This window comes from Pseudomonas sp. VA159-2, assembly GCF_024126635.1.
GTDB classification, from domain to species: Bacteria; Pseudomonadota; Gammaproteobacteria; order Pseudomonadales; family Pseudomonadaceae; genus Aquipseudomonas; species Aquipseudomonas muyukensis.
In genome coordinates this window covers 224,660-333,119 of record NZ_JAMYBV010000003.1, presented here as the reverse complement: position 1 = coordinate 333,119, position 108,460 = coordinate 224,660, and the positions used below count along the sequence as shown (strand labels likewise).

Below are 108,460 nucleotides of genomic sequence, written 5' to 3'. Positions count from 1 at the left end.
GCGACACAAGGCCGCTCCTACAGGGGATCGTGGATTCTTGTAGGAGCGGCCTTGTGTCGCGAAAGGGCCGCACAGCGGCCCCCGCTTCTCCATACCGCTTACTGTGCCTGATAGATCTGATCAAACACCCCACCGTCGTTGAAGAACTTCGGTTGTGCAGTCTTCCAGCCGCCGAAGTCCTTGTCGATGGTCACCAGGTCCAGTTTCGGGAACTGCTTGCCGAATTCAGCGGCAACCTTCTCGTCACGCGGGCGGTAGAAGTTCTCGGCGGCGATCTTCTGCCCGGCCGGGCTGTACAGGTGCTTGAGGTACTCGGTGGCGATCGCGGTATTACCCTTCTTCTCGGCGTTCTTGTCCACCACCGCCACCGGCGGCTCGGCCAGGATCGACAGCGACGGCACGACGATCTCGAACTTGTCGCCACCGCCGTCCTCCTTGAGCGCCAGGAAGGCTTCGTTTTCCCAGGCCAGCAGCACATCGCCCTGGCCGTTGTTGACGAAGGTGATGGTCGAGCCGCGGGCGCCGGTGTCCAGCACCGGCACGTGCTTGAACAGCGTCTGCACGTACTCCTTGGCCTTCTCTTCGCTGCCGCCGGCTTTCAGGCCATAGGCCCAGGCGGCGAGGAAGTTCCAGCGGGCGCCGCCGGAAGTCTTCGGATTGGGAGTGATCACCGAGACGTCCGGCTTGATCAGGTCGCCCCAGTCCTTGATGCCTTTCGGGTTGCCCTTGCGCACCAGGAACACGATGGTCGAGGTGTACGGGGTGCTGGCCTGCGGCAGGCGCTTCTGCCAATCCTCGGGCAGGGTCTTGCCGAGCTTGGCGACTTCATCGATGTCGCCGGCCAGCGCAAGGGTCACCACGTCGGCGCGCAGGCCGTCGATGACCGCGCGTGCTTGCTTGCCCGACCCCCCGTGGGACTGCTGGATCTTCACCTTGTCGCCCGGGTGGGCGGCCTGCCAGTGCTGGATGAACTCGGCGTTGTACTGCTGGTACAGCTCGCGGGTCGGGTCGTAGGACACGTTCAGCAGTTCGTAGTCCTTGGCGATCGCGGAACCGGCAAAAACAGCGCTGGCCAGGGCGGCCAGGGCATAACGGCGGATGGACATGGTGAAGCTCCCGATTGGCATTTTTCTAGTTTTGAAGTGATGCGGTATCAGCCAGACTTGTTGCCGGGCTGCTGCAGGCGGAACTTCTCCTTGCGTTCGATCTGCACCACCTGGGCGTTGTGCACGGTGATCTCCACCGCGCCGAAGCGCAGGTCGCGCAGGGCACTCTGGATTTCCCGCAGGATGGTGGTTTCGTCCTGACCGTCGATGCTGCGCAGAGATGCACTCATGCTCGTTCTCCTGTGAGTAAGGGTGCCGGGCAGAGGTTCTGAAGGGGATTTGCGCCTGGCGTGAAAGCCATACTAGAGAGGCGCGGATATTCTTAAAAATACTGTTTAAGAATGTTTATATAACCAACGATGAGCAGCATTCCTGTAGGAGCGGCCTTGCGTCGCGAAAGGGCTGCGCAGCAGCCCCGGCAGCCTTGCATGATGCGGAGATCCTGGGGCTGCTGCGCAGCCCTTTCGCGACACGAGGCCGCTCCTACAGGGGTCAGTGTTGGGTTTTGGCGGTGTGCTCCGGCTCGCGGATCTTGTACCAGGCCACATACAGCGCCGGCAGGAACAGCAGCGTCAGCAGCGTTGCACTGATGATGCCGCCGATCATGGCGTAGGCCATCGGCCCCCAGAACACTTCCCGGGCGATGGGGATCATGCCCAGGCTCGCCGCCGCGGCCGTCAGCAAGATCGGCCGGCGCCGGTGGTTGGTAGCCTCGACCACCGCGTCCCAGGGGGCGAAGCCCTGCGCCTCGAACTCGTCGATCTGGGTCACCAGGATCACCGAGTTGCGGATGATGATGCCGATCAGCGCGAGGATCCCGAGGATCGCCACGAACCCCATCGGCGTGCCCGTGGGCACCAGCGCCAGGACCACGCCGATCAGCCCCAGCGGCGCCACGCTGACCACCAGGAACAGCTTCTGCACGCTGTGCAGCTGGACCATCAGGAAGGTCGCCATGAGGAACAGCATCAGCGGCACCACCTGGCGAATCGGCCCCTGGGCCTTGGCGCTCTCCTCCACGGTGCCGCCGGTGGCCACCTCGTAGCCGGCGGGCAGCTGGCTGGCGAATTTATCGATATCCGGCTTGAGCTGGGCCACCAGGTCGGTGGGCTGGATCTCGCCGTTGACCGAGGCCTTGATGGTGATGGTCGGCTTGCGGTCGCGGCGCCACACCAATGGCTGCTCCAGCTCGTAGCGCACGGTGGCGAAGGCCAGCAGCGGAATCGAGGTGCCATTGGGGCTGACGATCTGCAGGTTCTGCAGGGTATCGGGCGAGCCGCGCTCGCTGTCCTCGGCACGGGCGACCACGTTGACCAGGTAGATGTTGTCGTTGACCTGGGTGATCGGCACGCCGCTGACGATGCTGTTCATCACGTTGGCCACGTCCTCGGACGACAGCCCGAGCTGGCGCGCCTTGTCCTGGGCGATCTCGACCCGCAGCACTTTGCCCGGCTCGTTCCAGTCGTAGATCATCTCGCCGATGTGCTCGTTCTGGTCGAGCAGGGTGGCCAGGTCGATGGCGTGCTTGCGCACCTGGTCGATGTCCTTGCCGCTGACCCGGTACTGGATCGGCCGGCCCACCGGCGGGCCCATTTCCAGCGACTGGACGTTGGTGCCGATGCCGACGAAGTCCCGGGCCAGGCGCTCCTGCAGGCGCTGCATCAGCCCGCCGCGCTCCTCCAGGCCCTTGCTGACGATGACGAACTGGGCGTAGTAGGGGTTCTGCAGTTGCTGGTCCAGGGGCAGGTAGAAGCGGATCGCGCCCTGGCCAATGTAGGTGCTCCAGCTGACGATGTCCGGGTCGTCCTTGAAGGTGGCCTCGAAGCGGTCGACCACCTTGCGCGTCTCCTCGATCGAGGCGTTCTGCGGCAGGTTGAGGTCGACGAGGATTTCCGGGCGGTCCGACGACGGGAAGAACTGGTTCTGCACGAAGCGCATGCCCACCACCGACAGCACGAACAGCACGATGGTGCCGATCACCGTCACCCAGCGGTGGCGCAGGCACCACAGCAGGCCATGCTCGAACGCGCGCCCCACCCGTCCCGGTTCGGCCTCGTGGGCCTTGAGCTTCTTGCTGTCGAGAATGTGCACGCCCAGCACCGGGGCGAAGAACACCGCGACGATCCACGACACCAGCAGCGCCACGGCGATCACCGCGAACAGGGTGAAGGTGTACTCGCCCGCGGAGCTGGCGTTCAGGCCGATCGGCACGAAGCCGGCCACGGTCACCAGGGTGCCGGTGAGCATGGGGAAGGCGGTGGAGGTATAGGCGAAGGTCGCCGCCTGCTCCTTGGTCTCGCCCATTTCCAGGCGCGTGACCATCACCTCCACGGTGATCATCGCGTCATCCACCAGCAGGCCCAGGGCAATGATCAGCGCGCCGAGGGAAATCCGCTGCATGGTGATGTCGGTGTATTCCATGAACACGAACACCATGGCCAGCACCAGCGGGATCGAGCAGGCCACCACCAGCCCGGCGCGCACCCCCAGGCTGACGAAGCTCACCACCAGCACGATCACCACGGCCTCGAACAGCGCGCTGGTGAAGCCACCCACCGCCTGCTTGACCACCACCGCCTGGTCGGAGACGGTATGCACCTCCACGCCCACCGGCAGGTCGTTGGTGATCTGGTCCATGCGCTCGCGCAGCAGTTTGCCGAACACCTGCATGTTGCCGCCGGCCTTCATGCCGATGGCCAGGCCGATGGCGGTCTGGCCGTTGTAGCGAAACATCGGCGACGGCGGGTCGACGTAGCCACGCTCGATGTCGGCCAAATCGGCCAGGCGGAAGAAGCGGTCGTTGATGCGCAGGTTGACGGTTTCCAGGTCCTTCTCCGAGGCGAACTGCCCGGTGGTGCGCACCGAGATGCGCTCGGGCCCGGCCTCGATCACCCCCGCCGGGGTCACCGCGTTCTGCGCCTGCAAAGCCTGCATCACCTGGCTCTGGTCGATGCCGAAAGAGGCCAGCTTGCGGGTCGAGAAGTTCAGGTACAGCACTTCGTCCTGGGTGCCGATCAACTCGATCTTGCCGATATTGGGCACATCGCGCACCTCGGCACGCACCTGCTCCACATAGTCACGCAGTTGGCGCAGGGTCAGGCCGTCGGAGGTGAAACCGTAGATCGAGCCGTAGACGTCGCCGAATTCGTCGTTGAAGCCCGGGCCCTGGATGCCCTTGGGGAACTGGCCGCTGATGTCCTGGATCTTCTTGCGCACCTGGTACCAGATTTCCGGGATGTCCTTGGCCTTGGTGGTGTCGCGCAGGTACACATAGACCGTGGACTCGCCCGGCCGGGTGTAGCTTTTCACGTAGTCGAGCGAGTCCAGTTCCTCGAGTTTCTTCTCGATGCGGTCGGTGACCTGCAGCAGGGTCTCGTCCTGGGTCGCCCCCGGCCAGCGGGTCTGGATGACCATGGTCTTGATGGTGAACGAGGGGTCTTCCTCACGGCCCAGGTTGAGGTAGGAGAACACCCCCATCACCAGGCTGACGGCCATCAGGTACCAGACGAACGACTGGTGCCGCAGCGCCCACTCGGACAGGTTGAAGCTTCCTTTCATCGTGCGTCCTCGTCGAAGGTGACCTTCTGGCCGGGCTTGAGGATGTTGACGCCAGCGGTAACCACTCGCTCGCCGGGCTGCACGCCGCCCGCCAGGACGATGCGCTGCGCGTCACGCTCGAGCAGTTGCACGTCGCGGGTGGCGACCGTCTTGTGCTGCGGGTCGACCACCCACACCTGGGTCTTGCCGTCGCGCTCCAGCAGGGCGGTGCGCGGCAGTTCGCTGCGCGGGCTGACCGCCGAGCTCAGGGTCACGCTGACAGCGGTGCCGAGGTGGAAGGTATCCGGGGTGCTGGCCAGGGTCAGGCGCGCGCGCCGGGTGCGCGTGGTGGCGTCGGCCTGGGGCTCCAGCTCGCGCAGGGTGGCGGTGGTGCTGATGCTCGGCTCCAACTGCAGGGCGACGGTGAAGGTCAGGTCCTTGCTCAGCTGCTCGGCCAGGTAGGTGGGCAGGTCGATCACTGCCTCCTTGACATCGGGCCGGGCCAGGGTGACCACCGCCTGGCCGGCACTGACGGTCTGCCCGGCTTCGGCCTGCCAGGCGGTGACCACGGCGGCGTGGTCGGTGCCCAGGGTGCTGTAGTCGAGCTGGTCACGGGCCTGGCTGACCGCCGAACGCGCCTGCTCCAGCGCGGCACCGGTGGTCTTCAGGTTGGTCTGGGCGATGTCCAGCTGGGCCTGGGCCCCCACGCCGCGGTCGTACAGCTGCTGCTGGCGGCGGGCGTCGGCCTGGGCATTGATCCACTGCGCCTGGACCTTGGCCAGGTCGCCCTCGGCGGCGCGCAACTGGTTCTGCTGGTCGGTCGGGTCGAGGGTGGCCAGGGTATCGCCGGGCTTCACCTGGGCGCCGACATCGACCCAGCGCCGGGCGATGCGCCCCGAGACGCGAAAGCCCAGGGTACTCTCGAAGCGTGCCTGGATGGTCCCGGCAAAGCGCCCCAGTTGTGCCTGCACCTGGGGTTCGACCAGGGTGGAAAGCACTGGCCGGATCGGTTCGGCCTGTTCCTTGTCGCTGCCACACGCGGCCAGCAGCAAGGCGGCTGGCAGCACGATCATCAGGCGGTTCATTGCGCACCTCCGGCGTCACGGGCGTCGATCTTCTGCACCTGCATGCCCGGGTGCAGCAGCTGGGCGCCGCCAACCACCACGGTCTCGCCGCCCTTCACGCCCTCGGCGATCACCACCTTGCCGGTCAGGTAGCGCCCCACCTGGACCTTGCGCAGCTCGACCTTGTCGCCCTCGCCCACCACCCACACCGCCGGCTCGTGCAACGCCTTGGTCAGCGCCGCCCACGGCAGCTCGATGCTGGGCCGGCTCTGGGCATTGGTCGCGGCGGTGACCGGCGAGCCGAGCTGCATGCCCGCCGGCACGTCGCGCAGGGCCACCTTGATCTGCACCGTGCCGCTCTGCGCCGACACGGTCGGGGTGATCTCGCGTACATGGCCCTTGGCCTGGATCTTCGGGTCGTCGAGCAGGCTGACCGTCACCCCTTCATCGCTCGGCCCGCCCACCAGCAGGGACTCATAGACGTTGAACACCGCGTCGCGGTCGCCATCCACGGCCAGGCTGAAGATCGGCATGGTCGCCTGCACCACCTGGCCGACCTCGGCCTGGCGCGCGGTGATCACGCCGTCCGCCTCGGATACCAGCCCGGTGTAGCTCAACTGTTCGTTGGCATTGGCCAACTGCGCCTGGGCAGCCTTGAGCGCGCTCTGGCTGCTGCGCAGGGCGGCCTCGGCGGCGTCGTACTCGCTCTGGCTGGTGTAGCCCTTGGGCAGCAGTTTTTGCTGGCGGACGAACGCGGCGCTGGTCTGGGTGACGCGCGCCTGCTCGGCGAACACTTCGGCCTTGGCCGAGTCGACGTTGTTCTGCAGGTCTTTCGGGTCCAGCCGCGCCAGCACCTGGTTGGCCTTGACGTGGTCGCCCACATCGACGCTGCGGGAAATGATCTTGCCGCCCACGCGGAACGACAAGTCGGTCTGTACCCGCGCCTGAACGTCGCCGGTCAAGGTGACCCTGGCGGCGAAGTCGGTGGGCTTGACCTGTTGCACCACGACCCGCGGCAACGCCGGGGCGGCTTCTTCCTGGCTACAGCCCGACAGCATGAACAGCAGCCCCAGGCAAACGACCATCGGCGGACGCGTTACCGTCATGCAGGCTCCTTTGCTTCTTCGAATGGTGGGAGGGACGCGATTGAAAGCGTAGATCAGGGATCGACAAACGGCATTGACCAGGGTTCAACAAAGCGCAACGGGATCGGCGATACTGCCAGCCAACCGCTCAAGGACGCCGCCGATGCTGACTACCCTGGCCATTGCCAACTACCGCTCGATCAACCAGCTGGTGCTGCCGCTGGGGCGGCTGAACCTGATTACCGGTGCCAATGGCAGCGGCAAGTCCAACCTCTACAAGGCCCTGCGCCTGCTGGCCGAAACAGCCCGCGGCGGCGTGGTCAACGCCCTGGCGGCCGAGGGTGGGCTGGAGTCGACGTTCTGGGCGGGCCCCGAGAAGATCAGCCGGCGCATGCTCAGTGGCGAGGTGCCCGTCGAAGGCGGTCCGCGCCAGCAGGCCAGGCGCCTGAAGATGGGCTTCACCGGCGAGGACTTCGGCTACGCCATCAGCCTCGGCCTGCCCGAGCCAAGCCGCTCCATGTTCGCCCTCGACCCGCAGATCAAGCAGGAGACCATCTGGGCCGGCGCGCTATGCCGCCCGGCCAGCCAGCTGGTGCAGCGCAACGCAGCGAGGGTCAAGGCGCGCGATGGCCGCCAGTGGCAGGTGCTGCAGCAGCACATGACCGAGTTCGACAGCCTGTTCGACCAGGTCGGCAGCCTGCAAGGCTCGCCAGAAGTGCTGCATCTGCGCGAACAGATCCGCAGTTGGCGCTTCTACGACCACTTCAGGACCGACGCCGAAGCACCGGCCCGCCAGGCACGGCTGGGTACGCGCACCCCGGTGCTGCACCACGATGGCCGCGACCTTGCCGCCGCCTTGCAGACCATCGACGAGATCGGCGACCTGCAGGCGCTGCAGGAGGCGGTTGGCGATGCCTTCCCCGGCGCCCGGCTGACCATCGACGCCCAGCCCGGCGGCCTGTTCGGCCTGCGCTTTCACCAGGCCGGGTTGCTGCGCCCGCTGAGCGCCGCGGAACTGTCCGACGGCACCTTGCGCTACCTGTTGCTGGTGGCCGCCCTGCTCACCCCGCGCCCACCCAGCATGATGGTGCTCAACGAGCCGGAGACCAGCCTGCATCCGGACCTGCTGCCGGCGCTGGCACGGCTGATCCGCCGCGCGGCGCAGCATTGCCAGGTATGGGTGGTGTCGCACGCGCCGCGGCTGGTGGCGGCACTGGAGGAGGACGACGACTGCAATTCGATCCACCTGGAGAAGACCCTGGGGCAGACCGGGATCGTCGGCCAGGGCATGCTCGACGAACCGGCCTGGTACTGGCCGGATCAGGGCTGATCAGACGCAAGCCGCAGGAGCCAGCTGCTGGCGAACCAGGCACCGCGGTGCCTGGCACCGGCTATGCCGGTGTTCGCCGGCAAGGCTGGCTCCTGCGCTAATCACCTGGTTCAGGCTTGCGCCGCGGCCGGGGCCGGGCGACGGGCCTGGGGCTGCGACACGTTCGCCGCGGCGCCCTCTTCGATCGCCTGCTGGATCGCCCGGCGGCGGCGCTCTTCGGCCTGACGGCTGAAGTACCAGACCAGGAAGGTCACCAGCGACACCGACAGCAGGATCAAGCTGGCGATCGCGTTGATGTCCGGCTTCACGCCCAGGCGCACGGCCGAGAACACTTCCATCGGCAGGGTGGTCGAGCCAGGGCCGGAGACGAAGCTCGCCAGCACCAGGTCATCCAGCGACAGGGCGAACGACATCATGCCGCCCGCCGCCAGCGACGGCGCGATCATCGGGATGGTGATCAGGAAGAACACCTTCCACGGCTTGGCGCCCAGGTCCATGGCCGCCTCTTCGATGGACAGGTCCAGCTCGCGCAGGCGCGCCGACACCACCACCGCCACATAGGCGGCGCAGAACGTGGTGTGGGCGATCCAGATGGTGACGATGCCGCGCTCCTGCGGCCAGCCGATCATTTGCGCCATGGCCACGAACAGCAGCAACAGCGACAGACCGGTGATCACCTCGGGCATCACCAACGGCGCGGTGACCAGGCCGCCGAACAGCGTGCGGCCCTTGAAGCGGGTGACCCGAGTCAGCACGAAGGCCGCCAGGGTACCCAGCGCCACCGCCGCCACCGCGGTGTACAGGGCGATCTCCAGCGAGCGCATCACCGAGCCCATCAGCTGCGAGTTGTCGAGCAGGCCGACGTACCACTTGATCGACCAGCCGCCCCACACCGTCACCAGCTTCGAGGCGTTGAACGAGTAGATCACCAGGATCAGCATCGGCAGGTAGATGAACAGCAAGCCGAGCACCAGCATCAGCTTGGAGAAACTGAAGCGTTTCATGCGCGGCCCTCCATTTCTTTGGCCTGGCTACGGTTGAACAGCAGGATCGGCACGATCAGGATCGCCAGCATCACTACCGCCAGGGCGGAGGCCACCGGCCAGTCGCGGTTGTTGAAGAACTCCTGCCACAGCACTTTACCGATCATCAGGGTTTCCGGGCCGCCGAGCAGCTCAGGGATGACGAACTCGCCCACCACCGGAATGAACACCAGCATGCAGCCGGCGATAATGCCGTTCTTCGACAGCGGCACGGTGATCTTCCAGAAGCTGTTGAAGGTGCTCGAACCCAGGTCCGAGGCGGCCTCGAGCAGGCTTTCGTCGTGTTTCACCAGGTTGGCGTACAACGGCAGGATCATGAACGGCAGGTACGAATAGACCACGCCGATATACACCGCCAGGTTGGTGTTGAGGATCTGCAACGGCTGGTCGATCAGCCCCAGCCACAACAGGAAGCTGTTGAGCAGCCCGTTGTTGCTGAGTATGCCCATCCAGGCATAGACACGGATCAGGATCGCGGTCCAGGTCGGCATCATGATCAGCAGCAGCAGGACCGTCTGCGATTCCTTGCGGGCCTTGGAGATGGCGTAGGCCATCGGGTAGCCGATCAACAGGCACAGCAGGGTGCTGAAGAACGCCACCTTCAACGAGCCGAGGTAGGCCGAGATATACAGCTCGTCCTCGGTGAGCAGGCCGTAGTTGGCCAGGTTCAGCACCAACTGGATCTTGCTTTCGACGTAGGTGTAGATCTCGGTGTACGGCGGGATCGCCACGTCGGCTTCGGCGAAGCTGATCTTCAACACGATGAAGAACGGCAGCATGAAGAACAGGAACAGCCAGATGAACGGCACGCCGATCACCAGGTGCCGCCCCTCCGGCACGATGCGCTGGAACGCTCGCTTGAGCTTGCGCAGCTTCATGACCGCAGTACCACGCCGCTGTCGTCTTCCCACCACACGTAGACTTCGTCGTCCCAGGTCGGGCGGGTGCCCTGGCGCTCGGCGTTGGCGACGAACGACTGGACGATCTTGCCGGTGGGCAGCTCGACGTAGAACACCGAGTGGCCGCCGAGGTAGGCGATGTCGTGGACCTTGCCGCGCGACCAGTTGTGCTCGAACTCAGGCTGGGTGGTGGTGACCAGCAGCTTTTCCGGGCGCAGGGCGTAGGTGATGTGCTTGTCCTCGACCGAGGTGGTGACCCCGTGGCCGACGTAGATCTTGCGCTCCAGCTCCGGGCTGGCAATGATCGCGTGGCCTTCGGCGTCGTCGATCACCTCACCTTCGAACAGGTTGACGTTGCCGATGAACTCGCAGACCAGGCGGCTGGTCGGCGTTTCGTAGATATCCACAGGCGAGCCGATCTGGGCGATCCAGCCCAGGTGCATGATGGCGATGCGCTGGGCCATGGTCATGGCCTCTTCCTGGTCGTGGGTCACCATCACGCAGGTCACGCCCACGCGTTCGATGATCTCGACCAGTTCAAGCTGCATCTGCGAGCGCAGCTTCTTGTCCAGCGCGCCCATCGGCTCGTCGAGCAGCAGCAGCTTGGGACGCTTGGCCAGGGAACGGGCCAGGGCCACGCGCTGGCGCTGGCCGCCGGACAGTTGGTGCGGCTTGCGCTTGGCGTACTGGGTCATGTGCACCAGCTTGAGCATCTCGGCCACGCGGGCGTCGATCTCGGCCTTGGGCATCCTATCCTGCTGCAGGCCGAAGGCGATGTTCTGCGCCACGGTCATGTGCGGGAACAGCGCATAGGACTGGAACATCATGTTGATCGGCCGCTCGTAGGGCGGCATGTCGGTGATGTCGACGCCGTCGAGGAAAATCCGCCCTTCGGTCGGGCGCTCGAAGCCGGCCAGCATGCGCAGCAAGGTGGACTTGCCGGAACCGGAGCCACCCAGCAGGGCGAAGATCTCGCCCTTGCGGATTTCCAGGGACACATCGTCCACGGCTACCGTTTCGTCGAACTTTTTCGTGACCCGGTCGATCTTGACCAGCACCTGCTTGGGTTGCTGGCCACCCTCGAGGGCTTTCTTATAGGCACCGGAGGCAACTGCCATGAGTGAAACTCCCAACAAGATTTGTTTGCCCGCCGCTGCGCTGGCGGGCCTGGATTGTTACTTGCCCGACTTGACCTTGGTCCAGCTGCGGGTCATCAAACGTTGCACCTTGGGTGGCAACTCGGCGTTGACGAACATCTTGTCCAGCACTTCCTGCGGTGGGTAAACCGCGGCGTCAGTCCTCACGGCCTGGTCCATCAGGTCGCCAGCCTTGGGATTCGGGTTGGCGTAACCGACGTAATCACTGACCTGGGCGATCACCTCAGGCTTCAGCAAATAGTTGATGAAGGCGTGCGCCTGCTCGACGTTGCGGGCATCCTTGGGGATCGCCAGCACATCGAACCAGAGGTTGCCGCCTTCCTTGGGAATGGCGTAGGCCAGCTTCACGCCCTTCTTCGCTTCTTCAGCGCGGGCCTTGGCCTGGAACACATCGCCGGAGAAACCGGCGGCCACGCAGATGTCGCCGTTGGCCAGATCGGTGATGTATTTCGAGGAATGGAAGTAGGTCACGTAGGGACGTACCGCCTGCAGTTTCTGCTCGGCCGCCTGGTAGTCCTTGGGGTTGCTGCTGTTGGGGTCCAGCCCCATGTAGTTGAGCACCGCCGGCAGCATTTCGTCGGCCGAGTCGAGGAAGGCCACGCCGCACTTGCTGAGCTTCTTCATGTTCTCGGGCTCGAACAGCACCGCCCAGGAATCGATCTTGTCGATGCCCAGCGCCGCCTTGACCTTGTCGACGTTGTAGCCGATGCCATTGGTGCCCCACAGGTAGGGGACGGCGTACTGGTTGCCCGGATCGTTCCTCTCCAGACGCTTCATCAGCGACGGATCGAGGTTGGCATAGTTGGGCAGCAGCTCACGGTCGAGCTTCTGGAACGCGCCCGCCTTGATCTGCTTGCCAAGGAAATGGTTGGTCGGCACGACCACGTCGTAGCCGCTGCGCCCGGCCAGCAACTTGCCTTCCAGCGTGTCGTTGCTGTCGAACACGTCGTAGCGGGGCTCGATGCCGGTTTCCTTCTGGAAATCGGCGAGGGTGGTAGGGCCGACATAGTCGGACCAGTTGTAGATGTGCACCGTGGGCGCCGCTTGGACGCTGCAAGCCAGCGTCAGGCCCGCTCCGGCCATCAAGGCCTGGCGAAAAACAGAAATGGACAAGTGGGTGGTCCTCACAATCAGTGCCTTTGCGGGCAGTAAACCTCGGCCGCACACGCAAAACCGGCGCGCAACTTACCTTCACGGCGTGGATGCCGCAAACTTATTTGCCTCAAGCGCCCTCCAGGCCGGGAAACCCCGGCCCAGAGGTCCCTGCAACGGGCTTACTTGCCCGATTTGATCTTGGTCCAGCTGCGGGTGATCACACGCTGGGCGGCAGCCTCGGGGGCGGCGATCGCGTACAGCTGTTTCTTCACCTCGGCCGGCGGGTAGATGCTCGGGTCGCTGGTGATGTCCTTGTCGACGAACGCGGTGGCGGTCTTGTTGCCGTTCGGGAAGCGCACGGCGTTGGTGATCTCGGCCATGACTTCAGGCTGCATCAGGAAGTCCATGAACTTGTAGGCGGCGTCCTTGTGCTCGGCATCCTTGGGGATGGCGACCATGTCGTAGAAGGTACCGGCGCCTTCTTTCGGAATGATGTAGTCCAGCTTGACCTTGTCGCCGGCTTCGTGGGCGCGGGCCTTGGACTGCTCCAGGTCGCCCGAGTAGCCGACGGCCAGGCAGATGTTGCCGTTGGCCAGGTCACCGATGTACTTGGAGGAATGGAAGTAGGTGATCGAAGGACGGATGCTCAGGAACAGGTCCTCGGCGGCCTTCAGGTCTTCTTTCTTGGTGCTGTTGCTCGGCTTGCCCAGGTAGTGCAGGGCGGCCGGAAGCATTTCGGTGGGCGCATCGAGGAAGCTCACGCCGCAGCTCTTGAGCTTGGCGATGTTCTCGGGCTTGAACACCACGTCCCACGAGTCGATCTTGTCCACGCCGAGCACGGCCTTGACCTTCTCCGGGTTGTAGCCGATGCCAATGGAGCCCCACATGTACGGGAAGGCGTGCTTGTTGCCAGGGTCGCTGGCATCGCCGACGGCCTTGAGCAGGTCTTCGTCGAGGTTCTTCCAGTTGGGCAGCTTGGAGCGGTCCAGCTCCTCGTAGACGCCGGCCTTGATCTGCTTGGCCAGGAAGTTGTTGGACGGCACCACGATGTCGTAGCCCGACTTGCCGGCCAGCAACTTGGCTTCCAAGGTTTCGTTGCTGTCGAACACGTCGTACTTGACCTTGATGCCGGACTGCTTCTCGAACTTGGCGATGGTGTCCGGCGCGATGTAGTCCGACCAGTTGTAGACGTTCAACACCTTGTCTTCAGCCTGAACAGCGGTGGCCATGGCGCCCATCAGGGCGGCGGCCAGCAGCGTCTTGCCCATTTTCTTCATGCGTTATGCTCCAGAATTTATTATCAAGCCATCTGTTCAGCAGCCGGGTCCCACGGGTCACGCGCTGGGCGACTGAAACAGCCGTTAGTCTGGCAAGTTACAAGGCGCTGTTTCAACAAAAGCAGCACCTGTAACGGACTTAATGTCACCTCGCCAGCCTAGCAAACCGTCATTTGATCGCTTCGTACGTCAAATCCAGGCACTTGCGCGCCTTTTCCACCAGTTCGTCCACCTCTTGGCGGCTGATCACCAGCGGCGGCGCGATGATCATGGTGTCGCCCACCGCGCGCATGATCAGGCCGTTGTCGAAGCAGAAGTTGCGGCAGATCATGCCCACGCCCTTGCCCTCGTAACGGCTGCGGGTGGCTTTGTCCTTGACCAGCTCGATCGCGCCGAGCAGGCCCAGGCCGCGCACTTCGCCCACCAGCGGGTGGTCCTGCAGCTCACGCAGACGTTTTTGCAAGTACGGTGCCACTTCCGTGCGCGCCTTCTCGACGATCTTCTCGTCGCGCAGAATGCGCAGGTTTTCCAGGCCCACCGCCGCCGCCACCGGGTGGCCGGAGTAGGTGAAGCCGTGGTTGAAATCGCCGCCTTCGCTGATCACCTTGGCCACACTGTCACGCACGATCACACCGCCCATGGGGATGTAACCGGAGGTCAGGCCCTTGGCGATGGTCATCAGGTCGGGCGCCAGGTCGTAGTAGTCCGAGCCGAACCATTCGCCGGTACGGCCAAAGCCACAGATCACTTCGTCGGCGACGAACAGGATGTCGTACTTGGCCAGGATCTCCTTGACCTTTGGCCAGTAGGTCTCTGGCGGAATGATCACCCCACCGGCGCCCTGGATCGGCTCGGCGATGAAGGCGGCGACGTTGTCCTCGCCGACTTCGAGAATCTTCTTCTCCAGCTGCTCGGCCGCCCACACGCCGAAGGCGTCCGGGGTCATCTCGCCACCCTCGCCGAACCAGTACGGTTGCGGGATGTGCACGATGCCCGGGATCGGCAGGCCGCCCTGCTCGTGCATGCCGCTCATGCCGCCCAGGCTGGCGCCGGCCACGGTGGAGCCGTGGTAGCCGTTGACCCGGCCGATGATGGTCTGCTTGCTCGGCTTGCCCTTGAGCGCCCAGTAGTGGCGGACCATGCGCAGCACGGTGTCGTTGCCTTCGGAACCGGAGCCGGTGAAGAACACATGGGTCATGCCTTTGGGCGCCACCTCGGTGATCGCCTTGGCCAGCTCCAGCGCCGGCGGGTGGGCGGTCTGGAAGAACAGGTTGTAGTACGGCAGCTCGCGCATCTGCTTTTCCGCCGCCTGCACCAGCTCTTCCCGGCCATAGCCGACCGCCACGCACCACAGGCCGGCCATGCCGTCGAGGATCTTGTGCCCCTCGCTGTCCCACAAATGCACACCCTGGGCCTTGGTGATGATGCGCGGCCCCTTGTCCTTCAGCTGCTTGTAGTCACTGAACGGAGCCAGGTGGTGCTCGCCGCTGAGGGCTTGCCATTCACGGGTTTGCGGGTTGTTGACGCTCATGTGCCTCTCCATTTTCCGGTGGCCGCCCACAGGCAGCCTCAGGGTTGATCACACAGCAAACAGCAGGAACTCTCGCTCCCAGGAGCTGATGACGCGTTTGAAGTTCTCGTGCTCGGCGCGCTTGGTGGCGACGTAGCCGGCGATGAATTTCTTGCCCAGGTACTGCTCCAGCGCCCGGCTGTTCTCCATGCGCTCCAGGGCATCCTCGATGGTCAGCGGCAGGCGCAGGTTGCGCCGCTCGTAGCCACGGCCCTGTACCGGCGCGCTGGCCTCGATGCCTTCGACCATGCCGATGTAGCCGCACAGCAGGCTGGCGGCGATGGCCAGGTACGGGTTGGCGTCGGCGCCGGGCAGACGGTTCTCGACGCGGCGGTTCTGCGGGCCGGCATCCGGTACGCGCAGGCCGACGGTGCGGTTCTCCTCCCCCCACTCGACGTTCACCGGTGCCGAGGTATCGGGCAGGAAGCGGCGGAACGAGTTGACGTTGGGGGCGAACAGCGGCAAGGCCTCGGGGATGAACTTCTGCAGGCCGCCGATGTGGTGCAGGAACAGCTCGCTCATGCTGCCATCGGCATTGGAGAAGATGTTCTTGCCGGTGGCCACGTCGACCACGCTCTGGTGCAGGTGCATGGCGCTGCCCGGCTCGCCGGTCATCGGCTTGGCCATGAAGGTGGCGGCCACGTTGTGCTTGAGCGCGGCCTCGCGCATGGTGCGCTTGAACACCAGGATCTGGTCGGCCAGGTGCAGCGCGTCGCCATGCCGGAAGTTGATCTCCATCTGCGCCGTGCCGTCCTCGTGGATCAGCGTGTCGAGGTCCAACTGCTGCAGTTCGCACCAGTCGTAGACGTCTTCGAACAGCGGGTCGAACTCGTTGGCGGCCTCGATGGAGAACGACTGGCGCCCGGTTTCCGGGCGACCGGAACGGCCCACCGGCGGTTGCAGCGGGAAGTCCGGATCTTCGCTACGCTTGGTCAGGTAGAACTCCATCTCTGGCGCGACGATTGGCTGCCAGCCCTTGTCGGCATAGAGCTTGAGGACTTTCTTCAGGACGTTGCGCGGCGACAGCTCGACTGGGTTGCCTTTCTTGTCGTAGGTGTCGTGAATCACCTGTGCGGTCGGCTCGATGGCCCAGGGCACCAGGTACACCGCGTTCTCGTCGGGCCGGCAGATCATGTCGATGTCGGCCGGGTCGAGCAATTCGTAATAGATGTCGTCGTCGACGTAGTCGCCGGTCACGGTCTGCAGCAGCACGCTCTCAGGCAGGCGCATGCCCTTTTCGGCGATGAACTTGTTGGTGGGCGAGATCTTGCCGCGGGTGATGCCGGTCAGGTCGCTGATCAGGCATTCCACTTCGGTGATCTTGTGCTCTTTCAACCAATCGGTGAGCTGGTCGAGGTTGGTACTCATAAATACCTCAGGAGGTAATGTGGCCCGGTTGCGCAGAACCGGCCGCCACTGACGCCGGGCGTCGGGCAAAGTCGGCGCGTACGGCGCCGAGGGGCCTGGACAGGCCCGCGCCTTGATTCTGGATGCTGTGGCTGGCTAAAGCAAAACCCCCAGCGCAGAGCGGCGGCGAATACGCGCGATGGGCGTGGCCGCAGGTACGGGGCGAAGGGCGAACGGAAAGGAAGTGTTGCGCTAAAGCGTTACGAGGTATGGCCTTTTTATGCGAACCGTCAATTATTGCGGCCAGCGCAGCACCGCTTCGATGCAGGCGTGCAATGACCGGACGGCAACCGGGAGATGTACCTGAACGCACCGTGCAGGCGGCGCTGGCAGGTCTCGACAGGCGGACCATGTGACCCTCGTATTATTGTGTTCTGGGTTGTTGCCGAGCTTAGCCTCGTTCATTTTTTTACACAACTCTTCCGTAAAAAATAAAACACGGCCTGCTCGAGATAACCCTTCAGGACGAAAATAGCGGATAATGGCACGCCCCGATATGCGGCAAAACTGCCGTAGATGTGCCATTTAAGGGCATCATGGGGCTGGCTTGACTTCACCTGGTCTTTCCGATTGACTGGGGTTGCAAGCCCCCCTTGATTGATATTTTTAACAACAAAGGTGTTGCATCATGTCGGTACCCCCGCGTGCCGTTCAGCTTAACGAAGCGAACGCGTTCCTTAAGGAACATCCTGAGGTTCTCTACGTTGACCTTCTGATTGCAGATATGAATGGTGTGGTGCGCGGCAAGCGCATCGAGCGCACCAGCCTCCACAAGGTTTACGAGAAAGGCATCAACCTGCCGGCCTCCCTCTTCGCCCTGGATATCAACGGTTCGACCGTCGAAAGCACCGGCCTCGGGCTGGACATCGGCGACGCCGACCGTATCTGCTATCCGATTCCAGACACACTGTGCAACGAGCCGTGGCAGAAACGCCCGACCGCCCAGCTGCTGATGACCATGCACGAGATCGAAGGCGAGCCGTTCTTCGCCGACCCTCGTGAAGTGCTGCGCCAGGTGGTGAGCAAGTTCGACGACCTCGGCCTGACCATCTGCGCGGCATTCGAGCTGGAGTTCTACCTGATCGACCAGGAGAACGTGAACGGCCGTCCGCAGCCGCCACGCTCGCCGATCTCGGGCAAGCGCCCGCAGTCGACCCAGGTGTACCTGATCGACGACCTCGATGAATACGCAGACTGCCTGCAGGACATCCTCGAGGGCGCCAAGGAACAAGGCATTCCTGCCGACGCCATCGTCAAGGAAAGCGCCCCGGCACAGTTCGAAGTCAACCTGCACCACGTCGCCGACCCGCTCAAGGCCTGTGACTATGCGGTGCTGCTCAAGCGCCTGATCAAGAACATCGCCTACGACCATGAAATGGACACCACGTTCATGGCCAAGCCCTACCCGGGCCAGGCAGGCAACGGCCTGCACGTTCACATCTCCGTGCTGGACAAAGATGGCAACAACATCTTCACCAGCGAGGATCCCGAGCAGAACGCCGCGCTACGTCACGCTGTCGGCGGTGTGCTCGAGACCCTGCCCGCCTCGATGGCGTTCCTCTGCCCCAACGTCAACTCGTACCGCCGCTTCGGCGCCCAGTTCTACGTGCCGAACGCGCCGAGCTGGGGCCTGGACAACCGTACCGTGGCCCTGCGCGTGCCGACCGGCTCGCCGGACGCGGTGCGTATCGAGCACCGCGTGGCCGGCGCCGACGCCAACCCGTACCTGATGATGGCGGCCGTGCTGGCCGGCGTGCACCACGGCCTGGTCAACAAGGTCGAGCCGGGCGAGCCGATCGAAGGCAACTCGTACGAGCAGCTGGAGCAGAGCCTGCCGAACAACCTGCGCGATGCCCTGCGCGAGCTGGACGACAGCGAGATCCTCAACAAGTACATCGATCCGAAGTACATCGACATTTTCGTCGCGTGCAAGGAGAGCGAGCTGGAGGAGTTCGAGCATTCGATCTCCGACCTCGAGTACAACTGGTACCTGCACACCGTGTAAACGAAAACGCCGCCCACCAGGGCGGCGTTTTTGTTTTGGGCCAAGGGCTGACTCGATCCCCTGTAGGAGCGGCCTTGCGTCGCGAAAGGGCTGCATAGCAGCCCCGGCGATATCAGCTTGATGCACAAGTCTCGGGGGCGCTCCGCACCCTTTTCCGACCGGTCCGACACCTCGGCAAGGCCGCTCCTACAGGGGGCCGTAGTGGCTGTCAGAGCGACTTCTCGAAGATCTTCGAATTACGCTGGTAGTTGTACAGCGAAGCCCGCGCCGCCGGCAGTTGCTCCACGCCGCAAGGGGCGAACCCGCGCTCGCGGAACCAGTGCGCGGTACGGGTCGTCAGCACGAACAGGGTCTTGAGCCCCAACTGCCGCGCCCGCGTCTCGATACGCTCGAGCAACTCGTCACCACGCCCACCATGCCGGTACTCCGGATTCACCGCCAGGCACGCCAGCTCGCCCGCCTCGGAATCGGCAATCGGATACAGCGCCGCACAGGCGATGATCATGCCTTCGCGCTCGACCACGCTGAACTGCTCGATCTCGCGTTCCAGCACCTCGCGGGAACGGCGCACCAGAATGCCCTGCTCTTCCAGCGGGCTGATCAAGTCGAGCAGGCCGCCGACATCCTCGATGGTCGCCTCGCGCACCACCTCGAACTGCTCCTGGGACACCAGCGTGCCGCCACCGCCGCGGGTGAACAGCTCGGTGAGCAAGGCACCGTCCTCGGCGTAGCTGACGATGTGGCTGCGCGCCACACCGCCCTTGCAGGCCTCGGCGGCGGCATCGAGCAGCTCGGCCTGGTAGTCGCTGCCCAGGCGCAGCAGGTGCGGGCCGATGTGCTGCGGACGCAGTTCACGTACCAGTTGCCCACGTTCGTCCAACAGGCCCGGTTCGGCACCGAACAGCAACAGCTTGTCGGCGCCCAGTTCGATGGCGGCGCGGGTGGCGACGTCCTCGCAGGCCAGGTTGAAGATCTCGCCGGTCGGCGAATAGCCCAGCGGCGACAGCAGCACGATCGAGCGCTCGTCGAGCAGGCGGCTGATGCCCTTGCGGTCGACCCGGCGCACTTCGCCGGTGTGGTGGTAGTCGACCCCTTCGAGCACGCCGATCGGCCGTGCGGTCACCAGGTTGCCGGAGGCTACCCGCAGGCGCGAACCCTGCATCGGCGAAGCCGCCATGTCCATCGACAGGCGCGCCTCGATGGAAAGGCGCAGGGCGCCGACCGCATCGATCACGCAATCGAGGGTCGCTGCATCGGTGATGCGCATGCCACGGTGGTAATGCGGGGTCAGGCCACGAGCGGCCAGGCGGCTTTCGATCTGTGGGCGCGAGCCGTGGACCAGTACCAGGCGCACACCAAGGCTGTGCAACAGCACCAGGTCGTGGACGATGTTGCCGAAGTTGGGGTGTTCGACGCCATCGCCAGGCAGCATGACCACGAAGGTGCAGTCGCGGTGGGCGTTGATGTAGGGCGAAGCATGGCGCAGCCAGTTGACGTAATCGGGCATGACAGGGCCTGTGGATAAGTGAACGGAGAACGTAAAGGCGCACAACGTTCGAAAGTCATCGTCGGAACAGGCTTGCGGTCACGCGCGGTCTCCTCTAGGCAGGAACGAATCAGGTCAATGGACGTTTAGCTCAGGCAATAGTGCCGGATCATCTCACGCAATAGACGCACGGTAGGCTCGATACGTGACATTTCAAGGTATTCGCCGGGCTGGTGGGCGCACGCGATGTCGCCGGGGCCAAGCACCAGGGTCTGGCAGCCAAGCTGCTGAAGATAAGGCGCTTCGGTGCCGAAGGCCACAGCTTCGGCGCGGTGGCCGGTCAGGCGTTCGGCCAATTGCACCAGTTCGCTGTCGGCGGCCTGCTCGAACGGCGGCACCTCGGGGAACAGCGGCGCGTAGTCGATACGGACTTCATGGCGTTCTGCCAGCGGCGTCAGGCGACCGCGAATGGCAGCGCGCAGTTGCTCGACATCCATGCCCGGCAACGGCCGCAGGTCGAACTCCAGGGCGCACTGGCCACAGATGCGGTTGGGGTTGTCGCCACCGTGGATGCAGCCGAAGTTCAAGGTCGGGGTGGGCACGCTGAACTGCGGGTTGCGGTATTGCTCCTGCCAGCCGCGGCGCAGGTCCATCAGCTCGGCCATCACCGCATGCATGGCTTCCATGGCGCTGCGCCCCAGGTTGGGATCCGACGAATGGCCGCTGCGCCCGAGGATGTCGATGCGCTCCATGAGAATGCCCTTGTGCATGCGAATCGGCTTGAGCCCGGTAGGCTCGCCGATCAGCGCCACCCGGCCGAGCGGCTGGCCGGCCTCGGCCAGGGCACGGGCGCCGGACATCGAGCTCTCTTCGTCGCAGGTGGCGAGGATCAGCAGCGGTTGCTTGAAGTCGTGCTCGAGCAGCGGCAGCACCGCCTCGATGGCCAGGGCAAAGAAGCCCTTCATGTCGCAACTGCCCAGGCCCACCCAGCGACCCTCGGTTTCGGTCAGCTTGAGCGGGTCGCTGCGCCACAGCTGTGGGTCGTAGGGCACGGTGTCGCTGTGCCCGGCCAGTACCAGGCCGCCAGGGCCACTGCCACGGCTGGCCAGCAGGTTGAACTTGCCGGGCGTGACCTGCTGGATCTCGCAGGCAAAGCCCAGGTCGCCGAGCCAGCCGGCCAACAGCTCGATGACCGGGCGATTGGACTGGTCCAGCGCGGCCTGGGTGCAACTGACCGAGGGCGTGGCGATCAGGGCGGCGAACTGGTCTTTCAGCGACGGCAACGGCATGCGCGAACTCCTCGAAAGCATGAGGGGCATCATAGCAATGCGGCCCCTTCACCTGGCAATCCACAGAATCCTCTTGGCACAAGTGCGGTAGACTGCCCAGCAACGATGCCCCTCCTTCCGAGCCCGCGATGCACAAAGAAACCGAACTCAAACTCCGCGCCAGCCGCGAGACCCTTGCCGCCCTGCGCGAGCACCCCCTGCTGAAAAAGCGCAACAAGTCCGGCTGGCAGACCCGCGAACTGCTCAACCAGTACTTCGACACCCCGCAGCGCGACCTGTCCGCCGCCCGTGTCGCCCTGCGCCTGCGCCGCGACGGCGAGGTCATCATCCAGACCCTCAAGTGCCGTGGCCAGAGCGTGGCGGGCCTGTCCGAGCGCAACGAATACGAATGGCAGCTGGACAAGGTCAAGCTGGACCTGAAGAAGCTCGACGACAGCTGCTGGCCTGAACAGCTGGCCGAGCTCGACAAGAAGACCATCAAACCCCTGTTCACCACCGATTTCACCCGCGAGTACGCCGAGATCGCCTGGGGCCGCGGCAAGGCCAAGGTGGTGATCGAGGCCGCCATCGACCAAGGCTTCGTCGTTGCCGGCAAGCGCAAGGAAGCCATCTGCGAGCTGGAGCTAGAACTGCGCGAGGGCGCCCCGGAGGCGCTGCTGGAACTGGCCGCCGAACTGTCGGCGAGCCTGGCGCTGATGCCCTGCGACATCAGCAAGGCCGAGCGCGGCTACCGCCTGCTCGAGCCGGACAGCTACGAGCTGGGCCTGCCGGCCACCGAGCTGGATGCCGAAATGCCGCTGGACGATGCCTACGCCGCCCTCGCCTGGCAACTGCTGGGCAGCAGCCAGCGCCTGGCCGAGCAATACCGCCACAACGGCCACTGGCGCTTGCTGCAGGACTGGGTGAGCTGCCTGGCCGAACTGCGCGCGCTCACCGCAAGCCTCGGCCAGGCCGCGCCGCGTCCGACCACCCGCGCGCTGCGCGGCAGCCTCGACGCGCTGCTGGAAGACTGGCGCCCCCTGGTGCTGGCCGGCAACGATGACGAGGACATCCGCCGCGCCGCCCCCGAGCAGTTCGCCGAAGAGCTCGAAGACGTGCGCTGGGGCCAGTTCTCGCTGGAGACCGCACGCTGGCTCAATGCCCGGGCCTGGACCGTGGAACGCAAGGGCCGTGGCGAACGCCAGGGCAAGGCGCAGCTGGCCAGCTGGCTGCAGCATCAGCTCGGCGAGGAAGCCCGCGCGCTGAAGCTGCCCCTGTACGTGCAGCGTCCCGAGGACCTGGCCGAGCAGTTGCCGCGCATCGAAGGCATCCAGGCCTGGCTGCACCATGCCCGCCAGGTGCTCGAGCTGCCGCAGCTGGACCGCCTGTACGGTGAGCTGAACAAGCTGCACCAGCTGGCTGAACAGCCGCTGGGCGAAGAGGACAAGGGCGAGCTGCTGGAGGCCCGCCTCGAGCAAGCCCGCGCCATCGAGCAGAACCGCGCCTGGAAGCTGCTGCTCAAGGCCTGATAGCGCAGTAGGAGCCAGCCTTGCTGGCGAACCAGGCACCGCGGTGGATGGCACCGGCTACGCCGGTGTTCGCCGGCAAGGCCGGCTCCTACAGTGTTATCCCGCGCAACCCTGCCCCGTAGGCGCCAGCCTTGCTGGCGAACCAGGCGCCGCGGTGGATGGCACCGGCTACGCCGGTATTCGCCGGCAAGGCCGGCTGCTACGGTGTTATCCCGCGCAACCCTGTCTCGTAGGAGCCAGCTTGCTGGCGAACCAGACGCCGCGCTCAGCGCCCCAACGGCAGGCTGGTGGTGCTCTTGATTTCTGACAGCGCCACGATCGAGTTCACCTCCTGAATACCCGGCACGTTCGACAGCTTTTCGAAGAAAAACCGCTCATATGCCTCGATATCCGAGGTCACGATGCGCAGCAGAAAATCCACCGCGCCCATCAGCACATAGCACTCCAGCACCTCAGGAAAGCCGCGGATCGCCTCGGTGAACTCGGCGAAGTTCGAACGCCCGTGGGCATTGAGCTTCACCTCGGCGAAGATCTGCGTGTTCAGCCCGACCTTCTTGCGATCCAGCAAGGTCACCTGCCCACGAATCACCCCCTCCTCCCTCAGGCGTTGGATTCGCCGCCAGCAGGGTGACTGCGACAAGCCAACACGCTCGGCGATCTGCGCGCTGGATAACGAGGCGTCTTCCTGCAGCAGTTGCAGAATGCGCCGATCATAGGCGTCCAATTCGCCAAGCATGATTAATTCTCCAAAACACATTTTTGCGAATTAATTTATTCGCCAAGGTAAGAAATTGGCTAAATCATAGCGAAGAAATGCCGCGCCTGAACTGCAAGAATTTCTCCACTTTCGCGGAGAACCAGCATGAACGCACTCGAACGGCCCCTCACCTCGCCCCGCCTCGACGCCTGGGCCGCCAATACTGTCCACTGCACCGTGCATTACCGCCTGCAGGCCGATGCCGAACCGGACAGCCTGTGCCGTGTGCTCAACCTGTTCGCCCTGCAGTTCCTCACACCGCACAGCGTCAACGTCAGCCAGTGCGACGACCTGCTGGACGTGGCCATCGGCGTAGGCGGCCTGAGCTGGCACCGCGCCGAAGTGATCGCCCAGAAACTGCGCAACCTGGTCTGTGTCAGCGAAGTGTGCCTGGCCAACCTGCCGCAACTGGCGGAGGTTGCCAGCCACTGAAGGTGGCGCGCAACGTCCGGAAACCCTTTGCCCCGGCAACGGTTTCCCTGCCCGGCTAGCCTTGCCCGAGCCTTCGCAACCCGGCAAGGACGCCCCCATGCTCGCCAACGACAGCCATGACCTCGACCTCAACCGCCTGCTGGAAGCCTTGCTGGCACAGCAACGTATCACCCCCGCTACGGCCCTGGCGGCGCTGGAACGCGCCGAGGCCCAGCCTGGCGACCACCCCCTGGAGCTGATCGCCGACCTCGCCCCGCCAGACCCACGACACCCAACCCGGCCATTGGAACTGGACACCCTGTGCCGCTGGCTGGCCGAACAGGTTGGCCAGCCCTTTGTGCTGATCGATCCCTTGCAGGTCGACCTGGTAAAGGTCGCCGGGCTGATGCCTGCCGCCTTCGCCCAGCGCCACGGCATCCTCGCCGTGGCCGTGGACGAACACAGCATCACGGTGGCCAGCGCCCAGCCTTATCAACGCGAATGGGAAGCGGACCTGCGCCGTAGCCTGGGCAAGTCGGTACGCCGGGTCCTGGCCAGCCCGCGGCAGATTCGCCAGCTACGCCCAACCTTCCTCGGCCTGGCCCATTCGGTGCGCGGCGCGGGCCTTGCCCCGTCGCCGCGCCTGGGCGAACTGGAGCACCTGCTCGAACTGGGCAGCAAGCAGCCGCAGGCCAGCGCCGACGACGCCCATATCGTGCACATCGTCGACTGGATGCTGCAGTACGCCATCGAACAGCGCGCCAGCGATATCCACCTGGAACCCCGCCGCGAACAGGGCCATCTGCGCCTGCGTATCGACGGCCTGCTGCACGCGGTGTACGCGTTCCCAGCCGGCGTCACCCTGGCGATGGTCAGCCGCCTGAAGCACCTGGGCCGCATGAATGTCGCCGAGAAGCGCCGACCACAGGATGGCCGCCTGAAAACCCGCCTGCCCAGTGGAGCCGAGGTGGAGCTGCGCCTGTCGACCCTGCCCACGCCGTTCGGCGAGAAGCTGGTGCTGCGCCTGTCCGATCCCCAGCAACTGCACGTCTGCCTCGAAACCCTCGGCCTGGAGGGCCCGCTGCTGGCGCAATGGCTGGCCTTGCTGCAACAACGCCAGGGCATCCTGCTGGTGACTGGCCCGACCGGCTCGGGCAAGACCAGCACCCTCTATGCCAGCCTCCGGCACCTGGCCACCCCCCAGGTCAACCTGTGCAGCATCGAGGATCCGATCGAGCGCCTCGAGCCGCTGATCAACCAGCTGCAGGTGCAGCCCAGCCTGGAGCTGGATTTCGCCAGCGGTGCCCGCGCCCTGCTGCGCCAGGACCCGGACATCATCATGATCGGTGAAATCCGCGATCGGGAAACCGCCCAGGTGGCCGCACAGGCGGCGCTCACCGGGCACCTGGTGCTCTCGACCCTGCACACCCAGGACGCCTGCGGCGCGATTACCCGCTTGCTGGAGCTCGGCGTGGCCGACTACCTGGTCAAGGCCACCCTGCTCGGGGTCATGGCCCAGCGCCTGGTGCGCACCTTCTGCCCCCTTTGCCACAACCCTGGCCAGCACGGCGAGCAGCCTTGCCCTCAATGCCGGGGTAGCGGTTTCCATGGCCGCACAGGGCTGTTCGAGCTGCTTGAAGTCAGCGCCGCGCTACGTGAGCGGATCACCCCCGCCTGCGACCTTGGCGCCCTGCGGCAACAGGCCGAGCTAGACGGCCTGCATGATCTTCGGCGGCAGGGTCGGGAACGGGTCGCCCAGGGCAGGACCTGCCTGGAGGAGGTCTTGCGCGTCTGTGGATAAGTAAGAAATCCCCTTTGTGGGCGGGAACTTGCGGCCAACCCAAAGGATCAAAGCAGCATCTCAACCGCCCTCATCCACCGAGGTGATTCATCATGCGTTTCAAAACAGCCATCGCAGCCACCGTCCTGTTCTCGCTGCCCATTGGCTCCGCCATGGCCGACACGTTCTGGCGCAATATCATCTCTTCCGGCGCCACCACCGCCTCGACCTACCTGACCTTCAAGGACCACAAGCTGATGGTCGCCGCCCAGGACGATGCCGGCAGCTTCGTCGCCAGTGAAGGCGCGATCCGCGGGCCGTTCCTGGAAGCCGCGATCCGCCAGGTACGCACCGATAACCCGGGCGTCCAGGCCAGCGACATGGAACTGGCCAACGCCATCCTGGCCAAGAATGCCGTGGCTGAGTAATCGAGGCCTGGGAGCGGGTTTATCGGGGCGCCGAATCGCAGCGAATGCTTGGTTAATTCACCGACGCCTTCGCGGCGGTTCGGCGCCCCGATAAACCCGCTTCCACAACGATCAGCAGCTCAGCGATACGCCTCTGCGGGCACACCCGAACAGAACAGGTTCAGGTCCCCATACACCACCCCAATGCCTCTTCAAGCCGCCCCTTTTCCAAAGGGTAGCGCCATACAAATCGTCAAATGCCGTAGGACCTTTCTCTAACTCTCCTGAGCAGCAAAAAGACAGTTTCCAGGCTGCTAGCGTCCGGGCTTCCACTCACAAGGAAGCAGCAGCATGAGCCAGCGCATGAACATCCTCGGAAAAGGCCAAGGCCTGGACGGAGACCTCACCAGTACGGGTGCCACCTGTATCGCTGCCCAGGCACGCGGTGCTACCCATGGCCGCCGCTGGCTGCTCGAAGGCGACCGTACCACGCCATGTCCGCAGTGCGGCAAGGAAGGCACGATCACCGCTGGCGAGTCACGCTGGCGTCAGGACGGTATCCCTACCGCTGTAGATGGCACACCCGTGCAATGCGGGTGCCCAGCCGGTAGCAATTACGTCTTGGCTCCGATGAGCCAGCAAGTCGCGGCACTGACGAGTCCGGCACACCTGCCCACCTCCGATAGCTTGCGAAGCAACGCTCCACTCCAGCGCCAGGCCTCGGCTCGCGCCACATCGCCCATGGCTTCGGCCGCCCCCGGCGGACTTGAACCCGGGTTTCACATAGTGCAACGCAGCACCTCATTCCCTCAGTTACTCATGCAACTGTTCGAGGTGCGCGGTTCGCTGCCAGCCGCCCGCTTGCAACGGCTGAATCCCACCTTCGCTCAGGGCTTCAAGGCCGGTGAGATTTTCGTCATCGGCGACCCGGACATTACACATGCCTGTACGCGCGAAGAGGCTGAGTTGATGGCCGCAGCGCAAAGGGCACGGGATGCACTGACGGAAATGAACGCCCAGGAGGCGGATTTCATGATGCGTCACCAGAGCGAAATTGCAGGCCTGCTCGCAGATGCAAGCTTATCGATGGGCGTTGTCCAGACGATGATGGCCAGATCACTTGAGGAATTGCAGGGCACACTGCGCGGTATAGAGCACTTGCATCAGCAACAATTCACGAAGCACGGCCACCTGAAAAGCCCGGAGTTCTTCAGTGCGCGCAAGGAGCTCTTCCAGAAACTGGATACACAGTTAAAAATCACCTTTCTCAACAAGCATATGGACCTCGGTAGCCATGATTCTTTGCGCAGAGACCTTGGTATATCAAGCAGAAGCCTGGTCCATCATTGGAGCAGGGCCGGCGGACCGGGACAAATTCCGGGTTACTCGACGCACTTGGACAATTTGGTAAAAATGTCCAATTACCTGAAGTATGGAGGGAGCGTAGGGATTATCCTTGGTGGTTCTTCATCGCTTTTGAAAATTCAAGAGGCATGCCGAGCCGGCGAAACGACAGCCTGTAAAAAAATTCGTTTCGCTGAGTCTGGAAATTTTGCAGGGGGCCTTGCCGGCGGTACGGCTAGCAGTTTTTTCGCAAGACAAGTATTAGGGGCTGCGTGCCTTAGCTTTGGCCCGGTCAGTGCGACCGTTTGCGTCATAGCCGTAACTGGCGCAACAACTTTAGCAGGGAGTATGGTCGGCATGGCGGCGGGAGAACGCTCCGGCGAGGTCCTTTTTGAATCCCTGTATTCGGAGTGACTACAGCATGAGCCTACTTGTTGAATTGGCGTCATCCTCGAAATCCTGGAGACTTTTCATTGCCCTTACCCCGTGGGTGGTCATGCTAACGGGGCTTTTCATCATTGCTCGCCTGGCATGGACCAAAAACCTGAACATCATGCTCTCAGCCTTGAAAAGCAGTGAGTGGCTAAAGCTTCAAAGCATTATATGGTGTGCATTTGGACTTTGGGGAAAACTAATGATAACAGGGCAGATCGCAACCTTAATGCATTGGCCGATAAAGCAACTGCATATCCGCCGCGGAAAAATAAAAGAAGAAGAAATAGAAAACTTCCCAAAACCCCTGAAGTATCAGCTTATCATCGGCGCATTCCTTGTGGATATCGGCGCACTGCTATGCGCCATCACTTATCATGCCTATTCTTAAATACGACAAATCACCGAGCGACGGCCAGCAGCAAGCCGCTCAGGTGAGTAGATCGCACTCCCGGGGGGCTCGCTGCCGATTTGCAAGGCACAGTTCCTTTTAGCGATACGCCTCCACCGGCACGCACGCGCAGAACAGATTCCTGTCCCCAAACACGTTGTCGACCCGGTTCACCGCCGGCCAGTACTTGTGCTGGCGCGCGTGGGCGCTGGGGGCGATGCCCTGCTCGAGCGCATAGGGCCTGGCCCACGGCGTCAGCACGTCGGCCAGCGTGTGCGGCGCATGCTTGAGCGGGTTGTCCTCGGCCGGCCAGTTGCCCTCCTGCACCTCGGCGATTTCCGCGCGGATCGCCAGCATCGCCTCGACGAAACGGTCCAGTTCGGCCTTCGACTCGCTCTCGGTGGGCTCGACCATCAGCGTGCCCGGCACCGGGAACGACATGGTCGGGGCATGGAAACCGTAGTCCATCAGGCGCTTGGCCACGTCTTCCTCGCTGATGCCGGTGATCGCCTTGAGCGGGCGCAGGTCGAGGATGCATTCATGGGCCACCCGCTGGTTGCGCCCGCGATAGAGCACCGGGAACGCGTCGCGCAGCTGGCTGGCCAGGTAGTTGGCCGAGAGGATCGCCACCTCGCTGGCATCGGCCAGCTGCGGCCCCATCATGGCGATGTACATCCAGCTGATCGGCAGGATGCTCGCGCTGCCCCAGGGCGCGGCGCTGACCGCGCTGATGTTCGGGTCGAGCCCCGGCACCGGCACCACCGGGTGGCTGGCGACGAACGGCTTGAGGTGGGCGCGGATACCGATCGGCCCCATGCCCGGGCCACCGCCGCCATGGGGGATGCAGAAGGTCTTGTGCAGGTTCATGTGCGACACGTCGGCGCCGATATCCGCCGGCCGCGCCAGCCCCACCTGGGCATTGAGGTTGGCGCCATCCATGTACACCTGGCCGCCATGCTGGTGCACCACCTCGCAGATCTCGCGGATGCCCTCCTCGTACACCCCGTGGGTCGAGGGGTAGGTGACCATCAGGCACGATAGCCGCTCGCCAGCCTCGCGCGCCTTGGCCTTGAGGTCTTCGAGATCGACGTTGCCCTGCTCGTCGCACTCGACGATCACCACGTCCATGCCGGCCATCTGCGCGGAGGCCGGGTTGGTGCCGTGGGCCGACGACGGGATCAGGCAGATCGTGCGTCCGGGCTGGTGGCGGCTGCGGTGATAGCGGGTGATCGCCATCAACCCGGCGTACTCGCCCTGGGCGCCGGAGTTGGGCTGCATGCAGATGGCATCGAAGCCGGTGATGGCGCACAACCAGGTTTCCAGCTCGTCGATCATCGCCTTGTAGCCCTGTACCTGCGCCGCCGGGGCGAAGGGGTGGGGCTGGGCGAACTCGGGCCAGGTAATGGGGATCATCTCGCTGCTGGCATTGAGTTTCATGGTGCACGAGCCCAGTGGAATCATCGACTGGTTGAGCGCCAGGTCCTTGTTCTCCAGTTGCTTGAGGTAGCGCAGCATCTCGGTTTCGCTGTGGTGCAGGTTGAACACCGGGTGCTGCAGGATCGCCGAGCGTCGCACCAGCACGCCGGGGATGCCCTCGGGCAGCGCCTGTTGGTCGAGGCTGGCGATGTCCAGGCCGTGGTCGACACCCAGGAAGATATCGAACAGTTTGAGCACCGTGGCTTCGTCGCAGGTTTCATCCAGGCTCACCCCCAGGTGGCCACGACCGAGGATGCGCAGGTTGATGCGCGCGGCCTCGGCGCTTTGCAGGATCGCCGCCTGGGTGCCGCCGACGTCCAGGGTCAGGGTGTCGAAGAAGTGCTGGTTGAGGCGCTTGATGCCCTTGGCCTCGAGCCCGGCGGCCAGGACGAAGGTTAGCCGGTGCACCCGCTGGGCAATGCGCTGCAAGCCCTCAGGCCCGTGGTAGACGGCGTAGAAGCCGGCGATGTTGGCCAGCAGCACCTGCGCCGTGCAGATGTTGGAATTGGCCTTCTCGCGGCGAATATGCTGTTCGCGGGTTTGCAGGGCCATGCGCAGCGCGGTGTTGCCGCGGGCATCGCGGGACACGCCGATGATGCGCCCAGGCATGGCCCGCTTGTACTCGTCCCGGCAAGCGAAGTAAGCCGCATGCGGGCCACCGAAGCCCATGGGCACGCCGAAGCGCTGGCTGGAGCCAAGCACCACGTCGGCACCCAACTCGCCCGGTGGGGTCAGCAGCACCAGGCTGAGTATGTCGGCAGCCACGCACGCCAGGGCCTGCTGGGCGTGCAGTTGCTCGATCAACGGGCGCAGGTCGCGCACCTCGCCGTGGGTGTCCGGGTATTGCAGCAAGGCGCCGAATACCGAGTGTCTGGCAAGGTTATCCACAGTATCGACGATCAACTCGAAGCCGAACCCTTCGGCGCGGGTCTTGAGCACCGACAGCGTCTGCGGGTGGCAATGCGCGTCGGCGAAGAAGGCGTTGCTCTTGTTGCGCGCCACCCGCTTGGCCAGGGCCATGGCCTCGGCGGCGGCGGTGGCTTCGTCGAGCAGCGAGGCATTGGCCAGGGCCAGGCCGGTGAGGTCGATGACCATCTGCTGGAAGTTCAGCAACGCCTCCAGGCGGCCTTGGGCGATCTCGGGCTGGTAGGGGGTGTAGGCGGTGTACCAGCCGGGGTTCTCCAGCACATTGCGCAGGATGACCGTGGGCGTGACGGTGGCGTGGTAGCCCATGCCGATCAGGCTGGTCCACAGCTGGTTCTGCGCGGCGTAGCCGGCCAGCTTGGCCAGCGCGGCTTGTTCGTCCAGGGCCGGGGGCAGGTCGAGCGGGCGGTTGAAGCGGATGCCCGGGGGCACGGTCTGCTCGATCAGTTCGTTGCGGCTGGCGACGCCGAGGGCTTCGAGCATGGCTTGCTGCTCCTGGGCATCGGGCCCCAGGTGACGACGCAGGAAGGCATTGGGTTCATGCAGCTGACGCAGGGATGGCGACTGGGACATGGCGATCTTCTCTTCCTGGACCAGTTCTCATGGAGACTTACAAGTCTAGGAAGGTATCGCCGATAGTGCGGGGAAAAGTTGCGCAGGGCGCTGTTCGCCAGCAAGGCTGGCTCCTACTCGGGTATCGCCGGTAGGAGCCAGCCTTGCTGGCGAATCACGCTCACTCGCCGATGGCGGCTTGGTAACCGGCGGCATCCAGCAGCTTGTCCAGTTCGGACTTGTCGCTTGGCTTGAGCTTGAAGATCCAGGCATCGTAAGGCTCGGCGTTCAGAAGCTCCGGCGCATTGCTGAGCTCTTCGTTGACCGCGATCACCTCACCGCCGACCGGGGCATAGATATCCGAAGCAGCCTTCACCGACTCCACCACACCGGCAGCCTCGCCAGCCGCGAACACCTTGCCGACTTCGGCCAGCTCGACGAACACCACGTCACCCAGCGCTTCCTGGGCATGGTCGCTGATGCCAACGGTCACCGTGCCGTCGGCTTCCAGGCGGGCCCACTCGTGGCTTTCGGCAAAACGCAGGTTGGCGGGGATTTGGCTCATAGTCTTGTATTCCTCGTAATGGGTCAGCGGTCGGCCCGCCGTTAAGTATTCAGATCAGGATCTTGCCATGGCGCACGAAGGTCGGCTTGACCACCCGCACCGGGTACCACTTGCCGCGGATCTCCACCTCGGCGCGGTCGCCGGTGGCCATCGGCACCCGCGCCAGGGCAATGGATTTGCTCAGCGTAGGCGAGAAACTACCACTGGTGATCTCCCCTTCGCCAATCCCGGATACACGGACCACCTGGTGGGCGCGCAATACACCGCGCTCCTCGAGCACCAGGCCGACCAGTTTTTCCTTCACGCCCTGCTCGATTTCCGCCAGCAGCCCGGCACGCCCGATGAATTCGCGGGCCGCCGGTTCCCAGGCGACACTCCAACCCAGGTTGGAGGTCAGCGGGGTGTGGGCTTCGTCGATGTCCTGGCCGTACAGGTTCATGCCGGCTTCCAGGCGCAGGGTGTCACGGGCGCCCAGGCCGCTCGGGGCGATGCCGGCGCCGACCAGGTCGTTGAAGAAGGCCGGGGCTTGCTCGGCCGGCAGCATGATTTCCAGGCCATCCTCACCGGTATAGCCGGTGCGGCCGATGAACCAGTCACCTTCGGCGAGGCCTTCGAACGGGCGCAGTTCGCGGATCAGCGCGGCGCGCGGCGCACTGACCAGCGCGGCGACCTTGTCCCGGGCATGCGGCCCCTGGATGGCGAGGATCGCCAGCTCCGGGCGATGCGTGAAACTGACCTTGAAACCGTCGCTGCGCGCCTGCAGCCAGGCCAGCACCTTGTCGCGGGTGGCGGCGTTGGCCACCACGCGGTAGCCGTCTTCGGTGCGGTAGGCGATCAGGTCGTCGATGACCCCGCCCTGGTCGTTGAGCAGCGGGCTGTAGAGGGCCATGCCGGGGCTTTCCAGACGCGTAACGTCATTGGCCAGCAGGTGTTGCAGCCAGGGGGTGGCGGCACAGCCGTCGATGTCGACGACGGTCATGTGGGAGACATCGAAGACCCCGCAGTCGCTACGCACCTGGTGGTGCTCCTCGACTTGCGAGCCGTAGTGCAGGGGCATGTCCCATCCGCCGAAATCGACCGTCTTGGCGCCAAGCGCCAGGTGCAGGTCATACAGAGGCGTACGCTGTCCCATGGGTTTCTCCTTCCGGGCGTGGCGAGGCGGCAACGGTCGGCAATGTTCAAGCATCACCTGTTCTTGTAGGACCCGTCGCTGCGAATGCCGCGCATTGTAGCCGCAAGGGCGCCGTGTGGCACCCTCAGCGCGGTTGCCCCGGGCGTTGGGCCGAACGGCGAATCAGGCCGATCACCGGCAGCAGGCCGACCAGCACCAAGGTCAGCGCCGGCAGCGAAGCACGCGCCCATTCACCCTCGCTGGTCATCTCGAACACGCGCACGGCCAGGGTGTCCCAGCCGAACGGTCGCATCAGCAGGGTGGCCGGCATTTCCTTGAGCACGTCGACGAACACCAGCAACGCGGCGCTGAGGGCGCCGGGCACCAGCAACGGCAGATACACCTTGAAAAACAATCGTGGGCCGCCGACCCCGAGGCTGCGCGAAGCCTCCGGCAGCGACGGGCGGATGCGCTCCAGGCTGCTTTCCAGCGGGCCGTAGGCCACGGCGATGAAGCGCACCAGGTAGGCCAGCAGCAAGGCCGACAGGCTGCCCAGCAGCAGCGGCTTGCCGGCGCCTCCCAGCCACTGCGACAACGGGATCACCAGCTGGTTGTCCAGGTAGCTGAACGCCAGCATGATCGACACTGCCAGCACCGAGCCAGGCAGCGCATAGCCCAGGTTGGCCAGGCCGACCCCGGCGCGAATGCCCCGGCTCGGCGCCTGGCGCCGGGCGAAGGCCAACAGCAGCGCCACGCAGACCGTGATCAGCGCCGCCATGGCGCCCAGGTACAGGGTGTGCAGGACCAGCCCGACATAGCGCTCGTCCAGGTCATGCCGGCCGCGCTGCCAGAACCAGGCGAGCAGTTGCAGCATTGGAATCACGAAAGCGCAGGCGAACACCAACAGGCACCAGCCCGTGGCGGCCAGGGCCTTGAACCCATGCAGGCGATACAGCGCCTGCCCCCGTGGGCGCTCATTGCCGCTGCGGCTGGCGCCGCGGGCGCGGCGCTCGCCGTACAGCACCAGCATCACCGCCAGCAGCAGCAGGCTGGCCAGTTGCGCCGCGCTGGACAGGCTGAAGAAGCCATACCAGGTCTTGTAGATGGCTGTGGTGAAGGTGTCGAAGTTGAACACCGCCACCGCGCCGAAATCGGCCAGGGTTTCCATCAAGGCCAGGGCGATGCCGGCGCCGATGGCTGGCCGTGCCATGGGCAGAGCCACGCGCCAGAACGCCTGCAAGGGCGACAGCCCGAGCACCCGCGCCGCCTCCATCAGGCCCTTGCCCTGGGCCAGGAAGGCGCTGCGCGCCAACAGGTAGACATAGGGGTAGAACACCAGCACCAGCACCGTGATTACCCCGCCGGTGGAGCGTACCCGCGGCAGGCGCATCGGCCCGAACACTTCGCGCAAGGCGCTCTGCACGGGGCCGGCGAAATCCAGCAGGCCGACGAAGACGAATGCCAGTACGTAAGCCGGGATGGCGAACGGCAGCATCAACGCCCAGTCGAGCCAACGCCGGCCCGGGAACTCACACAGGCTGGTGAGCCAGGCCAGGCTCACCCCCAGCACGCTCACGCCGATGCCCACTCCCAGCACCAGCGTGAGGGTATTGCCCAGCAGGCGGCTCATCTGGGTGTCGAGCAGGTGCGACCAGATCTGCGTATCGACCGACTGCCAGGACAGCAGCAGGACGCTCAGCGGCAGCAGGACCAGGGCGGCGGTCAGCGAGACCGGGAGGTACCAGCGGCGTTGGGGAGTGTGGGGCAAGGCGCGGTGCTCGGTTACGGTGAAAGAGCATCGCGGGACAAGCCTGCTCCCACACAGGCCTTGCAGCTTGGCGTGGGAGCGGGCTTGCCCCGCGATGAAGCGCTCAAGGATAAGGCGGGGCGCTTAGTTCCAGCCAGCCCGGTCCATCAGGCGGATGGCCTCGGCCTGACGCTTGCCGGCAACCTCGACCGGAATACTGTCGGCCTTGAAGCTACCCCACGCCGCCACTTCCTCGGAAGGCTTGACCTTCGGGTTGGCCGGGAATTCCTGGTTGATATCGGCGAACAGCTTCTGCGCCTGCTCGCCCGTCATCCACTCCACCAGCTTCTTGGCCGCCTCTGGATGCGGCGCGTGCTTGGTCAGGCCAATGCCCGACAGGTTGACGTGCACGCCACGGTCGCCCTGGTTGGGCCAGAACAGTTTCACCGGCAGGTCAGGCTTTTCCTTGTGCAGGCGGCCGTAGTAGTAGGTGTTGACGATGCCCACGTCGCACTGGCCGGCGGCGATGGCCTGGAGTACCGCGGTGTCGTCGGAGAACACGTCGGTGGACAGGTTGTTGACCCAGCCCTTGATCAGTTTTTCGGTCTCGGCTTCGCCGTGGTTCTCGATCAGGGTGGCGGTCAACGACTGGTTGTAGACCTTCTTCGCCGTGCGCAGGCACAGCCGGCCTTCCCAATGCTTGTCGGCCAGGGCCTCGTAGGTGCTCAGTTCCTGCGGCTTGACCCGCTCGGTGGAGTAGGCGATGGTCCGCGCGCGCAGGCTCAGGCCGGTCCAATCGTGGGACGAGGCGCGGTACTGCGCGGGGATGTTCTGCTCGATCACGGTCGACTTGATCGGTTGCAGGATGCCCATCTGCTCGGCCTGCCAGAGGTTGCCGGCATCGACGGTGAGCAGCAGGTCGGCGACGCCGTTCTGGCCCTCGGCCTTGATGCGCTGCATCAAGGGCGCTTCCTTGTCGGTGATGAACTTGATCTTGACGCCGGTCTTGGCGGTATAGGCGTCGAACACCGGCTTGATCAGCTCGTCGATGCGCGAGGAATACACCACCACTTCGTCCGCCGCCTGGGCGGTACCGCCGAACAGAGTAAGGGCCAGGGCGGCCAGAAGGGGCTTGCGGGGCAACATCGGGGGTACTCCTCGCTGAGTTTAGAGGTGCAAATGGTAGTGGTTCCCATTTTTCGACTCATCTGCCGAGCAGTTACCAGATGTTGCGGGGACTGCTGCGCAGCCCTTTCGCGACACAAGGCCGCCTAGCGACCCCGACCCTCTCAGGCCCTGGCCAGCTCCGGCAGGTCCCCGGACAACCCCAACGCCTGACGCACGAACACCGCCTTGGCCTCCGGCAACTGTTCCACCAGCTTCAAGCCGCTGTTGCGCAACCAACGCAGCGGCAACGGGTTGGCCTGGAACAACCGCTCGAAGCCCTCCATCGCCGCCATCAACGCCAGGTTGTGCGGCATGCGCCGGCGCTCGAAGCGGCTCAGCACCTTCACATCCGCCAGGCGCTCGCCACGCTCGCAGGCGCGCACCAGCTCCTCGGCCAGCACCGCGGCATCGAGAAAGCCCAGGTTGACGCCTTGCCCCGCCAGGGGGTGGATGGTGTGGGCCGCATCGCCGATCAGCGCCAGCCCTTGCTCCACGTAACGCTTGGCATGGCGCTGGCGCAGCGGCACACAGACCCGCGGGTCGGCCTCGAGCACCTCGCCCAGGCGCCCTTCGAAGGCCCGCTCGAGCGCCGCGCAGAACGCCGCATCGTCCATCGCCATGGCCTGCTCGGCCTGCTCCGGCGTAGTCGACCAGACGATCGAGCACCAGTCCTGGCCGCCATCGCGGCTCAACGGCAGGAACGCCAGCGGGCCTTCATCGGTGAAGCGCTGCCAGGCGGTGGCCTGGTGCGCCTGGCTGCAACGCACGCTGGTGACGATGGCGTGGTGCAGGTAATCCCATTCGCGGGTCTGGCAACCGGCCAGACGCCGCACCGCCGAGTTGGCGCCATCGGCGGCGATCACCAGCGGCGCGCGCAGCTTGCGGCCGTCGGCCAGGGTCAGCAGCCAGTCGTCACCGGAGCGGCGCAGCTGCTCCAGGCGGGCATTGGGCAGCAAGCCGACATCGCTGTCGTGCAGGCGCTCCAGCAGGCCGTCCTGGACCACCCGGTTCTCGACGATATGGCCCAGCACCTGGGCATGCACACTGGCCGCCGAGAAGTGGATCTCACCGGTGCCGCTGCCATCCCAGACGTGCATGTCCGAATACGGCGACACCCGCCGCCGGGCGATGCCTTCCCAGGCCCCCAGGCGCTCGAGGATGCGCTGGCTGGCCGCCGACAGGGCACTGACCCGCGGCTCGAACGGCGCCTCAGGGTCAAAGGGCTTGACCGTCAGCGGCCCGCCATCGAGCAGGACCACTTCCAGGCCGCTGTGACGCAGGGCCAACGCCAGGGCGCTGCCGACCATACCGGCACCGACAATCAACAGATCTGCGCGCGTTTCCATGCCTTACGCCTGCCTCGCTTGCGGCTTGAGCCGCACATATAGGGTTTTGTCGACCCGCGCCACCAGCTCGCCGGCACCGTCGCGGATCTCCACCTGCAACCGGGGCAGGTACTTCTTGCCGCTGGCGGTCTGCTGGCGAATCTCGTCCAGCAGCGCGTCGTCGACGTGGAATTGGGCATACACCGGGCCCTTGCCCGGGGCGATGAAATCGATGCTGGCGGCCTTGTCCCAGACGATGTAGTCGCGCCCCAGCCGCTCGATCAGCAGCAGCATGTAGAACGGGTCGACCATGGCATACAGGCTGCCGCCGAACTGGGTGCCGACGTAGTTGCGATTCCACCGCGTCAGTTTCATGCGCACCTTGACGCTGCGCATGTCCGGGCTGATTTCCTGGATATGGATGCCGGCGCCCAGGTAAGGCGGATAGAGGTTCAGCAGCCAGCGCAACAGGCGGGCCCGGCGCGCGAGCCGGCGCGAATCGCTCATGCCCGGCCTCGCGGGTCGGGGCGGGTGCCCAGGCCCATGGCCTGGCGGGCGAACCAACGCTTGGCCGGTGGCAGCAGGTCCAGGCCGAGCAAGCCGAGGTTACGCCCCGTGGCCAGCAGCGGCTGCTGGCTGCCGAACAGGCGGGTGACCTGATCGGAAAAGCCGATGGTCAGGGCCTGGTCGAGGCGCTGGCGCTGGTGATAGGCCTGCAAGATGGCCAGGTCGCCAGGTTGCTGCGGGCCCGCCAACAGTGCCTCGGCCAACGACTGCACGTCGCGCAGCGACAGGTTGAAGCCCTGCCCGGCGATCGGGTGAAGGCTGTGGGCGGCGTTGCCGAGCACCACCAGGTGCGGGCGCACCTGCTCCTCGGCCTCGACCAGCGCCAGCGGGTAGAGGTGCCGCGCGCCGACCTGGCGCAAGGCACCCAGGCGGTAACCGAAGGCGTCCTGCAGCTCGCCCAGGAAGCTGCGCTCGTCCAGCTCGGCCAAGCGCTTGGCGTCCATGCCCTGACGGGTCCAGACCAGCGCGCAGCGGTTCTCCGGCAGCGGCAGCAAAGCCATCGGGCCTTGCTCGGTGAAACGCTCGAAGGCTTGCCCGGCATGGGCCTCGCCGGGGGTGATGTTGGCGATCAGCGCGCTCTGGTCGTAGGGCGTGCGCCGCACATGGATGCCCAACTGCTCGCGCAGGCCGGAGCGGCCGCCGTCGGCCAGCACCGCCAGGTCGCATTCCAACGAGGTGTCGTCGTCCAGTTGCAGGCGGTAGCCACCGGCAATGGCCTGCAGCGCCTTGACCTCGGCCGGGCAGCGCCAGCTGATGACCTGGTTGTCGATCGCCTGCCACAGGCACTGGCCAAGCCAGGCGTTCTCGACCACATAGCCCAACGCCGGCACGCCTTCTTCCTGGGCGTCCAGGCGGGCGGCACCGAAGCGGCCGCGGTCGGACACCTGGATCTGCCGGATCGGCTCGGCGCGGCGGCTGATGGTCTGCCACAGGCCCAGCTGCTCATAGATCTGCCGGGTACCGTAGGACAGCGCCGAAGAACGGGCGTCGTAGCTGGGCTGGAAACTGTCGCCCGGGGCGAACGGCTCGATCAGCAGAATCTTCCAGCCACGGGCCTTGGCCGCTGCCTGCAACGTGAGGGCCAGGCTGGCACCGACCAAGCCACCGCCGATGATCGCCAGGTTGACCCGGTTCATGCGGCGTCCTTGCGGGCGGCCAGCATCAGCGCCTCGATTTCGGCCACCGTGCGCGGCACGCCTGAAGTGAGGATTTCACAGCCTTGTCTGGTCACTACCACGTCGTCCTCGATCCTTACGCCGATACCGCGCCACTTCTTCGCCACGCGGGTGTTGTCGGCGCCAATGTAGATGCCCGGTTCCACGGTCAGCGCCATGCCCGGCTCGAGCACGCGCCACTGGCCGCCGACCTTGTATTCGCCGACATCGTGCACGTCCATGCCCAGCCAGTGCCCGGCGCGGTGCATGTAGAAGGCACGGTAGGCCTCGCTGTCGATCAGCGCCTGCACCTCGCCCTTGAGCAGCCCCAGCTCCACCAGGCCGGCGGTGATCACCCGCACGGTGGCCTCGTGGGCGTGGTTCCAGTGCTTGCCCGGCGCGATCTCGGCGAACGCGGCGGCCTGGGCGGCGAGCACCAGCTCGTAGATGGCTTTCTGCTCCGGCGAGAAGCGTCCGCTGACCGGGAAGGTGCGGGTGATGTCGCTGGCGTAGCAGTCGATCTCGCAACCGGCGTCGATCAGCACCAGGTCGCCGTCCTTGAGCGGCGCGTCGTTCTGCTGGTAATGCAGGATGCAGCCATTGCGCCCGGCGGCGACGATCGAGCCGTAGGCCGGCATCTTCGCCCCGCCCTTGCGGAACGCGTAGTCCAGCTCGGCTTCCAGGCTGTATTCGTGCAGCCCGGCGCGGCAGGCCTGCATGGCCCGCACGTGGGCGCCGGCAGAAATAGCCGCGGCTTCGCGCATCACCTTCACTTCCGCCGCCGATTTATACAGGCGCATGTCGTGCAGCAGATGATCCAGGGCAACGAACTCGTTCGGCGGCTGCGCGCCCAGGCGCGCCTTGGAGCGGATCACGTTGATCCAGTCCATCAGCCGGCGGTCGAACTCGGGGTTGCTGCCCATGTTGCTGTAGACCCGCTCACGGCCTTCGATCAGGCCGGGGAGGATCTCGTCGATGTCGGTGATGGGGAAGGCGTCATCGGCACCGAAGTCGCGCACCGCGCCTTCCTGGCCGGCACGCAGGCCGTCCCATTGCTCGCGCTCGGGGTTGCGTTCACGGCAGAACAGCACGTACTCGCCGTGCTCGCGACCGGGGATCAGGGCGATCACTGCCTCGGGCTCGGGGAAGCCGCTCAGGTACTGGAAATCGCTGTCCTGGCGGTAGACGTGCTCGACGTCGCGGTTGCGGATGGCGACCGCGGCGGCGGGCAGGATGGCGATGCTGTTGGGGACCATCTGCGCCATCAGCGCCTTGCGCCGACGGGCGTACTCCGCCTTGGGTATGTGGCTCATGGGCAAACGACCCCGTTCAGATCAGTGCAGCGAAGGCTTTGGCGCAGGCGCTTCGGGCTGGGCCAGCTCGGTGTACAGCAGCAGCGGGGCGACGCGCAGGTACTCCATGACTTCCATGTAGTCGCTTTCGCCGTCCTCGGACTCTTCCAGCGCTTCCTGGACCTGCGAGATGGCCACCAGGTCCTGCAGCACTTCCTTGGCATCGGTGGACAAGTCCTTGCCACCGGCGTTCAGACCGAAACCGGTGATGAAGCCCTGGCACCACTGGCCCAGCGCGGCGGCGCGGTCGGCCAGCGCGGCGTCGTCGGTAGGCAGCAGCAGGACAATGGCGACGTCCTCGCCGGTGAGCTCGGCCTTGACCATCTCTTGCAGGCCGACCAGGGCGTTGCGAACCGAGTCGCCCGGCTCGGTCTCGAGCAACTGGGCGGCGTCGGCCAGCCAGGCGTCGGCATCGAAGCCGGCGCCGGCGCAGCTGCGACCGATCAGCAGGCCGTGCAGCTCGGCAGGGGTGGCAGGGTGGCCATTGCTCGACAGCAGCATGGCGAAGGCGACGTAGGGCGATTGGGTATTGGGCATGGTCTGCTAGGCGCCAGGCGGCGCAATGACTAGAATGAAGACCTTGTATCCTAGCACCGGCAGGCGCGCCAAGACCATCAGCACTGGCCGCCGGGGGCCCGAGGCAGGCATGATCGGCAGGTGCGTAACGATGGAGCGAATCGAGTGCAACCCATGCAAGAGAACGACCTGCAAGCGCTGATGAGCCGGTTCGAGTCGCTGATCGCGCGCGTCGAGCAACTAAAACGGCAAAACGCACTCTTAGTAGCTCAGGAAAAATCCTGGCGCGAGGAGCGCGCCCACCTCATCGAAAAGAACGAGATCGCCAAACGCAAGATCGAATCGATGATCCTGCGCCTCAAGGCCCTGGAGCAAGACTCATGAGTTCAAGCAATAGCGTCACCGTGCAGATTCTCGACAAGGAATACTCGATCATCTGCCCACCGGAAGAGCGCAACAACCTGGTCGGTGCCGCGCGTTACCTGGATGGCAAGATGCGCGAGATCCGCAGCAGCGGCAAGGTGATCGGCGCCGACCGCATCGCCGTGATGGCCGCGCTGAACATCACCCACGAACTGCTGCACCGCCAGGAGCGCCCGGAAAGCGCCGGCGGCGGCGCCACCCGCGAACAGGTGCGCGACCTGCTGGAGCGGGTCGACCAGGCACTGTCCGACGACCCGGTTAGCAAAAGCGACTGAGATTGGTATACTGGCGCCACTCCCTGGGGGATGCGCCAGTCGGTTATGTCCCTGAGCCGATACGCACAACCACGGGGGTTGCACGCTGGGGCCGGTGTGCATGTCCGCCCGACGGAAAGCCTTAACGCCCCCTGCAATCTCCACCTTGAACTTTCGGGTTCAAGGGCTACACCGATAGCGGTCTTGTCGGGGAGCCTGCTTCAGAACTGCCCGCCTGCCACGGCGGGCATTTCGTTTTCTCTGGGATCGCCCGTGCCATGACCGACACCGCGCCGCTTACCCGCCCCCAGCTTCGCCGCCTCCTGCGCAACGCCCGTCGCGCCCTCAGCCCCGCCCAGCAACGCCAGGCCGCCGAAGGCCTTTATCGCCAACTGGCGCAGGATCCTTTGTTCCGCCGCGCCCGGCACATCGCCTTGTACCTGCCCAACGACGGCGAGATCGATCCGCAGCTACTGCTGCGCGAGGCGCACAAACGCGGCAAGCACGTCTACCTGCCGGTGCTGCACGCCTGGCCGCGCACGCGCATGGTGTTCCAGCGTTTCGAGGCCGGCGAAAAACTGCGCCCGAACCGCTTCGGCATTGCCGAACCGCTGGTCGAGCGCAAGCGCCAACGGCCGATCTGGGCGCTGGACCTGATCCTGCTGCCGTTGGTCGGTTTCGATGAAGTGGGGGGACGCCTGGGCATGGGGGGCGGCTTCTATGACCGCAGCCTGGCCTACCAGAGCCGGCGCAAGGCCTGGAAAAAACCGCTGCTGCTGGGGCTGGCCCATGAGTGCCAGAAAGTCGAGCGGCTGGCCCAGGCGAGCTGGGATGTACCCTTGCAAGGCACGGTCTCGGACCGTGGCTGGTACCTGGCGCCAAAATGAGCCGGCGCGAAAAGAGGGATCAGCGCTGCTGTTGCGCCGGATCGACGGGCGCCTGCTGGTAGGCAGCGTCCAGCTTGCGTTCCCACAAGCCTTGCGCGTAACCGGTAGTGACCACGCCCAGCCCGAAAATGAAGGCCAGGATCCAGAGCAGGTCCGGTTTACGTTGTTTCATCGATTGCCCCCCTAGGCAAAAGGTCCAGGCTCGGCGGCTTTCTTGATGGCTGCCGGAGCGTATAGCTTAAAATCGGCGCATTTTCCGACAACATGAGGCGACACGCAAACCTTGGCGCCAACCGACCGTCGGTTTCATGCAACTAGTTATTTCAAACCTTTTCAGGAGCAGCACCCATGGCCTACTGGCTGATGAAATCCGAGCCCGACGAGCTCTCCATCGAAGCCTTGGCACGCCTGGGCAACACCCGTTGGGACGGGGTGCGCAATTACCAGGCGCGCAACTTCCTGCGGGCCATGAGCGTAGGCGATGAGTTCTTCTTCTACCACTCCAGCTGCCCGCAGCCGGGGATCGCCGGCATTGCCCGCATCCGCGCCGCGGCCTATCCCGACCCCACGGCGCTGGACCCGACCAGCCACTACCACGACGCCAAGGCCAGTGCCGAGAAAAACCCCTGGAGCGCGGTGGACGTGGAGCACGTGAAGACCTTCCGCCAAGTCCTCGGCCTGGGCCTGCTCAAGCAGCAGGCGGCGCTGGAGGAACTGCCACTGGTGCACAAGGGTAGCCGCTTGTCGGTCATGCCAGTCAGCGCCGAGCAATGGGCCGCGATCCTCGCGCTCAGCTGATTCAGGGTCTATCGTCAGGGGTTTGACCAATATCAACGCGCAAGGAAGCGCGTCGCGCCAGGATAAGGCGTGCAAGCCGCAGGATGCAGACCGAATGAACCGCAAAGCCCCCAGAATTTTCGCTTGTGCCCTGGTTTTACTGCTGTTGGCGGCAGGTGGGCTGGGCTACTGGAAGTCCCTGCACGACCGCCTGCCCGAGGGCCTGAGCATGGGCAACGGGCGCCTCGAATCCACCGAAGTGCAAATTGCCACCAAGGTCCCAGGCCGCCTGGCCGAGGTCTTGGTCGACGAGGGCGACCAGGTCGTGCGCGGCCAGCTGCTGGCGCGCATCGATACCCGCACCCTGCAAGCCCAGCGCACCCAGGCCGAGGCCGAGGTGCTGCGGGCCCGCCAGAACCAGGCCGCCGCCCAGGCCAGCGTGCAACTGCGCCAGAGCGAGCTGCTGCTGGCCAGCCAGGAACTCAAGCGGGTACGCGAAATCTTCCAGCGCAAGTTCGCCAGCCAGCAACTGCTCGACCAGCAGCAGGCCCGCTACGACACCGCCGGCGCCGCGGTGCAGGCCGCCCGCGCCCAGCTGGCGGCGATCACGGCCGCCATTGGCGCCGCCGAAGCCCAGGTCGCGCAGCTCACCAGCGAGATCGACGACAGCAGCCTGCGCGCGCCCATCGACGGCATCATCCAGCTACGCCTGGCCGAACCCGGCGAAGTGCTGGGTGCCGGTGGCCGGGTGCTGATGCTGATCGACCCCAGCGACCAGTACATGAACCTCTACCTGCCCGCCTCGACCACCGGCCGGCTGACCGTCGGCGCCCCGGCGCGCATCGTCCTCGACGCCCTGCCCGACCAGGCGCTGCCGGCCAAGATAGCGTTCGTCGCGGCCAAGGCGCAGTTCACCCCGAAACAGGTCGAAACCCGTGACGAGCGGCAGAAGCTGGTGTTCCGCGTCAAGCTGCGCCTGACCGCGCCGAGCGCCGTGCCCCAGGCCAAACCGGGCATGCCCGGGGCCGGCTACGTGCGCACCGCCGAGGTGGACTGGCCGGCCAACCTGCAATGACCATCGCCCCCGCGCTGCTGGCCGCCGGCATCCACCACCGCTACGGCAAGTACCAGGCCCTGGCGGAGGTGGCCTTCAGCCTGCCCGCCGGAACCCGCTGCGGCCTGATCGGCCCGGACGGCGCCGGAAAGTCCACCCTGCTCGGCCTGATCGCCGGGGTCAAGCGCCTGCAACAGGGCGAGCTGCAAGTGCTGGGCGGCTCGATTCGCCAGCGTCGCCACCGCACCGCACTGTACCCCAAGGTCGCCTTCATGCCCCAGGGGCTGGGCAACAACCTGTACCCGGAGCTGTCGATCGCCGAGAACATCCGCTTCTTCGCCACCCTGTTCGGCCTCGGCCGCGCCGAGTGCGAGCAGCGCATGGCCAGCCTGCTGCAAGCCACCGACCTGGCGCGCTTCGCCGAGCGTCCGGCGGGCAAGCTGTCGGGCGGCATGAAGCAGAAACTTGGCCTGTGCTGTGCGTTGATCCACGAGCCAGACCTGCTGATCCTCGACGAGCCGACCACCGGCGTCGACCCGCTGTCGCGGCGGCGCTTCTGGGAACTGGTGGAACAGGTGCGCGGCCAGCGCCCACAGCTGACCCTGCTGGTGGCCACCGCCTATATGGAAGAGGCCGAACAGTTCGAGCATTGCCTGATGCTTGACGGCGGCCGTCTGCTGGCCGCCGGGCTGAGCCGCGAACTGGCCGCAAGCACGCCCAGCGGCAAGCTCGACGATGCCTTCACCCACTTCCAGGGCGCCGGCCGCGACCAGCCCGAGCCGCTGCGCATCCCGCCACGCCCGAGCGACGATGGCCCGGTCGCCATCGAGGCCCACGACCTGACCCTGCGCTTCGGCGACTTCACCGCGGTGAACAAGGTCAGCTTCGCCATTGGCCGTGGCGAGATCTTCGGTTTCCTCGGCTCCAACGGCTGCGGCAAGACCACCACCATGAAGGTACTCACCGGCCTGATGCCGGCCAGCGAAGGCAGCGCCAGCCTGCTTGGCCGCCCGGTGGACGCGGGCGACCTGGCCACCCGCAAGCGGGTCGGCTTCATGTCCCAGAGCTTCTCCCTGTACGGCGAGCTGAGCGCCCGGCAGAACCTCGAACTGCACGCGCGCCTGTTCGACCTGGCCAAGGCCGACAGCGCGCCGCGCATCGCCGAACTGCTCGAGCGCTTCGACCTCGGCGCCATCGCCGATCAGCCCTCCGGCGCGCTGCCCCTGGGCCTGCGCCAGCGCCTGTCGCTGGCCGTGGCGGTGCTGCACCGCCCGGAAGTGCTGATCCTCGACGAACCGACCTCAGGCGTCGACCCGGCAGCCCGCGACGACTTCTGGCGGCTGTTGGTTCAGCTGTCCCGCGAGCAGGGCGTGACCATCTTCCTGTCCACCCACTTCATGAACGAGGCGCTGCGCTGCGATCGCATCTCGCTGATGCACGCGGGTCGGGTGCTGGCCTGCGACACGCCGCAGGCGTTGCAGCGCCAGTTCGGCGGCGCAACCCTGGAGGACGCCTTCGTCACCTGCCTGGAACAGGCCCAGCAAGCCCCCACCCCGGCCCAGCCCGCCAGCGCCCTGGGCCAGGCCGCCGCCGCCACGCCCGTGCTGCGCCAGGCCTTCAGCCTGCGCCGCCTGCTGGCGGTGGCCAGCCGCGAAGGCAAGGAACTGCTGCGCGACAAGGTGCGCCTGGCCTTCGCCCTGCTGGGCGCGCTGTTCATGATGGTGATCTTCGGCTATGGCATTTCGCTGGATGTCGAGAACCTGGCCTTTGCCGTGTACGACCAGGACCAGAGCCCGCAAAGCCGCGCCTACCTGGAGGCCTTCCGCGGCTCGCGGTACTTCGCCGAGCAGCCGCCGATCCGCGACGCCCGCCAGTTGCACCAGCGCCTGCAACGCTCGGAAATCAAGCTGGCGCTGGAGATCCCGCCGGGCTTCGGCCGCGACCTGCACGCCGGGCGCCAACCCGTGGTCGCCGCCTGGCTCGACGGCGGCATGCCGTTTCGCGCCGAGACCAGCCGCAACTATGTCGAAGCCGTGCACCAGGGCAACCTCGAGCAACTGACGGCGCTCAGCCCCCGGCCTGTCGCGCGTCAACAGCCAGTGCGCCTGGAAACCCGCTTTCGCTACAACCAGGACGTGGTCAGCGTGAACGCCATCGGCCCCGGGGTGATGGCGCTGATCCTGGCGTTCATCCCGGCCATGCTCACCGCCCTGGGCATCGTCCGCGAGAAGGAGCTGGGCTCGATCACCAACTTCTACGCCACGCCCCTGACCCGCCTGGAGTTCCTGCTCGGCAAGCAGGCGCCGTACCTGGCGGTAAGCCTGGTCAACCTGGCGCTGCTGGTGGCGATGAACCGCTGGTTGTTCGGCGTGCCGCTCAAGGGCAGCCTGCTGGCCCTGGCCTGCGGCGGCCTGGCCTACCTGCTGGCGACCACCAGCCTGGGCTTGCTGATCTCGGCGTTCACCCGCACGCAAATTGCCGCGATCCTCGGCACCATGATTCTCACCAGCCTGCCGACCATCCAGTTCTCCGGGCTGATCGTGCCGCGCTCGTCGCTGGAGGGCGCGGCGGCATTGATGGGCCAGTTGTTCCCAGCCGGCTACTTCCTCGACATCGCCGTCGGCACCTTCACCAAGGCCCTGGGCCTGCGCGAGCTGTGGCCGCAGTGCCTGGCGCTGCTGGGCTTCTTCGCCGTGTTCAGCGGGCTGAGCCTGGCCATGCTGAAAAAGCAGGAGGCCTGAAATGCATCGTCTCGCCCACACCCTGCGCCTGGGCCTGAAGGAGCTGACCAGCCTGCGCCACGACAGCGTGTTGCTGTTGTTCCTGCTGTACGCCTTCAGCGTGGCGATCTACATGCCCGCGGCAGGTTCGGTGATCGGCGTGCACAACGCCAGCGTGGCGGTGGTCGACGAAGACCACAGCGCCGTCTCGCGCAAGCTCGCCGAGGCGCTGCAGCCGCCGGAGTTCCAAGCCGCCGTGGCGCTACCCAGCGCACGCCTGGACCAAGCCATGGACAGCGGCCAGTACACCTTCGTGATCAACCTGCCGGTGAACTTCCAGGCCGACCTGCTGGCCGGGCGCTCGCCGCAGTTGCAGGTCAACGTCGACGCCACGGCCATGAGCCAGGCGTTCATGGGCGCCGGCTACATCGGCCGGATCTTCGAGCGCGAGCTGCTCGAGTACACCGACCACGACGCGGCGCAGAGCCCGGCGCTGCTCAACCCCAAGGCGCTGTTCAACCCCAACCTGGAGGGCGGCTGGTTCCTGGCGGTGATCCAGATCGTCAACAACATCACCATCCTGGCGATCATCCTCACCGGCACCGCGTTGCTGCGCGAGCGCGAGCATGGCACCCTCGACCATCTGCTGGTGCTGCCGTTGACGGCCCTGGAAATCATGCTGGCGAAGATCGCCAGCAACGCCCTGGTGGTGGTGCTGTGCACCTGGGTTTCGCTGGAGGTGGTGGTCAAGGGTGCGCTGGGGGTGCCGCTGGCCGGCTCCCTGGGGCTGTTCCTGGGGGTGACTGCGCTGTACCTGTTCGCCAGCACGGCGCTGGGCATCTTCCTCGCCACCCTGGCGCGCTCGACGCCGCAGTTCGGCCTGCTGGCGATCCCGGTGATCATCCCGATGCTGCTGCTCTCGGGCGGCAGCACGCCGCTGGACAGCATGCCGCAGTGGCTGCAGTGGGTCATGCAGGGCTCGCCCTCGACCCACTTCGTCAGCCTCGGCGCCGCGATCCTGTTCCGCGACGCCGGGCTGGCCGTGGTCTGGCCAGACGTAGCAGCCCTGGCGGTGATCGGCCTGGTGTTCTTCGGCGTGGCCCTGGCGCGCTTTCGCCGCAGCCTCGCCTCCTGATCACTGCACGATCAGGTTGTTGAACAGCAGGTCCTCGACGATAGGCTTGCCCTCTTCGGACTCCATCACCTGCTGCACCTGCTTCAGGGCTTCCTGGCGCAGTTTTTCCTTGGCCTCGACGTTGCTCATGTTGTCCACGCCCTGCTGGGTGAACAGCGCCACCAGCTGGTTGCGGATCAGCGGCTCATGGTGCTTGACCGCTGCGGCGGCGATGTCGCCGGTCACGCGCAGGGCGACATCGGCCTTGTACACCCGCAGCTTGGGGTTGCCGTCGAGGGCATAGTTGCCAACGAAGGGCGGGCTGAGGGTGATATAGGCCACCTTGGGCTCGCCTTCCTTTTCCTCGGCCATCGCCGCCGCTGGCAGCAGCAGCGCCAGCACCATCAAGATCCACGCTTTCACGAATTCGCTCCTCAATACAGTTGGCGCCAGCTTACCCAGCGCACCGGCCAAACCCAAGCCCGGGCTTATGCCGGTGCATCAGGGCGGGCCATGCTCGTTGACCCGGGGGGCCGCCCTCCTACACTTATCGGCCACCACACGCAAAGGAATAGCCCTGATGAAAGCCTTGTTGTGCAAAGCCCTGGGCCCAGCGCGGGACCTGGTCCTGGAAGAGGTCGCCGGGCCTGCGCCGAAGAAGAACGAAGTGCTGATCGACGTGCATGCCGCCGGGGTCAACTTCCCCGACACCCTGATCATCGAAGGCAAGTACCAGTTCCAGCCACCGCTGCCGTTCTCGCCGGGGGGCGAGGCCGCCGGCGTGGTGGCCGCGGTCGGCGAGAAGGCCGGGGCCTTCCAGGTTGGCGAGCGGGTCATGGCCCTGACCGGCTGGGGCGCCTTTGCCGAGCAGGTGGCGGTGCCGTTCTACAACGTGCTGCCGATCCCGGCGGGAATGGACTTCACCACCGCCGCCGCCTTTGGCATGACCTACGGCACCTCGATGCACGCCCTGACCCAGCGCGGCCAGCTCAAGGCCGGCGAGACCCTGCTGGTGCTCGGCGCCTCCGGCGGGGTCGGCCTGGCTGCGGTGGAGATCGGCAAGGCCCTGGGCGCGCGGGTGATCGCCGCGGCCAGCAGCGCCGAGAAACTGGCCATCGCCAAGGCTGCCGGGGCCGACGAGCTGATCGACTACAGCCAGGCCAGCCTCAAGGACGAGATCAAGCGCCTGACCGGCGGCCAGGGCGTCGACGTGGTCTACGACCCGGTTGGCGGCGCGCTGTTCGACCAGGCGGTGCGCGGATTGGCCTGGAATGGCCGGCTGCTGGTGGTGGGCTTTGCCAGTGGCAGCATCCCGCAGTTGCCGGTGAACCTGGCGCTGCTCAAGGGCGCGGCGGTGCTCGGGGTGTTCTGGGGCGCGTTCGCCCAGCGCCAGCCGCAGGACAACGCCGCCAACTTCCGCCAGCTGTTCGCCTGGCATGCCGAGGGCAAGCTCAAGCCCCTGGTGTCGCGCACCTACCCACTGGCCGAGGGCGGCGCGGCCATCGAGCGCCTGGCGCAACGCCAGGCGGTGGGCAAGCTGGTGGTGACGGTCCGGTAACGCCATACCACGTAAGAGCAACTGTCTTGCTGAGACCTCTCAACTGGCGTGATCTCTGTAGGAGCGGCCTTGCCGAGGCGTCGGACCGGTCGGAAAGGGCCGCAAAGCGGCCCCGGCGATCTTTGCAACAACGCTGAAATCCAGGGGCTGCTGCGCAGCCCTTTCGCGACACAAGGCCGCTCCTACAGGTTGACGTAGTAGCTGTGGGCGCATCGCCTGAATCGCGGGGCGAGCCCGCTCCCACGATGGGTACACTTCTATCCATATTCCTAAACGATAGTTCATAAAATTTTTATAAACGAATAGGGTATATCGACCGGACCACCGGACCAGCAAATGTCTGTCGCCGTCAGCTGAGGCGACGCTTTCCACTTTGTGAGGTAAGGAATGGTCAGGATCACAATCACCCCAGTGGCCAACGCCAGGGCATTGAGTGCAGCCAAGGAGCGGTACTGATGTCCAGCCAGCCAACTACCCGACTCCACAGCGATATCGACAGCTCGCCGCCGCTGCTGCCGGCCAAGGTGCTGCGCAACGACGCAGAGGCCCTGCAGGCCGCCCGCGAACTGGCCGAGGTGGCCCGCCAGCAGGCGGCCAAGCGTGACCAGCAACGCAAGCTGCCCTGGGCCGAGATCGAACAGTTCACCCGCAGCGGGCTGGGCAGCATCAGCGTGCCCAAGGCCTATGGCGGCCCCGAGGTGTCGTTCGTCACCATCGCCGAGGTGTTCCGCCTGATCAGCGCCGCCGACCCGGCGCTGGGGCAGATTCCACAAAACCAGTTCGGCATCCTGCAACTGATCCGCCTGACCGCCACCGAAGCCCAGCAGGCAGCGGTCTTCCGCGCCGTGCTCGACGGCTGGCGCATCGGCAACGCCGGCCCCGAACGTGGCACCAAGGACACGCTCACGCTCAAGGCGCGCATCACCCGCGACGGCGATGGCTATCGCATCAGCGGCGAGAAGTTCTACTCCACCGGCGCCCTGTTCGCCCACTGGGTGGCGGTCAAGGCCCTGGACGACGAGGGGCGCCAGCGCCTGGCGCTGGTGCGCCGGGGCAGCCCGGGGCTGCGCATCGTCGACGACTGGTCGGGCTTCGGCCAGCGCACCACCGCCAGCGGCACCGTGCTGCTCGACCAGGTGCCGGTGGACGCCGAACAGGTTGTGGATAACTGGCGCCTGGGTGACTCACCCAGCATCCAAGGCGCCGCTTCGCAATTGATCCAGGCGGCCATCGACGCCGGTATCGCCGAGGCGGCCATCGACGATGCCATCGCCTTTGTGAAGGAAAAGTCCCGGCCATGGATCGAGGCCAAGGTCGAGCGCAACAGCGACGACCCCTATGTGATCGCCGATATCGGCCGCCTGAAGCTCGACCTGCACGCCGCCGAGGCGTTGCTGCGCAAGGCCGCCCAGGTGCTCGACGAGGTCAACGCCGGCCCTGTGGACGCCGCGGCCGCGGCGCGGGCATCGATCGCCGTGGCCGAGGCCAAGGTGCTCACCACCGAGATCTCGCTGCAGGCCAGCGAGAAGCTGTTCGAACTGGCCGGCAGCCGCGCCAGCCTGGCCGAGTTCAACCTCGACCGGCACTGGCGCAACGCCCGGGTGCACACCCTGCACGACCCGGTGCGCTGGAAGTACCACGCCGTCGGCGCCTACTACCTCAACGGCACCCTGCCGGCCCGCCATTCCTGGATCTGATTCAAGGCCCTTCGCCAGCAAACCGGCCCCTACGCAATGCCCGTAGGAGCCGGCGTGCCGGCGCAACAGCCCCTGCGGAGAGCACCATGACTGCATCCCTCATCACCAGCGACGCCCAAGCCCTGGCCGTCGCCGAAGAAATCGCCCAATCACTGCGCCACGACAGCGCCGCGCGTGACCGCGAACGCCGCCTGCCCCACCCCGAACTCGACCATTTCGTGCAGACCGGCCTGTGGGGCATCAGCGTGCCCAAGGCCTTCGGCGGCGCCGGCGTATCCAGCGCCACCCTGGCCAAGGTCATCGCCCGCATCGCCCAGGCCGACGCCTCGCTCGGGCAGATCCCGCAGAACCACTTTTACGCCCTGGAAGTGCTGCGGGTGAACGGCACCCCGGCGCAACAGAAACGCTTGTATGCCGAAGTCCTCGCCGGCCGCCGCTTCGGCAACGCCCTGGCCGAGATCGGCACCAGGAACGCCCATGAACGCACCACCCGCCTGACCCGCGATGGCGACCATTACCGTATCGATGGCCGCAAGTTCTACTGCACTGGCGCCCTCTACGCCCAACGCATCCCGACCCTGGTGATTGACGAACAGGGGGTTTCACACCTGGCCTTCGTGCCCGCCGACACACCGGGCATCGAGGTCATCGACGACTGGAGCGGCTTCGGCCAGCGCACCACCGGCAGTGGCTCGGTGGTGTTCGACAACGTGTTCGTCCGCGCCGAGGATGTGGTGCCGTTCCAGAGCGCCTTCGATCGCCCCACCACCGTCGGCCCGCTGGCGCAGATCCTCCACGCCGCCATCGACACCGGCATCGCCCGCGCCGCCTTCGAGGACGCCCTGCACTTCGTGCGCACCCGCAGCCGGCCGTGGATCGATTCCGGCCTGGACAAGGCCAGCGACGACCCGCTGACCCTGAAAAGCTTCGGCCACCTGGCGATTCGCCTGCACGCCGCCGAAGCCCTGCTGGAGCGCGCCGGGGAAATCCTCGACCTCGCCCAGGCCGACAGCAACGCCGAGACCCTGGCCGCCGCCTCCATCGCCGTGGCCGAGGCGCGAGCGATCAGCACCGAGATCTCGCTCGCCGCGGGCACCACCCTGTTCGAGCTGGCGGGCAGCCAGGCCACCCTGGCCGAGCACAACCTCGACCGCCACTGGCGCAACGCCCGGGTGCACACCCTGCACGACCCGGTGCGCTGGAAGTACCACGCCATCGGCAACTATTACCTCAACGACGAGAAGCCGCCGCGCCGGGGGACCATCTGATGGCCCGCCAGATCCTGCTCAATGCCTTCAACATGAACTGCATCGGGCACATCAACCATGGCCTGTGGACCCACCCACGGGACACCTCGACCCAGTACAAGACCCTGGAATACTGGACCGATCTGGCCCGCCTGCTGGAGCGCGGGCTGTTCGACGGCCTGTTCATCGCCGACATCGTCGGCACCTACGATGTCTACGGGCAGTCGCTGGACGTGCCGCTGAAAGAGGCCATCCAGCTACCGGTCAACGACCCGCTGCTGCTGGTCTCGGCCATGGCCGCGGTGACCCGGCACCTGGGCTTCGGCCTCACCGCCAACCTCACCTACGAGGCGCCGTACCTGTTCGCCCGGCGCCTCTCGACCCTCGACCACCTGAGCAACGGCCGGGTCGGCTGGAACATCGTCACCGGCTACCTCGACAGCGCCGCCCGGGCCATGGGCCTGGAACAGCAACCCGAGCATGACCGCCGCTACGACCAGGCCGACGAATACCTGCAGGTGCTGTACAAGCTGCTCGAAGGCAGCTGGGACGACGACGCCGTGATTGCCGACCGCGAACAGCGCGTGTATGCGCGTCCGGACAAGGTGCACAAGGTCGAGCACCACGGTGAGTTCTACAAGGTCGAGGGCTATCACCTGTGCGAACCCTCGCCCCAGCGCACCCCGGTGCTGTTCCAGGCGGGCAGTTCGGCGCGCGGCCTGGCGTTCGCCGGCAACCATGCCGAATGCGTGTTCATCGGCGGCCAGGACAAGCCGTCCACCCGCGCCCAGGTCGACAAGGTGCGCGCAGCGGCCAAGGCGGCCGGGCGCGATCCCCAGGCGGTGAAGGTGTTCATGGGCCTCACCGTGATTGTCGCCCCGACCGAGGAGCAGGCCCGTGCCAAGCACGCCGAGTACCTGCGCCACGCCAGCCCCGAGGCCGGTGTGGCGCACTTCGCCAGCTCCACCGGCATCGACTTCTCACGCTACGAACTGGACGAGCCCATCGGTTTCGCCAAAGGCAACGCCATCCAATCCGCCACCCGCCAGTTGCAGGACAACGCCTGGACCCGCCGCCGCCTGCTCGAACAACACGCCTTGGGCGGGCGCTACGTGACCCTGGTCGGCGCCCCGGAACAAGTGGCCGAGCAACTGATCGCCTGGATCGACGAAACCGGCCTGGACGGCTTCAACCTGGCGCGCACCGTCACCCCGGAGAGCTACGAGGACTTCATCGACCTGGTGATCCCGGAACTGCAACGCCGCGGCCGCTACAAGACCGCCTACGCCGAGGGCAGCCTGCGCCAGAAGCTGTTCGCCACACCCCACGCCCACCTGCCCGCCGACCACCCCGGCGCCGCCTATCGCAACCCACCTGTCCCTGCCCCGACTGGAGCCCTGCACCATGCTTGAGAAACTGTTCCGGCCCGTCGCGGCCATCGCCCTGGGCCTGGGCCTGTGCGCCACCGCCCTCGCCGCCGAGCCGCTGAAGATCGGCACCACCGCCGCCTTCGCCATCCCCCTGGAAGCCGCTGTGGAAGAGGCCCACAAGCAAGGCCTGGACGTGAAATTGATCGAGTTCAGCGACTGGATCGCACCGAACGTCAGCCTCAACAGCGGCGACATCGACGTGAACTACTTCCAGCACATCCCCTTCCTGGAGAATGCCAAGGCCGCCGCCGGTTTCAACCTGGTGCCCTACGCGCCGGGGATCATCAACAACGTCGGCCTCTACTCGAAGCGCTACAAAAGCTTCGCCGAGCTGCCCGAGGGCGCCAGCGTGGCCATCGCCAACGACCCGATCAACAGTGGCCGAGGCCTGCAGTTGCTGGCCAAGGCCGGGTTGATCACCCTCAAGCCGGGCGTGGGCTACAAGGCCACCGAGGATGACATCGTCGCCAACCCCAAGAAGATCAAGATTCTCCAGGTCGAGGCGGTACAGCTGGTGCGCGCCTATGACGACGCCGACCTGGTCCAGGGCTACCCGGCCTACATCCGCCTGGCCAATAGCTTCGACGCCACCTCGGCGTTGCTGTTCGACGGCCTGGAGAACAAGGAATACGTGATCCAGTTCGTGATCCGCCCGCAGGAGAAGAACGACCCGCGCCTGGCCAAGTTCGTCGACATCTACCAGCACTCGCCGGTCGTGCGCGCCGCCCTGGACAAGGCCCACGGCAAGCTCTACCAGGCCGGTTGGGAAGGCTGACATGGCCCAGGCCAGCGCCCTCAGGGCGCCCGTCCCCCCCGTCGAACCGCACAAGGCCACGGAGCAGGCTCTGCGCCCGGAGGTGAGCCAGGCCCACGTGCGCTTCATCGGCCTGGGCAAGACCTACCCAGGCCAGGCCCAGCCCGCGCTGCACGGCATCGACCTGAACATTCGCCGCGGCGAAATCTTCGGCATCATCGGCCGCAGCGGCGCCGGCAAGTCGTCGCTGCTGCGCACCATCAACCGCCTGGAACAGCCCAGCCAGGGCCGGGTACTGATCGACCAGGTGGATATCGCGCCGTTCGACGAGGACCGCCTGGTGGCCCTGCGGCGACGCATCGGCATGATCTTCCAGCACTTCAACCTGATGTCGGCCAAGACCGTGTGGCAGAACGTCGAGCTGCCGCTGAAGGTAGCCGGCGTCGCCAAGGCCGAGCGCCAGCGCAAGGTCCGCGAGCTGCTGGCGCTGGTCGGGCTGGCGGAGAAACAGCATGTCTACCCGGCGCAACTGTCGGGTGGGCAGAAACAGCGGGTCGGCATCGCCCGGGCGCTGGTGCACGACCCTGAGATTCTGCTGTGCGATGAGGCCACTTCGGCGCTGGACCCGGAAACCACCGCCTCGATCCTTGAACTGCTGCGCGACATCAACCGGCGCCTGGGCCTGACGGTGGTGCTGATCACCCACGAGATGGCGGTGATCCGCGATATCTGCCACCGCGTGGTGGTGCTGGAGCGCGGCGAAGTGGTCGAGCAGGGCGAAGTCTGGCAGGTGTTCGGCGCGCCGCGCCATGAGGTTACTCGCACCCTGCTGGCGCCATTGCAGGCGCGGCTCCCCGACGCATTGCAAGCCAGCCTGCGCGCCAGCCCCGCCAGCCGTGATTCGGCCGTGGTACTCAAGCTCGGCCTGCTCGGCGAGCCGGAACTGAGCGCCCTGTTCGCTGACCTGGGTGGGCGGGTGCGCCTGCTGCAGGGCGGCATCGAGAGCATCGGCGGGCATGCCGTGGGGCAACTGGTCCTGTCCGTGCGCGGCTCGCCGCTGGACACCCATCAATTGCTGGAACGCGCCCGTTGCTGGGCTGCGAATGTGGAGGTGCTGGGCCATGTGGATTGATCGCTTGCTGCAAGGCCTGCTCGACACCTTGCTGATGGTCGGCGTGTCGTCGCTGGTGGCGTTGCTCGTCGGCGTGCCGATGGCGGTGCTGCTGGTGACCAGCGACAAGGGCGGGATCTTCGAGGCCCCTGCGCTGAACCGGGTGCTGGGCGCCATCGTCAACCTGTTCCGTTCGATCCCGTTCCTGATCCTGATGGTCGCGCTGATTCCCTTCACCCGCCTGGTGGTCGGCACCACCTACGGCGTGTGGGCCGCAGTGGTGCCATTGACCATCGCCGCGACACCGTTCTTCGCGCGAATCGCCGAGGTCAGCCTGCGCGAGGTCGACCATGGGTTGGTCGAGGCGGCCCAGGCCATGGGCTGTCGGCGCTGGCACATCGTCTGGCACGTGTTGCTGCCCGAGGCGCTGCCGGGGATCGTCGGCGGCTTCACCATCACCCTGGTGACCTTGATCAATTCATCGGCCATGGCCGGGGCGATCGGCGCCGGCGGGCTGGGGGATATCGCCTACCGGTATGGCTACCAGCGCTTCGACAGCCAGATCATGCTGACTGTGATCGTGATGCTGGTGGCGTTGGTGGCGGTGATCCAGCTGGGTGGCGATCGTCTGGCCAAAAGCTTGAACAAACGTTGAAAATTACGGTGTAGGAGCGGCCTTGCACAGGGCTCAGCCCCAATGCAGCTGCGCCGCCGGCACCGGCCGTCCGAACCAGTACCCCTGCCCCTGCTGGCATTGCTGCTCCAGCAGGAAACGCGCCTGTTCGGCCTGCTCGATACCCTCGGCATGCACCTGCATGCCCATGCTCCGGGCCAGGGCGATGATCACCCGGACGATGGCGATATCGTCATCGTCGAACGGCAGCCCGGCAACGAACCCCTGATCGATCTTGAGCTTCTGCACCGGCAGGCGCTTGAGCCGCAGCAACGACGAGTAGCCCGTGCCGAAATCGTCGATGGCCAGGCTCAAGCCCAGCTCGCGCAGGCGGTGCAGCTGCTCCAGCGCCACTTCAGGGTCTTCCATCACCGCGCTTTCGGTCACCTCCAGTTCCAGCAGCGCCGGGTCCAGGCCGCTGTCGTGCAGCACATCGGCCACTTGCCGGTACAGGTCGCGCTGGCTGAACAGGCGGCTGGAGATGTTCACCGCGACGAATGCCAGCTGCCGCCCCTCGGTCTGCCACTGCACCATCTGCCGGCAGGCCTTGCGTAGCACCCAGGCGTCGATCTCGGCGATCAGCCCGGTGCGCTCGGCGATGGGGATGAACTCCCCGGGCGGCACCAGGCCGCGCTGGGGGTGCTGCCAGCGCACCAAGGCCTCGACCCCGACCATGCGCGCGGTGAACAGGTCGTGCACCGGCTGGAAGAACACCCGCAGCTCTTGCTGCTCCAGGGCCCGGCGCAATTCGCCGGCCGTCTCGACCCGCTGCTGGGCGTGGGCGGTGAGCTCCTCGGTGTACAACGCATAGCAGGCACGGCCGTTGCTCTTGGCCTTGAACAGCGCCGAATCGGCATTGCGCAGCAATTGCTCGCCACTCAGGGCATCGCTGGGGAACAGGCTGATACCGATGCTGACACTGATGAACAGGCGGTTGCCCTCGAAACAGAAGGGCTCTTTCAAGCGCTCGATGATGGTCTGCGCCAGCTTGCCGGCATGGCCGACCTGCTGGCAGTTCTCGGCCAGCACGCCGAACTCGTCGCCGCCCAGGCGCGCCAGGGTCACGCCGTTGCCCAGCACCTCGCGCAGGCGCTCGCCCACCAGCTTGAGCAACTGGTCGCCTATGGTATGGCCAAGGCCGTCGTTGATGCTCTGGAAGTGGTCGAGGTCGAGCAGCAGCAGCGCGCAGCCGCGTTTGTTGGCCTGCGCCGCGGCCAGGGCCTGCTCGACCCGGTCATTGAACAACAGCCGATTGGGCAGGCCGGTCAGCGGGTCATGGTGGGCGAGGTAGGCCAGTTCTTCCTCGCTGTGCTTGATCGCGCTGATGTCGCTGAACACCGCCACGTAGTGGCTGAGCGCGCCGCTGTCGTCGCGAATGGCGCAGATCGTCTGCCATTGCGGGTAGATTTCGCCGCTCTTGCGGCGGTTCCAGATCTCCCCGCTCCACTCGCCCTTGTCGGCCAGGGTGGCGTAGATCTGCTGGTAGAACGGCGCGCCATGGCGGCCAGACTTGAACTTGCTCGGGCGCTGGCCGATGACCTCGTCCTGCTGGTAGCCGGTGATGCGCATGAAGGCCCGGTTGACGTGCACGATCAGGCCATTGCGGTCGGTGACCAACACCCCTTCCAGGGTGCTGTCGAACACCGCCGCGGCCATGCGCAGGCGCTCGCGGTCCTCGCTGCGCAGGCGCGCGCCGATGCCGATGAAGTTCAGCAGCCGGGCGCGCGAGACAAATATCAGCAAGGCGCTGAGCAACACCCAGACCACCACGTTGATCTGCCGCCCCACGGTGAGCGCCAGCGGGTCCTCGGTCATGCCGTGCAGAACCAGTTCCGACAGCACCAGCCAGAGGATCGAAAGCACCACGTAGAGCCCGGCCATGCGCAAGGCGTCGCGAACGGAAACAGACATGTCGGGTGGATGAGCCCATGAAAAATGAAGGGGCATTATAAGGGCTGAAACACCCTGTGACCTCCTATCAAAAAGGGCGACTGGTTTTATTTCCCCGCCAAGGGATAATGCGAGCGCTGTTCCCCCTGTTTTCCGAGGGTCTTTCCCGTTATGTGGTACTACGGTTTACTCGACTTGTCGGCCTGGCAACTGGTCGCCGTCACCTTGCTGCTGACCCATGTCACCATCGTCAGCGTCACCATCTACCTGCACCGCTACTCGGCCCACCGCGCCCTGGAGCTGAACGCGGGCCTCAAGCATTTCTTCCGTTTCTGGCTGTGGCTGACCACGGCGCAGAACACCCGCGAGTGGACCGCCATCCACCGCAAGCATCACGCCAAGTGCGAAACCCCGGACGACCCGCACAGCCCGCTGCACAAGGGCCTGGGCACGGTGCTGCGCAAGGGCGCCGAGCTGTACCGCGCCGAGGCGCGCAACGAGGAAACCCTGCGCATCTATGGCAAGAACTGCCCGGACGACTGGATCGAGCGCAACCTCTACAGCCGCTACAAGCTTGGCGGCATCGCCCTGATGGCGGTCATCGACCTGCTGCTGTTCGGCACCATCGGCATCACCATCTGGGCCATCCAGATGATGTGGATACCCTTCTGGGCCGCCGGTGTGGTCAACGGCCTGGGCCACGCGGTCGGCTACCGCAACTTCGAGTGCCGCGACGCCGCCACCAACCTGGTGCCCTGGGGCATCATCATTGGCGGCGAGGAGCTGCACAACAACCACCACACCTACCCCAACTCGGCCAAGCTTTCGGTACGTCGCTGGGAATTCGACATGGGCTGGATGTGGATCCGCCTGCTGAGCCTGCTGCGCCTGGCCAAGGTGCAGCGCGTCGCGCCCATCGCCCACCGGGTCGCAGGCAAGGCCTCGCTGGACATGGACACCGCCATGGCCATCCTCAACAACCGCTTCCAGATCATGGCCCAGTACCGCAAGCTGGTGATCGGCCCGTTGGTCAAGCAGGAGCTGGACAAGGTCGACGCCTCGGTGCGCCACCGCTTCCGCCGCGCCAAGCGCCTGCTGTCGCGGGAAACCAGCCTGCTACAGGACCGCCACCACGTGCGCATCGAGTCGATGCTGGCCCACAGCCAGGCACTGAAGACCATCTATGAAAAGCGCCTGGCGCTGCAGCAGATCTGGGCGCGTACCAGCGCCAACGGCCACGACATGCTCGCGGCCATGAAAGACTGGGTACACGAGGCCGAGGCCAGCGGTATCCAATCGCTGCGAGACTTCGCCGAGCAGCTCAAGACCTACTCGCTGCGCCCCAGCGGCGCCTGACCGCCGTTGATCGGCATGCCCCGCAACGGGGCATGCCCACCGGAACTTCCCCCCATTGATCCGACTCAAATTCGGCATATCGCCCGCGTGGCGGGCCGGTCCGTGGCCGCACGCCCATCGTCGAGAACCGTTCCGTGCTCATGGCCAAAGACCTCCCACCCACGCATGCGGGCCGTGCCCGCCCCGAAGCCGCCCAAACCCTGCTCGCCTTGCTGCATGCCCAGGGCGAAGTGGCGCGCCTGAGCGAGCGCGAGCAGCTGTACAGCTCGCTGCTGGACAGCGTCAATGCCGTACTCTGGGCCTTCGATTGGGAAACCCGCCAGGTGCTCTATGTCAGCCCCGCCTACGAGCGCATTTTCGGCCGCCCCGCCAGCCTGGTGCTGGCCGACTACAACGAGTGGCGCGACGCCATTTACCCGGACGACCTGGAGTACGCCGAGCGCAGCCTGGCCCAGGTGCTGGTCAAAGGTACCGTCGAGGATCGTGAGTACCGCATCCTCAACGCTGCCGGTGAGGTGCGCTGGCTCAGCGACAAGTGCTACATCAACCAGCAGCGCGAAGGCGATCAACGGGTGATCATCGTTGGCATCGCCGAGGACATCACCGAAAAGAAGCAGCTCGAAGGCGAACTGCAACGCCTGGCCACCACCGACGTGCTCACCCAGAGCAGCAACCGACGGCATTTTTTCGAGTGCGCCCAGCAAGCCTTCGACAGCGCGCGCGAGGACGGCACGCCGATGGCGTTCCTGCTGTTGGATATCGATGATTTCAAGCAGATCAACGACAGCTATGGCCACCAGGAAGGCGACCAGGTGTTGCAGCGTATCGCCGACAGCGGCAAGGCCGTGCTACGGCGTGGCGACCTGTTCGGGCGCATCGGTGGCGAGGAGTTCGCCGCGGTGTTCCCAGGCTGTACCGCCCAAGTCGCCGAACAGATCGCCGAACGCTTGCAACGGGAGATTCAACGCCTGAGCTTCAGTCATGGCGAACACACCTACGGGGTTACCGTGAGCCAAGGGCTGACCGGCCTAATGGATGAGGATGAAAGCCTGGATAGTCTGTTCGCCCGGGCGGACGCGGCAATGTACCGCGCCAAGCGCCAAGGCAAGAACCAGATCGTGAAAGGCTGATCGCGCCAAGCGCAAGCAATAGCTTCAGTTCACTGGGAGGCCCACTCGTAATCGATCGGGCCACTACGTGGCCCAGCCAGTATCCCTTCAGGCTCTTTTTCCCGCCCCTCCCTGAAACCGACTTCGAGAAAGTGTCGCTGCTGATCGGTGATTTCACCCGCCAAAGCGATAGCCTGAGCGGTGTAGCGCTTGATCAGAGCAGCCTTTCTGGCCTCTTTTGAATAGCTCATGTGCACCTCCGATATGTGGAAAGTAGGTTGCAGGCCCATGGCTGCAACAGGGATCGCGAGATTGCCGGCCCGATCACGAACGAAACCAAGCGACTGGTACAGGGGTTCGGCCCCCTGGTCCGGTTGCTGAACCTCGATTCGCGAGCACTTGAGCATCCGTGCATACTCCGCCACCGCCAGCAACGACAGTGTCGCCACCAGCCCCTCAGTGGGTTCGCAGGCCCAGGCTTGCCCTCCAGCAGGATGATCTTGATACAACACCTGCTTTGCCGGGGGCTGGCGTAGCACAGGCCGCAGAGCTCACGGGCGGACCACAACGCCAAGTCGAAACCCCTACGATCACAATCCGTCCAATGCGGCACCTCTTCCCAGGGGAATTGGTGTGTCTGCTCGCCCCATAGCTGAAAAGCTGCAAGAGCCCTGTGCCCTATGGGTTCGAAGCCCACTTCCTCGACGTCAAACCCAGGCCTGGATACAGGCCCGGTGCGCAATGCTGCATGGGCAAGCTTTCGCGCGTTGGATCGATAGACCTGATAACGCAGGCCGGGATAGTTATAGGCGCTCATCTGCAGCCTTCCTGCCAATCCGTTGGGGGAGTGGCTGGAAAACTACGCTTGAAGGGCTTCCCTGGATACGAACAACCGTCCGCAATACCTGTAGGACCGATCCCAAGCCTGATACGACCCCGCCGGCCGCCAGATCAGCCCTGGCGCTCGCCGTCCTCTGTCGGCTCGCCAGCGGCAGCCGGCGCCGCGCCCGGGCCGGCCTTCAGCTCGCGCTCGGCAGCTTCTGCCGCCTCACGCTCGGCCTGCTCCCGCGCCAGTGCCTCAGGGTCGACCTTGCGCAGCCGCGACAGCTCCGGCAGGCCAAGCTTGAGCAACCGCGCGGTCTTGCTGGCGGCCACCTTCTCCAGCCCTTGGCTGGGCTTGAGCGCGGCCAGCTGGCCTGCCAGGTTCATCGCCAGTATCTCGCGGGAATACACGCCACCACCCAGCTGGTACACCGCGGCGATCAGCTCGCGCAGGTTCAGCGGCAGACGCCAGCGGGTGCGCAACGCCGAGCCGAACGGCGCGCCGAATTCATTGAGCGACAGCTGCACCTGGTCCTCGTCCAGCTCCCCACCCGCCAGGCGCCACTCCTGCAGCGTGCGCAGCACGGCCAGGTCGCCCAGGCAGTGCAACAGCCCTGCGCAATAGCAGAGCGCCTCGTCGACCTCGAGCAGGCGCGCCAGGGTGCGGCCATATTCGGCGGTGTGCAGCGATAGGTTCCAATAATGCGCGGCATGCCGGGCCAGCAGCGGGTCGCTCAGGCGCGCGCTGCGCTTGAGGGTCAGGCCGAGGATGAGGTTCATGCTCTGGGTGCTGCCGAGCTTGTTCAGCGCCTGCAGCAGGGTCTGCACCGGCGCCTCGCGGTGCAGCGCGGCGCTGTTGGCGGCGGCGATCAGCACACCGGTGATCTGCGGGTCGTTGCGCACCTCCTCCTCGAGCACCTTGAGGTTCAGCCCCTGGGGGTTGAGCGCGCGCTTGACCGCCACCTGCACGTCGGCGAACAACGGGCCACCGTCGGCCGTGGCGCGACGCTGCTCGAGGTAGGCCGGCAATTGCACGCCGGGCTGCAGCGGCGGCACTGGGCAGGCGATCTGCTCGCCCACTGCCAGCAGCAGGTTTTCCAGGCGCTTGCGCAGGTTGCCCAGGTCGAGCGGCTTGCTCAGGTATGCCGTGGGCTGCAGTGGCACGGCCTCGCGCACACTGGCGCTGTCGGTGCGGTCGCTCATGAGGATGAAGGGCAATCCAGGCCTGTCGCCCTTGGCGCGCACCTTGCGCAGCAGGTCGAGGCCATCGAGGCCGGCGAGCTCGCGGGCGGCGATGATCAGGTCAGGCTTGCTCGCCAGCGCGTTCAGCGCCTGCGAGCCATCGGCGCAAACCTGCAAGCGCGCATCGCAGCGCACGCTGAGCAGCATTTCGCTAAGCATGTCGCGTACCCAGGGGTCGCCCTCGGCAATCAGCACGCAAGGGGGTAGGGGGTCGGCAGCGCTCATGAGCGAGTCTCCAGAAAATGACGCGCGATCCATCGCAGCTTCCACGGATTCCTCGTACAACCTTAGCGCCTGATGCTTGCGAAGGGCACAAAAAAACCCGCCGAGGCGGGTTTTTCTGCAGCATGTCACATGTTTCAGGCCAGTTCGGCGAAGCACTCTTCGATGATGGCCAGGCCTTTGTCCAGCAGCGCGTCTTCGGCAGTCAGCGGCACCAGGATCCGCAGGACGTTGCCGTAGGTGCCACAGGACAGCAGGATCAGGCCCTTGTCGCGCGCCTTCGCGACCACTTGGGCAACGGCGGCGGCGTTCGGGACGTGGCTGCCCTTCTCGAACACTTCCACCGCGATCATCGAGCCCAGACCACGGACATCGCCGATGATCGGGTGCTTCTTCTGGATTTCACGCAGGCCGGTGGTCAGGCGCTCGCCAACCGCCTTGCTGCGGTCCAGCAGCTTCTCTTGCTCGAACACTTCGATCACGGCCAGGGCCGCGGCGCAAGCGATCGGCGAGCCGGCGTAGGTGCCACCCAGGCCACCTGGGGCGATGGCGTCCATGTACTCGGCCTTGCCGCACACACCGGCCAGCGGGAAGCCGCCGGCGATGGACTTGGCGAAGGTGGTCAGGTCGGGGGCGACGCCCATCTGCTCCATGGCGAAGAAGGTACCGGTACGGCCAGCGCCGGTCTGTACTTCGTCGGCGATCAGCAGGATGCCGTGCTGGTCGCACAGTGCGCGCAGGCGCTGCATCAGCTCTTTCGGCGCCGGCAGGAAGCCGCCTTCGCCCTGGACTGGCTCGAGGATGATCGCGGCGATGTCGCGCGGCTCGGCGTCGTTCTTGAAGATACGTTCGACCGAGGCGATGGCGTCGTCGACGCTGATGCCGTGCAGTTCGCTCGGGAACAGGGCGCGGAAAATGCCGCCTGGCATCAGGCCCATGCCGGCGGAGTACGGCACGACCTTGCCGGTCAGGCCCAGGGTCATCATGGTGCGACCGTGGTAGCCGCCGGTGAAGGCGATCACGCCGGCACGGCCAGTGGCGGCACGGGCGATCTTCACGGCGTTCTCAACGGCTTCGGAGCCGGTGGTCACCAGCAGGGTCTTCTTGTCGAAGTTGCCCGGGACCAGCTTGTTGATCTTCTCGCACAGCTCGACGTAGGGCTCGTAGGCCAGCACCTGGAAGCAGGTGTGGCTGACCTTGGTCAGCTGCTCTTGCACCGCGGCAACCACTTTTGGGTGCAGGTGGCCGGTGTTGAGTACGGCGATGCCGCCGGCGAAGTCGATCAGTTCGCGGCCTTCAACGTCGATCACCGTCGAGTTCTTCGCGGTATCGACGAAGATCGGGTGAATCTGGCCAACACCACGCGGGACGGCGGCGACACGACGTTGCATCAAGGATTCGTTGGTCTTGCTCATAGTGCCCTCAATTGCGCCCATTCCAGGCGCTTTTATTCGGGGGTGGCTGGACGCATGCGCGCACAGTATTCGTTGATCGACTGCCACGAATGCCCTGGCCACCGGGTACCGCTATGTCAAAAAGGCCAGCGAGGCGTCGCTCTCGCGCCCCGCTGGCAGAGGTAAAACCGTTTACCTGGCGATCAGACGCTGATGCACAGGTATTTGATCTCGAGGTAGTCCTCGATACCGTACTTGGAACCTTCGCGGCCCAGGCCCGAGGCCTTGATGCCGCCGAACGGCGCGACTTCGTTGGAGATCAGGCCGGTGTTGATGCCGACCATGCCGTATTCCAGGGCCTCGGCGACACGGAACACGCGGCTCATGTCGCGGGCATAGAAGTACGAGGCCAGGCCGAACTCGGTGTCGTTGGACATGGCGATGACTTCGGCCTCGTCCTTGAAGCGGAACAGCGGCGCCAGTGGGCCGAAGGTCTCTTCCTTGGCCACGGCAGCGGTCTTCGGCACGTCGACCAGGATGGTCGGCTCGAAGAAGTTGCCTTCGATCAGCTTGCCGCCGGACAGCACCTTGGCGCCCTTGGATACCGCGTCCTCGATGTGCTCCTGGACCTTGGCGACAGCCTTGCCGTCGATCAGCGGGCCAGTGGTGGTGCCTTCTTCCAGGCCGTTGCCGATCTTGAGCTTGGCCACCGCGGCCTTGAGCTTCTCGGCGAACGCCTCGTAGACGCCATCCTGCACGTAGATGCGGTTGGCGCAGACGCAGGTCTGGCCGTTGTTGCGGTACTTGGAGATGATCGCGCCCTCGACCGCCTTGTCCAGGTCGGCGTCGTCGAACACGATGAACGGCGCGTTGCCGCCCAGCTCCAGGGAAACCTTCTTGATGTCCTTGGCGCATTCTTCCATCAGCTGGCGACCGATTTCGGTCGAGCCGGTGAAGGACAGCTTGCGTACCAGGGCGTTGCCGGTCAGCTCGCTGCCGACTTCGCCGGCGCTGCCGGTGATCACGCTGAGCACGCCAGCCGGGATCCCGGCGCGGGTCGCCAGTTCGACCAGGGCCAGGGCGGAGTACGGGGTCTGCGAAGCAGGCTTGAGCACCATGGTGCAACCGGCGGCCAGGGCCGGGCCGGCTTTACGGGTGATCATCGCGGCCGGGAAGTTCCATGGGGTGATGGCGGCGGTAACGCCGATCGGCTGCTTGATGACGATCAGGCGCTTGTCCGGCTGGTGGCCCGGAATGACGTCGCCGTAGACACGTTTGGCTTCCTCGGCGAACCACTCGATGAACGAGGCGGCGTAGGCGATTTCGCCCTTGGCTTCGGCCAGTGGCTTGCCTTGCTCGGTGGTCATCAGGCGGGCCAGGTCGTCCTGGTGCTCGATCATCAGCTCGAACCAGCGGCGCAGCTTGCCGGCACGCTCCTTGGCGGTCAGCGCGCGCCAGGCCGGCAGGGCCTTGTCGGCGGCCTCGATGGCGCGGCGGGTCTCGGCGGCGCCCATCTTCGGCACGCTGCCGATCACTTCACCGGTGGCCGGGTTGGTCACCTTGATGGTCTGGCCGCTGTCCGCATCCAGCCACTCACCATTGATGAAGGCTTGCTGGCGGAACAACTGAGCGTCTTTGAGCTGCATGTCGGCTTCCCTTAACTGCGAATTTTGATTGTTGAAAAGGCGCCCCCAGGTGGGGGCGGCCGTCAGGAATTCGTGCACCAGGGTGTTCGACGCCTGGGTGCCGAGCGTTTGAAATCTCAAACGGAATGCTAAGCGGGCGCTGGGGGGTTGGACAATAGGCTGTTCGAAAAAAAGAACGAGTGGTCGGAATTCAGATCAGTGGAAATGCAGCGCGGGGCAAGTCGCCTCGGCAGTGCGCCGAGGCGACTTGCCCCGCGACAGGGCCTTGGAAGGTTAGTCCATCAGAACGCCTTGTCGAGGTCGATCACCAGCGCCCGGTAACCCACGCTGCCTGGCTGGCGACTGTGCACTTTCAGTTCCACCGCCACCTCCTGGGTGCCGCGACGCACTTCATTGAGCACGGTGGTGGTGAGTTTCTCGGGGGTCAGGAAGTTCACCGAAGCCGAATAGATGAACTGGGTGTCGGTATCTGCCCGGTAGGCCACCACCGAGGTGATCGGGCTGTACCACTCATCCCCGCGCTCCTTGCCGTACTGCCACACCTGCTCGACCGTGCCCTTGGCCTCGTCGACCTTGTACTCCACCGCCCGGCTGTAGTTGCCGCTCAGCTTGGTCGGCCCGAAGTCACGGCCCCAGCCATTGTCGAACACGGTCAAGGTACCGCGCCCGGTCAGCCAGGCGGTGTGCTGGGTCCAAGGCCATTCGAAGCCCTCGCCCACCGGCTTGAGCACCTTGTCCTGAAGATGCGCCGGCCAGCCTTGGGGCGCGGCGAGAATCCACTTCACCTGCTTGTCGCGACCGATCTTCACCACCCCCTGGTGGCGGGCTGAAACGATGATGCTGTCGTCATCGGCATCGTAGTCGATGGCATTGACATGGGCCCAGTTGCGACCGGTGCCGACGCCCGGCGTGTCGCCGAACGGCAGGTCGCCCTCGGCCAGCTCGTTGGCCAGGCGCTCGTCCTGCTTGGTTACCCCGGCCGGCAGTTGGATGGCCGCCTTGCCCAAGGTTTCCAGCAGGTCGCCACGATAGGGGTCGAGGATCTGGTTCAAGTCCCAGAAGTCCAACACGTCGCCAGCTTCGTTGACCTCGATGACATGGTCGCGGATCGAGCGCACGCGCTTGCCGTCCGGGCGGCGGTAGTCGCTGGTGCCGACCCGCAGCAGGTAGGTGCCGTTGACGGTTTCGCGGATCTCGTGGGAGAAGTCGGCGAACTTGTCCGGCAGGTTGCGCTGCCACACCTGCCGGCCCAGCAGGTCGTACTTCGAATAGGTCTGGCCCTGGCCCCAGATCAGCTTGCCGTCACGTGTCTGGTGGAAGCCCATGGTCCCGCCCAGGCCGTCGCGACGGTTGGAATCGTGAATCTGCTCGATGTCCAGGTACCAGCGCACGTCGCCATTGCTGTCGGCGATCCAGTTGTTGCCCACCTGGTCCCACTCGGCGGCGCCGCCCAGGCCGTTCCACTTGAAGGCGCGCCCACCGGGGATTTCGCCGAGCAGGTGGTTGAACAGGTACAGGCGCTGTTCGAACCCTGGGGTCACCTTGACCGGCTCGACGTGGGGCAGCGCGGCGGTCTGCCCGGCCACCACCGGCAGGCGCACGGCCGGGGCGTAGATCTGGTAGTGCTCACGGATACGCTCGCCGTCGAGCTTGTAGCTCACCTCGACCTGGTTGACATGATCCGGGTACAGGCCGAATACCGGGATGCCGCCGTAGGTCCACAGCGCGCGATCGGACACCTGGTAAGCGATGTCGACACCGCGCTCGCCACGGCCCAGCACGCGCACATGGGCGGCATTCAGGGCACGCCCACCGTCGCGGATGATCGCCGTCAGCGGCGCCAGGCGGTAGGGGTTGACCACCACGTCGCCGAGCAAGGCTTCATCGCGGTCGGGCACCTTGGCAGTCAGGCAGGCGCCTTCAGGCAGGTCGTGGGGTTGGGTCTTGGCATTCATGGCAAAGCTCCTTGTGCTCAGAAGTCGTAACGGGCGGTGGCGCCCAGGGTGCGCGGAGTACCCAGCACCCCGGCATAACCGCCGTTGGCGGAGTTCCACAGGCTGGTGAAGTAGGTCTTGTCGCCGGCGTTCTTCAGCCACAGCGACAGGTCGAGCACGCCGTCGCCCTGGTCCAGGCGCACGCCGGTGGACAGGTTGACGATGGCGTAGCTGGGGATCTGCCCGTAGTCGGAGTCGTCGATGGTGCCTACCGCCTTGGAACGGAAGGCGTAGCTGGCGGTGACGTAGGGCTCGATGCGCTCGCTCAACTGCCACTTGTACTGGCCGTTGAGGTTGGCGATGTACTTGGAGGCGCCCACCACCTGGTGGCCAGACAGGTCGCAGGTGGCGGCGGCGTTGGCCAGGCTGATTTCCGGCGGGCACGGCGCGTCGTCGTACTCGGTGTAGCGCACATCGTTCCACGAGCCGTTGAAGTTCAGCGTCAGCCCGCGCAGCGGCGCTGCCGTGGCCTCGAACTCCAGGCCGCGGGAGCGCACGCTGCCGGCGTTGGCCAGGTACTGCACGCGGTTGACCTGGTCGTAGACGTTGGCCTGGTAGCCGTGCACCTGGGTCCAGAACAGGTTGCTGTTCAGTTGCAGGCGGTTGTCGAGCCAGCTGCTCTTGATGCCGAGTTCTGCGTTGTTGGCGCGCTCGGTGCCCACCAGCAGCGAATCGGTGCCCAGCCGTGGCGCGGCGCCGACGGTGAGGTTGACGCCGCCGGACTTCTCGCCGTGGGACAGGCTGGCGTAGCCCAGCAGATCATCGCTGAAGCGGTAGCTCAGGCTCAGCAGCCCGGATGGCGCGAAGCTGTACTGGTTGAGGTCGCCCGAATCGTAGGCGCCCACCCGGCCCTGGCGAGCTGCCGCGGCCGCGCCGCTGACCGGCGCGCCACCGGCCGGCGCGTCGCGGGTCACCCAGGCGCTCTTCTCTTCATAGGTGCCGCGCACCCCGGCGGTGAAATCCAGGCGCTCGGTAAGGTGCCAGGTGCCCTGGGCAAACAGCGCGTAGCTGTCGGTATCGATATGGCCATTGCCGATCGTGGTGACGTTGGCCAGGGCGCCGGCCGGCGTGAGGTTCCAAATATCAGCCTGCGGGCCGTTGTAGGTGAACGACTTGTTGTCCAGGTCCTGCTTGAAGTAGTAGGCGCCGAGCACATAGTCGAAGAAGCCGCCGGTCGGCGAAGCCAGGCGGATTTCCTGGGAGTACTGCTTGTCGCGCACCGAAACACCGGCGTTGTAGAACACCGGCACATTGAGGCCGTCGTCGTTGCGCGGGGTGAAGTCCCACCAGCGGTAGGCGCTGATCGAGGTAAGGGTGAAGTCGTTGGGCAGGGTCCAGTTGGCCTCCACCGAGCTGCCGCCCTGGAACACCTTGACCATCTGGTCGGAATCGAAATTGACCTTGCGGTCCTTGCCCGACACCAGCGTGGCACCGGCCTGGCGCGCCAGGCTTTCATAGCGGTTGACGCCGTTGAGGGTCGGCCCGGTGCTGTACAGGCTGAGGATGCCGTTGTCGGAATTTTCTTCGTTGTATTCGCCAATCCAGCGCAGGTTGAAGGTTTCGCTGGGCTTGAACAGCAGCTGGGTACGCAAACCCTGGCGCTTGCCGCCGTTGAGGTCATGGCCGTTGTAGACGTTCTTCACATAGCCGTCGTCCTCGGTGTGGTAGGCGCTGATGCGCCCGGCCAGGGTATCGGTCAGCGGGCCGGAGAAGCTGCCCTGGGTCTGCCAGTAACCGTCCTCGCCCAGTGACGACTGCACGCTGCCCTCGCGATGGAAGGTGGGCTTGCGCGTGGTGATGTTGAGCACCCCGGCGGTGGTGTTCTTGCCGAACAGCGTGCCCTGCGGGCCGCGCAACACCTCCAGCTGCTCGACGTCGAGCAGGTCGAACACCGCCATGCCCGGCCGCCCCAGGTAGACGTTGTCCAGGTACACGCCGACGCTGCCTTCCAGGCCATCGCTGGCCGGGTTGTTGCCCAGGCCACGGATCGAAATGCTCGACTGGCGGGCATGCACATACGAGACGTTGGTGCTCGGCACCAGTTGCTGCAGATCCTGCACCCGATAGATTCGCTGGGTTTCCAGGGTTTCGCTGCTCAGCACGCTGATCGGCGTGGGCACGCTCTGCGCGCTCTCTTCACGGCGCCGGGCATTGACGGTGACGGTGCCAAGCTGGGTGTCCTGCGCGACCACCGGTGCGGCGCTGGCCGCTTGCTCGGCGAAGCTGCTGCCGGCGGCGGCCAGCAGCACCCCGGCCGCCAGGGGTTGCAAAGCGAGCGCCGACGCGCGCGCCGGCCAACGGGAAAGTCGGGACATGCAAATGCTCCTTGAGGCATGGGCCCAGGCGAGCATTTCCGTTGGCGGAACCGAATCGCGGTCAGGCGGGCTTATATTCTTTTAAGTGATATAAATATTTGTAATTCATATTTTGTGGAATAAGTGACTCCCTTTATAAGGTTCCCAACCCTTCCCAGCAATTGCATTCCACCGAAAGTTTCCATGTAGACAATGCATATCGACCTGCGCCAACTCCGTCACTTCATCGCCCTTGTCGAACACCGCAGTTTCGTCGGCGCGGCAGCGGCGGTGAACCTCTCGCAATCGGCCTTCAGCCGCAGCATCCAGACGCTGGAACACAACGTCGGCTGCCGCCTGGTCGACCGCGCCAGCAAGGAACTGGCGCCGACCCGCCAGGGCTTGCTGGTGCTGGAGCATTCGCGGCGGCTGGTGCATGGCGCGCACAACCTGGTCAACGAGATCAACCAGTTCAACGGCGCCACCACCGGGGTGGTGCGCTTCGGCTCGGGGCCGGCGCCGGCCGGTGGCCTGGTGCCCCGGGCCGTGGCCCGCTTCGTCGCCGAGTACCCGGCGGCGCGCACCTGCTTCCAGGTGGATAACTGGCAGGCGCTGAACCGCCGCCTGATGGCCGAGGAGATCGAGTTCTTCGTCGCCGATACCCGCCAGTTCGAGGCCGATCCGGATTACCAGGTGCACAAGCTGACGCCGCAGCGCTGGCACTTCTGCTGCCGGGCCGGGCACCCACTGACCGCGCGTGGCGAAGTGCGCGCGCGGGACCTGTTCGACTTTGCCCTGGCGACCACCTTTCGCCCGCCGAACATTCGCAAGGTGCTCAGCGACCTCAGCGGGCGCCAGGATTTTCTGCCCAGCGTGGAGTGCGAGCATGGCTATGCGCTGCTCAACGTGGTGCTGCACTCGGACACCATCGGCATCGCCTGCAGCGCCAACCTGCGGCCCTTTGACGGCCTGGTGGCACTCAAGCTGGTGGATCTGGCGCCAGAGCAGGAGGAGGCGTTCTATACCCGCTACGGGGTGGTGAGCCGGGTGGGCTATGGCTTGTCGGCGTTGGCGCGGGGGTTGGTGAAGCAGCTGATTGCCTGTGATAGCGAGTTGTAGCGGCCAGGGCCGCTCCCACAGGGGATCAAGATCTCCTGGTAGGAGCGGCCTGGTGTCGCGAAAGGGCCGCAAAGCGGCCCGAGCAATCTCAGCCCTTGCGCGTGGTCCGACTCAGTTGCCCATCCACCCCCACCGGCACCTCGCCGGCCAGGGTCACCCGGCGCACGATGCGCGGCTGGGTGCCGTAGTCGTCCACCGCGTAATGCTGGGTCGCGCGGTTATCCCAGATCGCCACGTCGCCGGCCTGCCAGCGCCAGCGCACGGTGTTCTCCAACCGCGTCACGTGCCCCTGCAGCAACGCGAACAGGTGCTGCGAGTCGGCCAGCGAATAGCCCTTGATGCGCTTGACGAAATGCCCCAGCTGCAACGTCCGCTCGCCGCTGATCGGGTGCACGCGCACCACCGGGTGCTCGGTTTCGTACACGGTGGAGGTGAACACCTTGCGGTAGCGCTCGAGCTTGGCCGGGTCGACGTCAGGCTTGACGCTGGCATAGTCGTATTCGTTGCTGTGCACCGCCCACAACTGGTCGGCCAGGGCCCGCAGCGGCTCGGGCAACTCCTGGTAGGCCGCAGCGGTGTTGGCCCATACCGTGTCGCCGCCGGCGGCAGGCGCCAGCACGCTACGCAGGATCGAGGCCTTGGGGTAGGCGTCGACGAAGGTCACGTCGGTGTGCCAGGAATTGGCCCGCTGGCCTTCGGCACCGTCCAGTTGCAGCAGGTAGCTGGTGCCGTCCACCACCGGCACGGTGGGGTGGGCGATGGGCTCGCCGAGCAGTTGGGCGAAGGCTTCCTGGCCCACGTCGTCCAGGTGGGTCTGGGCGCGGAAGAAGATCACCTTGTGCCGCACCAGCGCCGCCTGGATGGCGTCGACAGTGGCCGGGTCGAGGTCGGCGGACAGCTTGATGCCACGAATCTCGGCGCCAATGCGCCCGGCAACGGGGTGGATGTCGAGTTCGAGGGGGTGCGGCGCGGTGGCCAGTGCGGCGTTGCTCATGGTCGTGGTCCTCAGGGTTGTTGTCGGGTCAGCGGGCGGCCTGGATGGCCTGGCCCTGTTGCAGGGCAGCATCGAGAAAACGCGGCTCGATCCAGTCGGCGACCTGGAAGCCGCGGCGGATCAGGCGCTCCTTGGCGGCCAGGTCGACGCCCTGTTGCAGCAGGGCGACGAAGCCTGGGTCCAGACGGGGGTCGAAGTAGTCGGCAAGGTTCTCCTGGGCCAGGTCATCGCGCAGGATCGCCGCCGGCCAATTGGCACTATTGGCCACCAGCGCGACATAGGCGTCGCGGTTGTGTTCGTCACGCAGCCACTTCACCGCCTGCTGCTGGGCGTTGACCAGGCGTTGGGTGAGGTCCGGGTGCTGGCGAATGAATGCACCGGTACCCAACAACACCGCCTGGGTACTGCCCGCGCCCTTGAGGTCGCGGGAGTTGACCGGCAGCTCGACCAGGCCGCGCTCGCGCAGCGACAGCAGGTTCGACAGGCCCCAGGTGGCATCGATCTGCTTGGCCGCCAGCGCGGCATTGGCGGCGTTGAAGTCCAGGTTGATGACTTTCAGTTCTCGCTCGCTCAGCCCCTGGCTGGCCAGGGCGCTGGCAAACGACAGCTGGTTGGCGGTGCCGCGAAATACCGCCACACGCTTGCCTTTGAGGTCCTGCAGGCTATGGATGCCCGAGCCCGGCACCACCCCGAGGTAGCTCTTCACCCCGCGCACCCCGGCGGATAGCACGCGGGTGTCCAGGCCGTTGGCCTTGCCGATGATCGCCGCCAGGTCGCCCAGGTAGGCGAAATCCGCCTGGCCGTTGGCCAGGGCTTCGTTGACCACCGGCCCCGCGCCCTTGAAGAAGCGCCAGTCGATACGGATGCCGTCCTTGGCAAATTCTTTTTCCAGCAGTTGCTGGTCGCGCAGTACATCCACCACGCCGCCGGCGGCCGGCTTGCTGCCGGCGCTGAGGTCCGGCACGGCAATGCGGATAACGTCGGGCTGGGCGGCATCGGCAACCGCTGGCAGGGCACCCAGCAGACCGACGAACAAGGGGGTGAGCAAGTGGCGGAAGGCGGTTCTCATGGCAAGGCTCCTTGGCAGGCTGCCACCGGCGATGGCCGGCGCTTTGGCCAGAAGCTAGGCCGCTCGGGTTAGAACCTGCAAAGATCAAAACCTTATTTTTTAGTAACCAAAAGACATAAACCAGACCCCATGCGGCGCGTCGAGGGGCTTGCGGGAAACGCATGGAAAATATGAGGAAAACGCAATGGCACGGGGGTGTTCGCCAGGAACCGAGCCGTGCTCTTATCCCTTGATGGATATTTATTTAGTTTTTTAATTCCTTAAATGAATAAACAAGGAAGGGTTTGCGAGGTGGACCTATGAGTGAATTTCTCGGGAGCAATGTCGCGCGGCTTCGCTCGCTGCCACAGGCCCGCTCCCAAGCCCTGCCCTGGTTAGTGCCTGCACTGGTACTGGCGCTCTGGGCGGTGGCCAGCCACGAGCACTGGATGAGCGAGCAGATTCTCCCGGCGCCGGCGCTGGTCTGGCAGAGCGCGCTGGAGTTCGGCTCCGGCGAGCTGTGGGGGCACCTGTGGGTAAGTCTGCAGCGCCTGTTCTGGGGGCTGCTGGCCGGCATCGCCAGCGGCCTGCTGCTGGGCAGTTGGCTGGGCAGCTCACGGCGTGCGCAAACCTGGGTGCTGCCAACCTTCGTGGCCCTGGCGCAGATCCCCACCCTGGCCTGGATTCCGTTGTTCATGCTGTTCTTCGGCATCGGCGAGCTGCTCAAGCTGGTGGTGCTGGTCAAGGCGGTGGTGGTGCCGGTCACCCTGCACACCCTGGTCGGCGTGCGCGATGCCCAGCCCAAGCTGCGCGAAGCCGCCACCACCCTGCGCCTGCCGCCGCACCTGCTGTTTCTGCGGCTGCTGCTGCCGGCCGCGCTGCCAGCCTTCCTCGCTGGCGTGCGCCTGGCCCTTGCGACCGGCTGGACCTCCCTGCTGGCCGTTGAACTGCTGGCCTCCAGCGAAGGCATCGGCTACCTGATGGTCTGGGGCCGACAGCTGTTCATGCTCGACCTGGTGTTCCTCTGCATCCTGTTGATTGGCCTGGTCGGCGCCTTGCTGGACCGTGGTTTCTCGCGAGTGGAACGCCGCTTGCTGTACTGGCCGCAGCCAGCCACCGGCGAGCAGGTGCGCGGGCCCACGCCACGCGGCTGGCAAAGCCTGCTGCTGCCTGCGGCGCTGCTGGGCCTGTGGCAGGCCAGCAGCAGTTTCGCCTGGGTCGACGGCAATATCCTCACCTCGCCGCTGGAGGTACTGCGCAGCCTGCAAGCCGGCGTGCTGGACGGCTCGCTGCCCGAAGCGCTGCGCCTGAGCCTGCAACGCACCCTGGCCGGCCTGCTGCTGGGCGGCTGCGCCGGCTTGGCCCTCGGCCTGCTGCTGGGGCTTTGCCAAACTGCCGAGCGGCTGCTCGGCCCCAGCCTGTCGGCACTGCGCCAGGTGGCGTTGTTCGCCTGGGTGCCGCTGCTCACCGCCTGGTTCGGCCTGGGCGAAGGCGCCAAGCTGGTGTTCGTCGGCTTGGCGGCGTTCTTCCCGTTGCTGATCGCCACCCAGCGCGGCATCGCCAGCCTGTCGCCGCAGTTGGCCGAGGCGGCGCGCACGCTGCGCCTTGGCCTGGTACAGCGCCTGCGCCTGCTGGTATTGCCCGGTGCCGCCCCCGCGATCTTCGCCGGTGCCCGGCTGTCGCTGATCTACGCCTGGCTCGGCACCATCGGCGCCGAGTACTTCATGCCCTCGGACGGTGGCATCGCCAGCCTGATGATCGGCGCTCAACAGTTGTTCCGCATGGACCAGGTGATGGCCGCCATGGTCCTGATCGGCCTGGTCGGCGCCCTGCTCGGCCACCTCGGTCAATCCCTCGAATCACGCGCCACGCGCTGGAGAACCGCATGAACGCCTTCATCACCCCGGCCCTGCACGCGGCCAACCAGGCCGACGCCACGCCACCGCTGGTCAGCTTCGAGCGGGTCGGCAAGACCTTCAGCGTCGACGGCCAGCCGTTCGAGGCCATTCGCGACTTCGACCTGTCGATCAACGAGGGCGAGTTCATCGCCATCGTCGGCTCTTCCGGCTGCGGCAAGTCCACCCTGCTGCGCCTGCTGGTGGGGCTGGACAGTGACTACAGCGGCAGTATCCAGGTCGACGGGCAGCCCGTGCGCGGCATTGGCGGCGAGCGCGGCATCGTGTTCCAGGAACACCGTCTGTTCCCCTGGCTGAACGTGGAACAGAACATCGGCCTGGGCCTGGTGAACGAGCACCTGACCCAGGGCGAGCGCGCCCGGCGCGTGCATGAGTTCGTGCAGTTGGTGGGCCTGGTCGGTTTCGAGTCGGCCTATCCGCACCAGCTGTCCGGCGGCATGGCGCAACGGGTGGCGATCGCCCGCGGGCTGGTGGCCAGCCCGCGGATCCTGCTGCTGGACGAGCCATTTGGCGCCCTCGACGCCCTGACCCGCCAGCAGTTGCAGGATGAGCTGCTGGCGATTCGCAAGCGCTCGGGCATTACCATCCTGCTGGTCACCCACGACGCCGAGGAAGCGACCTACCTGGCCGACCGGGTGGTGGTGCTGGAACCGCGACCAGGGCGAATCAAGGCGGTGGTGGAGATCGAGTTGCCCCATCCGCGCCAACGCACCGGGGTGGCACTGCATGGGTTGCGCGAGAAAGTGCTGCACCAGATCACCGGCGCCGAGGGTTACTTGAAGCCCGCCGTGCAGCGCGTGGAGGGCTTGCGACCGGAACTGATCGCCCTGTGAGCAGGCGGCCCGCGCCCCGGGGAAAAACATCCGCAGATCAAGACCATGGACGCCACCGATACACATGGGTATCATGCGGCCCGTTGCACTCGTAGCTCAGCTGGATAGAGTACTGCCCTCCGAAGGCAGGGGTCGTGGGTTCGAATCCCGCCGAGTGCGCCATCTTCAAGAAGCCCTGGGGCATTGCCCCGGGGCTTTTTCGTTTGTGCGTGAATGCACGGTGCCACCTCTCCCGCGAGAGGGGTCATTGGTGTTAGCGTGGGCACTTCCCGTTTGCGTAAACGGGCACCCTCCCACACTTGCAAAGGAATGCGCACGCCCATGCCATTTTCCAAGTTCTCCGCCGCCTCCGTGCTGCTGGCCAGCGCGGCCATGTTCGCGATCCCGGCCCAGGCCAACCTCACCCAGCAACAGTCTGCCGCCATCATCAAGGCCTACGACGGCAGCAACCCGGCCGACTTCAAGCAGTTCCTCGGCAAGCTGGCCGGCAGCGACCTGGCCAAGGCCGACAAGCTCGACGCGACCCTCAAGGCCTACCTGGCCGGCAAACCGCTGAGCGCCGAGCAGCAGGACGAGATCAACCGCCTGCTGGGCCTGTACACCCGTATCAAGTACGCCAAGGCCGCCACCGAGACCCTGCGCGAACTGGTGGCGATTCCCACCGTGCGCAAGGAAGGCGTGCCGCAGCACGAGAACCCGGAATTCCTCAAGATCGCCGACAAGATCAAGGCCCTGGCCGAGGGCTTCGGCCTGCAGTTTCGCAACATCGACAACCGCGTCTACGAAATCACCCTGGGCGAAGGCAAGGAAGTGATCGGCATCCATGCCCATGCCGACGTGGTGCCGGTCAATCCGGACAACTGGAAGCTCAAGGACGGCACCAAGCTCGACCCGTTCAAGGTCACCCTGGTGGGCGATCGCATGTACGGCCGCGGCACCGAGGACGACAAGAACGGTATCGTCGTCGCGCTGTACGCGCTGAAAGTGGCCAAGGACGAGAAACTGCCCCTGGCGCGCCAGTTCAAGCTGCTGGTGGATACCACCGAGGAAACCACCGGCGACGCCATTCCCTACTACTTCGAACGCAACGCCACCCCCGACTACAACCTGGCGCTGGACGGCGGCTACCCGGTGGTGATCGCCGAGAAGGGCTACGGCACCGTGATGGCCACCTTCACCAAACGCGCAGGCACGGGCAAAGGTGCCGAGGTGGTGGGCCTGACTGGCGGCCTGGCCACCAACCAGATCCCCGGTAGCTCGGTGGCGACCTTGCTTGGCGACAAACCGGCGGACCTGGCCAAGGCCCTGGAGAAAGCCGGCGCCGAGTACGTCAAGCAGCATGGCGGCGACTTCAGCATCGATGCCAAGGCCGAGGGCAAGCAGGTGCTGCTGACCGTCACCGGCGTGTCGGCGCACTCCTCCGAGCCGGAGTCCGGGGTCAACCCGGTGGCGCGCATGCTCGACTTCCTCAATGGCGTGCAAAAGCAGGTACCGCTCAAGCACAACCACATCACCGACGCGGCCCGCTACGCGGCCGACAACTGGGGGCTGGACTACCTGGGCAACACCCTTGGCGTCGGCTTCAAGGATGACTTCATGGGCCCGTTGACCACCTCGCTGACCTTTGTCGGCCTGGATGACAAGGCCCTCAAGCTGGCGGTCAACCTGCGCATTCCCAAGGGCAAGCCGCTGGAGACCCTCAAGACCGAGATTTCCGACAAGCTCGGTGCCTGGGCGCGCAACAGCCACACCTCGGTGGCCTTCGACTACAGCCTCGACGAGCCGATGTACCGCAACCCGGAAGGCGAGTGGGTCAAGGCGTTGCTGGCGGTGGCCAGCGAGAACCTGGGCATGAAGCACGAGTTCGGCACCTCCGCCGGCGCCACCTCGGTACATGACCTGCCCAATGGCGTGCAGTTCGGCCTGGCCATGCCGGATGTGAAGTACACCGGGCACAACGACAACGAGTTCAAGACCGTGGAGCAGTTCATGCTCGACCTGCAGGTGGTCAGCGAGATGGTCGCGCGCCTGGGGCAGATGCCGAAACTCTGAGATCCGGGGGCCGCTTGACGGCCCCTCACCCCATGACGTTTTTCAATCACCTCGATGCCGTTTCCGGCATTGCCGTGCAGAGCGCCGTGCCGGATGCTTTATTTACTCCGACACGTCGCGTTTCCACCCACCGAGGCCCGTATGAAGAACGTCGAGCAAATTCTCAAAGCCAAAGCCCAGCACCACAGCGTCTACACCATCGGCCCTGACGACTCGGTGCTCGATGCCCTGAAGCTGCTGGCGGAGAAGAACGTCGGCGCGTTGCCGGTGGTGCAGAACGACCAGGTGGTGGGGATCGTCAGCGAACGCGACTACGCCCGCAAGCTGGTGCTCAAGGGGCGCTCATCGCCGTTCACCAAGGTGCACGAGATCATGAGCGCACCGGTGATTACAGTGGAACCCAAGCAGAACCTCGAGTACTGCATGAACCTGATGACCAACCGCCACCTGCGCCACCTGCCGGTAGTGGATAACGGCCAACTCCTCGGGCTGCTGTCGATCGGCGACCTGGTCAAGGAAACCATCGCCGAACAAGCCAACCTGATCCTGCAGCTGGAACAGTACATCCGCGGTGAATGACCCTGCTCAGTGATAGGCGCGTTCCAGCTCGTCCAGCTGATGGTCGAAGCTGCGCAGGCGCGCCGACCAGGTGTACACCAGCACTTCCAGGTCGCGATTGAGCACGGCGGTATTGCCACCGTCGCGCGCGGGCGCGTCGCACAGGTCGAGTTGATAGCGTTCGCGGGCCATGGCCGTGGCCACGCTGGACAGGTCGCGGGCGTTGGCCAGCCAGTGATGATGGTGGTCGTGGATTTCCCGGTCGAGCTCGCGACACTGGCGCTTGAGGGCGTCCAGGCTCTGCTCCAGGGGCGTGCCCTTGAGTTCGCCCATCACCTCTTCGAAAGTGCGCCCGGAGTGCCAGTAACTGCCCCAGAAGTAGCGGTCGAACACCGTCTCGACCCGGCGCAGGGCAACCTTGGTGTTCCAGATGGTCAGCAACGTTCGCCCCTGGGCCACTTCCCGCCGGTTCAGGTGCAGTTGCTGCCAGGCGATCCAGGCCAGGCCGCAGAGCGCCACCGCCCCGGTCACGGCGGCGGCGGCATAGAGAAACTGCACGGCATGATTCATCGTGTGGGTGTGCCGGATACCGTAGAAGTAGCCGGCGCTCAGGGTGCCCAGGATCGTCACGGTGCACCAGAAGCCTGGTGCGTAGGGATCTTTCATTGCGCCATCCCCTGTTGTTTTCCCTGAGCATAGCAACGGCCCGATCACCCATCAGGTGCCGCTCGGCGCTTTATTGGCGGGGGCGACGCAAGGCTTCGTTGAGTTGATCGAAGGGCACTGCCCAATCGGCGTCCTCTATGATGCTGTCCCTGAGAAACGCTCGCTGCGCCTCGCTCCAGAACGGTGCGTCCACCAGCTTGATCTCGTTTTTCAGCGGTGAATGACTGGTGATGAATTGATCGATGCTCTGCGCATCGTCCGCCAACCCCAGTTGTTTGAACAGTTCGGCAAAGGGGTGTATCGGTGCGTCCATGATTCCTCCTCGGGCCGGGCGGGCCGTCCACGACGCCAGCCCGGCGTTGGTTGCGAGCATCAGCTCAATTCGCGCACTTCGGCGTGCGGCACCAGCTTCAAGTATTGCTCCATGCTCATGTGGATAAGGTGATCGTGGTCACCCGCCTCGAAATAGACATCGCCCTGGCGGGTAAGACTCCGGTCGAGCAGCATCGGAATATCATAGGCGCTGCCCAACGCCGGGACAGCCCCGCGCTCGCAATCGCCGAACAGGCTTGGCAACGCGCTTTCGCGGGTCAGTTGCCAGGCGCCGGTCATGCGCACCTCGGTCATGTCCAGGTGCCGGTTGGCGGGCAGCACGGCCATGATGTAGTTGCCATGGCGGTCGTCGAGCATCACCGACTTGGCGACCCGCCCGGCAGGTACCCCGGCCGTGCGCGCCGACTCAAGGCTGGTGGCCGAGTGGGGATGGGGAATGATGTCGTAGTCGCAGTTGGCCTGGTCCAGGCGCTGCTGCAGGGTCTTGGCCATTCGCATGTTGCACCTCCGGTTTAGCCCCCACCCTGAAGTTTAGGCCGTGCCCCGGCATCCAGCAGATGGTCCGCGTCGACCCGCGCACCTGGGTACTCGACGTACCGCCCCAGAACGTGATCACCCGCGGCATTCCCGTTACCGCTGGGCCTGCTCAAGGGGGCTGATGGACAAGCAACGCTGAAAACCAATCGCGGGGCTGGCAGCAGGTTTGCCCCGCGATGGTCATCGTGATGGCCGAATCAGATCGGCGCCCGACGCAGGGTTGCCAGGAAGGTCGCGGCGCCAATGAACAGCCCGGCAAAGGTGCGGTTCAGGCGCTTCTGCTGCTTCGGCGTGCGCAGCAGGCGCAGCACTCGCGAGGCCAACCCGGTGTAGCCGGCCATCACCAGCAGATCGACGCTGATCATGGTCACGGTGATCGCCAGGTACTGTGGCAGCAGCGCCTGGTGCGGGTTGATGAACTGCGGCAGCACCGCGAGCATGAACACCAGCGCCTTGGGGTTGCTGACGTTGACCAGGAAGCCGCGGAACACCAGGCTCAGCGGCTTGCCGATCGGCCGCACGCCGGACTCGTCGCTCATGTCCAGCGGCAGCGCGCGCCACTGCTTGTAGGCGAGGTAGATCAGGTAGGCGACACCGAACCACTTGATGACCTGGAAGGCAGTGGCCGAGGCAGCGAGGATCGCGCCCACGCCGGCGGCGATGATGGCGATCTGTACGATCAGGCCTAGTTGCAGGCCCAGGGCGTTCCAGTAGCCACGCCAAAAACCGTACTGCAGCCCACTGGACATCGAGGCGATTGCCCCGGCCCCCGGCGACAGGCTGATCACCCAGCACGCGGCAAAGAACGCCAACCACGTTTCCATCGACATCGCACACCTCGCTCGAACATTTATTGCAAAACGTTAAGCTACGGTGCTGGCGAAAAAATAACCAGTGGTTTTTGCGCTTGCAACGATCAGTCGTCGAGGGCCGGTAAGTCCTGCAGCGTGCCTGCCGCCTCGGCCCCTCGCCAGCGGCGCACGGCCTTCTGGAAGAACTGGCTGTTGGGTACCTGCACCAGCGCGCCGCCGGCCTCGGGCGTTTCCATCAGGGTGGTGTAGAGCAGGTTGATGGCGATCACCCGGCCCTTCACCCCCGGCTTGTCGAGGGTATCGACCAGCTCGACCACATCGCCGATGCGAAATGGCCCGACGGTGTAGATCAGCACTGCGCACAGCAGGTTGGACAGCACGCTCCAGATGGCGAAGAAGGCCACCGCCGCCACCGCGACGAAGCCCGACAATGCCGTCCACAACACCGTGGCCGACACCCCCAGGCGCTCCAGCACGAACAGCAGCGCGCTGCCCATGATCAGCCAGCGCAAGGCGCCACGCACCGGCACCAGCAGCTCGCGGGGCAACGGGTAGCGCTCGCCCAGGCTCTGCAGGCCACGCCCAACCATGCGCTGCAGGACGAACGCGGCAATCAGGATCAGCAGGATCTGCAGCCCCAGCCAAAAGGTGTCCATCCACTGCCCCGGCAGCAGCGAACGCAGCTCTTCCATCAGGACAGCGCCTCGAGCTCGGCCTGCATGCTTTCGAGTGTTTCCAGGGCTTGCATCCAGGCTTCCTCAAGCTCGCCTTCGCGTTGCTTGAGCTTGGTCTGACGGGCCAGCAGGTCGCGCAGCTCATCCTTGCGCGAGGCCTCGTACAAACCGCTGTCGCCAAGGGCGGTTTCGATCTCGGCCAGTTGCTGGTGCACCTGGTTGAGCTCGGCCTCGAGTTTGTCGGCGGCCTTCTTGTGCGGCGCCAACTGCTGACGCAAGGCGGCGGCGGCCTGGCGCTGGGCCTTCTTGTCGGTCTTGTCCGGGTTGACCGGAGTATTGCTGGCCGGCGCATTGCGCTGACGGTACTCGATCAGCCAGCGGCTGTAGTCGTCGAGGTCGCCGTCGAAGGTGTCGACCTTGCCGTCGGCCACCAGCAGGAAATCGTTGGTGGTGCTCTTGAGCAGGTGACGGTCGTGGGACACCACCACCACGGCACCGGCGAACTCCTGCAGGGCCATGGTCAACGCCAGGCGCATCTCCAGGTCGAGGTGGTTGGTCGGTTCGTCGAGCAGCAGCAGGTTAGGCCGTTCCCAGGCGATCAGCGCCAGGGCCAGGCGCGCCTTTTCGCCGCCGGAGAAGTTGACCACCGGCTCGTCGACGCGATCACCGTGGAAGTCGAAACCACCCAGGAAGTCGCGCAGGGTCTGCTCACGCTCGCTCGGCGCGATGCGCTGCAAGTGCAGCAGTGGGCTGGCCTTGTCGTCCAGCGAATCGAGCTGGTGCTGGGCGAAGTAGCCGACGGCGAGGTTCTCGCCGCGCACCAGGCGCCCGGACAGCGGCTGCAACTCGCCGGCGAGGTTCTTGATCAGGGTCGACTTGCCCGCGCCATTGGGGCCGAGCAGGCCGATGCGCGCACCGGGCGCCAGTTGCAGCTTGACCTTCTCGAGGATCGCCTTGTCGCCGTAACCCAGGCGGCCTTCGGCGAGGTCGAGCAACGGGCTGGAAATTTTTTCCGACTCGCGAAAGACGAAGTCGAACGGCGAGTCGACATGCGCCGCCGACAGTTCCTCCATGCGCTCCAGGGCCTTGATCCGGCTCTGCGCCTGGCGCGCCTTGGTGGCCTGGGCCTTGAAGCGGGCGATGTACTTTTCCATGTGCGCGCGCTGCGCCTGCTGCTTCTCGTACGCCTGCTGCTGCTGTGCCAGGCGTTCGGCGCGGGTGCGCTCGAAGGCGCTGTAGCCGCCCTTGTAGAGGTTGAGCTTGCGCTGCTCGACATGCAGCACATGGTCGACCACGGCGTCGAGGAAGTCGCGGTCGTGGGAGATCAGCAACAGCGTGCCCGGGTAGCCCTTGAGCCAGTCCTCGAGCCAGAGGATGGCGTCGAGGTCCAGGTGGTTGGTGGGCTCGTCGAGCAGCAGCAGGTCGGACGGGCACATCAAGGCCTGCGCCAGGTTCAGGCGCATCCGCCAGCCACCGGAGAAGTCGCCGACCCGGCGGTCCATCTGCTCGTTGCTGAAACCAAGGCCCGCCAGCAGCTTGCGCGCGCGGGCATCGGCGGTGTAGCCGTCGGCGCTGTCCAGCTCACTGTGCAGGCGGGCCAGGGCGGTGCCGTCGTGGGCCTGCTCGGCGGCGGCGAGTTCGGCCTGGACCTTGCGCAGGCGCACATCGCCGTCGAGCACGTAGTCCACGGCGATGCGCTCGAGGGTGTCGACCTCCTGGCGCATGTGGGCGATGCGCCAGTCGCCAGGCAGCTGGCAGTCGCCAGCATCGGGCGACAGCTCACCGCGCAGCAGGGCGAACAGGCTGGATTTGCCGGCGCCATTGGCGCCGATCAGGCCGGCCTTGTGACCGGTGTGCAGGGTCATCTCGGCGCCTTCTAGCAGGCGCTGTGGACCACGCTGTAAAGTGAGGTTCGATAGTCTGATCATGATGGTCGCGGAGTCTACCAGCTTCGCCGACCCCTGGCGCGAGTGAAACCATGCACACCGACCTGTGGAATCACGCCCTGGCCCTGTACGCCCGGCCGGGTGTCGAAGCAGCCAGCCTGGCCCTTCAGGAACTGGGCGGCGATGTCTGCCTGCTGCTCTGCGCCACTTGGCTGCAGGCCCGTGGCGTGAGCGCCGACGAGCAACGAACGGCCGCCTTGCAGGCCTTGGCCAGCCCCTGGCAACGCGACGTGGTTGGGCCGCTGCGTACGCTACGCCAGCAGTGGCGCGAGCACGCGCTGGCCGACCCGCACTTGAGCGTGCTGCGTGAACAGGTGAAGGGCCTGGAGCTACAGGCTGAGCGCACCTTGCTCGAACGCCTGGAGGCGCTGGCGCGGGAGTGGCCTGCGACAGCGGACGCCGGGCAGGATTGGCTGGCCCGACTGGCGCCGGACCAGGCCCGGAACCACGACGCGCTGCATCAGCTGCGCGTCGCGGCCCGTGAGCTTCAGGACGCCGAAGTCGGCGACTGAGCCGGGGTAGCGGTTGCTGCTGGCGCTACCGCGCTGGTTGCCGACGCTGCACCGTTGGCCGCAGTGGCGGGTTTGCTGTCAGCGGGTTTGCTGGCAACCGGCTTGGCGGCGACGGGTTTGGCCGCAGCCTTGGCGGCAGCGGGCTTGGCGGCCGGTTTGGCTGGTGCCTTGGCCGGTGCCTTGGTGGCAGCAGGCTTGGCCGCCGCAGCTTTCACCGGAGCCTTGGCTGCTGCCGGTTTGGCGGCAGGTTTGGCCGCTGTGGTTTTCGCCGAGGCCTTGGCGGCGGCAGGTTTGGCAACGGCTGGTTTAGCCGCTGGCTTGGCAGCGGGTTTGGCGGCGGCAGTTTTCGCCGCTGCCTTGGCAGCGACAGGCTTGGCCGCGGCGGCTCTGGCCGGGGCTTTGGCAGCGACAGGCTTGGCGGCGGTTCTGGCCGGCGCCTTGGCAGCGGCAGGCTTGGCAGCAGCGGTTCTGGCCGGGGCCTTGGCCGCAGCGGGTTTAGCCGCTGGCTTGGCGGCAGCAGCTCGGGCCGGCGCCTTGGCGGCAGGCTTGGCAGCGGGTTTTGCTGCCGGTTTGGCCGCAGTGGTTTTCGCTGCAGCCTTGGCGGCGGCCTTCGGTGCTGCCGCACGCGAGTCCAGTGCCTTGGCGGCAGCCTCGCGCACCTTGCCGACGCCCTGGGCCAACTTCAGGCTTTCCTGGGCGTCACGCTTGAGTTGCTGGATATAAGTGCGAGTCTGGGTCTGGCGATCCTTGAGCGAGTCGAGCAAGTCTTCAAGTTCACCGGCGGCTTTTTGTGCCTTGCCCTGGGCCTTGGCTTTACCGGCCTTGGCCGCGTCCTGCAACTTCAGGCGGGCGTTGTGCAGTTTCTCCTGCGCCTTGCCCCGTTGTTTTTCCAACTTGGCCAATAGTTTCTCGGCATCCGCCAGCGCTTGGGAGCAGGCATCTTCCAAATGTTCGAGCAGGCTGCCCGAAAGTTGCTGGAGCAGGTGCAACGGCGTACTTACTGGCTTCTTTTTGGCCGACATGGTTTACCTCCTGGCTGACGAGAGTGCGGCTCATACTATGCTTCTGCTGCTACCGCCGCTAGGGCATGTTGACCGTCTCGATAGCGCCGCGTTGCATGCCTGGGCAAAGTTGTTGTCTTGCAGCTGCAAGCAAGTGTAGTTGCCCGTTAATGGGTTGCCGATATTTACACATCTTTCGGCGACAAGGCTGGCATACTTCGCGCTCATTGCCGCAGGAGTCTTCCATGCCTCGCTCTCTGATCTTCGGCCTGTGCCTGGTGCCCGCGCTGTGCCTGGCCAACACCGACAACGCCCCCGCCAATGACAGCGACCTGGCCTACAGCCTGGGTGCCAGCCTGGGCGAGCGGCTGCGCCAGGAAGTACCTGGGCTGCAGCTCGAGGCCCTGGTGGAGGGCCTGCGCCAGGCGTATCAAGGCGAGCCACCGCGTATTGCCAAGTCGCGCATGCAGGCCATCCTCGCGCAGCATGAAGAACAGGCCAATGCCGCCGCCGAACAGGCCCAGGTGGACAAGCTGCTGGCCGAGGAAAAACGCTTCCTTGCCGGCGAACGCGCGCGCAAAGGCGTCCATGAGCTGGCCGATGGCATTCTCTACAGCGAGCTGGCCGGCGGCACGGGCGCACAGCCCAAGGCCAGCGGCAGGGTGCAGGTACGCTATGTGGGACGTCTGCCGGATGGCACGGTGTTCGACCAGAACCTGCAACCGCAATGGTTCAAGCTCGACTCGGTGATCGAAGGCTGGCAGGTGGCATTGCCGAAGATGAAGGCCGGGGCGAAATGGCGCCTGGTGGTGCCATCGGCCAAAGCCTATGGCGCCGACGGGGCGGGCGACCTGATCGCGCCCTATACCCCTCTGGTATTCGAAATCGAGCTGCTGGCAGTGTCCGACTGATTCAGGCCTGGACTGCGTCTTCTTGCTTGTGTGCAGTGTGCAGCACGTCGATGAGGCAGTCTTCGAGCTCGAAGCGTTCGCGCAGCAAGCTGCCTAACTTGCCCAGTTTTTCGGCGAAGCGTTCAGGGTCGGTGCACTCGCCCTTTTCGCAGTGGTCATTGAAAGCCAGCGCGATCTGGGTGCTGACATCGATACGTGGATTGATCTGCTTGGCCAGTTCAAGCGCCTTGGTATCGCCAAAGGCCTTGGCTTCGCTGACCAGCTGCTCGCTGACCTCGAAGTGCCAGGCCGAAACATAGTCGACCAGGACGGCGCAGAAATCGCGGTTCTGGTCTTTGTCGGCAAACGCCGGCTTGGCATCGCGCAAGGCGCGGAAGGCCTGCACCAATTCCTGGCGCTCCTCCAGCCAACGATCGATCAGCTTGTGAACACCGCCCCAGCGTTCCTGGGCGTTCTGGCAACTATCGAGCATGGCAATCTCATCCCTTCTGGGTAGATGCCGCTGCACCTCGCGACACAATACCGTGGCACAAAGGTGACATCAGCAAACGGCATCGAGCAGTTGTATTTTCGGTGGGCGTGCCGGGAGATTATGCCCGCGCGACCTGCCCATCAAGGTACGCAGCAGACAAAGTTCATACAAGCGTTTAATCCCTTTCGCCTGCACCACTGGTCGAACAACGCCACGGGCATTGCCCTGGGTCAACGCAGCGTGCCCTTGCGGAATCGATACGCCACCAGCCAGGACGCGGGCAGGGCGGCCAGCAGCAAAAAGGCCAGCAGGCTCCATTCGGGCAAGGTCAGGTCGAGGAAGCTCCAGCTGATGGAGACGCAATCGGGGCTGCCCAACACGAACCTGTGCAGGATCTCGCCCAAGGGCCGCTGCACGAGCTGCTCCAGCGGCAGGTGGCAACCGGCGCTGGGCGACGGGTCGCTCTGCAACCAGACGTGCCGCCCCGCCAGCAACGCCCCGGCGACGGCGATGGCCAAGGTCAGCCAGGCATAGCCGCGCTTGGCCCAAGAGCGCGGGGCATGCAGCACCGCCGCCAGGCTCGCCAAGGCGTACAGGCCGAGCATCAGACGCTGGCTGAAACACAGCGCGCAGGGGATCAGGCCAACCACCGATTCGAGCCGGAACGAGGCGACCAGCACCCCCAGGGCAATCAGGAAGGCAGGAAGGTAAAAGCTGCGCAAGCAGGCCAGCGACATGGGCAAGAGGTGTCCGCGAGTCAGGGAGGATGGTGAAAACGGTAGAGGAAAGGTGCGCTTTGTATCAAGGCGCTACAGCGGGGACAAGTCGCTGAATGGGCTCAGAATTGATTCTGTGGGAAGCAGGAAAGTTCTGACAAGCAGGCAGATGCAGTCAACAGCACGGCATTAGCGCGTTGGCATCGGCGAACACCGGCACAGCCGGTGCCGCCAATGCGCGCCTGGTTCGCCAGCAAGGCGCCTAGAGGAAAGTGCGAACGGCGGGTGGTCAGGCCCGCACGCCTTCCGGCAAGGGCAGGGCCAGCAGGCGCTCGTCCAACAGACCGAGGCCTTCCTGGAACAGCTGGTTGCTGCGTTCCGTTTCGCCCAGCCCGGCCAACAACCGCGCCAGCTCCGCACAGGCCTCCGGGTTGCGCTCCAGGCGCAGGCTGCTCTCCAGGTAGTCGCGAGCCTTGCCCCACAATCGGTTCTGCAAGCTCAGGCGCCCCAGGGTCAGCAACAGGCTAGGGTCTTGCGGGTGTTCCTTGAGCCACCCCTCGGCAACCTGCAGCTGGCGCGCCGGGTCATCCCCGCGCACCAGGCCATACAACCGCGCCAGATGGCTCTCGTAGCCGCGCTTGAGCGCAGCCCGTAGCACCTGTTCGGCCTCGCCTTGGGCACCGCTCTGACGCAATTGCTCGGCATACGCCGACACCAGCTGCGGCTCTTGGCGCTGGGCCGCCGTCAGTTGCTGCCAGGCCCGCTCCAGTGCCTGGCGGGCAGTCTGCGGGTCCTCACCCCGGCTGGCCGCCAGGCCCAGGTTCTGGCCCCAGGCACGCTGCTCCAGGTCTGCCAGCTCGGCCGGCGGCAGCACCTTGTGCTTGCGCAGGTCTGGCAGCAGGCGAATCAGCGCCGGCCAGTCGCCGCGCTCCAGGTGCAGGCGCTGCAACAGGCGCAGCACCTGGGCATTGTGCGGGTGACGCTCCTGCATGGCCTGCAGGGCTTCGAGCGCGCCGTCGTTCTCGCCACGGTCCATTTGCAACTGGGCGTGGGTCAAGGCAATCGCCAGTTCGGCCTGGGGCTGGCGCTCCAGGGCGCGCTCGAGCAGGTTGTCGCGGTCGTCGACACGGCCCTGTTCGTTGGCCGCGCGGGCGGCGCCAAGGTAATACAGCAGGGGCTGGCGGTCGGACTCGGCGGCCCGTTGCAGGTGCCGTTGCGCGCTGGCCCAGCGGCCCTCGGCCAGATCCAGCTGGCCTTGCTCGACGGCGATGCGGGTACGCCGGCTGCGGTTGCGCCGCGACCATGGGTTGACCACACCACTTGAGGTCAGCACCAGACCGACCAGGTAGCGCAGCACCAACAGCAGCACGACCAGCCCGGCCAATGCGCCCAGCGCGGCCCATAGCCCCGACTGGTAACGGAAACCGCCATAGGCGATCAGCACATAGCCGCTGTGCTTGGCGATGGCGATGCCCAGCGCCGCGGCGATGACGATCGCCAGCACCGCCAGCAGGTAGACACGCTTCATGGCTTGGCCCCCTCGGCGCTGGCCGGCTGGTGCCGCCGCTGGATATAGGCCTGCACCGCGACCAGGCTTTCGCTCAAGTCAGGCGTGACCACCGACACCGGTTGTTCGGCCAGCTGGTTGAGGCTGTCGAGCATGGCCTTGCTCTGCGGGTTGTCCGCGTTGAAGTTGGCCAGCAACACGCTGCGCGCATCGTCCAGGGCCTGGGCGTATACCTTGGCCTCACCGTTGAGCGCCGCCCACTGGGCCTGCTCGATGGTCAGGCTCAGGGCCAGGCGCAGCTGGTTGAGCGACTGCCCGGACAGCAATGGGCGCACATTGTCGTCGGCGTTGAAGTCGATCTGGAAGTACTTGGAGATCTCCGCCCACCACTGCGACCAGCGGCTGGCGCCGTCGCCATCGGCCGTCAGCGCGCCCAGGGCATCGGCCTTGCCATCGAACTCCGGCGACTGGGCGCTGAGATGCTGGACCTGCTCGCGCTGGGCGGCCAGCTTGAGGAACAGGCCGGTACGGTCCGGCTGCTGGGTGCTGGAGAGCGTGGCCAGGCTACGCGCCAGCTGCTCACGGGCGGCGAAGGCGCCTGGGTCGCTTTGCTCGCGGAGGATTTCATCGGCGCCTTCGACCAGCGCCTTGGCGCTGGCGATGTCCTGCAGCGCCGACAGGCGCAGGGTCGCCAGGCGCAGCAAATGCTCGGCCTCGGCCAGGCGCCACTCCTTGCGGCTTTCGCCAAGCGCGGTCTCCAGCCGCTGGCTCAGGCGCTGCTGGTCGCCCTGCAGTTGCGCCACCAGACGCCGGCGGTCTTCCAGCTCGCTGGCAGCCGGCAGGCTGGCCAGTTGCGCAGTGAGCTGCTGCTCGCGTTGCTGCAAGGCGTCAGCGCGTTGGTTCAAGGCTTGCAGGTGCTCGCCCTGGCCTTGCTCGCTGCCTTGCAGCTGCCGCACCTGCCAGGCGCCCCAGCCGCCAACCGCGACCCCGGCGGCGCCCAGCAGCAGCGCAAGCAGCGCCAAGCCGCTGCCGGAGCGTCGGGCGGGCGTGGCGGTAGTGGTGTTCGGCGCTTCGGACGCCTTGGGCTGTTCGGTGTTGGACAAGACAGTTTCGCTCACGTATCCATCCTTTGCAGGGTGCGCATCGCTGTGAAGCTTAGCGCCTTAAGGGGCAGGCGCAGCGGTTCGCTGCACGGCTGCCAGCAAGGCCGCGGCGCTGGCGCCACGGCAATCCACAATTTCTCGAGCGCCCAGGGCGCGGGCCTGGTCGGCCACGCGCGGGCTGGGCACGAACAGCGGCAGGCGCGACAGCCATGGCCAATCGACGCCCGCCAGCCGGTGCAGGTGTTCAAGCCCCTGCCCACTGCTGACCACCAGGCCGTTGAGGCGTTCCCCAACGACACGCTGCACCAGGGTGCCAGGCGGGTAAGGCGGCAGGCTGCGCCGATACAGTTCCAGATAATCGACACTAGCACCTTGCTCGGCAAGACGCTCGGCCAGCAGTTCGCGACCGCCCTCGCCACGGACAATCACGACACGGGCTGTAGGAAAGCTGGCAGCCTCGCGCAGGGCAGGCAGGCAAAGCAAGGCCTCGCTGTCGTCACCGGCTGTAGGGAAAGTCACCAAAAGCCCACGCTCTTGCAGCACCCGTGCCGTGGCCTCGCCCACGGTGAACCACCCCGTGGGCGGCACTGCGATGCCCGCGCGGTCCAGGGCCTCGAGCAGCAGGCGGGCTGCCGGCTTGCTCACCACGATGATCGCCCGCGCCTGGCCGATGGCCTGCAGGCCCAGCCGTTGCGCCGGGCCCTGTTCGAGGGCCTCGATGGTCAGCAACGGCAAGCTCGCGCTGGCAATGCCCGCCTCTGCCAGGGCCTGCGCCAGTGCCGCGCAGTCCTCTTCGGGGCGAGTCAGCAGCAGGCGCCAGGGGCTCACGGGTGGCCGGCCTCGCCATAGACTTGCTGGAGGATCGCCTCGGCGCCCTGGCCGAGCAGCTCCTCGGCGACCTGCACGCCCAGGGCTTCGGCCTTGCCCCGCGGCGCACGGGCGTCAGCCACCAGCAGCGTGCCACCGGACGGTTGCCCGACCAGGCCACGCAGCCACAGTTGCTCGCCTTCGAGCACTGCGTAGCAGGCAATCGGCACCTGGCAGCCGCCATTGAGGCGCTTGTTCAGGGCGCGCTCGGCGATCACGCGGTCGGCGGTATCGAGGTGATGCAGCGGCGCCAGCAGCGCATGGATCTCGCGGTCGGCGCTGCGGCACTCGATGCCCACGGCACCCTGGCCGCCGGCCGGCAGGCTGTCGTCGACACTGATGGTGGAGGTGATGCGCTCTTCGAAGCCAAGGCGAATCAGGCCGGCGGCGGCGAGGATGATGGCGTCGTACTCGCCGGCATCGAGCTTGGCCAGGCGGGTGTTGACGTTACCGCGCAGGAACTGGATTTTCAGGTCCGGGCGGCGTGCCAGCAATTGGGCCTGGCGGCGCAGGCTGGAGGTACCGACGATACTGCCGGCCGGCAGCGCCTCGAGGCTTTCGAAGGTATTGGAGACGAAGGCGTCACGTGGGTCTTCGCGCTCGCAGATGCAGTACAGGCCCAGGCCTTCGGGGAAGTCCATGGGCACATCCTTCATCGAGTGCACGGCGATGTCGGCCTGGTTGTCCAGCAGCGCGGTTTCCAGCTCCTTGACGAACAGGCCCTTGCCGCCGATCTTCGCCAGCGGCGCGTCGAGCAGCTTGTCGCCGCGGCTGACCATGGGCACCAGGGTCACCCGGATGCCGGGGTGGGCCTGCTCCAGGCGGGCTTTGACATATTCGGCCTGCCACAGGGCCAGGGCACTTTTACGGGTGGCAATGCGGATTTCGCGAGTGGACATGGAACGCACCGAACCAGAGAAATACCGCCGATGATAACAGTTCCTCCCGCGGTTCCCGCAGATTCAGATCAGCAAAGCGCCACGCGGAAGGGGCTTGAGCCGCCGGGCAAAGCCGCCCCCACGCTGTCGAGGGTGAGTCAGTGCAGGGCCTGCATCATCTTGCGCACCCCGGCCACATGCCGCCGGCTTACCGTCAGGGCATCGCCGTCGAGCCCCCTCAAATAAAGCTGGAAATGCCCCAGCGGCGTGCGCTGCAGGCGCTCGATGCGCTCGCGGGCGACCAGTGCGTTACGGTGGATGCGAACAAAGCGCTCGCCGAACTCGTCTTCCAGCGCCTTGAGCGGTTCGTCGAGCAATACCTCGCCGGCCTCGTGGCGCAGGGTGACGTACTTGTGGTCGGCAATGAAATAGATCACCTGGGGCAGCGGGATCAGCTCGATGCCCTTGCGGGTACGGGCGCTGATATGGCTGCGCGGGCCGCCCCCGGCGTCGCCGGCCGGGCGGGTCAAGGCCGCCAGTTGCGCCCGATTGGGTTTGTCGGCGCGGCGCAGCGCGTCGCGCAGGGCCTGGGCCTGGATCGGTTTGACGACATGGCTGAGGGTGCTGTCCTTGAAGGCCTGGCTGCCGTATTCGTCATCGCCGGTGCAGAACACCACCGCCGGTGGCGCTTCGCGCTCGCAAAGACGGGCGGCGACCTGCAGCCCGTCCAGGCCGGGCATGCCGATATCCAGCAGCACCACGTCTGGCTTGAGGCTTTCGACCAGGGCCAGGGCCTCCTCGCCGTTGGTGGCGCTGGGCTCCATCACGGTATAGCCCTCCAGCTCGCCGAGCAGCCGGCTCAAGCGCTCGCGGGCCTGGGGTTCATCATCAACGATCAGGACATTCATAATTGCGCTGGATTCCTGAGTGAGTCTCGCACGGGTATAGCGCAGACAAGTGTGGGATGACCGAAATGCGGTCACGCTACAGACCGGTGCGAAGGCCAAAGATTCACTGGTCCGGCAGATTCACCGCCAGTCCTCTGTCCAACTGTAGACGCTCCGTGGAACACTGCCGTTCAATCGTTGAATATGCCGCACCCCCGGCCCTGGGACGTTTCTCACGACCAGCGCCCCCTGCGGTGGCGGGCGCAACCCTGCTATGATCGCGGCACTTTTTCCGTTCACCCCTTCAACGAGTGAATCCATGAGCACCGACAAGACCAATCAGTCCTGGGGCGGCCGCTTCAGTGAGCCCGTCGACGCCTTCGTCGCCCGCTTCACCGCCTCGGTCGATTTCGACAAGCGCCTGTACCGCCACGACATCATGGGTTCGATCGCCCACGCCACCATGCTGGCGCAGGTCGGCGTGCTCAGCGACGCCGAACGCGACACCATCATCGACGGCCTGAAGACCATCCAGGGCGAAATCGAGGCCGGCACCTTCGACTGGCGCGTCGACCTCGAAGACGTGCACATGAACATCGAGGCGCGCCTGACCGACCGCATCGGCATCACCGGCAAGAAGCTGCACACCGGGCGCAGCCGCAACGACCAGGTAGCCACCGACATCCGCCTGTGGCTGCGTGACGAGATCGACCTGATCCTGGCCGAGGTCACCCGCCTGCAAAAAGGCTTGCTGGAGCAGGCCGAGCGCGAAGCCGAGACCATCATGCCCGGCTTCACCCACCTGCAGACCGCCCAGCCGGTGACCTTCGGCCACCACCTGCTGGCCTGGTTCGAGATGCTCAGCCGCGACTACGAACGCCTGGTCGACTGCCGCAAGCGCGCCAACCGCATGCCCCTGGGCAGCGCCGCCCTGGCCGGCACCACCTACCCGATCGACCGCGAGCTGACCTGCAAGCTGCTGGGCTTCGAAGCCGTGGCCGGCAACTCGCTGGACGGTGTCTCGGACCGTGACTTCGCCATCGAATTCTGCGCCGCCGCCAGCATCGCCATGATGCACCTGTCGCGTTTCTCCGAAGAACTGGTGCTGTGGACCAGCGCGCAGTTCCAGTTCATCGACCTGCCCGACCGCTTCTGCACCGGCAGCTCGATCATGCCGCAGAAGAAGAACCCGGACGTGCCCGAGCTGGTGCGCGGCAAGAGCGGCCGGGTGTTCGGCGCGCTGACCGGCCTGCTGACCCTGATGAAAGGCCAGCCACTGGCCTACAACAAGGACAACCAGGAAGACAAGGAGCCGCTGTTCGACGCCGCCGACACCCTGCGCGACTCGCTGCGCGCCTTCGCCGACATGATTCCGGCCATCAAGCCCAAGCACGCCATCATGCGCGAGGCAGCCCTGCGCGGCTTCTCCACCGCCACGGACCTGGCCGACTACCTGGTGCGCCGCGGCCTGCCGTTCCGTGATTGCCACGAGATCGTCGGCCATGCCGTGAAGTACGGCGTGGACACCGGCAAGGACCTGGCCGAGATGAGCCTGGACGAACTGCGCCAGTTCAGCGACCAGATCGAGCAGGACGTCTTCGCCGTGCTGACCCTGGAAGGTTCGGTCAACGCCCGCAACCACATCGGTGGCACTGCACCTGCGCAGGTACGGGCTGCTGTGGCTCGCGGCAAAACGCTGCTGGCTTCGCGCTAAACCTTATAGGGGCTGCTCGGCAAGCCGGCTCCTACAGGGATCGCGTACTTTGTAGCGATGGGCCGCACAGCGGCCCCTTGCTTGCTCAGCGCTTGCCGCTCTTGATCATCTCCAGGAACGCCGGCATCACCGCGTCCTTGTCCGCCGCGATCCGCGCCATGTGTGGGTTGCCCTGCAGTTTCTCCAGCAACGCCGCTGCCTGCGGGAAGTCCGCCAGCAAGTCGAGGTTCAGCACCTTCTTGCCCACCGCGCAGGCCAGGTCGACCGAGAAGCAGAACATCAGGTCGGCGATGGTCAACTGCTCACCCGCCACATAAGGCGCGAACTGGCCATTGCGCTTGAGGGTGGCAAAGCCCGCCAGCAGGTCCGCGCGGGCACGCTCCTTGATCAGCGGCTCCACCGCCGCGCCAAAGAACGCCTCGGCGTAGCAGGTACGTGCCGGCAGTTCGATGTACAGCTCGATCTCCCGCAGCAGCTCGCGCACCTTGGCCTGGCCGAAGGCGTCGGCCGGCAGCAGCGCCTTGCCTGGCTGGGTCTGCTCGAGGTAGTCGAGGATCACCCCGGTCTCGCTGATGAAGCCATGCTCGGTCTGCAGCACCGGCACCTTGCCGCGCGGGCTGACCGCTAGGGCCTGGGGCGTCTGGCCGCCGAAGAACGGCACCTCCTCGAAGGGCAGGCCTTTTTCCAGCAGCGCCAGCTTGACCATGTTGTAGTAGTTGCTGACCGCGAATCCATGAAGCTTGAGCATGTGAAGCAGCCTCCAGGGCCGTATGGGGTTGGCCCGGCTGTTATAGCGCCGTTGCCCGGCCCTGGCCAGTGCCATGCACGCCGTCGATGGCCGGGCATTGCCAAGGCAGGCGTGGCACACTGTACGCCTCACCACAGGAGCACCGCCATGCGCGAACCCCAAGACATCGACGGCAATGATGAAGAAGATTTCGCCGAGGCCACGCTGACCCAGGCCATCGAGAACCAGATCGAAAGCGGCGAACCACCGGCGGCCAAGGCGACGTTCAACAAACTGAGCCTGGTCGGCTACGAACGTGAAGACATCCTCAACCTCATGGCCCATGTGCTGGCCATCGAGATCGACGCCATGCTCGACCATGACCGCCCGTTCGACACCCAATGGTACGAAACCGCCCTGCGCGCCCTGCCGGAGCTGCCACCTGAGGCGGATCAAGGCGACATCGAATAAACCTGACTACACTCCTGACTTCCATCCTTGTCTCGAAGTCAGGAGTAGCCCATGCCCTTCAACCCCGAACTGATCGCCGAAATGGAAGTGCTTGCCCAGTTCAACCTGGACAGTCACCAGGAAGGCATCAAGGTGTGCAGCGATGCCTCCCCGACGTTGGTCGCCGCAGCCAAGCGCCTGCACGACAAAGGTCTCACTGACCAGCCCGACGGCGGCTACCTCACCAGCCTGGGCAACGACGCCGCCGAGAGCGTGCAGTTGCTGCTCAGGGTTCTGAAAACGCCTCAGCCGGCCTGAAGGCGTCGGCGCCTGCTTCGCCAGCAAGGCTGACGCCTACGGGAGCGGGGCAGGCGCCGTGCTGCTGGTAAACTGACGTCAAAAAGCCAGCAACCCCTTATCCGACCGCGCCACTCAGGCTAAACTCGCCAGTGCTTCCCCGGCCTGCCTGAGCGCGCAATGAACCACCCCCATGAAATCCGCCCCGACCTTGACCAAGGCATCGACCGCAAGGAGCTGTCGCGCCTGCGCGCGCGCTTCCTGAAGATCAACCAGGGCCGCCTCGCTCGGGCGATGGAAGGGTTGTCCACGCGCCAGCAACAGGTGCTGACGCTGTTGCCGCTGTTCTTCCATGTCAATCACCCGCTGCTGCCGGGCTATGTCTCGGGGGCCACCCCCGCCGGCGTGTCGGGGTTCGAACCCAGCGCCGAGCTGCTGGCCGAAGCCCAGCGCCTGACCCGCTCGTTCACCTATAAAGCCCGCCATGGCAACCCGCCACAACCGATCCATGGCCTGTTCCTGATGGGCAGCCTGGGCACCCTGGCCCAGGCCGAGCAAAGCGACATGGACCTGTGGGTATGCCACGCCCCCGACCTGGGCGAGCAGGCCCTGGCCGAGTTGCGCCGCAAATGCCAGCTGCTCGAGGCCTGGGCCGCCAGCCTGGGCGCCGAGGCGCACTGCTTCCTGATCGAGCCGCAAGGCTTCGTCCAGGGCGAGCGCGACAGCCAGCTCAGCTCGGACGACTGCGGCACTACCCAGCACTACCTGCTGCTCGACGAGTTCTACCGCACCGCCATTTGGCTGGCCGGGCGCACGCCGCTGTGGTGGCTGGTGCCGGTCTACCAGGAGCACAACTACCGCGACTACACCCAAACCTTGCTGTCCAAGCGCTTCATCCGCGCCCAGGACGGCCTCGACCTCGGCCACCTGGCGCATGTCCCGCCCGGCGAGTTCGTCGGTGCCGGGCTGTGGCAGCTGTACAAGGGCATCGATTCGCCCTACAAGTCGCTGCTCAAGCTACTGCTGACCGAGGCCTATGCCAGCGAACACCCCGAGGTGCGCTGCCTGAGCCTGGATTACAAGCAGGCGGTGTTCGCCAACCACCTGGACCTCGACGAGCTGGACCCCTACGTCATGGTCTACCGGCGGATCGAGCGCTACCTGCAACAGCGCGGCGAAAACGCACGCCTGGAGCTGGTGCGGCGCAGCCTGTACCTGAAGGTGAACAAGAAGCTCAGCGACCGCAGCCGCAGCCATGGCTGGCAGCGCCAACTGCTGGCACGGCTGGCCAAGGAGTGGGGCTGGGACGAACGCCAGCTGGCCCTGCTCGACAGCCGCAGCCAGTGGAAGGTACGCCAGGTGGCGCTGGAGCGCCGCGAGCTGGTGGCCGAGCTCAACCACAGCTACCGCTTCCTGACCCAGTTCGCCCGCCTGCAGAATGCCAACAGCCGTGCCGACCAACGCGACCTGAATGTGCTCGGCAGGCGCCTGTACGCCGCCTTCGAGCGCCGGGCCGGCAAGATCGAAGTGATCAACCCGGGCATCGCCCCGGACCTGGCCGAAGACACCCTGACCCTGGTCCAGTCCGCCAACCGCAAGGAGCCGGGCACCCACCATTGGGGGTTGTACAACGGCAACCTGGGGGTGCATGAATGGGAGCACTTCAGCCCCCTCAAGCGCTGCCGCGAACTGCTCGAGCTGCTCACCTGGGCCCACCGCAACGGGGTAATCGACAGCAGCACCCGCCTGGCCCTGCACCCCGGGGTCAGCGACCTCAGCGAGTTCGAGCTGTTCAACCTGCTCGGCGCCTTGCAGCAGGGCGTGCCGCTGCCCCTGGAGCCGGTCAGCGAGGTGCGCCTGCTGCAACCCAGCGTGGCCGATGAAATCCTGTTGCTGGTCAACGTCGCGGTCGATCCCCTGCGCCACCACCGTGACCTGAACATCCTGATGACCACCGAGCGCACCGACTCGCTGAGCTATGCCGGGGTGCGCGAGAACCTGGTGCTGACCCTGGACCAGATCACCCTGAACAGCTGGAACGAGGTACTGGTGCAGCGCTACGACGGCAACCACGCGCTGCTGCGCTGCCTGCGCGACTTCCTCAACAGCCTCGGCCAGCGCAGCCACCGCCCGCGGTTGCGGGTGCGCTGCTACTGTCACAACCGCGCCCAGGCCATCAGCCAGCGGGTCGAGGAGCTCTTCGACACCGCGCAATTGCTGCTCGACCAGCAACGCGACCAGCGCTACCTGGTGCAAGTGGCCGAGCACACTCATGTCCTGGAACTGACGCCAGGGCAAGTGACCCTCGCCACCTTCGACGACCACGCGCAGGTGCTCGCCGCCCTGGGCGAGGAGCGTAGCCGCTACAGCCCGCTGCACCTGGACGACAACGCCCTGCAGGACAGCGACTTGCCGCTGGTCCTGGCCCAGAGCCAGCCCCATGCCATCCAGGTGTTCTACCGCCTGTACGAGGGCTGGGCCGACCTCTATGTCCTCGATGAACACAATGCCCTATGGCAACAGCGCCTGCCGCTGCAGGACGAACGCCACCTGCTGTTGCCGCTGCAGCGCTTCCTGCAATCGATGCTGATACGCCGCGACGCGCAGCTGCCACTGGACAGCCTGCCCCAGGCCGCGCTGGAGCTGCGCTACGCCCAGTTGCTGCCGTCTGGCGCTGGCAAGGCGCGCGGCATCGAGCCCCGCCTGGCACCGCAGGATGGCCACAACCAGCCCTACTACGAGGTCCAGGCGATCCTCCAGGCCGGGGTGGGCGATGAGGTGCACGTCACCCTGTATTGCGACCAGCAGGAGTTTTCCCAGCTGGAGCATGGCGAGCACCTGTACGCGGTGGTCGCCCGGCAGATCCTGCGACAACGCCAGGGCCCTGGCAGCTACCGCTGCTACATCACCGACCTGGACTTGTCCGAACTACTGGGCGACGAGCCAGGCTCGACCAGCCTCTACCTGCGCTACAAAAGCCAGTTGGAACAGGCGCTCAACGAGGGCTTGGAACGGTTGCAGGCAACGTACGAACCCTGAAACGGTTTCCCGTTCAGGAACAGCTTCCGGCTGCCCCGGCCTGATTTGTAGGACGCATCCTACGCGCTCCAACCTGATGAGGAGCGTGACATGAACAACGAAAACTGGATGGGCGCACACCCGGAGCTGGGGCGCCTGCGCATCGACCAACTGATCCTGCCGGGCAGCCACGACGCCGGCATGGACAAGCAAGCGCCAAACTTTTCCATCCCCCAGGAGATCACCCAGGACGTACCGTGCATCGAGCAGATCCGCGGTGGCATCCGCGTGCTGGACCTGCGCGTGCAGTTGCACCGCTCTTACACCCCCGACCAGCCGGCGCGCTACCAGCTGTACCACCTGGCATCTTCAGGGCGCACGGTACTGGGCGATGTGGTGTTGGCCCTCGAGCAGTTCTATGCGAACCCTGCCAACGCCAGGGAGATCATCGTGCTGGATTTCCATGCGTTCGACAGGTTCAATGCCGAAGAGCACGCACGGTTCCAGCAACTGCTCGACGAACACCTGGAACCGCGCATGATCCACTACGACATGAACGCCCTGACACTGGATCAACTCTGGCAGCAGCACCCAGGCAGGACTCTGGTCATCGCCTACAACGGACCGGCTCCCTATCGCTATTGGGAGGGCGTGCACCATGGCTGGATAGGCAAGAACACCCCCAGCACCCGCGAGCTGAAGGCATTCATGGACGAAATCGCGATGGGGGCGCAGTACCGCCTGCCACTGAGCTCGATCCAGTGCGCCAAGTACAACAAGTTCATCTTCACCCCCGATGATTTCAGCGACAAGATCGACGAGTGGTTCGAGTCCCGGGACATGGACAGCTACATCCAGCGCTTCCGGATCATCAACACCGACTGGTCGCTGCGCAGCCGCCTGGTCGACAACTGCATCCACGCCAACCGCGTGCGGGCACAGCACCTCGGCTAAGACAGCTCAAAGATCGAAGTCACCCGCCGCTTCCGGCTGGTACTCGACCGCCAGCAATTCGAGCTTGAGGGTCTTGCCACCTGGGGCCGGCCAGTCGATCTGGTCGCCCACCGACAAGCCCAGCAGCGCGCAGCCGATCGGCGCGAGGATCGAGACGCTGCCTTCCGGCCCGGCGTCCTTCGGGTACACCAGGGTCAGGTGGTAGTCCTTGCCACTGGCGATCTCGCGGCAGTGCACGCGCGAGTTCATGGTCACCACACCGGCGGGCACCTCGTCGTGACCGACCACCTGCTCGGCGCGGTCCAGCTCGTCCTGCAGGGCGAGCACCCCCGGGGTGCTTTCATCGAGGCTGTCGAGCAGGCGCTCCAGACGCTGCACGTCCAAGCGGGTGAGGATGAGGGAAGGCTTGGTGCTCATGATCCAGTCAGACTCCTTTGAACAAGCAGTTTTCTACAGGCAGATAAAGCAAAACCCCGCCCAAGGGCGGGGTTTGCGAAATGCTTTTAGCGTCAGCGACGCAGAACTCGACACTACCACAGCCGGGCAAATACTCAAGCCCGCACCTTCGCTGGGGTTATGCCTGCGCCTGGTTTTTCAGGGCCAACGCTTCCAGGCAGATCTGCCGGCGTCGCGGGTCATCGGCCGAGCGCCACTCGCGGATATGCTCGACATGTCGATGGCAGCCGGTACACACCTTGTGCTCATCCAGCCGACACACATTGATACAAGGTGATGGCACCGCCGGGCTGACATTACTGTAGAGCGGCTTCGCTGGCCGAGGCTGGTCGCTCATCTCAGATCTCGTCGAAGTCCAGCTTCTCGCCGGCCCGCTCCCAGACGATGCGCTCGAGCATCTCGCCCAGCAGCTCCTCGGTCTTCTCGCAAGTCCACTTGCCGTTTTCTTCGTCGTAGTCGAAGTGGAAACCGCCCGACTTGTCGGCCAGCCACAGCTGGCGCAGTGGCTCCTGACGGCTGAAGATCAGCTGGCTGCCATTGTCGAACTTGACGGTCAGCACACCGGCGGAGTTCTCCATGTCCAGGTCCATGCCGCTCTCGTCGAACAGGTCTTCCAGGGCCTGTTGGGTCGCGTCGACCAGATCGTGGAAACGCGCTTCGCTCAAACTCATTGCAGGGACCTCGAAAAATGGCTGTACACACGCAAGCCGGGCACGATACGGGCGCCGGGCCGGGAAAGCAAAGGGTAGCTGTGACGGCGGGCTTGCCCGCCAAGCATAGCCCGCCAGGCGGGCCGACCCTTGCATAGGCAATCAGGTGGGCGCTCGGTATACTCGGCCGCAATACTGCATATTTCCAAGGATTTCACCCATGAAACGCCTGATTTCCTCTGTCGCGGCGCTGGTCGCGGTTGCCTGCCTCGTTTCCGCCTGCGGCCAGAAAGGCCCCCTGTACCTGCCCGAAGACGGCAAGGACGGCAAGGGCCCGCGCAAGTCGTCGTCGCACCAGCACCAGCGGGCCCAGCCTGTGCAACAGCAACAGGACCTGGAGCCGCAAGAGCAGGCTGAGCCGTCGCCCGCTCAGTAAGGAAATCCCATGGATGCATTCAACTACCGCGGCGGCGAACTGTTCGCCGAAGGGGTGGCCCTGGCGGCGCTCGCCGAACGCTTCGGCACCCCCACCTATGTGTATTCGCGCGCCCATATCGAGGCCCAGTACCGTAGCTACACCGAGGCCCTGCAAGGGGTCGACCACCTGGTGTGCTTCGCGGTCAAGGCCAACTCCAACCTGGGTGTGCTGAACCTCTTGGCACGCCTGGGCGCCGGCTTCGACATCGTCTCCGGCGGGGAGCTGGAGCGTGTGCTGGCCGCCGGTGGCCGCGCCGATCGCGTGGTGTTCTCCGGGGTCGGCAAGACCCGCGCCGACATGCGCCGTGCCCTGCAAGTCGGCGTGCACTGTTTCAACGTCGAATCGGCCGACGAGCTCGAGCGCCTGCAAGCGGTCGCGGCCGAGCTGGGCAAGGTGGCGCCGGTGTCGCTGCGGGTCAACCCGGACGTCGATGCCGGCACCCACCCGTACATTTCCACCGGTCTCAAGGAAAACAAGTTCGGTATCGCCATCGCCGATGCCGAAGCGCTCTACGTGCGCGCCGCGCAGCTGCCCAACCTCGAGGTGATCGGTGTCGACTGCCACATCGGCTCGCAACTGACCAGCGTCGAGCCTTTCCTCGATGCCCTGGACCGCCTGCTGGTGCTGGTCGACCGCCTGGCCGAATGCGGCATCCACCTGCGCCACCTCGACCTCGGTGGCGGCGTCGGCGTGCGCTACCGCGACGAACAGCCACCGCTGCTGGCCGACTACATCCAGGCCATCCGCGAGCGCGTCGGCGAGCGCGAGCTGGCCCTGGTGTTCGAGCCAGGCCGCTATATCGTCGCCAACGGCGGCGTGCTGCTGACCCGCGTGGAATACCTCAAGCACACCGAGCACAAGGACTTCGCGGTCATCGACGCGGCCATGAACGACCTGATCCGCCCAGCCCTGTACCAGGCCTGGATGGACGTCAGCGCGGTCAAGCCCCGTGGCGGCGAGGGCCGTGCCTACGACCTGGTCGGGCCGATCTGCGAAACCGGCGACTTCCTCGCCAAGGACCGCGTGCTCGACCTCGCCGAGGGCGACCTGCTGGCCGTGCGCTCCGCGGGCGCCTATGGTTTCGTCATGAGCTCCAACTACAACACCCGTGGCCGCTGCGCCGAAGTGCTGGTCGATGGCGACCAGGCCTTCGAAGTGCGCCGCCGCGAAACCGTCGCCGAACTGTTCGCCGGCGAAAGCCTGCTGCCGGAGTAAGCCCATGTTGCTGCGCTTTACCAAGATGCATGGGCTGGGCAACGACTTCATGGTCCTCGACCTGGTCAGCCAGCACGCGCATATCCAACCCAAGCACGCCAAGCAATGGGGTGACCGCAACACCGGCATCGGCTTCGACCAGTTGCTGATCGTCGAGGCGCCGAACAACCCGGAAGTGGACTTCCGCTACCGGATCTTCAACGCCGACGGCTCCGAGGTCGAACAATGCGGCAACGGCGCGCGCTGCTTCGCCCGCTTCGTGCTGGACAAGCGCCTGACCGCGAAGAAGCGCATCCGCGTCGAAACCAAGGGCGGCATCATCGAGCTGGATGTGCGCAACGATGGCCAGGTCTGCGTTGACATGGGCCCACCGCGCTTCGCCCCAGCCGAGATTCCGTTCGTCGCCGACCAGCAGGCGCCAAGCTATGCGTTGGAGGTCGATGGCCAGGTGCACCAGATCGCCGCGCTGTCCATGGGCAACCCGCACTCGGTGCTGCGCGTCGACGACGTGCGCAGCGCGCCGGTGCACGAGCTGGGGCCGAAGATCGAGCACCATCCGCGCTTCCCGCAGCGGGTCAACGCCGGCTTCATCCAGGTGATCGACCGTCACCGCGCCAACCTGCGGGTGTGGGAACGTGGTGCCGGTGAAACCTTGGCCTGCGGCACCGGCGCCTGCGCCGCCGCCGTGGCGGCCATCAGCCAAGGCTGGATGGATTCGCCCGTGACCATCGACCTGCCCGGTGGACGCCTGAACATCGAATGGGCCGGCCCCGGCAAGCCCGTGTTGATGACCGGCCCAGCCGTTCGCGTATTCGAAGGACAAGTTCGTCTCTAAGCGAGTATCCGCCATGACCGATCAGCCTAATGTTGCACCCGAGCTCGACGTCGAAACCGTGGTCGCCTACCTGCGCGCCCACCCGACTTTCTTCGCCGAGCACGACGAACTGCTGGTCGAGCAGCGTATCCCCCACCAGCGCGGCGACAGCGTGTCGCTGGTGGAGCGCCAGCTCAAGCTGCTGCGTGACCGCAACATCGAGATGCGCCATCGCCTGTCGCAACTGATGGACGTGGCCCGCGACAACGACCGGCTGTTCGACAAGACCCGCCGGCTGATCCTCGACCTGCTCGACGCCAACAGCCTGGAAGAGGTGGTAATGGCGGTCGAGGACAGCCTGCGCCAGGAGTTCCAGGTGCCCTTCGTCAGCCTGATCCTGTTCGGCGAAAACGCAGCCCCCGTAGGGCGCTGGGTCTCCGGGGCCGAGGCGCAGCAGGCGATCGGCGGCCTGATCGCCGGCGGCAAGACCACCAGTGGCAGCCTGCGCGAACACGAACTGGCGTTCCTGTTCGGTGACGCGCAGCACAAGGAAGTCGGTTCCAGCGCCGTGGCCACCCTGGAGTACCAGGGCCTGCACGGCGTATTGGCGATCGGCAGCCGCGACCCGCAGCACTACAAGAGCAGCGTCGGCACCCTGTTCCTCAGCTACATCGCCGAAGTGCTCGGCCGCGTGGTGCCGCGCTTCACCCAGACCCTGCGCTCGGTGCGCTGATGGAACGACAACTGGAAGCTTATTGCGCGCACCTGCGCAACGAGCGCCAGGTGTCCGCGCACACCCTGCTGGCATACCGCCGCGACCTCGAGAAGGTCATCGAATTCTGCAACTCCCAAGGCATCGCCGGCTGGGCCGGGCTGCAAGTCCAGCAGCTGCGCCAGCTGGTGGCACGCCAGCATCACCATGGCCAATCGTCGCGCAGCCTGGCGCGCCTGCTCTCGGCGGTGCGCGGGTTGTACCGCTACCTCAACCGCGAGGGCCTGTGCCAGCACGACCCAGCCAACGGCTTGACGCCGCCCAAGGGCGAGCGCCGCCTGCCCAAGGCGCTGGACACCGACCGCGCCCTGCAACTGCTCGACGGCGGCGTCGACGATGAGTTCATCGCCCGCCGCGACCAAGCCATCCTCGAGCTGTTCTATTCGTCCGGCCTGCGCCTGTCGGAGCTGACTGGCCTCGACCTCGCCCAGCTCGACCTGGCCGCTGGCCTGGTCCAGGTGCTTGGCAAGGGCGGCAAGAGCCGCGTGCTGCCGGTCGGGCGCAAGGCCCGCGAGGCACTGCAGGCCTGGCTGCGCCTGCGCGGCATCGGCAGCCCGCTGGACGATGCCGTATTCATCACCCGCCAGGGCAAGCGCCTGAGCCCCCGTGCCATCCAGATGCGGGTCAAGACCGCCGGTGAGCGCGAACTGGGCCAGCACCTGCACCCGCACATGCTTCGCCATTCCTTCGCCAGCCACTTGCTGGAGTCGTCCCAGGACCTGCGCGCGGTGCAGGAGATGCTCGGCCACGCCGACATCAGCACCACGCAGATCTACACCCACCTGGACTTCCAGCACCTGGCCGCGGTGTACGACAGCGCCCATCCTCGGGCCAAACGCAGCAAGGGCACGGACTCATGAGCATCAAGCTGATCACCTTCGACCTCGACGACACCTTGTGGGACACCGCGCCGGTGATCGCCAGCGCCGAAATCGTCCTGCGCGACTGGCTGGCGGCCAACGCGCCGAGCCTGGGCGCGGTGCCGGTCGAGCATCTGTTCGCCATCCGCGAGCGCCTGGTGCAGGCCGAGCCGGGCCTCAAGCACCGCATCAGCGCGCTGCGCCGGCGCGTGCTGTTCCATGCCCTGGAAGCGGTGGGCTACAGCGAGAAGCAGGCCCAGGAACTGGCCAACGAAGGTTTCGAGGTGTTCCTGCACGCCCGCCACCAGGTGGAGGTATTCCCCGAGGTGCTGCCGGTGCTGGAGATCCTGCGCCACCACTACACCCTCGGGGTCGTCACCAACGGCAATGCCGACGTGCGCCGGCTGGGCCTGGCAGACTACTTCCGCTTCGCCCTGTGCGCCGAGGACCTGGGTATTGGCAAGCCTGATCCGGCCCCCTTCCTTGAAGCGCTGAAGCGTGGCGAGGTGGACGCTGGGGCGGCGGTGCACATCGGCGATCACCCCGGCGACGACATCGCCGGCGCCCAGCGCGCCGGGCTGCGGGCAGTGTGGTTCAACCCGCAGCACAAGCCCTGGAGCGGCGAACAGGCGCCAGATGCCGAGATCCAGCGGCTGTCGCAGTTGCCCGACGTGCTGTCGCGCTGGCGCTGACATTGTGGAAGCGGCACAAAACCGAAAGGCACAAAAAGCCCGCAGCGACGGCGGGGACTCGATGCTTAGACCTGCCTATGCGCACCTTGAGGACGCATAGCCCACCACAAGGTGCCACCCTTGATAACCTCGGAGATAACAATCAATCCAAGCATCAGCCAGATATTGTAGCCAGGCATCAGGCTTGCCCAGATTGACAGGACCGACAGCGACGGCGTCATCGAGAGCATTCGAAATGGTATCTGCGCAATCCCTAGAGAAGCACCAAACCTGAGTCCAAGCAGCAGCAGAAATGCACTGAATACGATCGAGACCTGAAGCACCAGACTCATGACTGCGATCAGGCTTGCTACTACACCCTGCTCAGCCAACAAACCAACCATTATCTTGGCATCGGTGATGAACGGGACACGTCCAAGACGGATACTACCGATCAGATAGTAGAAAATGTAGAACGCATCCAGAACACCCCAGACCCGAAGCATCCAGTGCTGAATACGTCGTTTATCGGGCATCATGCCTTTCTGGATGCTCGTAGGTCTCATGCGGTAGCACTGGTTGCCAGTACCATGACTTGCCACTGATCTGCCATTTATCTTCACCTTCGAGATACCGCTGAGTCACGGCACGCAGCTTCCCATAAGGGTGGACCACCGACCTGGATGCCAGGTGATCATCATGACTGTCCAGTGGTACCCACTGCTGAGTCACGACACGGGTAGTGTTATCGAAGTCCTTGCCTTCGGAACCGAATACCCTCCCTTCATCTCCAAGCGAGCCGAGACGGTTCTGCAACATGGCAAACGTGTTCTTCAGCCCGTCATAGTCGATGTCGATTGTCCGCCATTTCCCTGGACCCTTCTCTATTTCTGGTCGACTGGGCGCTGCCTCTGATACTGGAAAGCACTGGGTTGTACCCAGATAGCCATCAATGCGCATCGGGTTGAAAGGCTTATTGGTCAGAAACAGCCAACTGCCATCCTTGATTTTCTCCAGGACCTTTTCAAGGTCCTTTTCGGAGTAGCGTTGTCCAAAACGGATACCTCCAGCTTCCAGAAATTCCGTTTTCCCCCAAAGGTACCCGTTGTACAGGAGCGCATCCTTCACTTTCGACACAGCAAAGAATGGGTCTTCCACCCTCTTGAGATCTTCCTTGCGGAGCTCACTGCGACGAATCAGTTTGTCCATAACCGGCATCTCCCTTGGCTTAAGGGGTGATGCTTACTCGGATTACCTCAGACTCCCTAGCAGACCCATCCTCTTTGTTTGTATGAAAATTCGCACTTACAGCGCCCACAAAAAAGCCCGCAGCGACGGCGGGCTTTTTTGCGTTCAGCCACTCAGATAGGGCGGCTGCCGTACTTGTTGTCCGGCTTCTTGGGCGGATCGGCGACCACGTTGGCCTCCACTTCCTGCACCTTGCCACCGCGCGACAGGAACTCTTCCATCGCCTTGGCCAGCGCATCGCGCTCTTTCTGCTTGGCTTCCATGCTCGGCATCTCGTCTACCGAGACCGCCGCCTTGGACTTGCCCTTGGCCGCCGGCGCCGGGCTGCTGTCGTCGTCGCCGGAGTCTTCCGCGCCGTCGTCAGCCGCGGCTTCGAGGCCTTCATCACCCTCGTCTTCGTCGCCTACTTCGAGGTCATCATTTTCCAGATCGTCGTCGCTCATGTTCTACCTCATGACTTGCGAAAAGCAGGTTAGTTATAGACCGGTGCAGCCGTAGACCGGCAGCCACCAGTGAAAATTCAACTGGCCGTGGGTTGGCCACTGCCCTGGGTGTCCGCCCCCTGGTGGAGGGCCCGGCACCCTGCAGGCCCTGCTCCTGGCAAGGCCTGACGAAATCGTGTTTGACCCTTGCTGGCCACAGGCTATTGGCAAGCCTAGCAAAGGGTGGCGAAGTGTGTATGGACGACTCGTCCTTCACTCTTCGGCGCGCATTCTAGCGCGCTCGCGGAAAAAGCAAAGCACCAGAAACGCCCAATGACTTGTAAGTTTTCCGCCCAGGCCGCGAACAGGACAGCGAAACCGTTTGCCCGGCGCCAAGCGACAAACTACAGGCAAAAAAATGCCCGGCGAACCGGGCAAGTTTTCCCACAAGGCGGTTACAGGTTGTAGCCGCGCTCGTTGTGCTGAGCCAGGTCGAGACCGACCGACTCTTCCTCGTCGCTGACCCGCAGGCCCATCACCAGGTCCAGGACCTTGAGGATCACGTAGGTGACGATGGCGGTATAGACCACGGTGAAGATCACCCCCTTGGCCTGGATCCAGAACTGCGCGGCGATGTCGGTCACCGCGCCGAAGCCACCCAGGGCAGGCGCTGCGAACACACCGGTGAGCAGCGCGCCGACGATCCCGCCGATACCGTGCACGCCGAAGGCGTCGAGGGAGTCGTCATAACCCAGCTTGCGCTTGAGGCTGGTGGCGCAGAAGTAGCAGATCACCCCGGAGGCCAGGCCGATCACCAGCGCGCCCATCGGGCCGACAGTGCCGGCGGCCGGGGTGATGGCGACCAGGC

100 protein-coding genes, 1 tRNA gene, 1 other RNA gene and 1 pseudogene (1 of these 103 only partly in view) are annotated in these 108,460 nt (G+C 65.4%); 45 read left to right on the top strand and 58 right to left on the bottom strand.

The genetic code is table 11. From position 1 onward, the window contains the following. Positions 1–98 precede the first annotated feature (98 nt). The 5 genes from NJG22_RS05165 to NJG22_RS05145 form a co-directional block, all read right to left on the bottom strand. Positions 99–1,106: a sulfate ABC transporter substrate-binding protein gene (locus NJG22_RS05165; RefSeq protein ID WP_253093082.1), complete on the bottom strand. Its 1,008-nt coding sequence runs from the start codon at positions 1,104–1,106 to the stop codon at positions 99–101. A 47-nt stretch (positions 1,107–1,153) separates the two neighbouring features. Then, on the bottom strand, positions 1,154–1,336 hold the full coding sequence (gene oscA / locus NJG22_RS05160) for a sulfur starvation response protein OscA (protein ID WP_134688907.1): 183 nt from the start codon (positions 1,334–1,336) through the stop codon (positions 1,154–1,156). Positions 1,337–1,598: 262 nt separating this feature from the next. Further along, positions 1,599–4,664 (bottom strand): efflux RND transporter permease subunit, encoded by a 3,066-nt coding sequence (locus NJG22_RS05155; protein WP_253093081.1) that lies wholly within the window; start codon positions 4,662–4,664, stop codon positions 1,599–1,601. After that, the gene (locus NJG22_RS05150; RefSeq protein ID WP_253093080.1) at positions 4,661–5,728 is read right to left on the bottom strand and encodes an efflux RND transporter periplasmic adaptor subunit; all 1,068 of its coding nucleotides are present in this window, start codon (positions 5,726–5,728) and stop codon (positions 4,661–4,663) included. The genes NJG22_RS05155 and NJG22_RS05150 overlap by 4 nt, the downstream gene beginning before the upstream one ends. Then, positions 5,725–6,813, bottom strand: a complete 1,089-nt coding sequence (locus NJG22_RS05145; RefSeq protein WP_253093079.1) for an efflux RND transporter periplasmic adaptor subunit — start codon at positions 6,811–6,813, stop codon at positions 5,725–5,727. The genes NJG22_RS05150 and NJG22_RS05145 overlap by 4 nt, the downstream gene beginning before the upstream one ends. 142 nt (positions 6,814–6,955) lie before the next feature. Here NJG22_RS05145 and NJG22_RS05140 point away from each other — a divergent pair, with 142 nt between their 5' ends. Then, entirely contained in the window at positions 6,956–8,122 is a 1,167-nt protein-coding gene (locus NJG22_RS05140) for an AAA family ATPase (RefSeq protein ID WP_253093078.1), read from the top strand. A gap of 110 nt (positions 8,123–8,232) precedes the next feature. Here the strand turns inward: NJG22_RS05140 and NJG22_RS05135 are convergent, their stop codons facing one another. The 7 genes from NJG22_RS05135 to NJG22_RS05105 form a co-directional block, all read right to left on the bottom strand. Then, the gene (locus NJG22_RS05135) at positions 8,233–9,126 is read right to left on the bottom strand and encodes an ABC transporter permease subunit (protein WP_253093077.1); all 894 of its coding nucleotides are present in this window, start codon (positions 9,124–9,126) and stop codon (positions 8,233–8,235) included. Beyond that, entirely contained in the window at positions 9,123–10,004 is an 882-nt protein-coding gene (locus NJG22_RS05130; protein ID WP_177414182.1) for an ABC transporter permease subunit, read from the bottom strand. Before NJG22_RS05130 ends, NJG22_RS05135 begins: the two co-directional genes overlap by 4 nt. A 35-nt stretch (positions 10,005–10,039) precedes the next feature. Continuing rightward, on the bottom strand, positions 10,040–11,182 hold the full coding sequence (gene potA / locus NJG22_RS05125; RefSeq protein ID WP_134688914.1) for a polyamine ABC transporter ATP-binding protein: 1,143 nt from the start codon (positions 11,180–11,182) through the stop codon (positions 10,040–10,042). Between the two features lie 57 nt (positions 11,183–11,239). Then, the gene (locus NJG22_RS05120) at positions 11,240–12,334 is read right to left on the bottom strand and encodes a polyamine ABC transporter substrate-binding protein (protein WP_253093076.1); all 1,095 of its coding nucleotides are present in this window, start codon (positions 12,332–12,334) and stop codon (positions 11,240–11,242) included. Between the two features lie 161 nt (positions 12,335–12,495). Then, a complete protein-coding gene (locus tag NJG22_RS05115; RefSeq protein ID WP_253093075.1) occupies positions 12,496–13,593 on the bottom strand; it encodes a polyamine ABC transporter substrate-binding protein in 1,098 nt (365 codons plus the stop codon). Between the two features lie 169 nt (positions 13,594–13,762). Next, complete coding sequence (locus NJG22_RS05110; protein ID WP_253093074.1) at positions 13,763–15,124, bottom strand: aspartate aminotransferase family protein; 1,362 nt, start codon at positions 15,122–15,124, stop codon at positions 13,763–13,765. A gap of 48 nt (positions 15,125–15,172) precedes the next feature. Beyond that, complete coding sequence (locus tag NJG22_RS05105) at positions 15,173–16,531, bottom strand: glutamine synthetase family protein (RefSeq protein ID WP_134688918.1); 1,359 nt, start codon at positions 16,529–16,531, stop codon at positions 15,173–15,175. Between the two features lie 667 nt (positions 16,532–17,198). On the opposite strand from NJG22_RS05105, the gene NJG22_RS05100 reads away from it, so the two are divergent. After that, complete coding sequence (locus tag NJG22_RS05100) at positions 17,199–18,575, top strand: glutamine synthetase family protein (protein ID WP_134688919.1); 1,377 nt, start codon at positions 17,199–17,201, stop codon at positions 18,573–18,575. 208 nt (positions 18,576–18,783) lie between these two features. Here the strand turns inward: NJG22_RS05100 and argA are convergent, their stop codons facing one another. Beyond that, a complete protein-coding gene (argA, locus tag NJG22_RS05095) occupies positions 18,784–20,082 on the bottom strand; it encodes an amino-acid N-acetyltransferase (RefSeq protein WP_253093073.1) in 1,299 nt (432 codons plus the stop codon). Positions 20,083–20,207: 125 nt separating this feature from the next. Then, on the bottom strand, positions 20,208–21,350 hold the full coding sequence (gene argE / locus NJG22_RS05090) for an acetylornithine deacetylase (protein ID WP_253093072.1): 1,143 nt from the start codon (positions 21,348–21,350) through the stop codon (positions 20,208–20,210). A gap of 128 nt (positions 21,351–21,478) precedes the next feature. Here argE and NJG22_RS05085 point away from each other — a divergent pair, with 128 nt between their 5' ends. Further along, positions 21,479–22,858: a CYTH domain-containing protein gene (locus NJG22_RS05085; RefSeq protein WP_253093071.1), complete on the top strand. Its 1,380-nt coding sequence runs from the start codon at positions 21,479–21,481 to the stop codon at positions 22,856–22,858. A gap of 265 nt (positions 22,859–23,123) precedes the next feature. Here the strand turns inward: NJG22_RS05085 and NJG22_RS05080 are convergent, their stop codons facing one another. Further along, positions 23,124–23,594: an Lrp/AsnC family transcriptional regulator gene (locus NJG22_RS05080; protein ID WP_217851190.1), complete on the bottom strand. Its 471-nt coding sequence runs from the start codon at positions 23,592–23,594 to the stop codon at positions 23,124–23,126. A 126-nt stretch (positions 23,595–23,720) separates the two neighbouring features. Between NJG22_RS05080 and NJG22_RS05075 the strand changes: the two genes are divergently transcribed. The 5 genes from NJG22_RS05075 to NJG22_RS05055 all read left to right on the top strand — a co-directional run bounded on the left by NJG22_RS05075 (position 23,721) and on the right by NJG22_RS05055 (position 28,380). After that, positions 23,721–24,047 (top strand): hypothetical protein, encoded by a 327-nt coding sequence (locus NJG22_RS05075; protein ID WP_253093070.1) that lies wholly within the window; start codon positions 23,721–23,723, stop codon positions 24,045–24,047. Positions 24,048–24,144: 97 nt separating this feature from the next. Next, positions 24,145–25,827: a GspE/PulE family protein gene (locus NJG22_RS05070; RefSeq protein WP_253093069.1), complete on the top strand. Its 1,683-nt coding sequence runs from the start codon at positions 24,145–24,147 to the stop codon at positions 25,825–25,827. 92 nt (positions 25,828–25,919) lie between these two features. Continuing rightward, a complete protein-coding gene (locus tag NJG22_RS05065) occupies positions 25,920–26,234 on the top strand; it encodes a DUF2388 domain-containing protein (RefSeq protein WP_253093068.1) in 315 nt (104 codons plus the stop codon). A 330-nt stretch (positions 26,235–26,564) separates the two neighbouring features. Next, a complete protein-coding gene (locus NJG22_RS05060; RefSeq protein ID WP_253093067.1) occupies positions 26,565–27,971 on the top strand; it encodes a PAAR domain-containing protein in 1,407 nt (468 codons plus the stop codon). A 7-nt stretch (positions 27,972–27,978) separates the two neighbouring features. Further along, positions 27,979–28,380 carry a hypothetical protein gene (locus NJG22_RS05055; protein ID WP_253093066.1) on the top strand — a complete coding sequence of 134 codons (402 nt, stop codon included), beginning with the start codon at positions 27,979–27,981 and terminating at the stop codon, positions 28,378–28,380. A 99-nt stretch (positions 28,381–28,479) separates the two neighbouring features. Here NJG22_RS05055 and gcvP read toward each other — a convergent pair whose 3' ends face one another. The 10 genes from gcvP to NJG22_RS05005 form a co-directional block, all read right to left on the bottom strand. Next, complete coding sequence (gene gcvP, locus NJG22_RS05050) at positions 28,480–31,353, bottom strand: aminomethyl-transferring glycine dehydrogenase (RefSeq protein WP_253093065.1); 2,874 nt, start codon at positions 31,351–31,353, stop codon at positions 28,480–28,482. Between the two features lie 160 nt (positions 31,354–31,513). After that, positions 31,514–31,897 (bottom strand): glycine cleavage system protein GcvH, encoded by a 384-nt coding sequence (gene gcvH / locus NJG22_RS05045; RefSeq protein WP_253093064.1) that lies wholly within the window; start codon positions 31,895–31,897, stop codon positions 31,514–31,516. A 49-nt stretch (positions 31,898–31,946) separates the two neighbouring features. Next, complete coding sequence (gene gcvT, locus NJG22_RS05040; protein WP_253093063.1) at positions 31,947–33,029, bottom strand: glycine cleavage system aminomethyltransferase GcvT; 1,083 nt, start codon at positions 33,027–33,029, stop codon at positions 31,947–31,949. Between the two features lie 124 nt (positions 33,030–33,153). Next, complete coding sequence (locus NJG22_RS05035; RefSeq protein ID WP_253093062.1) at positions 33,154–34,776, bottom strand: iron ABC transporter permease; 1,623 nt, start codon at positions 34,774–34,776, stop codon at positions 33,154–33,156. 123 nt (positions 34,777–34,899) lie between these two features. Further along, positions 34,900–35,901, bottom strand: coding sequence for an extracellular solute-binding protein (locus NJG22_RS05030; RefSeq protein WP_253093061.1), 1,002 nt, complete (start codon positions 35,899–35,901; stop codon positions 34,900–34,902). 143 nt (positions 35,902–36,044) lie between these two features. Beyond that, positions 36,045–37,268 (bottom strand): 2-octaprenyl-3-methyl-6-methoxy-1,4-benzoquinol hydroxylase, encoded by a 1,224-nt coding sequence (locus NJG22_RS05025; protein ID WP_217851207.1) that lies wholly within the window; start codon positions 37,266–37,268, stop codon positions 36,045–36,047. A gap of 3 nt (positions 37,269–37,271) precedes the next feature. Next, on the bottom strand, positions 37,272–37,754 hold the full coding sequence (locus NJG22_RS05020; RefSeq protein ID WP_217851209.1) for a DUF4442 domain-containing protein: 483 nt from the start codon (positions 37,752–37,754) through the stop codon (positions 37,272–37,274). After that, a complete protein-coding gene (gene ubiH, locus NJG22_RS05015; RefSeq protein ID WP_253093060.1) occupies positions 37,751–38,950 on the bottom strand; it encodes a 2-octaprenyl-6-methoxyphenyl hydroxylase in 1,200 nt (399 codons plus the stop codon). Before ubiH ends, NJG22_RS05020 begins: the two co-directional genes overlap by 4 nt. Beyond that, positions 38,947–40,281: a Xaa-Pro aminopeptidase gene (gene pepP / locus NJG22_RS05010; RefSeq protein ID WP_253093054.1), complete on the bottom strand. Its 1,335-nt coding sequence runs from the start codon at positions 40,279–40,281 to the stop codon at positions 38,947–38,949. Before pepP ends, ubiH begins: the two co-directional genes overlap by 4 nt. 21 nt (positions 40,282–40,302) lie before the next feature. Continuing rightward, positions 40,303–40,857: a YecA family protein gene (locus tag NJG22_RS05005; protein ID WP_253093047.1), complete on the bottom strand. Its 555-nt coding sequence runs from the start codon at positions 40,855–40,857 to the stop codon at positions 40,303–40,305. Positions 40,858–41,010: 153 nt separating this feature from the next. Between NJG22_RS05005 and NJG22_RS05000 the strand changes: the two genes are divergently transcribed. From NJG22_RS05000 to NJG22_RS04985, 4 genes are all read left to right on the top strand, one after another. Then, entirely contained in the window at positions 41,011–41,220 is a 210-nt protein-coding gene (locus tag NJG22_RS05000) for a TIGR02449 family protein (protein WP_217851221.1), read from the top strand. Further along, positions 41,217–41,534 carry a cell division protein ZapA gene (locus NJG22_RS04995; protein WP_253093042.1) on the top strand — a complete coding sequence of 106 codons (318 nt, stop codon included), beginning with the start codon at positions 41,217–41,219 and terminating at the stop codon, positions 41,532–41,534. The genes NJG22_RS05000 and NJG22_RS04995 overlap by 4 nt, the downstream gene beginning before the upstream one ends. 17 nt (positions 41,535–41,551) lie before the next feature. Beyond that, positions 41,552–41,731: non-coding RNA, 6S RNA (gene ssrS / locus NJG22_RS04990), on the top strand. A 60-nt stretch (positions 41,732–41,791) separates the two neighbouring features. Continuing rightward, positions 41,792–42,400, top strand: coding sequence for a 5-formyltetrahydrofolate cyclo-ligase (locus NJG22_RS04985; RefSeq protein ID WP_253093040.1), 609 nt, complete (start codon positions 41,792–41,794; stop codon positions 42,398–42,400). A gap of 19 nt (positions 42,401–42,419) precedes the next feature. Here NJG22_RS04985 and NJG22_RS04980 read toward each other — a convergent pair whose 3' ends face one another. Then, positions 42,420–42,572, bottom strand: coding sequence for a hypothetical protein (locus NJG22_RS04980; protein WP_253093038.1), 153 nt, complete (start codon positions 42,570–42,572; stop codon positions 42,420–42,422). A 176-nt stretch (positions 42,573–42,748) separates the two neighbouring features. On the opposite strand from NJG22_RS04980, the gene NJG22_RS04975 reads away from it, so the two are divergent. From NJG22_RS04975 to NJG22_RS04960, 4 genes are all read left to right on the top strand, one after another. Next, a complete protein-coding gene (locus NJG22_RS04975; RefSeq protein ID WP_217851229.1) occupies positions 42,749–43,198 on the top strand; it encodes an EVE domain-containing protein in 450 nt (149 codons plus the stop codon). A 94-nt stretch (positions 43,199–43,292) separates the two neighbouring features. Next, positions 43,293–44,252, top strand: a complete 960-nt coding sequence (locus NJG22_RS04970) for an HlyD family efflux transporter periplasmic adaptor subunit (protein WP_217851231.1) — start codon at positions 43,293–43,295, stop codon at positions 44,250–44,252. Beyond that, positions 44,249–46,972 carry a ribosome-associated ATPase/putative transporter RbbA gene (rbbA, locus tag NJG22_RS04965; RefSeq protein WP_253093036.1) on the top strand — a complete coding sequence of 908 codons (2,724 nt, stop codon included), beginning with the start codon at positions 44,249–44,251 and terminating at the stop codon, positions 46,970–46,972. The genes NJG22_RS04970 and rbbA overlap by 4 nt, the downstream gene beginning before the upstream one ends. 1 nt (position 46,973) lies before the next feature. Next, positions 46,974–48,086, top strand: coding sequence for an ABC transporter permease (locus NJG22_RS04960; RefSeq protein WP_253093035.1), 1,113 nt, complete (start codon positions 46,974–46,976; stop codon positions 48,084–48,086). On the opposite strand, the gene NJG22_RS04955 is transcribed toward NJG22_RS04960, so the two are convergent. After that, the gene (locus NJG22_RS04955; protein WP_253093031.1) at positions 48,087–48,488 is read right to left on the bottom strand and encodes a flagellar basal body-associated protein FliL; all 402 of its coding nucleotides are present in this window, start codon (positions 48,486–48,488) and stop codon (positions 48,087–48,089) included. It lies immediately after the preceding gene. 157 nt (positions 48,489–48,645) lie between these two features. Between NJG22_RS04955 and NJG22_RS04950 the strand changes: the two genes are divergently transcribed. The 7 genes from NJG22_RS04950 to NJG22_RS04920 all read left to right on the top strand — a co-directional run bounded on the left by NJG22_RS04950 (position 48,646) and on the right by NJG22_RS04920 (position 56,517). After that, positions 48,646–49,623 (top strand): NADPH:quinone oxidoreductase family protein, encoded by a 978-nt coding sequence (locus NJG22_RS04950; RefSeq protein ID WP_253093028.1) that lies wholly within the window; start codon positions 48,646–48,648, stop codon positions 49,621–49,623. Between the two features lie 455 nt (positions 49,624–50,078). Further along, positions 50,079–51,320, top strand: a complete 1,242-nt coding sequence (locus NJG22_RS04945; RefSeq protein WP_253093026.1) for an SfnB family sulfur acquisition oxidoreductase — start codon at positions 50,079–50,081, stop codon at positions 51,318–51,320. Positions 51,321–51,406: 86 nt separating this feature from the next. Beyond that, complete coding sequence (locus tag NJG22_RS04940) at positions 51,407–52,588, top strand: SfnB family sulfur acquisition oxidoreductase (RefSeq protein ID WP_253093024.1); 1,182 nt, start codon at positions 51,407–51,409, stop codon at positions 52,586–52,588. Continuing rightward, positions 52,588–53,979 carry an LLM class flavin-dependent oxidoreductase gene (locus tag NJG22_RS04935; RefSeq protein WP_253093022.1) on the top strand — a complete coding sequence of 464 codons (1,392 nt, stop codon included), beginning with the start codon at positions 52,588–52,590 and terminating at the stop codon, positions 53,977–53,979. The genes NJG22_RS04940 and NJG22_RS04935 overlap by 1 nt, the downstream gene beginning before the upstream one ends. Next, on the top strand, positions 53,972–54,772 hold the full coding sequence (locus NJG22_RS04930) for a MetQ/NlpA family ABC transporter substrate-binding protein (protein ID WP_253093020.1): 801 nt from the start codon (positions 53,972–53,974) through the stop codon (positions 54,770–54,772). The genes NJG22_RS04935 and NJG22_RS04930 overlap by 8 nt, the downstream gene beginning before the upstream one ends. A gap of 1 nt (position 54,773) precedes the next feature. Next, positions 54,774–55,883, top strand: a complete 1,110-nt coding sequence (locus NJG22_RS04925; RefSeq protein WP_253093018.1) for an ATP-binding cassette domain-containing protein — start codon at positions 54,774–54,776, stop codon at positions 55,881–55,883. After that, a complete protein-coding gene (locus tag NJG22_RS04920) occupies positions 55,873–56,517 on the top strand; it encodes a methionine ABC transporter permease (protein WP_253093016.1) in 645 nt (214 codons plus the stop codon). The genes NJG22_RS04925 and NJG22_RS04920 overlap by 11 nt, the downstream gene beginning before the upstream one ends. A gap of 33 nt (positions 56,518–56,550) precedes the next feature. On the opposite strand, the gene dibA is transcribed toward NJG22_RS04920, so the two are convergent. Then, a complete protein-coding gene (dibA, locus tag NJG22_RS04915; RefSeq protein WP_253093014.1) occupies positions 56,551–58,446 on the bottom strand; it encodes a phosphodiesterase DibA in 1,896 nt (631 codons plus the stop codon). 150 nt (positions 58,447–58,596) lie between these two features. Here dibA and desA point away from each other — a divergent pair, with 150 nt between their 5' ends. Continuing rightward, positions 58,597–59,781 (top strand): delta-9 fatty acid desaturase DesA, encoded by a 1,185-nt coding sequence (desA, locus tag NJG22_RS04910; RefSeq protein ID WP_253093012.1) that lies wholly within the window; start codon positions 58,597–58,599, stop codon positions 59,779–59,781. A gap of 140 nt (positions 59,782–59,921) precedes the next feature. Continuing rightward, positions 59,922–60,911: a sensor domain-containing diguanylate cyclase gene (locus NJG22_RS04905; protein WP_217851256.1), complete on the top strand. Its 990-nt coding sequence runs from the start codon at positions 59,922–59,924 to the stop codon at positions 60,909–60,911. A 29-nt stretch (positions 60,912–60,940) separates the two neighbouring features. On the opposite strand, the gene NJG22_RS04900 is transcribed toward NJG22_RS04905, so the two are convergent. The 6 genes from NJG22_RS04900 to NJG22_RS04875 all read right to left on the bottom strand — a co-directional run bounded on the left by NJG22_RS04900 (position 60,941) and on the right by NJG22_RS04875 (position 70,525). Continuing rightward, entirely contained in the window at positions 60,941–61,339 is a 399-nt protein-coding gene (locus NJG22_RS04900; RefSeq protein ID WP_253093010.1) for a hypothetical protein, read from the bottom strand. A gap of 502 nt (positions 61,340–61,841) precedes the next feature. Continuing rightward, complete coding sequence (locus NJG22_RS04895; protein WP_253093008.1) at positions 61,842–63,179, bottom strand: response regulator; 1,338 nt, start codon at positions 63,177–63,179, stop codon at positions 61,842–61,844. Positions 63,180–63,313: 134 nt separating this feature from the next. Then, positions 63,314–64,591 carry a 4-aminobutyrate--2-oxoglutarate transaminase gene (gabT, locus tag NJG22_RS04890; RefSeq protein WP_253093006.1) on the bottom strand — a complete coding sequence of 426 codons (1,278 nt, stop codon included), beginning with the start codon at positions 64,589–64,591 and terminating at the stop codon, positions 63,314–63,316. A gap of 182 nt (positions 64,592–64,773) precedes the next feature. Next, positions 64,774–66,216 carry an NADP-dependent succinate-semialdehyde dehydrogenase gene (gabD, locus tag NJG22_RS04885; protein ID WP_253093004.1) on the bottom strand — a complete coding sequence of 481 codons (1,443 nt, stop codon included), beginning with the start codon at positions 66,214–66,216 and terminating at the stop codon, positions 64,774–64,776. A gap of 281 nt (positions 66,217–66,497) precedes the next feature. Continuing rightward, positions 66,498–68,171: an aryl-sulfate sulfotransferase gene (locus NJG22_RS04880; RefSeq protein WP_253093002.1), complete on the bottom strand. Its 1,674-nt coding sequence runs from the start codon at positions 68,169–68,171 to the stop codon at positions 66,498–66,500. Between the two features lie 17 nt (positions 68,172–68,188). Continuing rightward, positions 68,189–70,525, bottom strand: a complete 2,337-nt coding sequence (locus NJG22_RS04875; protein WP_253093000.1) for a TonB-dependent receptor — start codon at positions 70,523–70,525, stop codon at positions 68,189–68,191. A 192-nt stretch (positions 70,526–70,717) separates the two neighbouring features. On the opposite strand from NJG22_RS04875, the gene NJG22_RS04870 reads away from it, so the two are divergent. Further along, on the top strand, positions 70,718–71,623 hold the full coding sequence (locus tag NJG22_RS04870) for a LysR family transcriptional regulator (protein ID WP_253092999.1): 906 nt from the start codon (positions 70,718–70,720) through the stop codon (positions 71,621–71,623). 88 nt (positions 71,624–71,711) lie between these two features. On the opposite strand, the gene NJG22_RS04865 is transcribed toward NJG22_RS04870, so the two are convergent. Then, complete coding sequence (locus tag NJG22_RS04865) at positions 71,712–72,617, bottom strand: TauD/TfdA family dioxygenase (RefSeq protein WP_253092997.1); 906 nt, start codon at positions 72,615–72,617, stop codon at positions 71,712–71,714. Between the two features lie 28 nt (positions 72,618–72,645). Next, a complete protein-coding gene (locus NJG22_RS04860; RefSeq protein ID WP_253092995.1) occupies positions 72,646–73,686 on the bottom strand; it encodes an ABC transporter substrate-binding protein in 1,041 nt (346 codons plus the stop codon). Positions 73,687–73,985: 299 nt separating this feature from the next. On the opposite strand from NJG22_RS04860, the gene NJG22_RS04855 reads away from it, so the two are divergent. The 5 genes from NJG22_RS04855 to NJG22_RS04835 all read left to right on the top strand — a co-directional run bounded on the left by NJG22_RS04855 (position 73,986) and on the right by NJG22_RS04835 (position 79,045). Beyond that, positions 73,986–75,554 carry an ABC transporter permease subunit gene (locus NJG22_RS04855; RefSeq protein WP_253092993.1) on the top strand — a complete coding sequence of 523 codons (1,569 nt, stop codon included), beginning with the start codon at positions 73,986–73,988 and terminating at the stop codon, positions 75,552–75,554. Continuing rightward, positions 75,551–76,414 (top strand): ABC transporter ATP-binding protein, encoded by an 864-nt coding sequence (locus NJG22_RS04850; RefSeq protein WP_253092991.1) that lies wholly within the window; start codon positions 75,551–75,553, stop codon positions 76,412–76,414. The genes NJG22_RS04855 and NJG22_RS04850 overlap by 4 nt, the downstream gene beginning before the upstream one ends. An 85-nt stretch (positions 76,415–76,499) precedes the next feature. Further along, positions 76,500–76,576 (top strand) — tRNA-Arg (locus tag NJG22_RS04845). A 159-nt stretch (positions 76,577–76,735) separates the two neighbouring features. Beyond that, positions 76,736–78,466: a dipeptidase gene (locus NJG22_RS04840; protein ID WP_253092989.1), complete on the top strand. Its 1,731-nt coding sequence runs from the start codon at positions 76,736–76,738 to the stop codon at positions 78,464–78,466. 141 nt (positions 78,467–78,607) lie between these two features. Continuing rightward, positions 78,608–79,045, top strand: coding sequence for a CBS domain-containing protein (locus NJG22_RS04835; RefSeq protein ID WP_253092987.1), 438 nt, complete (start codon positions 78,608–78,610; stop codon positions 79,043–79,045). Between the two features lie 6 nt (positions 79,046–79,051). Here the strand turns inward: NJG22_RS04835 and NJG22_RS04830 are convergent, their stop codons facing one another. The 3 genes from NJG22_RS04830 to NJG22_RS04820 form a co-directional block, all read right to left on the bottom strand. Then, entirely contained in the window at positions 79,052–79,690 is a 639-nt protein-coding gene (locus NJG22_RS04830) for an NADH:ubiquinone oxidoreductase subunit N (protein WP_217851276.1), read from the bottom strand. A 70-nt stretch (positions 79,691–79,760) separates the two neighbouring features. Beyond that, positions 79,761–80,003: a DUF2789 domain-containing protein gene (locus tag NJG22_RS04825; protein WP_253093086.1), complete on the bottom strand. Its 243-nt coding sequence runs from the start codon at positions 80,001–80,003 to the stop codon at positions 79,761–79,763. 59 nt (positions 80,004–80,062) lie between these two features. Beyond that, the gene (locus NJG22_RS04820; RefSeq protein ID WP_253092985.1) at positions 80,063–80,521 is read right to left on the bottom strand and encodes an aminoacyl-tRNA deacylase; all 459 of its coding nucleotides are present in this window, start codon (positions 80,519–80,521) and stop codon (positions 80,063–80,065) included. A 44-nt stretch (positions 80,522–80,565) separates the two neighbouring features. On the opposite strand from NJG22_RS04820, the pseudogene NJG22_RS04815 reads away from it, so the two are divergent. Next, a pseudogene (locus tag NJG22_RS04815) lies at positions 80,566–80,643 on the top strand (slipin family protein); the annotation flags it as partial. A gap of 114 nt (positions 80,644–80,757) precedes the next feature. Here NJG22_RS04815 and NJG22_RS04810 read toward each other — a convergent pair. The 3 genes from NJG22_RS04810 to NJG22_RS04800 all read right to left on the bottom strand — a co-directional run bounded on the left by NJG22_RS04810 (position 80,758) and on the right by NJG22_RS04800 (position 83,974). After that, positions 80,758–81,390 carry a LysE family transporter gene (locus NJG22_RS04810; protein WP_253092983.1) on the bottom strand — a complete coding sequence of 211 codons (633 nt, stop codon included), beginning with the start codon at positions 81,388–81,390 and terminating at the stop codon, positions 80,758–80,760. Positions 81,391–81,476: 86 nt separating this feature from the next. Next, positions 81,477–82,064, bottom strand: a complete 588-nt coding sequence (locus tag NJG22_RS04805) for a mechanosensitive ion channel family protein (protein WP_253092981.1) — start codon at positions 82,062–82,064, stop codon at positions 81,477–81,479. Continuing rightward, complete coding sequence (locus NJG22_RS04800; RefSeq protein ID WP_217851294.1) at positions 82,064–83,974, bottom strand: ATP-binding cassette domain-containing protein; 1,911 nt, start codon at positions 83,972–83,974, stop codon at positions 82,064–82,066. The genes NJG22_RS04805 and NJG22_RS04800 overlap by 1 nt, the downstream gene beginning before the upstream one ends. 50 nt (positions 83,975–84,024) lie before the next feature. Between NJG22_RS04800 and NJG22_RS04795 the strand changes: the two genes are divergently transcribed. Continuing rightward, positions 84,025–84,504: a TIGR02444 family protein gene (locus tag NJG22_RS04795; RefSeq protein ID WP_253092979.1), complete on the top strand. Its 480-nt coding sequence runs from the start codon at positions 84,025–84,027 to the stop codon at positions 84,502–84,504. Here the strand turns inward: NJG22_RS04795 and NJG22_RS04790 are convergent. Continuing rightward, entirely contained in the window at positions 84,480–85,526 is a 1,047-nt protein-coding gene (locus NJG22_RS04790; protein ID WP_253092977.1) for an AlgP family protein, read from the bottom strand. The genes NJG22_RS04795 and NJG22_RS04790 overlap by 25 nt on opposite strands. A 224-nt stretch (positions 85,527–85,750) precedes the next feature. Here NJG22_RS04790 and NJG22_RS04785 point away from each other — a divergent pair, with 224 nt between their 5' ends. Then, on the top strand, positions 85,751–86,416 hold the full coding sequence (locus NJG22_RS04785) for an FKBP-type peptidyl-prolyl cis-trans isomerase (RefSeq protein WP_253092975.1): 666 nt from the start codon (positions 85,751–85,753) through the stop codon (positions 86,414–86,416). Between the two features lies 1 nt (position 86,417). On the opposite strand, the gene rsd is transcribed toward NJG22_RS04785, so the two are convergent. The 7 genes from rsd to NJG22_RS04750 form a co-directional block, all read right to left on the bottom strand. After that, complete coding sequence (gene rsd / locus NJG22_RS04780; RefSeq protein WP_253092973.1) at positions 86,418–86,888, bottom strand: sigma D regulator; 471 nt, start codon at positions 86,886–86,888, stop codon at positions 86,418–86,420. A gap of 230 nt (positions 86,889–87,118) precedes the next feature. After that, on the bottom strand, positions 87,119–87,625 hold the full coding sequence (locus tag NJG22_RS04775) for a disulfide bond formation protein B (RefSeq protein WP_253092971.1): 507 nt from the start codon (positions 87,623–87,625) through the stop codon (positions 87,119–87,121). A gap of 268 nt (positions 87,626–87,893) precedes the next feature. Continuing rightward, positions 87,894–89,132 carry a heme biosynthesis HemY N-terminal domain-containing protein gene (locus tag NJG22_RS04770; RefSeq protein WP_253092969.1) on the bottom strand — a complete coding sequence of 413 codons (1,239 nt, stop codon included), beginning with the start codon at positions 89,130–89,132 and terminating at the stop codon, positions 87,894–87,896. Further along, positions 89,129–90,229 carry a uroporphyrinogen-III C-methyltransferase gene (locus NJG22_RS04765; RefSeq protein ID WP_253092967.1) on the bottom strand — a complete coding sequence of 367 codons (1,101 nt, stop codon included), beginning with the start codon at positions 90,227–90,229 and terminating at the stop codon, positions 89,129–89,131. The genes NJG22_RS04770 and NJG22_RS04765 overlap by 4 nt, the downstream gene beginning before the upstream one ends. Positions 90,230–90,274: 45 nt before the next feature. Beyond that, a complete protein-coding gene (locus NJG22_RS04760; RefSeq protein ID WP_253092965.1) occupies positions 90,275–91,042 on the bottom strand; it encodes a uroporphyrinogen-III synthase in 768 nt (255 codons plus the stop codon). After that, positions 91,039–91,980: a hydroxymethylbilane synthase gene (hemC, locus tag NJG22_RS04755; protein WP_253092963.1), complete on the bottom strand. Its 942-nt coding sequence runs from the start codon at positions 91,978–91,980 to the stop codon at positions 91,039–91,041. Before hemC ends, NJG22_RS04760 begins: the two co-directional genes overlap by 4 nt. 137 nt (positions 91,981–92,117) lie before the next feature. Beyond that, positions 92,118–92,867 (bottom strand): LytTR family DNA-binding domain-containing protein, encoded by a 750-nt coding sequence (locus NJG22_RS04750; protein WP_253092961.1) that lies wholly within the window; start codon positions 92,865–92,867, stop codon positions 92,118–92,120. A 298-nt stretch (positions 92,868–93,165) separates the two neighbouring features. Between NJG22_RS04750 and argH the strand changes: the two genes are divergently transcribed. Continuing rightward, complete coding sequence (gene argH, locus NJG22_RS04745) at positions 93,166–94,560, top strand: argininosuccinate lyase (protein WP_253092959.1); 1,395 nt, start codon at positions 93,166–93,168, stop codon at positions 94,558–94,560. An 85-nt stretch (positions 94,561–94,645) separates the two neighbouring features. Here the strand turns inward: argH and NJG22_RS04740 are convergent, their stop codons facing one another. After that, complete coding sequence (locus NJG22_RS04740) at positions 94,646–95,308, bottom strand: glutathione S-transferase (RefSeq protein ID WP_253092957.1); 663 nt, start codon at positions 95,306–95,308, stop codon at positions 94,646–94,648. Positions 95,309–95,455: 147 nt separating this feature from the next. On the opposite strand from NJG22_RS04740, the gene NJG22_RS04735 reads away from it, so the two are divergent. The 4 genes from NJG22_RS04735 (at position 95,456) to NJG22_RS04720 (ending at position 100,006) form a co-directional block, all read left to right on the top strand. Continuing rightward, on the top strand, positions 95,456–95,758 hold the full coding sequence (locus tag NJG22_RS04735; protein WP_253092956.1) for a hypothetical protein: 303 nt from the start codon (positions 95,456–95,458) through the stop codon (positions 95,756–95,758). A gap of 51 nt (positions 95,759–95,809) precedes the next feature. Next, complete coding sequence (locus NJG22_RS04730; protein WP_253092954.1) at positions 95,810–96,055, top strand: TIGR02647 family protein; 246 nt, start codon at positions 95,810–95,812, stop codon at positions 96,053–96,055. 159 nt (positions 96,056–96,214) lie between these two features. Beyond that, positions 96,215–99,073 (top strand): class I adenylate cyclase, encoded by a 2,859-nt coding sequence (locus tag NJG22_RS04725; RefSeq protein WP_253092952.1) that lies wholly within the window; start codon positions 96,215–96,217, stop codon positions 99,071–99,073. A 90-nt stretch (positions 99,074–99,163) separates the two neighbouring features. Further along, a complete protein-coding gene (locus NJG22_RS04720) occupies positions 99,164–100,006 on the top strand; it encodes a hypothetical protein (RefSeq protein WP_253092950.1) in 843 nt (280 codons plus the stop codon). Between the two features lie 6 nt (positions 100,007–100,012). Here NJG22_RS04720 and rnk read toward each other — a convergent pair whose 3' ends face one another. The 3 genes from rnk to cyaY form a co-directional block, all read right to left on the bottom strand. Continuing rightward, complete coding sequence (rnk, locus tag NJG22_RS04715) at positions 100,013–100,423, bottom strand: nucleoside diphosphate kinase regulator (protein ID WP_253092949.1); 411 nt, start codon at positions 100,421–100,423, stop codon at positions 100,013–100,015. A gap of 157 nt (positions 100,424–100,580) precedes the next feature. Beyond that, the gene (locus NJG22_RS04710) at positions 100,581–100,799 is read right to left on the bottom strand and encodes a DUF1289 domain-containing protein (protein WP_253092947.1); all 219 of its coding nucleotides are present in this window, start codon (positions 100,797–100,799) and stop codon (positions 100,581–100,583) included. 1 nt (position 100,800) lies between these two features. Then, positions 100,801–101,133: an iron donor protein CyaY gene (cyaY, locus tag NJG22_RS04705; protein ID WP_217851329.1), complete on the bottom strand. Its 333-nt coding sequence runs from the start codon at positions 101,131–101,133 to the stop codon at positions 100,801–100,803. 199 nt (positions 101,134–101,332) lie between these two features. Between cyaY and NJG22_RS04700 the strand changes: the two genes are divergently transcribed. The 6 genes from NJG22_RS04700 to NJG22_RS04675 are packed head-to-tail and all read left to right on the top strand — an operon-like array spanning position 101,333 to position 105,943. Then, on the top strand, positions 101,333–101,548 hold the full coding sequence (locus tag NJG22_RS04700; RefSeq protein WP_217851331.1) for a lipoprotein: 216 nt from the start codon (positions 101,333–101,335) through the stop codon (positions 101,546–101,548). A gap of 9 nt (positions 101,549–101,557) precedes the next feature. After that, a complete protein-coding gene (lysA, locus tag NJG22_RS04695) occupies positions 101,558–102,805 on the top strand; it encodes a diaminopimelate decarboxylase (RefSeq protein WP_253092944.1) in 1,248 nt (415 codons plus the stop codon). A 4-nt stretch (positions 102,806–102,809) separates the two neighbouring features. Beyond that, positions 102,810–103,640, top strand: a complete 831-nt coding sequence (gene dapF / locus NJG22_RS04690; protein ID WP_253092942.1) for a diaminopimelate epimerase — start codon at positions 102,810–102,812, stop codon at positions 103,638–103,640. A gap of 13 nt (positions 103,641–103,653) precedes the next feature. Further along, complete coding sequence (locus NJG22_RS04685; RefSeq protein WP_217851336.1) at positions 103,654–104,352, top strand: DUF484 family protein; 699 nt, start codon at positions 103,654–103,656, stop codon at positions 104,350–104,352. Further along, on the top strand, positions 104,352–105,251 hold the full coding sequence (xerC, locus tag NJG22_RS04680; RefSeq protein ID WP_253092940.1) for a tyrosine recombinase XerC: 900 nt from the start codon (positions 104,352–104,354) through the stop codon (positions 105,249–105,251). Before NJG22_RS04685 ends, xerC begins: the two co-directional genes overlap by 1 nt. Next, positions 105,248–105,943: an HAD family hydrolase gene (locus tag NJG22_RS04675; protein WP_253092938.1), complete on the top strand. Its 696-nt coding sequence runs from the start codon at positions 105,248–105,250 to the stop codon at positions 105,941–105,943. The genes xerC and NJG22_RS04675 overlap by 4 nt, the downstream gene beginning before the upstream one ends. A 65-nt stretch (positions 105,944–106,008) precedes the next feature. Here NJG22_RS04675 and NJG22_RS04670 read toward each other — a convergent pair whose 3' ends face one another. The 4 genes from NJG22_RS04670 to NJG22_RS04655 all read right to left on the bottom strand — a co-directional run. Next, entirely contained in the window at positions 106,009–106,458 is a 450-nt protein-coding gene (locus NJG22_RS04670; RefSeq protein WP_253092936.1) for a hypothetical protein, read from the bottom strand. Then, the gene (locus NJG22_RS04665; RefSeq protein ID WP_253092934.1) at positions 106,448–107,131 is read right to left on the bottom strand and encodes a hypothetical protein; all 684 of its coding nucleotides are present in this window, start codon (positions 107,129–107,131) and stop codon (positions 106,448–106,450) included. The genes NJG22_RS04670 and NJG22_RS04665 overlap by 11 nt, the downstream gene beginning before the upstream one ends. 152 nt (positions 107,132–107,283) lie before the next feature. Next, positions 107,284–107,613 carry a transcriptional regulator SutA gene (gene sutA, locus NJG22_RS04660; RefSeq protein WP_134688994.1) on the bottom strand — a complete coding sequence of 110 codons (330 nt, stop codon included), beginning with the start codon at positions 107,611–107,613 and terminating at the stop codon, positions 107,284–107,286. 434 nt (positions 107,614–108,047) lie between these two features. Next, positions 108,048–108,460, bottom strand: partial view of an ammonium transporter gene (locus tag NJG22_RS04655; protein WP_253092932.1) — the end only. Its footprint extends 919 nt past the window's final position; the window shows 413 of its 1,332 coding nt (coding positions 920–1,332); its start codon lies off the right edge, out of view; its stop codon occupies positions 108,048–108,050.

Coding starts and splice junctions, on each gene's coding strand:
- NJG22_RS04735 (WP_253092956.1), top strand. CDS start 95,456: ATGCGCGAACCCCAAGACATCGACGGCAATGATGAAGAAGATTTCGCC.
- desA (WP_253093012.1), top strand. CDS start 58,597: ATGTGGTACTACGGTTTACTCGACTTGTCGGCCTGGCAACTGGTCGCC.
- NJG22_RS04895 (WP_253093008.1), bottom strand. CDS start 63,179: ATGAGCGCTGCCGACCCCCTACCCCCTTGCGTGCTGATTGCCGAGGGC.
- NJG22_RS04785 (WP_253092975.1), top strand. CDS start 85,751: ATGCCTCGCTCTCTGATCTTCGGCCTGTGCCTGGTGCCCGCGCTGTGC.
- oscA (WP_134688907.1), bottom strand. CDS start 1,336: ATGAGTGCATCTCTGCGCAGCATCGACGGTCAGGACGAAACCACCATC.
- NJG22_RS05140 (WP_253093078.1), top strand. CDS start 6,956: ATGCTGACTACCCTGGCCATTGCCAACTACCGCTCGATCAACCAGCTG.
- NJG22_RS05000 (WP_217851221.1), top strand. CDS start 41,011: ATGCAAGAGAACGACCTGCAAGCGCTGATGAGCCGGTTCGAGTCGCTG.
- NJG22_RS04675 (WP_253092938.1), top strand. CDS start 105,248: ATGAGCATCAAGCTGATCACCTTCGACCTCGACGACACCTTGTGGGAC.
- NJG22_RS05155 (WP_253093081.1), bottom strand. CDS start 4,664: ATGAAAGGAAGCTTCAACCTGTCCGAGTGGGCGCTGCGGCACCAGTCG.
- NJG22_RS04860 (WP_253092995.1), bottom strand. CDS start 73,686: ATGAGAACCGCCTTCCGCCACTTGCTCACCCCCTTGTTCGTCGGTCTG.
- NJG22_RS04685 (WP_217851336.1), top strand. CDS start 103,654: ATGACCGATCAGCCTAATGTTGCACCCGAGCTCGACGTCGAAACCGTG.
- NJG22_RS05055 (WP_253093066.1), top strand. CDS start 27,979: ATGAGCCTACTTGTTGAATTGGCGTCATCCTCGAAATCCTGGAGACTT.
- potA (WP_134688914.1), bottom strand. CDS start 11,182: ATGGCAGTTGCCTCCGGTGCCTATAAGAAAGCCCTCGAGGGTGGCCAG.
- NJG22_RS04985 (WP_253093040.1), top strand. CDS start 41,792: ATGACCGACACCGCGCCGCTTACCCGCCCCCAGCTTCGCCGCCTCCTG.
- NJG22_RS04870 (WP_253092999.1), top strand. CDS start 70,718: ATGCATATCGACCTGCGCCAACTCCGTCACTTCATCGCCCTTGTCGAA.
- NJG22_RS04980 (WP_253093038.1), bottom strand. CDS start 42,572: ATGAAACAACGTAAACCGGACCTGCTCTGGATCCTGGCCTTCATTTTC.
- NJG22_RS04905 (WP_217851256.1), top strand. CDS start 59,922: ATGGCCAAAGACCTCCCACCCACGCATGCGGGCCGTGCCCGCCCCGAA.
- pepP (WP_253093054.1), bottom strand. CDS start 40,281: ATGAGCCACATACCCAAGGCGGAGTACGCCCGTCGGCGCAAGGCGCTG.
- NJG22_RS05135 (WP_253093077.1), bottom strand. CDS start 9,126: ATGAAACGCTTCAGTTTCTCCAAGCTGATGCTGGTGCTCGGCTTGCTG.
- NJG22_RS04795 (WP_253092979.1), top strand. CDS start 84,025: ATGCACACCGACCTGTGGAATCACGCCCTGGCCCTGTACGCCCGGCCG.
- gcvH (WP_253093064.1), bottom strand. CDS start 31,897: ATGAGCCAAATCCCCGCCAACCTGCGTTTTGCCGAAAGCCACGAGTGG.
- NJG22_RS05005 (WP_253093047.1), bottom strand. CDS start 40,857: ATGCCCAATACCCAATCGCCCTACGTCGCCTTCGCCATGCTGCTGTCG.
- NJG22_RS05110 (WP_253093074.1), bottom strand. CDS start 15,124: ATGAGCGTCAACAACCCGCAAACCCGTGAATGGCAAGCCCTCAGCGGC.
- NJG22_RS05115 (WP_253093075.1), bottom strand. CDS start 13,593: ATGAAGAAAATGGGCAAGACGCTGCTGGCCGCCGCCCTGATGGGCGCC.
- ubiH (WP_253093060.1), bottom strand. CDS start 38,950: ATGAACCGGGTCAACCTGGCGATCATCGGCGGTGGCTTGGTCGGTGCC.
- NJG22_RS04830 (WP_217851276.1), bottom strand. CDS start 79,690: ATGAAAGATCCCTACGCACCAGGCTTCTGGTGCACCGTGACGATCCTG.
- NJG22_RS04940 (WP_253093024.1), top strand. CDS start 51,407: ATGACTGCATCCCTCATCACCAGCGACGCCCAAGCCCTGGCCGTCGCC.
- NJG22_RS04750 (WP_253092961.1), bottom strand. CDS start 92,867: ATGAATGTCCTGATCGTTGATGATGAACCCCAGGCCCGCGAGCGCTTG.
- NJG22_RS04925 (WP_253093018.1), top strand. CDS start 54,774: ATGGCCCAGGCCAGCGCCCTCAGGGCGCCCGTCCCCCCCGTCGAACCG.
- gcvT (WP_253093063.1), bottom strand. CDS start 33,029: ATGGGACAGCGTACGCCTCTGTATGACCTGCACCTGGCGCTTGGCGCC.
- NJG22_RS04875 (WP_253093000.1), bottom strand. CDS start 70,525: ATGTCCCGACTTTCCCGTTGGCCGGCGCGCGCGTCGGCGCTCGCTTTG.
- NJG22_RS05085 (WP_253093071.1), top strand. CDS start 21,479: ATGCACAAAGAAACCGAACTCAAACTCCGCGCCAGCCGCGAGACCCTT.
- NJG22_RS05075 (WP_253093070.1), top strand. CDS start 23,721: ATGAACGCACTCGAACGGCCCCTCACCTCGCCCCGCCTCGACGCCTGG.
- NJG22_RS04820 (WP_253092985.1), bottom strand. CDS start 80,521: ATGCGAATGGCCAAGACCCTGCAGCAGCGCCTGGACCAGGCCAACTGC.
- NJG22_RS04825 (WP_253093086.1), bottom strand. CDS start 80,003: ATGGACGCACCGATACACCCCTTTGCCGAACTGTTCAAACAACTGGGG.
- NJG22_RS04930 (WP_253093020.1), top strand. CDS start 53,972: ATGCTTGAGAAACTGTTCCGGCCCGTCGCGGCCATCGCCCTGGGCCTG.
- NJG22_RS04850 (WP_253092991.1), top strand. CDS start 75,551: ATGAACGCCTTCATCACCCCGGCCCTGCACGCGGCCAACCAGGCCGAC.
- gcvP (WP_253093065.1), bottom strand. CDS start 31,353: ATGTCCCAGTCGCCATCCCTGCGTCAGCTGCATGAACCCAATGCCTTC.
- hemC (WP_253092963.1), bottom strand. CDS start 91,980: ATGTCCACTCGCGAAATCCGCATTGCCACCCGTAAAAGTGCCCTGGCC.
- NJG22_RS04665 (WP_253092934.1), bottom strand. CDS start 107,131: ATGGACAAACTGATTCGTCGCAGTGAGCTCCGCAAGGAAGATCTCAAG.
- lysA (WP_253092944.1), top strand. CDS start 101,558: ATGGATGCATTCAACTACCGCGGCGGCGAACTGTTCGCCGAAGGGGTG.
- NJG22_RS05025 (WP_217851207.1), bottom strand. CDS start 37,268: ATGGAAACGCGCGCAGATCTGTTGATTGTCGGTGCCGGTATGGTCGGC.
- NJG22_RS04730 (WP_253092954.1), top strand. CDS start 95,810: ATGCCCTTCAACCCCGAACTGATCGCCGAAATGGAAGTGCTTGCCCAG.
- NJG22_RS05030 (WP_253093061.1), bottom strand. CDS start 35,901: ATGTTGCCCCGCAAGCCCCTTCTGGCCGCCCTGGCCCTTACTCTGTTC.
- NJG22_RS04835 (WP_253092987.1), top strand. CDS start 78,608: ATGAAGAACGTCGAGCAAATTCTCAAAGCCAAAGCCCAGCACCACAGC.
- NJG22_RS04935 (WP_253093022.1), top strand. CDS start 52,588: ATGGCCCGCCAGATCCTGCTCAATGCCTTCAACATGAACTGCATCGGG.
- NJG22_RS04810 (WP_253092983.1), bottom strand. CDS start 81,390: ATGTCGATGGAAACGTGGTTGGCGTTCTTTGCCGCGTGCTGGGTGATC.
- NJG22_RS04995 (WP_253093042.1), top strand. CDS start 41,217: ATGAGTTCAAGCAATAGCGTCACCGTGCAGATTCTCGACAAGGAATAC.
- NJG22_RS05020 (WP_217851209.1), bottom strand. CDS start 37,754: ATGAGCGATTCGCGCCGGCTCGCGCGCCGGGCCCGCCTGTTGCGCTGG.
- NJG22_RS04800 (WP_217851294.1), bottom strand. CDS start 83,974: ATGATCAGACTATCGAACCTCACTTTACAGCGTGGTCCACAGCGCCTG.
- NJG22_RS05080 (WP_217851190.1), bottom strand. CDS start 23,594: ATGCTTGGCGAATTGGACGCCTATGATCGGCGCATTCTGCAACTGCTG.
- NJG22_RS05105 (WP_134688918.1), bottom strand. CDS start 16,531: ATGAGTACCAACCTCGACCAGCTCACCGATTGGTTGAAAGAGCACAAG.
- NJG22_RS05060 (WP_253093067.1), top strand. CDS start 26,565: ATGAGCCAGCGCATGAACATCCTCGGAAAAGGCCAAGGCCTGGACGGA.
- rbbA (WP_253093036.1), top strand. CDS start 44,249: ATGACCATCGCCCCCGCGCTGCTGGCCGCCGGCATCCACCACCGCTAC.
- NJG22_RS04720 (WP_253092950.1), top strand. CDS start 99,164: ATGAACAACGAAAACTGGATGGGCGCACACCCGGAGCTGGGGCGCCTG.
- NJG22_RS04865 (WP_253092997.1), bottom strand. CDS start 72,617: ATGAGCAACGCCGCACTGGCCACCGCGCCGCACCCCCTCGAACTCGAC.
- argA (WP_253093073.1), bottom strand. CDS start 20,082: ATGCCCGATTACGTCAACTGGCTGCGCCATGCTTCGCCCTACATCAAC.
- gabD (WP_253093004.1), bottom strand. CDS start 66,216: ATGCAGCTCAAAGACGCTCAGTTGTTCCGCCAGCAAGCCTTCATCAAT.
- NJG22_RS05100 (WP_134688919.1), top strand. CDS start 17,199: ATGTCGGTACCCCCGCGTGCCGTTCAGCTTAACGAAGCGAACGCGTTC.
- rnk (WP_253092949.1), bottom strand. CDS start 100,423: ATGAGCACCAAGCCTTCCCTCATCCTCACCCGCTTGGACGTGCAGCGT.
- NJG22_RS05065 (WP_253093068.1), top strand. CDS start 25,920: ATGCGTTTCAAAACAGCCATCGCAGCCACCGTCCTGTTCTCGCTGCCC.
- NJG22_RS04670 (WP_253092936.1), bottom strand. CDS start 106,458: ATGCCCGATAAACGACGTATTCAGCACTGGATGCTTCGGGTCTGGGGT.
- dibA (WP_253093014.1), bottom strand. CDS start 58,446: ATGTCTGTTTCCGTTCGCGACGCCTTGCGCATGGCCGGGCTCTACGTG.
- NJG22_RS04740 (WP_253092957.1), bottom strand. CDS start 95,308: ATGCTCAAGCTTCATGGATTCGCGGTCAGCAACTACTACAACATGGTC.
- rsd (WP_253092973.1), bottom strand. CDS start 86,888: ATGCTCGATAGTTGCCAGAACGCCCAGGAACGCTGGGGCGGTGTTCAC.
- NJG22_RS04700 (WP_217851331.1), top strand. CDS start 101,333: ATGAAACGCCTGATTTCCTCTGTCGCGGCGCTGGTCGCGGTTGCCTGC.
- NJG22_RS04945 (WP_253093026.1), top strand. CDS start 50,079: ATGTCCAGCCAGCCAACTACCCGACTCCACAGCGATATCGACAGCTCG.
- NJG22_RS04710 (WP_253092947.1), bottom strand. CDS start 100,799: ATGAGCGACCAGCCTCGGCCAGCGAAGCCGCTCTACAGTAATGTCAGC.
- NJG22_RS05070 (WP_253093069.1), top strand. CDS start 24,145: ATGCTCGCCAACGACAGCCATGACCTCGACCTCAACCGCCTGCTGGAA.
- xerC (WP_253092940.1), top strand. CDS start 104,352: ATGGAACGACAACTGGAAGCTTATTGCGCGCACCTGCGCAACGAGCGC.
- NJG22_RS04855 (WP_253092993.1), top strand. CDS start 73,986: ATGAGTGAATTTCTCGGGAGCAATGTCGCGCGGCTTCGCTCGCTGCCA.
- NJG22_RS05145 (WP_253093079.1), bottom strand. CDS start 6,813: ATGACGGTAACGCGTCCGCCGATGGTCGTTTGCCTGGGGCTGCTGTTC.
- NJG22_RS04840 (WP_253092989.1), top strand. CDS start 76,736: ATGCCATTTTCCAAGTTCTCCGCCGCCTCCGTGCTGCTGGCCAGCGCG.
- NJG22_RS04880 (WP_253093002.1), bottom strand. CDS start 68,171: ATGAATGCCAAGACCCAACCCCACGACCTGCCTGAAGGCGCCTGCCTG.
- sutA (WP_134688994.1), bottom strand. CDS start 107,613: ATGAGCGACGACGATCTGGAAAATGATGACCTCGAAGTAGGCGACGAA.
- cyaY (WP_217851329.1), bottom strand. CDS start 101,133: ATGAGTTTGAGCGAAGCGCGTTTCCACGATCTGGTCGACGCGACCCAA.
- NJG22_RS04950 (WP_253093028.1), top strand. CDS start 48,646: ATGAAAGCCTTGTTGTGCAAAGCCCTGGGCCCAGCGCGGGACCTGGTC.
- NJG22_RS04725 (WP_253092952.1), top strand. CDS start 96,215: ATGAACCACCCCCATGAAATCCGCCCCGACCTTGACCAAGGCATCGAC.
- gabT (WP_253093006.1), bottom strand. CDS start 64,591: ATGAGCAAGACCAACGAATCCTTGATGCAACGTCGTGTCGCCGCCGTC.
- NJG22_RS04775 (WP_253092971.1), bottom strand. CDS start 87,625: ATGTCGCTGGCCTGCTTGCGCAGCTTTTACCTTCCTGCCTTCCTGATT.
- NJG22_RS04960 (WP_253093035.1), top strand. CDS start 46,974: ATGCATCGTCTCGCCCACACCCTGCGCCTGGGCCTGAAGGAGCTGACC.
- argH (WP_253092959.1), top strand. CDS start 93,166: ATGAGCACCGACAAGACCAATCAGTCCTGGGGCGGCCGCTTCAGTGAG.
- argE (WP_253093072.1), bottom strand. CDS start 21,350: ATGCCGTTGCCGTCGCTGAAAGACCAGTTCGCCGCCCTGATCGCCACG.
- NJG22_RS04790 (WP_253092977.1), bottom strand. CDS start 85,526: ATGTCGGCCAAAAAGAAGCCAGTAAGTACGCCGTTGCACCTGCTCCAG.
- NJG22_RS05150 (WP_253093080.1), bottom strand. CDS start 5,728: ATGAACCGCCTGATGATCGTGCTGCCAGCCGCCTTGCTGCTGGCCGCG.
- NJG22_RS04805 (WP_253092981.1), bottom strand. CDS start 82,064: ATGGAAGAGCTGCGTTCGCTGCTGCCGGGGCAGTGGATGGACACCTTT.
- NJG22_RS04970 (WP_217851231.1), top strand. CDS start 43,293: ATGAACCGCAAAGCCCCCAGAATTTTCGCTTGTGCCCTGGTTTTACTG.
- NJG22_RS04770 (WP_253092969.1), bottom strand. CDS start 89,132: ATGAAGCGTGTCTACCTGCTGGCGGTGCTGGCGATCGTCATCGCCGCG.
- NJG22_RS05165 (WP_253093082.1), bottom strand. CDS start 1,106: ATGTCCATCCGCCGTTATGCCCTGGCCGCCCTGGCCAGCGCTGTTTTT.
- NJG22_RS04975 (WP_217851229.1), top strand. CDS start 42,749: ATGGCCTACTGGCTGATGAAATCCGAGCCCGACGAGCTCTCCATCGAA.
- dapF (WP_253092942.1), top strand. CDS start 102,810: ATGTTGCTGCGCTTTACCAAGATGCATGGGCTGGGCAACGACTTCATG.
- NJG22_RS04920 (WP_253093016.1), top strand. CDS start 55,873: ATGTGGATTGATCGCTTGCTGCAAGGCCTGCTCGACACCTTGCTGATG.